Annotated in this window: 108 protein-coding genes, 21 tRNA genes, 3 rRNA genes, 1 pseudogene and 2 riboswitches (1 of these 135 running past the window's edge); of the genes and pseudogenes, 32 read left to right on the top strand and 101 right to left on the bottom strand. The window is 52.4% G+C overall.

The features are described 5' to 3' along the window. The 7 genes from addA to aceA form a co-directional block, all read right to left on the bottom strand. Window positions 1-3,693, bottom strand: the 5' portion of a protein-coding gene (addA, locus tag GC56T3_RS14895) for a helicase-exonuclease AddAB subunit AddA (RefSeq protein ID WP_013146207.1). The gene continues 36 nt to the left of window position 1, outside the view; 3,693 of the gene's 3,729 nt are visible here — the first part of the coding sequence; its start codon is at window positions 3,691-3,693; the stop codon falls past the left edge of the window. Next, entirely contained in the window at window positions 3,694-7,197 is a 3,504-nt protein-coding gene (addB, locus tag GC56T3_RS14900) for a helicase-exonuclease AddAB subunit AddB (protein ID WP_304411968.1), read from the bottom strand. A gap of 256 nt (window positions 7,198-7,453) precedes the next feature. Beyond that, window positions 7,454-8,002, bottom strand: a complete 549-nt coding sequence (gene lepB / locus GC56T3_RS14905) for a signal peptidase I (protein WP_013146209.1) — start codon at window positions 8,000-8,002, stop codon at window positions 7,454-7,456. Then, window positions 7,999-8,622 carry a TVP38/TMEM64 family protein gene (locus tag GC56T3_RS14910; protein WP_013146210.1) on the bottom strand — a complete coding sequence of 208 codons (624 nt, stop codon included), beginning with the start codon at window positions 8,620-8,622 and terminating at the stop codon, window positions 7,999-8,001. The genes lepB and GC56T3_RS14910 overlap by 4 nt, the downstream gene beginning before the upstream one ends. A 102-nt stretch (window positions 8,623-8,724) precedes the next feature. Continuing rightward, on the bottom strand, window positions 8,725-9,258 hold the full coding sequence (locus tag GC56T3_RS14915) for a competence protein ComK (RefSeq protein ID WP_013146211.1): 534 nt from the start codon (window positions 9,256-9,258) through the stop codon (window positions 8,725-8,727). Window positions 9,259-9,378: 120 nt separating this feature from the next. After that, window positions 9,379-9,573 (bottom strand): hypothetical protein, encoded by a 195-nt coding sequence (locus GC56T3_RS14920; RefSeq protein ID WP_013146212.1) that lies wholly within the window; start codon window positions 9,571-9,573, stop codon window positions 9,379-9,381. A gap of 106 nt (window positions 9,574-9,679) precedes the next feature. After that, on the bottom strand, window positions 9,680-10,966 hold the full coding sequence (gene aceA, locus GC56T3_RS14925; protein WP_013146213.1) for an isocitrate lyase: 1,287 nt from the start codon (window positions 10,964-10,966) through the stop codon (window positions 9,680-9,682). A gap of 193 nt (window positions 10,967-11,159) precedes the next feature. Here aceA and GC56T3_RS14930 point away from each other — a divergent pair, with 193 nt between their 5' ends. Further along, on the top strand, window positions 11,160-11,750 hold the full coding sequence (locus tag GC56T3_RS14930) for an SCO family protein (protein ID WP_013146214.1): 591 nt from the start codon (window positions 11,160-11,162) through the stop codon (window positions 11,748-11,750). An 83-nt stretch (window positions 11,751-11,833) separates the two neighbouring features. Here the strand turns inward: GC56T3_RS14930 and GC56T3_RS14935 are convergent, their stop codons facing one another. Continuing rightward, complete coding sequence (locus GC56T3_RS14935; RefSeq protein WP_013146215.1) at window positions 11,834-12,139, bottom strand: AzlD domain-containing protein; 306 nt, start codon at window positions 12,137-12,139, stop codon at window positions 11,834-11,836. Further along, the gene (locus GC56T3_RS14940; protein ID WP_013146216.1) at window positions 12,132-12,848 is read right to left on the bottom strand and encodes an AzlC family ABC transporter permease; all 717 of its coding nucleotides are present in this window, start codon (window positions 12,846-12,848) and stop codon (window positions 12,132-12,134) included. The genes GC56T3_RS14935 and GC56T3_RS14940 overlap by 8 nt, the downstream gene beginning before the upstream one ends. A gap of 187 nt (window positions 12,849-13,035) precedes the next feature. Between GC56T3_RS14940 and dat the strand changes: the two genes are divergently transcribed. Continuing rightward, the gene (gene dat / locus GC56T3_RS14945) at window positions 13,036-13,899 is read left to right on the top strand and encodes a D-amino-acid transaminase (protein ID WP_013146217.1); all 864 of its coding nucleotides are present in this window, start codon (window positions 13,036-13,038) and stop codon (window positions 13,897-13,899) included. Window positions 13,900-13,955: 56 nt separating this feature from the next. Here the strand turns inward: dat and GC56T3_RS14950 are convergent, their stop codons facing one another. The 5 genes from GC56T3_RS14950 to GC56T3_RS14970 all read right to left on the bottom strand — a co-directional run bounded on the left by GC56T3_RS14950 (window position 13,956) and on the right by GC56T3_RS14970 (window position 19,387). Then, on the bottom strand, window positions 13,956-14,753 hold the full coding sequence (locus GC56T3_RS14950; protein ID WP_013146218.1) for an ABC transporter ATP-binding protein: 798 nt from the start codon (window positions 14,751-14,753) through the stop codon (window positions 13,956-13,958). Next, window positions 14,719-15,711 carry an ABC transporter permease gene (locus GC56T3_RS14955; protein WP_013146219.1) on the bottom strand — a complete coding sequence of 331 codons (993 nt, stop codon included), beginning with the start codon at window positions 15,709-15,711 and terminating at the stop codon, window positions 14,719-14,721. Before GC56T3_RS14955 ends, GC56T3_RS14950 begins: the two co-directional genes overlap by 35 nt. Before the next feature lie 125 nt (window positions 15,712-15,836). Further along, the gene (locus tag GC56T3_RS14960) at window positions 15,837-16,844 is read right to left on the bottom strand and encodes an ABC transporter substrate-binding protein (protein ID WP_013146220.1); all 1,008 of its coding nucleotides are present in this window, start codon (window positions 16,842-16,844) and stop codon (window positions 15,837-15,839) included. A 128-nt stretch (window positions 16,845-16,972) separates the two neighbouring features. After that, entirely contained in the window at window positions 16,973-18,517 is a 1,545-nt protein-coding gene (locus tag GC56T3_RS14965) for a fatty acid--CoA ligase family protein (RefSeq protein WP_013146221.1), read from the bottom strand. A 135-nt stretch (window positions 18,518-18,652) separates the two neighbouring features. Beyond that, entirely contained in the window at window positions 18,653-19,387 is a 735-nt protein-coding gene (locus GC56T3_RS14970; protein ID WP_013146222.1) for an MBL fold metallo-hydrolase, read from the bottom strand. Between the two features lie 151 nt (window positions 19,388-19,538). Here GC56T3_RS14970 and yhfH point away from each other — a divergent pair, with 151 nt between their 5' ends. After that, entirely contained in the window at window positions 19,539-19,676 is a 138-nt protein-coding gene (gene yhfH, locus GC56T3_RS18920) for a protein YhfH (protein ID WP_013146223.1), read from the top strand. A 303-nt stretch (window positions 19,677-19,979) separates the two neighbouring features. On the opposite strand, the gene GC56T3_RS20035 is transcribed toward yhfH, so the two are convergent. From GC56T3_RS20035 to GC56T3_RS15015, 9 genes are all read right to left on the bottom strand, one after another. Further along, window positions 19,980-20,255 (bottom strand): hypothetical protein, encoded by a 276-nt coding sequence (locus GC56T3_RS20035; protein WP_227456664.1) that lies wholly within the window; start codon window positions 20,253-20,255, stop codon window positions 19,980-19,982. A 92-nt stretch (window positions 20,256-20,347) separates the two neighbouring features. Beyond that, window positions 20,348-20,596: a YhgE/Pip family protein gene (locus GC56T3_RS20040; protein ID WP_041468543.1), complete on the bottom strand. Its 249-nt coding sequence runs from the start codon at window positions 20,594-20,596 to the stop codon at window positions 20,348-20,350. A gap of 72 nt (window positions 20,597-20,668) precedes the next feature. After that, window positions 20,669-21,241, bottom strand: a complete 573-nt coding sequence (locus GC56T3_RS14985; protein ID WP_011230167.1) for a TetR/AcrR family transcriptional regulator — start codon at window positions 21,239-21,241, stop codon at window positions 20,669-20,671. 318 nt (window positions 21,242-21,559) lie between these two features. Further along, window positions 21,560-22,999: a protoporphyrinogen oxidase gene (gene hemY, locus GC56T3_RS14990; protein WP_013146224.1), complete on the bottom strand. Its 1,440-nt coding sequence runs from the start codon at window positions 22,997-22,999 to the stop codon at window positions 21,560-21,562. Continuing rightward, window positions 22,992-23,942, bottom strand: coding sequence for a ferrochelatase (gene hemH / locus GC56T3_RS14995; protein WP_013146225.1), 951 nt, complete (start codon window positions 23,940-23,942; stop codon window positions 22,992-22,994). Before hemH ends, hemY begins: the two co-directional genes overlap by 8 nt. Window positions 23,943-23,958: 16 nt before the next feature. Beyond that, window positions 23,959-24,996, bottom strand: a complete 1,038-nt coding sequence (gene hemE, locus GC56T3_RS15000; RefSeq protein WP_013146226.1) for a uroporphyrinogen decarboxylase — start codon at window positions 24,994-24,996, stop codon at window positions 23,959-23,961. 205 nt (window positions 24,997-25,201) lie between these two features. Continuing rightward, window positions 25,202-26,602, bottom strand: a complete 1,401-nt coding sequence (locus tag GC56T3_RS15005; RefSeq protein ID WP_013146227.1) for a hypothetical protein — start codon at window positions 26,600-26,602, stop codon at window positions 25,202-25,204. 148 nt (window positions 26,603-26,750) lie between these two features. Continuing rightward, the gene (locus tag GC56T3_RS15010) at window positions 26,751-27,965 is read right to left on the bottom strand and encodes an ABC transporter permease (protein WP_013146228.1); all 1,215 of its coding nucleotides are present in this window, start codon (window positions 27,963-27,965) and stop codon (window positions 26,751-26,753) included. Next, window positions 27,962-28,699, bottom strand: coding sequence for an ABC transporter ATP-binding protein (locus GC56T3_RS15015; RefSeq protein WP_013146229.1), 738 nt, complete (start codon window positions 28,697-28,699; stop codon window positions 27,962-27,964). The genes GC56T3_RS15010 and GC56T3_RS15015 overlap by 4 nt, the downstream gene beginning before the upstream one ends. Window positions 28,700-29,165: 466 nt before the next feature. Here GC56T3_RS15015 and GC56T3_RS15020 point away from each other — a divergent pair, with 466 nt between their 5' ends. Continuing rightward, window positions 29,166-29,588 (top strand): HIT family protein, encoded by a 423-nt coding sequence (locus tag GC56T3_RS15020; RefSeq protein WP_014194996.1) that lies wholly within the window; start codon window positions 29,166-29,168, stop codon window positions 29,586-29,588. A gap of 77 nt (window positions 29,589-29,665) precedes the next feature. On the opposite strand, the gene GC56T3_RS15025 is transcribed toward GC56T3_RS15020, so the two are convergent. Next, on the bottom strand, window positions 29,666-30,511 hold the full coding sequence (locus GC56T3_RS15025; protein WP_013146230.1) for a peptidylprolyl isomerase: 846 nt from the start codon (window positions 30,509-30,511) through the stop codon (window positions 29,666-29,668). Between the two features lie 255 nt (window positions 30,512-30,766). On the opposite strand from GC56T3_RS15025, the gene GC56T3_RS18925 reads away from it, so the two are divergent. Further along, window positions 30,767-30,856, top strand: a complete 90-nt coding sequence (locus GC56T3_RS18925; RefSeq protein ID WP_021322511.1) for a YjcZ family sporulation protein — start codon at window positions 30,767-30,769, stop codon at window positions 30,854-30,856. A 141-nt stretch (window positions 30,857-30,997) separates the two neighbouring features. On the opposite strand, the gene GC56T3_RS15030 is transcribed toward GC56T3_RS18925, so the two are convergent. Beyond that, complete coding sequence (locus GC56T3_RS15030) at window positions 30,998-31,177, bottom strand: hypothetical protein (protein ID WP_014194994.1); 180 nt, start codon at window positions 31,175-31,177, stop codon at window positions 30,998-31,000. 191 nt (window positions 31,178-31,368) lie between these two features. Between GC56T3_RS15030 and GC56T3_RS15035 the strand changes: the two genes are divergently transcribed. Next, window positions 31,369-31,710: a YhaI family protein gene (locus GC56T3_RS15035; RefSeq protein ID WP_013146232.1), complete on the top strand. Its 342-nt coding sequence runs from the start codon at window positions 31,369-31,371 to the stop codon at window positions 31,708-31,710. Here GC56T3_RS15035 and GC56T3_RS15040 read toward each other — a convergent pair. After that, window positions 31,703-32,308, bottom strand: a complete 606-nt coding sequence (locus GC56T3_RS15040; RefSeq protein ID WP_193568245.1) for an HTH-type transcriptional regulator Hpr — start codon at window positions 32,306-32,308, stop codon at window positions 31,703-31,705. The two genes, GC56T3_RS15035 and GC56T3_RS15040, sit on opposite strands and share 8 nt — an antisense overlap. A gap of 153 nt (window positions 32,309-32,461) precedes the next feature. On the opposite strand from GC56T3_RS15040, the gene GC56T3_RS15045 reads away from it, so the two are divergent. Then, a complete protein-coding gene (locus GC56T3_RS15045) occupies window positions 32,462-32,650 on the top strand; it encodes a hypothetical protein (RefSeq protein WP_013146234.1) in 189 nt (62 codons plus the stop codon). A gap of 94 nt (window positions 32,651-32,744) precedes the next feature. On the opposite strand, the gene GC56T3_RS15050 is transcribed toward GC56T3_RS15045, so the two are convergent. The 7 genes from GC56T3_RS15050 to GC56T3_RS15080 all read right to left on the bottom strand — a co-directional run bounded on the left by GC56T3_RS15050 (window position 32,745) and on the right by GC56T3_RS15080 (window position 38,237). Continuing rightward, window positions 32,745-33,269: a tryptophan transporter gene (locus GC56T3_RS15050; protein WP_013146235.1), complete on the bottom strand. Its 525-nt coding sequence runs from the start codon at window positions 33,267-33,269 to the stop codon at window positions 32,745-32,747. A 95-nt stretch (window positions 33,270-33,364) separates the two neighbouring features. Continuing rightward, complete coding sequence (gene serC, locus GC56T3_RS15055) at window positions 33,365-34,447, bottom strand: 3-phosphoserine/phosphohydroxythreonine transaminase (protein ID WP_041468856.1); 1,083 nt, start codon at window positions 34,445-34,447, stop codon at window positions 33,365-33,367. A 129-nt stretch (window positions 34,448-34,576) separates the two neighbouring features. Next, entirely contained in the window at window positions 34,577-34,765 is a 189-nt protein-coding gene (locus GC56T3_RS15060) for a sporulation YhaL family protein (RefSeq protein WP_011230152.1), read from the bottom strand. A 111-nt stretch (window positions 34,766-34,876) separates the two neighbouring features. Beyond that, entirely contained in the window at window positions 34,877-34,993 is a 117-nt protein-coding gene (locus GC56T3_RS15065; RefSeq protein ID WP_013146237.1) for a hypothetical protein, read from the bottom strand. 26 nt (window positions 34,994-35,019) lie between these two features. Then, complete coding sequence (gene yhaM, locus GC56T3_RS15070; protein WP_013146238.1) at window positions 35,020-35,997, bottom strand: 3'-5' exoribonuclease YhaM; 978 nt, start codon at window positions 35,995-35,997, stop codon at window positions 35,020-35,022. A gap of 118 nt (window positions 35,998-36,115) precedes the next feature. Continuing rightward, on the bottom strand, window positions 36,116-37,345 hold the full coding sequence (locus GC56T3_RS15075) for an ABC transporter permease (RefSeq protein ID WP_013146239.1): 1,230 nt from the start codon (window positions 37,343-37,345) through the stop codon (window positions 36,116-36,118). Continuing rightward, on the bottom strand, window positions 37,338-38,237 hold the full coding sequence (locus tag GC56T3_RS15080; protein ID WP_013146240.1) for an ABC transporter ATP-binding protein: 900 nt from the start codon (window positions 38,235-38,237) through the stop codon (window positions 37,338-37,340). Before GC56T3_RS15080 ends, GC56T3_RS15075 begins: the two co-directional genes overlap by 8 nt. 149 nt (window positions 38,238-38,386) lie before the next feature. Between GC56T3_RS15080 and GC56T3_RS15085 the strand changes: the two genes are divergently transcribed. Beyond that, window positions 38,387-38,572 (top strand): YhzD family protein, encoded by a 186-nt coding sequence (locus GC56T3_RS15085; RefSeq protein ID WP_013146241.1) that lies wholly within the window; start codon window positions 38,387-38,389, stop codon window positions 38,570-38,572. A 209-nt stretch (window positions 38,573-38,781) separates the two neighbouring features. Then, the gene (locus GC56T3_RS15090; RefSeq protein ID WP_015731654.1) at window positions 38,782-39,144 is read left to right on the top strand and encodes a hypothetical protein; all 363 of its coding nucleotides are present in this window, start codon (window positions 38,782-38,784) and stop codon (window positions 39,142-39,144) included. A gap of 217 nt (window positions 39,145-39,361) precedes the next feature. Here the strand turns inward: GC56T3_RS15090 and GC56T3_RS15095 are convergent, their stop codons facing one another. The 4 genes from GC56T3_RS15095 to GC56T3_RS15110 form a co-directional block, all read right to left on the bottom strand. Continuing rightward, the gene (locus tag GC56T3_RS15095) at window positions 39,362-40,867 is read right to left on the bottom strand and encodes a coproporphyrinogen III oxidase (protein WP_041468858.1); all 1,506 of its coding nucleotides are present in this window, start codon (window positions 40,865-40,867) and stop codon (window positions 39,362-39,364) included. Between the two features lie 214 nt (window positions 40,868-41,081). Continuing rightward, window positions 41,082-41,945 (bottom strand): Cof-type HAD-IIB family hydrolase, encoded by an 864-nt coding sequence (locus GC56T3_RS15100; protein WP_013146244.1) that lies wholly within the window; start codon window positions 41,943-41,945, stop codon window positions 41,082-41,084. A 133-nt stretch (window positions 41,946-42,078) separates the two neighbouring features. Next, entirely contained in the window at window positions 42,079-42,438 is a 360-nt protein-coding gene (locus GC56T3_RS15105) for a YlbF family regulator (RefSeq protein ID WP_013146245.1), read from the bottom strand. 71 nt (window positions 42,439-42,509) lie between these two features. Then, window positions 42,510-43,643 (bottom strand): DUF445 domain-containing protein, encoded by a 1,134-nt coding sequence (locus GC56T3_RS15110; protein ID WP_013146246.1) that lies wholly within the window; start codon window positions 43,641-43,643, stop codon window positions 42,510-42,512. Window positions 43,644-43,769: 126 nt separating this feature from the next. Between GC56T3_RS15110 and GC56T3_RS15115 the strand changes: the two genes are divergently transcribed. Genes GC56T3_RS15115 through GC56T3_RS15130 form a run of 4 tightly spaced genes read left to right on the top strand, consistent with a single transcriptional unit; the run spans window position 43,770 to window position 48,426 of the window. Continuing rightward, on the top strand, window positions 43,770-44,846 hold the full coding sequence (locus tag GC56T3_RS15115) for a YheC/YheD family protein (protein WP_013146247.1): 1,077 nt from the start codon (window positions 43,770-43,772) through the stop codon (window positions 44,844-44,846). A gap of 6 nt (window positions 44,847-44,852) precedes the next feature. After that, a complete protein-coding gene (locus GC56T3_RS15120; RefSeq protein WP_013146248.1) occupies window positions 44,853-45,920 on the top strand; it encodes a YheC/YheD family protein in 1,068 nt (355 codons plus the stop codon). Beyond that, window positions 45,917-47,266 (top strand): YheC/YheD family protein, encoded by a 1,350-nt coding sequence (locus GC56T3_RS15125; protein ID WP_013146249.1) that lies wholly within the window; start codon window positions 45,917-45,919, stop codon window positions 47,264-47,266. Before GC56T3_RS15120 ends, GC56T3_RS15125 begins: the two co-directional genes overlap by 4 nt. After that, on the top strand, window positions 47,260-48,426 hold the full coding sequence (locus tag GC56T3_RS15130) for a YheC/YheD family protein (protein WP_013146250.1): 1,167 nt from the start codon (window positions 47,260-47,262) through the stop codon (window positions 48,424-48,426). The genes GC56T3_RS15125 and GC56T3_RS15130 overlap by 7 nt, the downstream gene beginning before the upstream one ends. Here GC56T3_RS15130 and GC56T3_RS15135 read toward each other — a convergent pair. Then, on the bottom strand, window positions 48,386-48,787 hold the full coding sequence (locus tag GC56T3_RS15135) for a hypothetical protein (RefSeq protein WP_011230138.1): 402 nt from the start codon (window positions 48,785-48,787) through the stop codon (window positions 48,386-48,388). The two genes, GC56T3_RS15130 and GC56T3_RS15135, sit on opposite strands and share 41 nt — an antisense overlap. A gap of 115 nt (window positions 48,788-48,902) precedes the next feature. On the opposite strand from GC56T3_RS15135, the gene GC56T3_RS15140 reads away from it, so the two are divergent. From GC56T3_RS15140 to GC56T3_RS15150, 3 genes are all read left to right on the top strand, one after another. Beyond that, window positions 48,903-49,091 carry a hypothetical protein gene (locus GC56T3_RS15140; protein WP_013146251.1) on the top strand — a complete coding sequence of 63 codons (189 nt, stop codon included), beginning with the start codon at window positions 48,903-48,905 and terminating at the stop codon, window positions 49,089-49,091. A 239-nt stretch (window positions 49,092-49,330) separates the two neighbouring features. Next, window positions 49,331-50,221, top strand: coding sequence for a CdaR family transcriptional regulator (locus GC56T3_RS15145; RefSeq protein ID WP_013146252.1), 891 nt, complete (start codon window positions 49,331-49,333; stop codon window positions 50,219-50,221). Window positions 50,222-50,349: 128 nt separating this feature from the next. Further along, window positions 50,350-51,462 (top strand): ABC transporter ATP-binding protein, encoded by a 1,113-nt coding sequence (locus GC56T3_RS15150; protein WP_013146253.1) that lies wholly within the window; start codon window positions 50,350-50,352, stop codon window positions 51,460-51,462. A gap of 84 nt (window positions 51,463-51,546) precedes the next feature. On the opposite strand, the gene GC56T3_RS15155 is transcribed toward GC56T3_RS15150, so the two are convergent. Next, window positions 51,547-51,789 carry a hypothetical protein gene (locus tag GC56T3_RS15155; protein ID WP_011230134.1) on the bottom strand — a complete coding sequence of 81 codons (243 nt, stop codon included), beginning with the start codon at window positions 51,787-51,789 and terminating at the stop codon, window positions 51,547-51,549. Between the two features lie 289 nt (window positions 51,790-52,078). Between GC56T3_RS15155 and GC56T3_RS15160 the strand changes: the two genes are divergently transcribed. Continuing rightward, window positions 52,079-52,291 (top strand): alpha/beta-type small acid-soluble spore protein, encoded by a 213-nt coding sequence (locus GC56T3_RS15160; protein WP_011230133.1) that lies wholly within the window; start codon window positions 52,079-52,081, stop codon window positions 52,289-52,291. 84 nt (window positions 52,292-52,375) lie between these two features. On the opposite strand, the gene GC56T3_RS15165 is transcribed toward GC56T3_RS15160, so the two are convergent. The 10 genes from GC56T3_RS15165 to tenA form a co-directional block, all read right to left on the bottom strand. After that, window positions 52,376-53,647, bottom strand: coding sequence for a hemolysin family protein (locus GC56T3_RS15165; RefSeq protein ID WP_013146254.1), 1,272 nt, complete (start codon window positions 53,645-53,647; stop codon window positions 52,376-52,378). Between the two features lie 482 nt (window positions 53,648-54,129). After that, on the bottom strand, window positions 54,130-55,155 hold the full coding sequence (locus tag GC56T3_RS15170; protein ID WP_013146256.1) for a thiazole biosynthesis adenylyltransferase ThiF: 1,026 nt from the start codon (window positions 55,153-55,155) through the stop codon (window positions 54,130-54,132). Continuing rightward, complete coding sequence (locus GC56T3_RS15175; RefSeq protein ID WP_013146257.1) at window positions 55,152-55,919, bottom strand: thiazole synthase; 768 nt, start codon at window positions 55,917-55,919, stop codon at window positions 55,152-55,154. Before GC56T3_RS15175 ends, GC56T3_RS15170 begins: the two co-directional genes overlap by 4 nt. A gap of 1 nt (window position 55,920) precedes the next feature. Beyond that, window positions 55,921-56,124, bottom strand: coding sequence for a sulfur carrier protein ThiS (thiS, locus tag GC56T3_RS15180; RefSeq protein ID WP_013146258.1), 204 nt, complete (start codon window positions 56,122-56,124; stop codon window positions 55,921-55,923). Further along, on the bottom strand, window positions 56,121-57,254 hold the full coding sequence (thiO, locus tag GC56T3_RS15185) for a glycine oxidase ThiO (protein ID WP_013146259.1): 1,134 nt from the start codon (window positions 57,252-57,254) through the stop codon (window positions 56,121-56,123). Before thiO ends, thiS begins: the two co-directional genes overlap by 4 nt. A gap of 3 nt (window positions 57,255-57,257) precedes the next feature. Further along, window positions 57,258-57,863: a thiazole tautomerase TenI gene (gene tenI, locus GC56T3_RS15190; protein WP_013146260.1), complete on the bottom strand. Its 606-nt coding sequence runs from the start codon at window positions 57,861-57,863 to the stop codon at window positions 57,258-57,260. A 16-nt stretch (window positions 57,864-57,879) separates the two neighbouring features. Next, a complete protein-coding gene (locus tag GC56T3_RS15195) occupies window positions 57,880-58,662 on the bottom strand; it encodes an energy-coupling factor transporter transmembrane protein EcfT (RefSeq protein ID WP_013146261.1) in 783 nt (260 codons plus the stop codon). Further along, the gene (locus tag GC56T3_RS15200; protein WP_013146262.1) at window positions 58,659-60,113 is read right to left on the bottom strand and encodes an ABC transporter ATP-binding protein; all 1,455 of its coding nucleotides are present in this window, start codon (window positions 60,111-60,113) and stop codon (window positions 58,659-58,661) included. Before GC56T3_RS15200 ends, GC56T3_RS15195 begins: the two co-directional genes overlap by 4 nt. A gap of 14 nt (window positions 60,114-60,127) precedes the next feature. After that, window positions 60,128-60,718: an ECF transporter S component gene (locus GC56T3_RS15205; RefSeq protein WP_013146263.1), complete on the bottom strand. Its 591-nt coding sequence runs from the start codon at window positions 60,716-60,718 to the stop codon at window positions 60,128-60,130. A 23-nt stretch (window positions 60,719-60,741) separates the two neighbouring features. Beyond that, window positions 60,742-61,425 (bottom strand): thiaminase II, encoded by a 684-nt coding sequence (gene tenA / locus GC56T3_RS15210; RefSeq protein WP_011230122.1) that lies wholly within the window; start codon window positions 61,423-61,425, stop codon window positions 60,742-60,744. 106 nt (window positions 61,426-61,531) lie between these two features. Continuing rightward, window positions 61,532-61,639, bottom strand: a riboswitch (TPP riboswitch). Window positions 61,640-61,781: 142 nt separating this feature from the next. On the opposite strand from tenA, the gene GC56T3_RS15215 reads away from it, so the two are divergent. Then, window positions 61,782-62,966 carry a class I SAM-dependent rRNA methyltransferase gene (locus GC56T3_RS15215; protein WP_013146264.1) on the top strand — a complete coding sequence of 395 codons (1,185 nt, stop codon included), beginning with the start codon at window positions 61,782-61,784 and terminating at the stop codon, window positions 62,964-62,966. A gap of 63 nt (window positions 62,967-63,029) precedes the next feature. On the opposite strand, the gene GC56T3_RS15220 is transcribed toward GC56T3_RS15215, so the two are convergent. From GC56T3_RS15220 to GC56T3_RS15245, 6 genes are all read right to left on the bottom strand, one after another. Then, entirely contained in the window at window positions 63,030-64,235 is a 1,206-nt protein-coding gene (locus tag GC56T3_RS15220) for an MFS transporter (protein ID WP_013146265.1), read from the bottom strand. Window positions 64,236-64,855: 620 nt separating this feature from the next. Next, window positions 64,856-65,392 (bottom strand): YfiT family bacillithiol transferase, encoded by a 537-nt coding sequence (locus GC56T3_RS15225; RefSeq protein WP_013146266.1) that lies wholly within the window; start codon window positions 65,390-65,392, stop codon window positions 64,856-64,858. A gap of 55 nt (window positions 65,393-65,447) precedes the next feature. Then, window positions 65,448-67,115: an alpha-glucosidase gene (locus tag GC56T3_RS15230; protein ID WP_013146267.1), complete on the bottom strand. Its 1,668-nt coding sequence runs from the start codon at window positions 67,113-67,115 to the stop codon at window positions 65,448-65,450. A 133-nt stretch (window positions 67,116-67,248) separates the two neighbouring features. Beyond that, the gene (locus GC56T3_RS15235; RefSeq protein ID WP_013146268.1) at window positions 67,249-68,172 is read right to left on the bottom strand and encodes a ketopantoate reductase family protein; all 924 of its coding nucleotides are present in this window, start codon (window positions 68,170-68,172) and stop codon (window positions 67,249-67,251) included. A gap of 153 nt (window positions 68,173-68,325) precedes the next feature. Beyond that, window positions 68,326-68,529, bottom strand: coding sequence for a YbdD/YjiX family protein (locus tag GC56T3_RS15240; protein ID WP_011230117.1), 204 nt, complete (start codon window positions 68,527-68,529; stop codon window positions 68,326-68,328). Continuing rightward, a complete protein-coding gene (locus GC56T3_RS15245; protein WP_013146269.1) occupies window positions 68,522-70,597 on the bottom strand; it encodes a carbon starvation CstA family protein in 2,076 nt (691 codons plus the stop codon). Before GC56T3_RS15245 ends, GC56T3_RS15240 begins: the two co-directional genes overlap by 8 nt. Before the next feature lie 305 nt (window positions 70,598-70,902). On the opposite strand from GC56T3_RS15245, the gene GC56T3_RS15250 reads away from it, so the two are divergent. Further along, window positions 70,903-71,352, top strand: coding sequence for a hypothetical protein (locus GC56T3_RS15250; protein ID WP_013146270.1), 450 nt, complete (start codon window positions 70,903-70,905; stop codon window positions 71,350-71,352). Between the two features lie 39 nt (window positions 71,353-71,391). Here GC56T3_RS15250 and GC56T3_RS15255 read toward each other — a convergent pair whose 3' ends face one another. From GC56T3_RS15255 to GC56T3_RS15285, 7 genes and pseudogenes are all read right to left on the bottom strand, one after another. Further along, window positions 71,392-72,084: a TerC family protein gene (locus tag GC56T3_RS15255; RefSeq protein ID WP_013146271.1), complete on the bottom strand. Its 693-nt coding sequence runs from the start codon at window positions 72,082-72,084 to the stop codon at window positions 71,392-71,394. 14 nt (window positions 72,085-72,098) lie between these two features. Continuing rightward, a complete protein-coding gene (locus GC56T3_RS15260; RefSeq protein WP_013146272.1) occupies window positions 72,099-72,371 on the bottom strand; it encodes a YkvA family protein in 273 nt (90 codons plus the stop codon). 334 nt (window positions 72,372-72,705) lie between these two features. Next, the gene (sugE, locus tag GC56T3_RS15265; protein WP_013146273.1) at window positions 72,706-73,026 is read right to left on the bottom strand and encodes a quaternary ammonium compound efflux SMR transporter SugE; all 321 of its coding nucleotides are present in this window, start codon (window positions 73,024-73,026) and stop codon (window positions 72,706-72,708) included. Window positions 73,027-73,084: 58 nt separating this feature from the next. Next, window positions 73,085-73,188: riboswitch (guanidine-I (ykkC/yxkD leader) on the bottom strand. Between the two features lie 108 nt (window positions 73,189-73,296). Continuing rightward, window positions 73,297-73,587, bottom strand: a complete 291-nt coding sequence (locus GC56T3_RS15270; protein WP_013146274.1) for a hypothetical protein — start codon at window positions 73,585-73,587, stop codon at window positions 73,297-73,299. Window positions 73,588-73,653: 66 nt separating this feature from the next. Then, a pseudogene (locus GC56T3_RS15275) lies at window positions 73,654-73,812 on the bottom strand (cytochrome ubiquinol oxidase subunit I); the annotation flags it as partial. Between the two features lie 282 nt (window positions 73,813-74,094). Continuing rightward, on the bottom strand, window positions 74,095-75,516 hold the full coding sequence (locus GC56T3_RS15280) for a SpoVR family protein (protein ID WP_013146276.1): 1,422 nt from the start codon (window positions 75,514-75,516) through the stop codon (window positions 74,095-74,097). Between the two features lie 94 nt (window positions 75,517-75,610). Next, window positions 75,611-76,228 (bottom strand): undecaprenyl-diphosphatase, encoded by a 618-nt coding sequence (locus GC56T3_RS15285; RefSeq protein ID WP_013146277.1) that lies wholly within the window; start codon window positions 76,226-76,228, stop codon window positions 75,611-75,613. Between the two features lie 410 nt (window positions 76,229-76,638). Between GC56T3_RS15285 and GC56T3_RS15290 the strand changes: the two genes are divergently transcribed. The 5 genes from GC56T3_RS15290 (at window position 76,639) to GC56T3_RS15310 (ending at window position 81,308) form a co-directional block, all read left to right on the top strand. Next, window positions 76,639-77,271 carry a response regulator transcription factor gene (locus GC56T3_RS15290; RefSeq protein WP_083778793.1) on the top strand — a complete coding sequence of 211 codons (633 nt, stop codon included), beginning with the start codon at window positions 76,639-76,641 and terminating at the stop codon, window positions 77,269-77,271. Continuing rightward, on the top strand, window positions 77,268-78,926 hold the full coding sequence (locus tag GC56T3_RS15295; RefSeq protein WP_041468546.1) for an IS1634 family transposase: 1,659 nt from the start codon (window positions 77,268-77,270) through the stop codon (window positions 78,924-78,926). Before GC56T3_RS15290 ends, GC56T3_RS15295 begins: the two co-directional genes overlap by 4 nt. 130 nt (window positions 78,927-79,056) lie before the next feature. Further along, a complete protein-coding gene (locus GC56T3_RS20240) occupies window positions 79,057-79,224 on the top strand; it encodes a winged helix-turn-helix domain-containing protein (RefSeq protein WP_152333148.1) in 168 nt (55 codons plus the stop codon). 3 nt (window positions 79,225-79,227) lie between these two features. Then, window positions 79,228-80,601, top strand: coding sequence for a cell wall metabolism sensor histidine kinase WalK (locus GC56T3_RS15305; protein ID WP_013146278.1), 1,374 nt, complete (start codon window positions 79,228-79,230; stop codon window positions 80,599-80,601). Between the two features lie 101 nt (window positions 80,602-80,702). Continuing rightward, window positions 80,703-81,308, top strand: a complete 606-nt coding sequence (locus tag GC56T3_RS15310; protein WP_011230077.1) for a DedA family protein — start codon at window positions 80,703-80,705, stop codon at window positions 81,306-81,308. 30 nt (window positions 81,309-81,338) lie between these two features. Here the strand turns inward: GC56T3_RS15310 and GC56T3_RS15315 are convergent, their stop codons facing one another. Beyond that, on the bottom strand, window positions 81,339-81,587 hold the full coding sequence (locus tag GC56T3_RS15315; RefSeq protein WP_013146279.1) for a hypothetical protein: 249 nt from the start codon (window positions 81,585-81,587) through the stop codon (window positions 81,339-81,341). A gap of 180 nt (window positions 81,588-81,767) precedes the next feature. On the opposite strand from GC56T3_RS15315, the gene GC56T3_RS15320 reads away from it, so the two are divergent. Further along, window positions 81,768-82,025, top strand: coding sequence for a YhdB family protein (locus GC56T3_RS15320; protein WP_013146280.1), 258 nt, complete (start codon window positions 81,768-81,770; stop codon window positions 82,023-82,025). Window positions 82,026-82,072: 47 nt separating this feature from the next. Here GC56T3_RS15320 and GC56T3_RS15325 read toward each other — a convergent pair whose 3' ends face one another. Both GC56T3_RS15325 and GC56T3_RS15330 read right to left on the bottom strand, forming a co-directional pair. After that, window positions 82,073-83,830, bottom strand: a complete 1,758-nt coding sequence (locus GC56T3_RS15325) for a phospho-sugar mutase (RefSeq protein WP_013146281.1) — start codon at window positions 83,828-83,830, stop codon at window positions 82,073-82,075. A gap of 115 nt (window positions 83,831-83,945) precedes the next feature. Then, window positions 83,946-84,392: a CBS domain-containing protein gene (locus GC56T3_RS15330; RefSeq protein ID WP_013146282.1), complete on the bottom strand. Its 447-nt coding sequence runs from the start codon at window positions 84,390-84,392 to the stop codon at window positions 83,946-83,948. A 182-nt stretch (window positions 84,393-84,574) separates the two neighbouring features. On the opposite strand from GC56T3_RS15330, the gene GC56T3_RS15335 reads away from it, so the two are divergent. Both GC56T3_RS15335 and GC56T3_RS15340 read left to right on the top strand, forming a co-directional pair. Next, window positions 84,575-85,012, top strand: coding sequence for a disulfide oxidoreductase (locus tag GC56T3_RS15335; RefSeq protein ID WP_013146283.1), 438 nt, complete (start codon window positions 84,575-84,577; stop codon window positions 85,010-85,012). Further along, on the top strand, window positions 85,009-85,485 hold the full coding sequence (locus GC56T3_RS15340; RefSeq protein ID WP_013146284.1) for a thioredoxin family protein: 477 nt from the start codon (window positions 85,009-85,011) through the stop codon (window positions 85,483-85,485). Before GC56T3_RS15335 ends, GC56T3_RS15340 begins: the two co-directional genes overlap by 4 nt. A gap of 35 nt (window positions 85,486-85,520) precedes the next feature. Here the strand turns inward: GC56T3_RS15340 and GC56T3_RS15345 are convergent, their stop codons facing one another. Then, entirely contained in the window at window positions 85,521-85,919 is a 399-nt protein-coding gene (locus GC56T3_RS15345) for a YhcU family protein (protein WP_013146285.1), read from the bottom strand. A gap of 137 nt (window positions 85,920-86,056) precedes the next feature. Between GC56T3_RS15345 and GC56T3_RS15350 the strand changes: the two genes are divergently transcribed. After that, a complete protein-coding gene (locus GC56T3_RS15350; protein ID WP_013146286.1) occupies window positions 86,057-86,956 on the top strand; it encodes an RluA family pseudouridine synthase in 900 nt (299 codons plus the stop codon). A 74-nt stretch (window positions 86,957-87,030) separates the two neighbouring features. Here GC56T3_RS15350 and GC56T3_RS15355 read toward each other — a convergent pair whose 3' ends face one another. The 5 genes from GC56T3_RS15355 to GC56T3_RS15375 form a co-directional block, all read right to left on the bottom strand. Continuing rightward, on the bottom strand, window positions 87,031-88,371 hold the full coding sequence (locus GC56T3_RS15355; protein ID WP_013146287.1) for a hemolysin family protein: 1,341 nt from the start codon (window positions 88,369-88,371) through the stop codon (window positions 87,031-87,033). A 111-nt stretch (window positions 88,372-88,482) separates the two neighbouring features. Beyond that, window positions 88,483-89,175, bottom strand: coding sequence for a zinc metallopeptidase (locus GC56T3_RS15360; RefSeq protein WP_011230067.1), 693 nt, complete (start codon window positions 89,173-89,175; stop codon window positions 88,483-88,485). A gap of 146 nt (window positions 89,176-89,321) precedes the next feature. Continuing rightward, a complete protein-coding gene (locus GC56T3_RS15365; RefSeq protein WP_013146288.1) occupies window positions 89,322-90,149 on the bottom strand; it encodes an aldo/keto reductase in 828 nt (275 codons plus the stop codon). Between the two features lie 281 nt (window positions 90,150-90,430). Next, on the bottom strand, window positions 90,431-91,693 hold the full coding sequence (locus tag GC56T3_RS15370) for a dicarboxylate/amino acid:cation symporter (RefSeq protein WP_013146289.1): 1,263 nt from the start codon (window positions 91,691-91,693) through the stop codon (window positions 90,431-90,433). Window positions 91,694-91,850: 157 nt separating this feature from the next. Further along, on the bottom strand, window positions 91,851-92,894 hold the full coding sequence (locus tag GC56T3_RS15375; RefSeq protein WP_013146290.1) for a TRAP transporter substrate-binding protein: 1,044 nt from the start codon (window positions 92,892-92,894) through the stop codon (window positions 91,851-91,853). 312 nt (window positions 92,895-93,206) lie between these two features. Here GC56T3_RS15375 and GC56T3_RS15380 point away from each other — a divergent pair, with 312 nt between their 5' ends. Further along, entirely contained in the window at window positions 93,207-94,784 is a 1,578-nt protein-coding gene (locus GC56T3_RS15380; protein WP_013146291.1) for a sensor histidine kinase, read from the top strand. A gap of 62 nt (window positions 94,785-94,846) precedes the next feature. Continuing rightward, window positions 94,847-95,527, top strand: a complete 681-nt coding sequence (locus GC56T3_RS15385; protein WP_013146292.1) for a response regulator — start codon at window positions 94,847-94,849, stop codon at window positions 95,525-95,527. Window positions 95,528-95,586: 59 nt separating this feature from the next. Here GC56T3_RS15385 and GC56T3_RS15390 read toward each other — a convergent pair whose 3' ends face one another. Beyond that, window positions 95,587-95,769: a hypothetical protein gene (locus GC56T3_RS15390; protein WP_227456665.1), complete on the bottom strand. Its 183-nt coding sequence runs from the start codon at window positions 95,767-95,769 to the stop codon at window positions 95,587-95,589. 241 nt (window positions 95,770-96,010) lie between these two features. Between GC56T3_RS15390 and GC56T3_RS15395 the strand changes: the two genes are divergently transcribed. After that, entirely contained in the window at window positions 96,011-96,703 is a 693-nt protein-coding gene (locus GC56T3_RS15395; RefSeq protein ID WP_013146293.1) for a hypothetical protein, read from the top strand. A 72-nt stretch (window positions 96,704-96,775) separates the two neighbouring features. On the opposite strand, the gene yhbH is transcribed toward GC56T3_RS15395, so the two are convergent. From yhbH to queG, 5 genes are all read right to left on the bottom strand, one after another. Beyond that, entirely contained in the window at window positions 96,776-97,933 is a 1,158-nt protein-coding gene (gene yhbH, locus GC56T3_RS15400; protein WP_013146294.1) for a sporulation protein YhbH, read from the bottom strand. Between the two features lie 308 nt (window positions 97,934-98,241). Then, window positions 98,242-100,137, bottom strand: coding sequence for a PrkA family serine protein kinase (locus GC56T3_RS15405; RefSeq protein WP_011229990.1), 1,896 nt, complete (start codon window positions 100,135-100,137; stop codon window positions 98,242-98,244). A 324-nt stretch (window positions 100,138-100,461) separates the two neighbouring features. Beyond that, entirely contained in the window at window positions 100,462-100,935 is a 474-nt protein-coding gene (gene trmL, locus GC56T3_RS15410) for a tRNA (uridine(34)/cytosine(34)/5-carboxymethylaminomethyluridine(34)-2'-O)-methyltransferase TrmL (protein WP_011229988.1), read from the bottom strand. A 20-nt stretch (window positions 100,936-100,955) separates the two neighbouring features. Further along, window positions 100,956-101,819 carry an amidase domain-containing protein gene (locus GC56T3_RS15415; RefSeq protein ID WP_013146295.1) on the bottom strand — a complete coding sequence of 288 codons (864 nt, stop codon included), beginning with the start codon at window positions 101,817-101,819 and terminating at the stop codon, window positions 100,956-100,958. 61 nt (window positions 101,820-101,880) lie between these two features. Beyond that, entirely contained in the window at window positions 101,881-103,023 is a 1,143-nt protein-coding gene (queG, locus tag GC56T3_RS15420; RefSeq protein ID WP_013146296.1) for a tRNA epoxyqueuosine(34) reductase QueG, read from the bottom strand. Window positions 103,024-103,075: 52 nt separating this feature from the next. Here queG and GC56T3_RS15425 point away from each other — a divergent pair, with 52 nt between their 5' ends. Beyond that, window positions 103,076-103,741: a B3/4 domain-containing protein gene (locus GC56T3_RS15425; RefSeq protein ID WP_013146297.1), complete on the top strand. Its 666-nt coding sequence runs from the start codon at window positions 103,076-103,078 to the stop codon at window positions 103,739-103,741. A 302-nt stretch (window positions 103,742-104,043) separates the two neighbouring features. Here GC56T3_RS15425 and GC56T3_RS15430 read toward each other — a convergent pair. From GC56T3_RS15430 to GC56T3_RS15550, 24 genes are all read right to left on the bottom strand, one after another. Further along, window positions 104,044-104,115 (bottom strand) — tRNA-Glu (locus GC56T3_RS15430). Between the two features lie 4 nt (window positions 104,116-104,119). After that, window positions 104,120-104,212: transfer RNA gene (locus GC56T3_RS15435), tRNA-Ser, on the bottom strand. 6 nt (window positions 104,213-104,218) lie between these two features. Next, window positions 104,219-104,293, bottom strand: a tRNA-Asn gene (locus tag GC56T3_RS15440). Between the two features lie 209 nt (window positions 104,294-104,502). Next, window positions 104,503-104,576: transfer RNA gene (locus GC56T3_RS15445), tRNA-Ile, on the bottom strand. Window positions 104,577-104,582: 6 nt separating this feature from the next. After that, window positions 104,583-104,653 (bottom strand) — tRNA-Gly (locus GC56T3_RS15450). Window positions 104,654-104,972: 319 nt separating this feature from the next. Beyond that, window positions 104,973-105,045, bottom strand: a tRNA-His gene (locus tag GC56T3_RS15455). A 7-nt stretch (window positions 105,046-105,052) separates the two neighbouring features. Then, window positions 105,053-105,128 (bottom strand) — tRNA-Thr (locus tag GC56T3_RS15460). Between the two features lie 355 nt (window positions 105,129-105,483). Continuing rightward, window positions 105,484-105,574 (bottom strand) — tRNA-Ser (locus GC56T3_RS15465). 19 nt (window positions 105,575-105,593) lie between these two features. Next, window positions 105,594-105,670: transfer RNA gene (locus GC56T3_RS15470), tRNA-Ile, on the bottom strand. A gap of 5 nt (window positions 105,671-105,675) precedes the next feature. Then, window positions 105,676-105,752 (bottom strand) — tRNA-Met (locus GC56T3_RS15475). A 17-nt stretch (window positions 105,753-105,769) separates the two neighbouring features. Continuing rightward, a tRNA-Ala gene (locus GC56T3_RS15480) sits at window positions 105,770-105,842 on the bottom strand. Between the two features lie 8 nt (window positions 105,843-105,850). Continuing rightward, window positions 105,851-105,924, bottom strand: a tRNA-Pro gene (locus GC56T3_RS15485). Between the two features lie 6 nt (window positions 105,925-105,930). Further along, a tRNA-Arg gene (locus tag GC56T3_RS15490) sits at window positions 105,931-106,004 on the bottom strand. A gap of 5 nt (window positions 106,005-106,009) precedes the next feature. Then, window positions 106,010-106,095: transfer RNA gene (locus GC56T3_RS15495), tRNA-Leu, on the bottom strand. 5 nt (window positions 106,096-106,100) lie between these two features. Continuing rightward, a tRNA-Gly gene (locus GC56T3_RS15500) sits at window positions 106,101-106,175 on the bottom strand. Window positions 106,176-106,182: 7 nt separating this feature from the next. Then, window positions 106,183-106,255 (bottom strand) — tRNA-Lys (locus tag GC56T3_RS15505). Between the two features lie 172 nt (window positions 106,256-106,427). Next, window positions 106,428-106,500, bottom strand: a tRNA-Thr gene (locus tag GC56T3_RS15510). 278 nt (window positions 106,501-106,778) lie between these two features. Further along, a tRNA-Phe gene (locus GC56T3_RS15515) sits at window positions 106,779-106,854 on the bottom strand. 317 nt (window positions 106,855-107,171) lie between these two features. Continuing rightward, a tRNA-Asp gene (locus GC56T3_RS15520) sits at window positions 107,172-107,247 on the bottom strand. A 5-nt stretch (window positions 107,248-107,252) separates the two neighbouring features. After that, window positions 107,253-107,329, bottom strand: a tRNA-Met gene (locus GC56T3_RS15525). A 180-nt stretch (window positions 107,330-107,509) separates the two neighbouring features. Next, window positions 107,510-107,585: transfer RNA gene (locus GC56T3_RS15530), tRNA-Val, on the bottom strand. A gap of 8 nt (window positions 107,586-107,593) precedes the next feature. Then, window positions 107,594-107,710, bottom strand: a 5S ribosomal RNA gene (gene rrf, locus GC56T3_RS15535). 353 nt (window positions 107,711-108,063) lie between these two features. After that, window positions 108,064-110,992 (bottom strand): 23S ribosomal RNA (locus tag GC56T3_RS15540). A gap of 293 nt (window positions 110,993-111,285) precedes the next feature. Beyond that, window positions 111,286-112,843, bottom strand: a 16S ribosomal RNA gene (locus GC56T3_RS15550). Together the 16S, 23S and 5S rRNA genes with 21 tRNA genes alongside form the textbook arrangement of a ribosomal RNA operon. Between the last annotated feature and the right edge of the window lie 347 nt (window positions 112,844-113,190).

Consider the following 113,190-nt stretch of genomic DNA (forward strand, 5'->3'; position numbering starts at 1 on the left):
ATACAAATAGCATTCCGCCACCGGCGCACGCCAAATTTGCTCGATGGCCCGCCGGTACAAGCGCATTTGCGTCCCATAGCGGCCGAGCAGAAAACGAGCCGCTTCTTCCTTTTGCCCAGCAAAACGGTGGACGACTTCATCCGTTTTATAGTCAATCATCACATAGCCGCATTCGTCGGCAAACACGCAGTCGATCACCCCTTGCACGAGGACGCGCCGGCCGCTTTCCGTCCCTTCGCCGCCGTACAGTTCAGCCGCTTTAAGCCCCAAGCTGAACGGCACTTCACGGTGCACTTCGCGGGCGGCGCAAAGGCGGCGGCCAAGATCTGCAGTGAAAAAGGCAGCGATGGCCGCTGGATCGACCGCCTCGGCTTGTTCTGCCGACAGCAGCTCTTTTTCGACAAGGCGGACGATCTGACTGCGGATCGACGATTCATCAAGCGGCGCTTGCAAATCGAGATGGCGCATAACGACATGGAGCGCCGTCCCTTTTTCGGCCGGCGTCAACGTTTTCTCCTGCATGAAACGCGGCCGAGAAAACACCGGAGCCGTCCCTTGTCGCGGCCGCCATTCGTCCGCTTGCTCGCCAAAGAGCGCGCGCTGTTCTTTAAGTTCTGACACCGATTGCTTGGCGCGCACGGCCGTTTCTTTCTCATACGAATACCGCCACAACAAGCGGCGTTTGACCTCCTTCTGCCACCCTCCTCCCACGGGAACGGGTCGTCCTTGTTCGAGGGCAAGAAGCACGCCGTCATCCATCTCCTCCCTCGCAGCCTCTTCGCCGCGCAAATCGGCGGCCGGCACGATGGCGACACGCCATACAGACGGGTGAGAGGCGACCTCTTCAGGCGCCTTCGTTCCCGCAAGCGCCCCCCCATCCCGATGACGGATGAGCGCCCGGCCGATCCAATCCAAGTAGGAGCGGGCCGAAGCCCGCACATCGTCGGGGAGAAGCCAGCCGCGTTCCGAAGCAGCGCTTTTCCATTTTTCAATCTCCTTGGCCGCATCGTTGACCGACGCCAACAAATACAGCTTCTCTTTTGCCCTTGTGAGCGCGACATACAAAATGCGCATCTCCTCCGCAAGCAGTTCAAGCCGCTTTTTCGTTTGGATGGCCAACAGCGGCAGCGTCGGATAACTGATGCGCAGCCGCGGGTGGACAAAGCGGGTGGCAAAGCCCAGCTCTTTATCGAGCAAATATGGGTGGTGCAAATCACGTGTATGAAACGGACGCGCAAGCCCAGCGAGAAACACGATCGGAAATTCCAATCCTTTGCTGCTGTGAATCGTCATGATGCGCACGACGTCTTCCTGCTCGCCGAGCGGCCGGGCCGCCCCTAAATCGTCGCCGCGCTCTTGCAGCCGCTCGATGAAGCGAAGAAAGCGAAACAAGCCGCGAAACGACGTCGACTCGTACTGCCGCGCGCGGTCGTACAAAGCGCGCAAGTTCGCCTGCCGTTGCCTGCCGCCCGGCAGTGCGCCGACAAAATCGTAAAATTGCGTATCGCGGTACAGCTGCCAAATGAGATCAGCTAATGAGCGGCGGCGCGCCATCGTACGCCAGCCCTCGAGCCGCTCTAAGAAAGCCGCCGCTTTCCTTTGGGCGTTGGCCTCCTCTTTTGTTTCCGCCGGCTTTTGCCGAAACGAACAGAGCGCTTCATAAAACGTGCCTTTTGGATCGGCGAGGCGAATCATGGCGAGCTCATTCTCGTCAAAACGAAAGAGCGGCGACCGGAGCACCGCGGCGAGCGGAATGTCTTGGTGCGGGTTGTCAATCACTTTTAACAGTGAGAGCATGATCGAAATTTCCGTCGCCTGAAAATAGCCGGATGACAAATCCGCGGCCGCCGGGATGCCTTGCGCCTGCAACTGCTCGATCATCTGCGGCGCATTCGTCATCGAGCGGACAAGGATGACGATGTCACGGTACATGGCGCGCCGCGGCTGCCCGCTCGAACGATCGTATACATAAAACGGAGCGGAAACGATCTCTTTGATTTTTTTCGCCATCAGCCGCGCCTCGAGCTCCGCCGCTTCCCATTCAGCCGCTTCCTCTTCGTCCTCTTCCGCCGCACGCTGCCGGTTGATGATCATGACTTCCGGCGCCGCATCCTCCCCTTCCGGGTAATCGGCGCCGTATTTTAGCTGCGCCGCTTCGTCGTAAACCATTTCGCCGACGGTTTCCCCCATGAGTTGCGCAAACAGAAAATTCGTCCCGTCAAGCACTTCGCGGCGGCTGCGGAAGTTGCTCGCGAGGTCGATTTTCATCCCCCCTTCTTCCCCGTCGGCGGTGAATCGTTTGTATTTGTCCAAAAACAGCATCGGCTCGGCAAGGCGGAATCGGTAAATCGACTGTTTCACGTCGCCGACCATAAACAAATTGCCTGTTCGTTCGCTCCCTTTTTTCACCAGCTGCAAAATCGCTTCTTGAACGAGGTTCGTATCTTGATACTCGTCAACAAGCACTTCATCAAACTGCGCCTGGTATTCCAAGGCGGCGGGGGAAGGCTGCCATTCGCTCGTTTCCGGATCGCGCCGCCGCAAAATATGCAAACAATAATGTTCCAAGTCAGAAAAATCAACGATTCCTTTTTCCCGTTTCGCCGCTTGGAACATGACGGCAAAACGGCGGACAAGGTTAGCGATCGTTTCAACGATCGGCTTCATTTCCCGCATATGGCGGAGCCAAACGGATGGATCGAGCGAAAACACATTGTCGCGCAGCGCCTCCACTTTCTTTTTCGCCTGATCGCGCAGCGATTTGGCTTCGTCGATCAGCCGCTCGTCATAGTCCTTGCCGCGGCAGGCCGGCAGCCGCCCAAACGACAGCGCCTTTAGCGCGCGATGCAGCTCGGCCCACGGTCCAGAAAGACGCGTTTCCAAATCAGCGATCATATCTCGATCTTCGCGTAGCCGCTCCGCGTACGGACGCGGTCCGCCCGGCTCTTCAGCAAGCTCAAGCGCCCTTCGGATCAGCCGTTTGGCCGCCGTCAGCTCCATCACGGCATGTTGCGCGATATAGCGGGCTGCTGGCAGCGTCTTTATATCTGTTCGTTCATCGACATCATACATCGAGGTCAAACCGGCCAACCATTCATCTGGTTCCGGATGGGAGCGGGAAAATTCATAAAGGGCGACAATCATCTCCTGCAGCTCCGCATCGCTCCGGTCGCCCGTATAGGCATCCACGACAGCGAAAAACCGCTCGTTGTCCGGCTTTCCGTATTCCTCCTCAAGCAGCTCTTCAAGGACATCCTCTTTCAACAGCTCGATTTCCGTTTCATCGGCGATGCGAAACGACGGATCCAAATCAAGCAAATAGTAATATTTGCGAATGACATCCAAGCAAAAGGAATGGAGCGTCGAGATCGCGGCGCGGGGAAGCAGGCTGAGTTGACGTCGCAAATGGAGCGAATGCGGACGCTTGGCCAATTCCCGCTCGAGCGCCTCGCCGATTCTTGCTTTCATCTCCGCGGCTGCCGCATTGGTAAAGGTAACGACAAGCAGCCGGTCGATATCGACCGCTCCTTCTTCCGCCGTCACTTTTTGAATGATCCGCTCGACAAGAACGGCCGTTTTCCCGGATCCGGCCGCCGCGGCGACAAGAATGTCTCGGCCGCCCGCGGCGATCGCCTTCCATTGTTCATCCGTCCATCGGCTCCCAGCCGGCTTCGGGCGAATCGTGGCGTTCATTTATCCTTCCTTCCCTTCCGCTAGTTTTTCGATGACCGCTTCCTTCGTTTGCGGGGCAAGCTTCCGGTATTCGTTGCCGGAGAGTGCCTCATCAAATTGGCAGACCGGTTTGAAGACGCAAAACTCGCACGCTGTTTTATCTTTCAACTTGTACGGGGCGATCGACACGACGCCGTCGGCGATTTGCCCGCCGATGTCGATGAACAAACGGCGGACATGCTGGCGGAGCGCGGCAAAGTCGGATGGACTCGCCACCGACGAACGCGAATGGATCGACCCGCTTTTCGTAAGCTGAGCGGGCACAATCAGCGACCATTGTCCGTCTTCCGTTCGGCTGTCCATCAACCGGATCGCCTCGACGTCAGCGAGCAACAGCCCGCGCATCCGAAACGGTTCCAGCAGCTTTTTCGCCATTTCCACCTCATCATCCACCCATTGCTTCGCTTGAACGATCGGATTGTGGATGTGAAAATAAAGCACCCCGGCTGGCAAGGCCGGCTGTCCGACAAGCTGTTCGGCATACGTCAGCACGATGTCCAGGTAGGTGAGCATTTGCAGCGCCAGACCGTAATATACTTCCGTCAAATCGAGCGTTTTCGCGCTCGATTTGTAATCGATAATGCGCAGAAGCACTCCTTGGCTGCTTTCCGCCTTATCGACGCGGTCGATCCTCCCAACAAGCTCCATCACTGTTCCGTCGGGCAGCCGAAACCGAAGCGGCGGCAGGTCGCCATTGGGGCCGAATGACAGCTCAAGTCCGATCGGAACGAAACCGCTCGCCCGCGCATGCTCACTTAACACATGGGTTGTACGGGCAACGACGTGTTTCAATTTTCGTTTCATATATTCATAGCGATGAGAGCTTGAGAGCACTTGCTGCTGGATGAGCGGAGCGATTCGCTCGATCGCTTCGGCCGACAGCCGTTCACAGTCTGGTCTTGACAGTTCGCGCCAATCAAGATGCTGTTCGCGCAGCCGGTCGGCGATTTGCTTGATGGCGGCATGGAACAATTGCCCAACATCCGGCGCCTCAAGTCGGAAAACGTTGCGCTCTTTCAACCGCAGCCCATGCGATGCGAAATGGGCGTACGGGCATTTTTGAAACTGCTCCATGCGCGAGACGCTCGCCTGAATTTTTTTGCCGTACAGCCGCTGGCTCCACTGTTTTTTGAGCGGCGTCGCTCCGTTTGTATAAAAGAGCGCGGAGACGGCATGCCGCACCTGCTCCTTCCAGTCCTGATGGCCGATGAACGTGTTATACACATCCCACCAAAGCGGATCGATGCCGTAGTTGCGCTTCCATGCTCGGAGCTGGCTGATCAAATACGTTTGCGTCGCCCGCGGCGCGGTCACGAACGCCTCTGCTTTTTCTGCCGGGGCGTCGAACGGGTCGTTGCCGCACAGATGCACCGGCGCATGCGGAAACAGTTCCGTAAGCTGCTTGATGAGCGGCGACGGCATCAACGCTTTCCCTTCTCCATCAGCAAGCGGATATGTAACATACAGCCGCCGGCTCGGACAAACAAGTGCCAAGTAGACAAAAAACGGGTCATAAAACAGCTGCTCCCGTCCCCCTGGGGCGAGCGCCACCCCCAACTCACGCAGCTGCTCGCGCTCCACTTCCGCCATCAGCCCGTCTTCCTTCACTTTCGCTGGAATCACGCCATCGTTGGCGCCGATGACGAACGCATACTTGATGTCAATTAAACGAGAGCGATCAAGCTGAGCCACGATCACCTGGTCCATCGCCGGCGGCACAAGGGAGAACTCCAACCGATCGAGCCCAGCCTCGATAATCTTGACAAACTCAGCGAGCGGCAGTGATTCTGTCCCGAGCATTTCTACATATTGGTCAAGCAAATCGACGACGGCGTTCCACGCCTGTTCATGCTGGCGCGCTTCAACGAGGCGGCCGTCCGCTTCCGCTTGTGCGCTCATTTTCTCTAGTTTTTTTGGAATCTGCAATTCTTCCAAAAACAGATATAATGCCATACAAAACCCGCGTCCGTCCTCCGCCCGGCGCAGACGGCGCTCCAACCGGCGAAGCGGAGGGGCCAACGCCTCGCGCCATTCATTGAGCATGTCCTCAAACTGCCGCTCTTCGTTCGTTTGTGGTACGTTCAAACCGTCAAGCGCCTGATAGCGCAGATACGCCCAGCGCTCATTGTTTGTCCACTTATCCCCTTTGATTCCGTAAGCAAGCACATAGTTTTCGAGCTTGTCGGCCGCCTCGCGCCACATGTGCAGATCGCCGTCCGTTGGAAAAAGCAAATCCGTTTTCACCGCCCGAAACACCGCTTCATATCGCCAACGCGTCACGACCGTCTCTAAGGCAGCGCGCACGAGTTCAATGAGCGGGTGGTGGTGCATCGGTTCTTTTTCATCCATAAAATACGGGATCCCAAAATCAAAAAACACCGTTTTCACCAGATCGCGGTACGCCTCCGTCTGGCGGATGATCAGCGCAATGTCGCGATAGCGCGCCCCTTCATCGCGGACAAGGCGGATGATTTCGCGTGCGACCGCTTCGATTTCCGCTCGGCGATTGGACGCCTCATAAAGATGGACGGCATCGGTCTTTGCACCATATGGAAGCAACGGGCGTCGGTGAAATTGCGCCTCAAGATGAACGAGCGCCCTGTCTTCATGGCGTCGGTTGGCCGAAAGCACGATCGGCTCTTCGATCGCAATGTCATTGCTTAGCGCCAACTCCCTCAGCTGGCGGTACGTTTGCGCCGGCAAATAAAAGAGATGAAGTTCGTCCGGCATTCCGTCGTCATACGGGCGGTCGATCGTCAAACAAACGGTGACGCGCCGGCAATGGCGAAGAAGCTGTTCGATGATCATATATTCTTGCGGCGCAAAATGATGAAAGCCGTCGATGTAAATATCGGCATCCCGCAAATAACTTGAGCGCGGAATATGCTCAGCGAGCAAGCGCAAATAATCTTCCGAATCAAGATAGTGGCCGATAAGACTTTTCTCAAGTTCCTCATACACAAGCGCGACATCGCTCAACTTGTCAGCGAGCAAGCGGCGGCCCGGTTGATCAGGCCCATCCTCGAACGCCTCAGCATGTCGGCGGAGTTCGCCCGGCGTCAGGCAATACCGTTTGCATTCGGTGATCATTTCGTTCAGCTGCTCGATAAACCCATGTTTGTCCGCCGCGCGGCCAAACAGTTTCAGCTCTTGTTTGCGTTGCTCAATAATTTTGCGGATCATCATCTGCACGCCAACATCATGAATGTGGTACCGGGTCATGCCGCCTGTTTCCTGCAGCACGCGCCAAGCGAGACGGGTGAAGCTGAACACTTGGGCGCGAATCATCCCGTCCACTCCCTCGGTATGTATCAACGCGTATTCGCATTGAAATGTCATTTGCTCCGGAACGAGATAGACGATCGCCCTTCCTTTTGGATCCTCTTGCAACTGGCGGCGAATTTCTTCGAGGCAGACAGCCGTTTTCCCACTTCCTGACCGTCCGAGCAAAAACCGCAGCGACATTGTATCCACCACCATTCGTTTCCTTTATTTGTTTTATTTTAGCACGTATGTTCGCTTTTGGGAAGAAAAAAACGCCCTTCCGGCTGCGGGTTATATAGAGGCAATCTGAAACGTTAACGTTTGTTTCTTTTTGTGGATCCAGCCGACATGTCAGCGACTGTCGGACGACTGAACAACCTCGCTTCGAAGGATCCATTTATTGGTCTCTGAAGCTTCACTTCGTTATAGAAGCGGAAGACTTCTTTCGAGATTAAGGTTAAAACTGAAAGGCGAACTGTTTAAACGGCCAGTAGCGAAAGTCCACCTTGCCGACAATTTGGTTGATTTTGACAAACCCAAAATGGCGGCTGTCCCAGCTGCTAAGCCGGTTGTCGCCAAGAACGAAAATGCAGCCGGGAGGCACCCGTGTTTTCCCGGTCACCTCCTCAAGCGTAAAATCCCCGGTCAGCCTGCCGTCAAGCAACTTTTGCTTATACGGGCGCAAATACGGTTCGTCAACTTTTTTTCCGTTGACATACAAGATGTCATTTTTGTACGCGATCCGATCGCCAGGCAGGCCGATAACCCGCTTGACGTAATCTTCCTTTTTGTTGGCGTGAAAAACGATAATGTCGAACCGGCGAATAGGCCCGATGTCGTAGGAAAGCTTATTGACGATCAGCAAATTGCCGCTCTCTAGCGTCGGCATCATCGATTTTCCTTCCACCACGTAATTGCTGAACACGAACAACCGAAGCATGGCGACAACACAAACGGCAACAAACCATGGCCATCGGCGGCCTCGTTTTTCTTTTTGCTTGGTCACTCCCCGCCCTCCTCGCCGCCTTGTTCTTCCGTCAACGAAAATCGCGCTTCCACCCGTTTTCCGGCGTACCAAAGCAACAGAACGACTGCGGCGATCATCGCCGTGCGCAGCGGCTGACGGATGAGCGCCTTCAAGTCATAGCCGATAAAACTGATGGTAAACACCATGATCATCTTTCCTAGCAGCACCGCCAATACAAACTGCTGGCGGCTGATGCGCGACAGTCCGGCAACAATATTGACAAGCGCCGATGGGGTGAACGGAAAGCAATACAACAAAAACAGCGGACCAAATCCGTGTCGCTCAATCCAATGCATAAACTGCCGCACTTTCGGGTGGCGGCGGACAAAGTGAAAAAAACGCTTCTGCCCCACTTTCCGCGTCAGCCAAAACACGATGAGCGAGCCAAGTGAAGCGCCTAGCCAAGAGATCAGAAACCCTTTCCATAGTCCAAACGCCGCTGCGTTCGCCATCACGAAGACGAACATGGGCAAAATGGGAAAAAACGACTCAAGCAACGTCGCTGCGATGCCGGGAAGCACGCCGAAAGAGCGGTATTGTTCGAGCAGGGAAAGGATGCTGTCGAGCGTGAACCATTGTTTGATTGTTTCCATATCCATGTCTATTCCCCATTCAAATGCCGTTTATATCTTTATTTTACACGTCCAGGCGCCTAATTTGAACTCATCTTTAGGAAAAACCATTTTTATCAATTTGTTCAGCTAACTCTGTTTTTCTTGCTGCATGCGAAATATGTATTGGAGTTTGCGCTCCCTCGCTTCCATCCGCTCGGATAATTTTGTCCGCAGTTGAGCCGTTCGGTATAACTGGTTGATGAACGATTTGCAGGAAACATCGAGGGATATGCTTTTTCCGTTGCGGAAATAAACGATGGTCCGCTCATATTTGGCAGGCTCATACCGATAAACGTGCATGTGCGAGAGCCAAACGCAGCGGGAGTCACGCGGAGAGGCGGTTGGAAATACGTAAATTTCATTGGCTGGTTCAATGGCGATCGGCGCTTTATGGGTGATGCCAATGACGGCTTTTGTTCCTTCTTTTCTCCCTTGAAAGCTGCTTCCATAGTAATCGCAACTATGTTTAATAATGTCCATCGGCGTTTGTTTGATGATATATTCACCGTCCTCCTCAATGACTTTCGCATACACATCGCTGTTTAAAAAGTATGGGAGAATTGCCATCGTATAACGGCTTACGATGAATTGCTCCAAGACAATGAATTCATTGACTTTCATCCGTTCGTCTCCTCTCTTAATCAACTCACCCTCTACTCCTATCATACCATCAGAAGTTATATTTTTCTATATTTTGCAAAAAATCTATTAAAAAAACCCATGACAATCGTCATGGGTGTTCTAAGAGTTTTCAAACGTTTGACCGATTTCTTTGGACGCTAAATATTCATTCGCCTGTTCCAACGCGGTATGCTCGCCGACCGAGTCGCCAGCATACGTCTCTTCATCCATCAACCATTGCTCAACATGAAGATCCGTGCTGACGCGAAACTCAGCGGGCATCAGCTCCGGCAGGTCGCCTTGATTCTTTTCCATCACATCGCCTCCCTATGTCTTATAGGATGCTCCATCTTTTTCCTTTTTATACACGAAAAAAGCCCGGCCACGCCGGGCTTTCGTCTTCGTTTGTGATCGGTTTGCATTAAGCTGTCGTAAACTGTTCTTCTTCGGTCGATCCTTTCAAAGCGACTGTTGATGATTGGCCGCCAGAGATCACTTGGGCGACTTCGTCGAAATAGCCTGTGCCGACTTCGCGCTGATGGCGCGTCGCCGTGTAGCCGTACTTCTCGGCGGCAAATTCGGCTTGCTGCAGCTCGGCATACGCCGCCATGCCTCGCTCTTTGTAGCCGCGCGCCAGTTCGAACATGCTGTAGTTGAGCGCATGGAAGCCAGCCAAAGTGACAAATTGGAACTTGTATCCCATTTTGCCGAGCTCTTGCTGGAATTTGGCGATCGTTTCGTCGTCCAATTTTTTCTTCCAGTTGAACGACGGCGAGCAGTTGTACGCCAGCAGCTTGCCTGGGAATTTTTCATGAATCGCTTCGGCAAACCGGCGCGCCTCATCCAAATTCGGCTCGCTCGTCTCACACCAAATGAGGTCGGCATACGGCGCATAGGCAAGCCCGCGGGCGATCGCTTGATCCAAACCGGCTCTTGTGCGATAGAATCCTTCCGGTGTCCGTTCTCCAGTGATAAACGCTTGATCGCGCGGGTCGATGTCGCTTGTGATCAAGTCAGCAGCGTTCGCGTCGGTGCGTGCGATGAGCACCGTCGGAACCCCCATGACATCGGCGGCCAACCGCGCCGCAATCAAGTTGCGAATCGCCGTTTGCGTCGGCAAAAGCACTTTGCCGCCTAAATGGCCGCATTTTTTCTCCGATGACAGCTGGTCTTCAAAATGGACGCCAGCCGCTCCGGCTTCAATCATTGCCTTCATGAGCTCAAAGACGTTCAGTTGGCCGCCGAATCCCGCCTCAGCGTCAGCGACGATCGGCACAAAGTAGTCCACGTCCCCGCTGCCTTCTAAGTATTGAATTTGATCCGCGCGCTGCAACGCTTGATTGATTCGCTTGACGACATGCGGAACGCTGTTGGACGGATACAGGCTTTGGTCCGGATACATCTGTCCAGCGAGGTTGGCGTCGGCCGCCACTTGCCAGCCGCTTAAATAAATCGCCTTCAAGCCTGCTTTCACTTGCTGCACCGCCTGATTTCCGGTCAGCGCGCCAAGGGCCACGACGTAATTCTCTGTATGAAGCAGCTTCCATAATTTTTCCGCCCCGCGTCGAGCGAGCGTATACTCGATGTCAAGCGAGCCGCGCAGTTTAATGACATCCTCCGCGCTGTACGGACGGACGATCCCTTTCCAGCGCTCCTCATTTTTCCAACTTTCTTCTAATTGCCGGACACGTTCAGCAAATGACGCCATTTTTCCTTCCCCCATCTCTCTATTGTTATATTACATTATTTATATTTACGATTTTATTATATAACAGAAAAACAAAAGTGCAAGCCTTTTTTTGAAACTTTTTTTAATTAGGAAAATAGTCGCATATTGTTCATAAACATCGCGATTTTTTCGCTAATCTTTTTGATATGATCATATTGAGGAGTGATGAATAGTGAAAAAATGGTATACGTTAGCTGCCTCTCTTGTCATCATCGGCATCAGCGTCGGCATCCTGTACTTTGCTGTCTACCAGCCATCGACGATGCGGCTTCCAAATGACGTGACGATGGAAACAGCATGGGGAAAATCATACGAGTTTGGCGGCCTTCCACCGAAAGTACGGCTCGTTGAATTTATGTATACAAGTTGCCCGGATATTTGTCCGAATACAACGATGCAAATGGCGAAGCTACGGGATCGTCTGAAAAAAGCCGGTGTGTTCGGAAGCAAAGTCGAATTCATCACGATCACGATCGACCCAGCGCGCGATACGAATGAAAAGCTGCAGACATATGCCAATGCGTTTGGAGTCACGAGCGACGGACAAGGTTGGATGTTTTTGCGCGGCAGTGAAGCGGACACGAAAAAAGTAGCGAACGCCTTCCACTTTCAATACCGCGACCCGGGCAACGGCATGATCGTACACACGACGTTCGCCTACTTGCTTGGCCGCAACGGGAGCGTCGTCAAACAAATCGGCATGGGGACATCTCGATTTCATGTCGATGAAGTATATGAAGCGATTATGGAGGAATTGTCATAACCAAACAGCGGATTTGCGTACCTGTCGCAAAAGGAAAAGGGGGCCGATCCAAAACGCACTTGCGTTTTGGGTCAGCCCCATGTTCATACAAAGAAAGAATACAGGCTGAGCGCCGCAACCGCCGCAAGCACGACGATCATGACGTTAGCCCCAAGCCAAGCTGTAATGATGGCCGCCGCAAAACCGATGACACCGAACGAAAGATCATCCTGGATGAAAAAAACGTCCGGAATAATGAGCGCTCCAAGCACCGCATACGGCACATTTTTCAGCACTCCTTGCCAAAACGACGGCAGCTCGACGCCGCCGAGCAACAAAAACGGCAACAAGCGCGGCAAATACGTCACGATTCCCATGCCGATGATCATCCATACGATCGCGCTATTCATCGCCGTTTCCTCCTTCCTTCGTCAGCCATTGGACGATGATAGCCGACAACAATGTAGCCAACACGATCGACCAGCCTTTCGACAAGTGAAAGGCAAACGTGCCGATCGAGTTGAATAAAGCCGACAGCCCCGCTAGCCAGACGATTTTCCGCTGTTTTTTCAACGCTGGAATGAGCAAGCCGATAAACATGGCATACAAGGCAATGGACATACTTTCTTGCAAACTTTCCGGCAAACCGGATCCAGCGGCATAACCAATGCCCGAGTTGACGACCCAGCTGCCATACGCCATGGCAATGAGCCCAAACATATATGAGGCGTTGATCGTTCCTTCTTTCATCGCCGCCACCGAAAACGTCTCATCGGTAATGCCAAAGGCGTACAGCGCTTTTTTCCAAAGTGCGTCCGGCCCAGCCTTTTCATTAAGGGACGCCGACATTAAAAAATGGCGAATGTTCAATACGAATGTCGTCAACACAATTTCAAACACTCCGGTGCCCGCCGAAAGCAAACTTAACGCGATATATTGCGAGGCGCCGGCGAAGACGATGATGCTCATGAGCACGGTCTCAGCGAATGTCAGTCCGGTTGTCTTGGCGAACAGCCCAAACGCCAGCGCGATCGGCATGTAGCCGATGGCAATCGTTGTTCCTGCTTGCACCCCTTGGCGAAACGGCGCCATCTTGCCGTCTGTCCATGTCGTTTCCATTCACTCATCCCCCCCATTTGACTAGATTGATAACTTTATTGTCTAAAAATTCGTCTCATTTCGCAACCCGAACGTCCATCCATTGTTTCCTCTCACGTCAAACACGAGACAAACACAGAGAGAGACTAATCTATGATATAATCAAACTGATTCATGATTGACGGCAACAGAAAAGGAGTGCACGTCCATGTCAGTGAAACCGTATGTATTAACCGACCGCGGCATTTTCCGTTATGAACAAGTCACGTACCCGATGGAAGAGCGCGGTTTGCAATTCGGCGATGGCGTCTACGAAGTCGTCCGTTTATATAGCGGAACATACGTTTGGATTCGCGAGCATCTTGACCGGCTGTACCGTTCAGCGGCCGCCATTCGCCTATCCGTTCCGTTCGGCTGCGAAGAGCTCATCGAACAGCTTGAGGAGCTTCGCCGCCTCAACGATGTGCAGGAAGATGCGATTTTGTATTTGCAAATAACGCGCGGCAGCTTCCCGCGCAACCATGCGTTTCCGGCGGAAAACCGGCCGAACTTATACGCCTACATCCAGCCGATGGCGCGAAAAACCGAGGAAATGACACATGGGGTGCGCACGATTTTGACGAAAGATGTCCGCTGGGAATACTGTTACATTAAAAGCTTGAACTTATTGCCCAACGTATTGGCGAAACAAGAAGCGGTTGAGCGCGGAGCGTTTGAAGCGATTTTGCATCGCGACGGCGTCGTAACCGAAGGCAGCTCGTCAAACATTTTCCTTGTCAAAAATGAAACGGTGTACACCCATCCGGCCACCGCACGGATTTTAAACGGCATCGTCCGCACGAAAGTGAAGGAATTTTGCGCTGAGCTTGGCATTCCATTTGTCGAAGAAGCGTTTTCCACCAACGACCTTAGGGAGGCGGACGAACTGTTTTTAACAAGCACGACGTCAGCGATTATCCCGATTATTCAAGTCGACGAAACGGTGATCCGAAGCGGCGCGCCAGGGGCGGTGACGAAGGCGCTGCAAGTTGCCTACCGACAGGCGACGCAGCGAGAAACCCAAAATATCTGATCGGCCGGCCGAACAGAAGAGGTGTCCCCCAGCCAAAGAAGGACACCTCATTTCGTTTATGAGCTGAGCACGGCGCGGTCGCTCGCAAATTGGCTGCCGCGGATGCGTTGGAATGCCTCAAGCAGCCGCTCGACCGTCAGCTCTTCTTTCTCCTTTCCTTCTGCGGCAAAAATGATTTGTCCGCCATCCATCATGATCAACCGGTTGCCAAGGCGAATCGCCTGCTCCATGTTGTGCGTCACCATGAGCGTCGTCAGGCGGTGCTGCTCAACAATTTGCTTCGTCAACTCCGTGACCAACTCCGCCCGCGCCGGATCAAGGGCGGCGGTATGTTCATCGAGCAACAGCACATCCGGTTTTGTAAACGTCGCCATCAACAAGGAAAGCGCCTGCCGCTCCCCGCCGGAAAGAAGTCCGACTTTGGCGGCGAGCCGGTCTTCAAGCCCTAAATGAAGCGTTCGCAGCGTCTCCCGAAACCATTCGCGCTTTTGCTTCGTGACGCCAAGGCTTAACGTGCGCCTCTTTGTCCGGTTGTAGGCGAGCGCCAAATTTTCCTCAATCGTCATATGCGGGGCGGTGCCGGCCATCGGGTCTTGAAAGACGCGGCCGATGTAGCGGGCGCGCGCATGCTCCTTGAGCGCGGTTACATCGCGGCCGTTGATCCACACTTCGCCGGTATCAGGAGACAGCCGTCCGGAAATGATGTTCATGAGCGTGGACTTGCCGGCGCCGTTGCTGCCGATGACGGTGACGAAATCGCCGGGGGCAAGCGTCAGATCAATGCCGCGCAAAGCGATTTTCTCGTCAGCCGTTCCTTCGTTAAACACTTTTGTAATTCGTTTCAGCTCCAGCAACGGTTTCCCCCCTCTCCAACTGCCGCACCCTCCGCTTTTTCCGCTGCCGTTCTTTTTGCGCCGCCAACGTGTTGGGCACGACGAGCGCCATCATCACAATGAGCGCAGTAATCAATTTCACATCGCCCGTCTCCAAAAACTCGACGCGCAACGCAAGCGCCAAAATGAGGCGATAGACGATGGCGCCGCCGATGACCGCCCACGTCGCGCGTGCGACCGAACGGGCGCCAAACAAAGCCTCCCCGATGATGACGGAAGCGAGCCCAATAACGATCATCCCGATTCCCATCCCGACGTCGCTGAATCCGCCGTACTGGGCGACGAGCGCTCCGGAAAGCGCCACAAGTGCGTTCGACAGCCCAAGGCCAAACACGATCAACCAATCGGTGTTGGCGGAAAAGCTCGCCACCATCGGTTTGTTGTCTCCAGTTGCCCGCAAGGCGATCCCCACTTCTGTTTTCAGCAGCCAATCCAACAGCCCTTTGACCATTAGCGCGACAACCGCCATTGACATAAGCACCGCCCATGTCCGCGGCGCAAAGCCGGTGAAGGAAACGAGTCGGTTGAGCGCCGCATCCAATCCGGCTTGCCGCCAGGCGGCGGTGATGTTGGTGATGACCGTTTCCTGCTGCAAGAGCGGCACGTTCGATTTGCCCATAATGCGCAAATTGATCGAATACAAAGCGATCATCATTAAAATGCCGGATAACAGTGGATTGATTTTCCCTTTCGTATGCAAAAGCCCGGTCAACACCCCGGCGGCAAAGCCGGCCAAAAGCGCCGCGGCTGAGGCGGCAAACGGATTGGTTCCATTGACAATGAGCACGGCGGCGACGGACGCGCCGGTGACGAAGCTGCCGTCAACCGTCAGATCGGGAAAATCCAAAATGCGAAACGATAAATAGACGCCGAGCGCCATCACGGCGTAAATCAAGCCGGCTTCGACGGAACTGAACATCGCTGTCCACACAGCTTTTCACCTACCTTTTCGGAAACAGACCGAAGGCGCATGTGACACGTTGAGTGTCAAAACGCACTTTTACCTACTTTGGCCCCCTCCTTCATCGAAGGAGGGACGGCCGCTTATTCAATATATTCCGCAATGGAATCCCATTCTGGATTGAGCTTGATGCCCATTTCTTGCGCTGCTTTTTTGTTGATGACAAGCTTCAATTTTTGTGGATATTGCACTGGCAAATCAGCTGGCTTTTTGCCGTCTTGCAAAATTTGCGCCGCCATTTCCCCCGCTTCGTAGCCGATGTCATAATAGTCAAACCCGTACGCCGCAAAACCGCCGCGCTTGACGGAATCGAGTTCACCGACAAAAAGCGGAATGTCGTGCTCATTCGCCACTTGAATGACGGATTCAAGCGCCGAGACGACCGTATTGTCGGTGATGATGTACAGACAATCAACTTTGCCGACGAGCGACTCGGTCGCCTGCTTCACCTCTGCTGATGTCGATACTGACGCCGGAACAATTTTCAAGTCCGTTCCTTGCATCGCCTTTTTCACCTGCTCGATTTGAGCGACGGAGTTTTGTTCGCCGGCGTTATATACCATGCCGACACGGTTGCCTTTGATATATTTGTCAATAAACTGCACCGTTTTCGGAATGGCCTCCGGGTGCGTATCGGTCGTTCCCGTCACATTGCCGCCCGGTTTTTCCATCGATTGGACAAGCTGCGCGCCGACTGGGTCAGTCACCGAAGTGAACACGATCGGAATGTCTTTTGTCGCATTGAGCGCCGCCTGCGCACTTGGCGTTGAGTTGGCAAAAATCAAGTCGACGCCGTCCGAAACAAAATTATTGGCGATCGTTTGGTTGTTGCTTTGGTCGCCTTGGGCGATTTGCACGTCATACTCAACGGACAGCCCTTTGTCTTTTAACGCCTGCTGGAATCCCTTGCGCGCCGCATCGAGCGATGGATGCTCGACAATTTGCGTCACGCCGATTTTGTACGTCTTTTCTTTCTCGCTCTTTCCGCCGCTTCCCTGGCTGCTTCCCGTCTCTTTCGCGCCGCCGCAGCCTCCAAGCAACAAAAAGCCGGCCGCGCACACCGCGGCGAGCCGCCGAATCGATTGGCCCATGATCCCATCCCCCTATGTAGAAAAGTTTAGCCCTTTTAAACTTTTATGTGTTAAATTATATAAATTTCTCTACTTGTTTTCAATATACTATTCAAAAAAAAAGAAAAGGTGCTGAAAATTCAGCACCATCAAGCGTGGGAAGACGCGAGCCGCTCTTTTAACGCTCTTCGCAAAATTTTTCCTGTCGCATTTTTCGGCAGCTCGTCCAAAAAGTCAATCGCGCTCGGCACTTTATATTTTGCCAACCGCTCACGGCAGTAAGCGATGAGCTCTGCTTCCGTCAGCTCCTGATTTTTCGCGACAACATACGCCCGCACGGCCTCTCCGTAGTCTGGATCCGGCACGCCGATCACCGCAGCTTCCACAACATCCGGATGGCTGTACAGCACTTCTTCGACTTCGCGCGGATACACGTTGTAGCCGCCGACGATAATCATCTCTTTCTTTCGGTCGACGATATAGAAATAGCCGTCCTCGTCCATGCGCGCCAAATCGCCGGTGTGCAGCCAGCCGTCGCGCAAGGCGGCCGAGGTCTCTTCAGGCATTTTGTAGTACCCTTTCATGACGTTCGGCCCCCGGACGACAAGCTCGCCAACCTCACCGATGGGCACTTCTTCTCCATATTCGTTGACGACTTTATTTTCAACATTCTTAATGCTTGTTCCAATCGAGCCGGGTTTGCGCGGCCGGTCGAGCGGATTGAAGCAGGTGACAGGGGACGCCTCCGAAAGCCCGTACCCTTCCGAAATAATGACGTTGAACTTTTTCTCAAAGTTTTCAAGCAAGGCGACCGGCATCGAAGCGCCGCCTGAGATGCAGAGGCGGAGCGTCCGCAAATCGTCCGCACTTCCACCTTCATATTGATAAAGGAAATTGTACATCGTCGGCACGCCGGCAAAAATCGTCGCCTTTTCCTCGCGAGCTAGCTGAAACAACTTCGCCGGGCTGAACTTTGGCATAATGAGCACCGTTCCGCCGTTCATTAATGGGGCGTTGAGCGCCACGGTCAAGCAAAACACATGAAACATCGGCAACGCGGCAATGACGCGGTCATTTTCATTGATGCCTAAATAATCGGCCGTATCTTGCGCATTGCTGTATATGTTTTGATGAGTGAGCATCGCCCCTTTCGGCTTGCCCGTCGTCCCCGATGTGTACAAAATGACGGCGACATCGTCATCACCCAGTTCAGGTCCGGTAAAGTCTGGGCTGCCGTCCGCCAACACTTCTGCAAACGATTTCATTCCTTCCGACAGGGAAATGCCTTTTTCCTTCCCTTCCGGCGTTTCACAAACGATCGCATGCTCGAGCAGCGGAAGCCGCTTCTTCGCCTCCACAAACAACGGAGCAAGCAAGTCGAGACTGATCACCGCTTTGACATCGCCGTTGTGCAAAATATAAGAAATTTCCTCGGGCGTGTAAATGGGATTGATCGGAATGACGGTCGCCCCAAGCCGCAGCGCCCCGTACAAGCCGATGACGAACTGCGGCGAGTTGCCAAGCAACAAAGCGATATGGTCGCCTCGGCGAACGCCAAGCCGCGCCAATCCGTCGGCAAATCGGGAAATGGCTTCGTCCAATTGTTGATACGTGCACCGCTCTTTCATGAACACATACGCTTCCTTGTCCGGCAACTGCTTCGCAATTTGCGCCAACCGCGTCGTTACGTTCATATACGCTCCTCCCCCAAAATGAATGAATGACCATTCATTTTATAAGTAAAAAAATTCGAACTATATCCATTATAAAAAAAGAACAGCAAAGGGCAAGGGAAAGCGTTTCCTTTGCTGTTCTCCCCTGTTTTTGGCCTATTGCCCCCATGTGAGGCCAGTGCGGGCGAGGCGGATGACACCGCGGAACGTCCGGCCAGCCTCCTCAACCAGCTGCTCGTGCCGGCCAACGTGCGGCAAATGCGTCAACCATAATTCTCCGACACGTGCTCCCTCCGCGATGGCCGCCGCCTCCTCACTCGTCATATGCCCAGCCGGCGCCGCGTTTTGCCCAGCGTAAAAGTTGCACTCGCAAATGAGCAAGTCGGCTCCTTTGGCAAACGGAAGAAACTCCGGTATATAGCTTGAATCGGCTGTATAAACAACTGTCTTGCCGCCGGCCGTAATGCGCATCGCGTAGCATGGCGCCGGATGGACTGTTTTCATAAATGTGATCGAAAACGGTCCAACAGCCAGCGTCCCATTCGGGTCATAGGCCATTCCTTCCGTAATGCCGCTGTGCGTCAAGCGGGAAAACGCCGCCTCGTCTTCCATATGGCCGTAAATCGGCAAGACAGGAAGGTCAGCTCCCAAATTTTTATGAATGAGACGCGCGTATTGGAGCGGGCCGATGTCGGCGATATGGTCGTAATGGTAATGGGAGATGATGACCGCATCTAAGTTTTCCACAGCCGTATAGTTTTGCAGCTTGGCAAGCGCCCCGCTGCCGCAATCAACGAGCAGGAAAAATCCGTCATGCTCGAACAAATACGCCGATGTCGCTTCATTGGCGGCCGGGAACCCTCCCCAATAGCCGATGACCGTCACTTTCATTTTCGGTTCTCTCCTTCCATTCGTTTTGTCTTCATCATACACAACCGCGCCTATTTTTTCATCTTTGTTGATTTTTGTTTTAAAACACATATTGACATTTTGTTATGTGTTATAATACAATAAAATTACCAAGACAACGGAGGGGATCGGAATGTTGATGAAAGTGTTGGAATTTTTCAGAAACTTGCCACCTAAAAAATGTACGCACTGCGGCAAAGAGATTGACGAGCAGCATGAATGCTACGGCAACACATGTTCTGATTGCCTTGGCGCCGCTTACCGCCACTAGGTAAGCGGAATACCTTCTTGCGTCACGACGTCGGCTGCCCCGCCGGCGTTTGGCTGTTCCCCAATGCAGCCTGCCTTTTCTCTTGACTGCCTCCAGCTAAGAGGCATTTTTTTTTTGCCAATCTCAGGGGCGCCATCACACACAACGTTCTAATGGCGGCCCATCCGCAAAAAGCAATCCCCCGTCCCAGCAAATGGTTTTCCTTTCATTTACTTTCCATCTGTTGTTTGATTCCGATATTGGCCAATGCAAAAAGGCGTCCCAATCTTTTTAGGACGCCTTCGAGACGGCATGGTTCAATCATCACGTTTGAGCCGCTGTTTCCGTCCATACCGCATAACGGCGGCGATACCGAAGGAGAAAATACACGAGCGTCGCCAAGGCAAAGACCGCGGCTGTCGCAAGCAATATCGCAGCTTCCTTCCACATGACCAAAAAATCGCCGCTTGAAATGACTGCTCGCAACCCACGGATCGCATGGGGCATCAGCAGCCACGGATGAAGCGACTGCAACGCATCCGGAACGAGCTCAATCGGATACGTACCGGCGCTTCCAACTAGCTGGGCAATCAATAGCAAAATGCAAGAAACCGGCCCGGGTTGTCAAACACGGTGACAAGGAATTGAACAATCATCATAAACGTTATGCTGATGATCCAAGTGAACAAATGCTAAGCAAATGAATGTTTTTCCTTCAGCCGCTTGACAACATCGTCGCCAAGATGCATCGGTTCGCCGTCAAGTTTAGCTCCTTGGTCTTCATTGACGACAGCGACCGGCAGGCGGTCCAAATGCCCATACGGGTCCCAAAACGCCCATAAAAACGACCCGCTGTACAGAAGAGGAATGAACAGAACAGCAAGGATCGGGACAAACACTTTCGGGCGGAGCACGATGGCCCGCAGCTCTTTTCGCAGCATATGGCGCTCCCTCCTTTGTACAGATGACCAAATTGTCCGCATGGTCAATTTCCAACAAAAAAAGAGGATCATCTATCTCGACAATCCTTGCAAAAAATAGAGCGTAAACAATTCAGCAATTTGTTCTTTTGTCAACGGTTCATGATCTTTTTCCCAATCGACGATCAAGGCGATGTACGTCTTGAGCATCAAAAATGCCGTAATTTCCGAATTGCACGGACGAATCTCCCCTTTTTCCACCGCCGCATCAATTTTTTGCCGAATGAACTCGACCATTGCCCGATCCAGTTTGGCAAGCACTTCTTGCACCGCCGCCGTACCGATATTGCGCACTTCTTGAAGCAGCTTCGCCGTCAGCTGATGGCGCTGGCGAAATTCCAAAATGCGGTACAAGGCGCGGTGGACGTTTTCGGAAAACGGCAGCGACGAGTCCATCGCCAGCTCCGCTTCCGCCTTGATTTCCATAATCAATCCGGAGACGATTTCATCAAGCAGTTCCTCTTTGCTTTTAAAAAACGTATAGATCGTCCCCTTGCCGACGTTGGCGAGCTTGGCGATCTGCTCCATCGTCGTCGCCTTGTAGCCAAAGGCAGCAAACGATTGGGCCGCCGCTTCGATGATTTGCCGTTTGCGGTCGCTTGCCATACTCCTCATCCTTCAAACTGACTAAATGAACAATTTGGTCAATCCGTATCCATTATACTATCAAACAACATGGATGTAAAGGGCCGTCGCATTGGGGACGGAATTTCTTCCTGCTCCCTCATCCTTTCCAAGCAAATGGGTAGAAGCGCCGTTGAAGCTTCTCCCACGTTCTTTTCACATCCCTTTTGCAGCGGAAACCACTTCCACGAACCAAAAGAGACAAACAGCCATCCGCTGCTTTTCGCTTCAAACGGCGGGCGGCCGCACCGACGTCCAAATGTGAGCGGCGAACGGACCAGGGCGTTGGAAAACCGTTGGTTAACGGACGCTGCTGTATAGATCGGACGTCTGTTGAACTGGCGCTTGCTGCAAATACAGAAGCACGTCACGCACCGCTTTTTCGCCTTGGTCAATGCAATCCGGCAATCCGAGCCCTTCGTATGAGCTGCCGGCCAAAAACACCCCCGGCAACTCGGACGCCATCTGCTGCTTAATCTTCGCCAGCCGCTCGCGGTGCCCGACCGTGTATTGCGGCATGGCCCGCTTCCAGCGCGAGATGACGGCGAACTCCGGTTGGCCGGCGATGTTCATCACTTTATTTAAATCATCCAATACAACACGGACGATCTCATCATCAGGTTGGTCGACGATCTCCTCATCGCCCGGGCGCCCGACGTAGCAGCGCAAGAGCGCCTTGCCAGGCGGCGCGGTGTGCGGCCATTTTTTATGCGTCCATGTGCACGCTGTCATCGTGTAATCACTGCGGCGCGAAACGACAAACCCGGTGCCGTCAATGTCTTGGCGGATCGCCTCCTCCGGAAATGCGAGCGCCACCGTCGCCACCGACGTCAGCGGCACTGAACGGAACGGGGCGAAAAACGGATAGTCAGCAAACATGTCGGGCACAACATGATGCGGCGTTGTCACGATGATGCCGTCTGCCCCCCACACCTCTCCTGTGCTCAGTTGCAGCCGATACGCCGAATCGGTGCGAACGATCCGCTCGACACGCATCCCTTTGATGACGCTGCCCGGCTCAAGCCGTTTTTCCACTTCATCAACGAGCGACTGCAAGCCCGTTTTTAACGTCTGGAACGCCCCTTTCCGCTCTTTTTGCTCTTTCGGCGTCGTTCGTCTCGCTCCACGGACAAGGCTTCCGTATTTTTGCTCAAGCTGAAAAAACTGTGGAAACGTCGCCATTAGGCTCATCTCATCAATGTCGCCGGCGTAAATGCCGGAAAGCAGCGGTTCGATGAGATTGTCCACCACCTCATCGCCGAGGCGGCGGCGGAAGAAGCGGCCAAGCGGCATATCACCATCGACTTTCACCGGCGGCAGCACAAAGTCAAGCGCCGCCCGCAGCTTGCCGGCCGGGGAAAACAGTCCGGTCGTTAAAAACGGGGCGATGCGCGTCGGAATGCCCATCACCGCTCCGCCCGGAATGGGATAGAGTTTGCCGTTGACCAAAATGTACGATGTTCCGGTCGCGTTATGAACGATCTCATGTTCAAGGCCGACTTCCTTCACAAGGCGAAACGCGCTCGTTTTCCGCGCCAAAAACGAGTCTGGACCGCGTTCAATGACAAAACCGTCGCGGACGACCGTCTGCACTTTTCCGCCGAGCCGGTGCGTCGCCTCGACAAGTTTGCATGCAAGTGGGAGGCGTTGCTCTCGAATCGCTTTTTGCAAGTAGTAAGCAGCCGTCAAGCCGGTAATGCCGCCGCCGATGATGACGACCGTCCGTTGCCCTTCATTCATGTCGATCGCCTTCTTCCGCCCACCGCTTTAACACAACCGACGCCAATGCATCAATAAACAATGGATTCGTGTTGGGCATCTCCGGTCGGTAATAGCGGGCGCCGATCTCTTCCGTCACCTGTTTGCACTCAATGTCGTTGTCATACAACACTTCCAAATGGTCGGCGACAAAACCGACCGGCGCGTAAACGAACGACGTATAGCCGCGCTCTTCGTAAAGCTGGCGCGTCAAGTCTTGCACGTCCGGCCCAAGCCATGGTTCCGGCGTCTGACCGGCGCTTTGCCAGCCGACGGCATAGTGGGCGACGCCGGCTTGATCAGCAATTCGTTTCGCTGTATCTTCGAGCTGCGTTGGATACGGGTCACCGCCTTGAATAATTTTTTCCGGCAAACTATGTGCGGATACGATCAGCACAGCTCGCTCCCGCTCACGTTCCGGCATGGCGGCAAAAATCGCCCGCACTTGTTCTGCCCAATATTGCAAAAACTTCGGCTCGTCATACCATTGATCAATCGTGTAAATGGTCGGTCCGCCGAGCTTTTTTGCTGCCGCTTTCGCCCGCTCATTGTACGAGCGAATGCTGAATGTGGAATAATGAGGGGCTAGGACGATCCCAACCGCTTCTTTGATGCCGTCATCATGCATGCGCTCGACGGCATCCTCAATGAACGGCTCAATATGTTTGAGCCCTAAATACATGCGAAACTCGACTTCATCTTGCACTTCGTTCAGCCGCTCCTCGAGCCGTTTCGCCTGCTCTTCCGTAATTTTCGCAAGCGGCGACAACCCGCCGATCGCCCGGTAGCGCGCTTTTAAATCCTCGATTTGTTCCTGCGGCGGCTTGCGCCCATGGCGAATGTGCGTATAATAACGTTCAATATCATCTTCCCGGTACGGCGTTCCGTACGCCATCACGAGCAGCCCCACTGTTTTTTTCACCATTGTGCCACCCCCTCGTTTAGTTCGTTGACGTATATTCGTGGATAAAAGCGGTCAGACGCTTCAGTGTCGCCGGCTGAACATCCGGAAAAATGCCGTGGCCTAAGTTGAAGATGTAGCCCGGCCGTTCCATTCCTTCGTCCAAAATGCGCTTCACCCGTTCTTCGATCACGTCCCACGGCGCAAGAAGCACCGCCGGATCCAAGTTGCCTTGAATCGCTTTCGCAATGCCTTGGCGGCGCGCTTCGCGAATCGACAGCCGCCAGTCAAGGCCGATGACATCAAGCGGCAAGTCGTTCCACTCATGCACTAAGTGACTGGCGCCGACGCCAAACATAATGAGCGGAGCCCCTTCTTCCCGCAAAGCGGCAAAAATGCGCGCCATCGCCGGCTTGATAAACGTCCGGTAATCGTCAGCATTAACGGCGCCAACCCAAGAATCAAAAATTTGCACAGCGCTTGCCCCTGCCCGAATTTGCGCCCGCACATAACGGATCGTCATCTCAGCGAGCTTGTCCATTAAGGCGAACCACGCTTTCGGTTCAGCATACATGAACGCTTTCGTCTTATGATAATTTTTTGACGGACCGCCTTCAATCATGTAGCTCGCCAACGTAAACGGCGCCCCGGCAAACCCGATGAGCGGCACATCCAACTGTTCGTTGACAAGGAGCCGGATCGTTTCAAACACATACGGCACATCATGTTCTGGATCAATCTCCCCAAGCCGCTCGACGTCTTGAAGCGAGCGAATCGGATTCGCGATCACCGGCCCGACGCCGCCCTGAATCTCGACGTCCACGCCAATGGCCGGCAGCGGTGTCATAATGTCTTTATATAAAATGGCGGCATCGACGCCATATTGCTCAACTGGAAGTCTCGTGACGTACGCGCAAAGCTCCGGTTGATGCGTAATTTCAAACAGCGAATATTTTTCTTTCAGCGCCCGATACTCCGGCTGCGACCGTCCGGCTTGCCGCATATACCAAACCGGCACGTACGATGTTTGTTCGCCGCGGCAGGCGCGCAAAAATGTATCGTTGATCTGTCTAGCCATCTCCATCCGCCTTTCTTTCCTCACAATCCCGTCAATGGTTTCGCGTTTTCTTCATCTTTAAACGTTGCCTATCTCCTTTTCACTATACAGCTTTCCGTACCCAATGTATAGAGAAGAAGGCGAACTGTCAAAAAATCGACCGATTTTTAAGTCCATGCCCATTATAGCAAAAAAGCTGCCCCGGCCGCACGGGACAGCTTTCTGTTCAGATGAGAAACATGGCGACAACGGTCGTAACCACCAAGCCGACAGCAACAGGAATGAGGTTGCGGCGCGCCAGCTCAAACGGGTCAACCCCGCAGATCGCTGCCGCTGGAATGAGCGCCCACGGAACGAGCGTGCCGCCGCCGACCCAAATGGCGGCGATTTGGCCGAGCGCCGTCAACGTTGCCGCTCCGCCGCCGATCGCTACAGAAAACAAATGGGCGATCGAACCGGCGAGCGAGATGCCGGAAAACCCGGAGCCGTCAAGACCAGTAATCGCCCCGACGATCGTGAGCGTAACCGCCCCCACCTCATTGTTCAGCGGCACCGCATGAGCCAAGGCAACCCCTAAATCGTTGACGATGCCTTGCGATGCCTGCGGCAAATAGTCGCCGATGATTTTCACAAACCCCGCATCGCCAAGATAGAAAAACGCGGCGATCGGAATAACAGGGCCGAACACTTTAAACCCGAACTGAAACCCTTCAATAAAGTAATTGGTCACTTCCGCAAAACTTTCTTGCCGATGGGCGAGAACGGAGATGAGAATCAAAATGAAAATCGCCGTCCCACCGACCAAGGCGGTCGCTTCCCCGCCTTGCAACCGCAAATAAAACATCGCGATGACATCAAGGGCGAACAAAATCGGAATCAACAGCGCAAGCCATTTTTTCGTTTGTCCCGTCAGTAAATGGCTTGTTTTTTCCAGCGTCGAATCGACCGTTGCAGCCATTTCCGCCTCCCCGCTTGCCAGGCGCCCTCGCTTCATGTCACGGCGCAGCAAGTAAAACGCGGTGACCGTTGTGACGGCCCCCATGACAAAAACAAGCGGCACACTGGCAGCGATGACATCGCCGACCGGCAGCCCGGCGGCATCGGCCGTTAATTTCGGCGCCCCTTGGATGATAAAATCGCCGGAAAGCGCGATGCCATGCCCGAACAAGTTCATCGCCATCGCCACTCCCAACGCCGGCAAGCCCACCCGGACCGCTGCCGGCAACAGAACTGCCCCCATGAGAGCAACAGCCGGAGACGGCCAGAAAAACCAAGAAATGATCATCATCAAAATTCCGATCGTCCAATACGCCCAAGCCGGCGTACGGATGAAACGGACAAACGGCGAAACCATGACATCATTGATGCCGGTGGCCGACAACACTTTGCTCATCGCCACAATAATAGAGATGACTAAAATCGTCGGCAATAGCTCCGCAATGGCGTAAATAAAGCTGTTAAACACTCCGCTGACCGCCGCGCTCAACGAATGGGTAGCGACCGCCGCCAATAAAAAGATGCCGGCAATGCAAATGAGCGATGTATCTTTGCGGGCGACCATAAACCCAATAATGAGCACGATGAACAGCAAGTAAATCCAGTGCAACGCTACAAGCTCTACACCCATGAATCATTCCCCTTTCTTCCCGACTTCCAGCCTGACCGCTGGACATGCGCCCAGGCCGGTGTACTACAGCATATGAAGCGGGAAAAAAGGTGTGAAAGCTTCAGCCATCCATTGAAAATGAAAAACGCCGGCGCCAGCGCAAACAGCGCTAGCGTCCGGCTTTCTGCCCACGCTGCAGGCGCACGTACCGCCCTGCCGTCCAAAGCCCCCATATGTTTCCGCCAAGCCAAGTGGCGAGCCAAAGAAGGCGCGGGGAAACAGCCAACAGTACGAGATGGAATACCGTATTTTGCCCAATCAGCAGAATGGAAAGCAACCGAACCGCCGCAGCATCCGGTTGCGCCTGCGGCAACGGGTACAGCCGCGGCCATAGCGAATAGCGATGATGGGAAGGCAGCGCGGCCAATTGAACAGCGGTCGCGTAAAGAAACAAAAATGCGATGGCCGCCCGCCCGTATTGGTGATCGATCACAGCCAGCATGACGCTTCCAATGGCGGTGAGGCGGACATACAGACCAGCATACCCGCCGGTGCGCAAAAACGTGCGGGCATACAAATGAAAAAACACATGCCGCTCGTCGTACGGTATCAAAGCGAGCAGCGGATCAAGCCAGCGCCGCCGCTTCGCCGCCTCCCGCCATTCCGGAACGTCGGTAAACAAGTTGGCCAGCCGGTAAAACGCCGTGGCCGCTCGCCGTTCTTCCGCGATGATCCGTTCCCATTTCCATGTTTTCCCTATCGTCAAACGTGACAAATAGATGGACAGAACGGCCATCAAACCAACCAAAACGACAAAAAATGGCCATGGGGCCGCAACCAGCACCAAATAAACGAACACCGCCGCTAGGCTGAAACGGGTAAATGCGCCAAAGCGATGAAAAGACGGATCGGCGATGTAGCTTCCTTGCCAACTGGCCCATAAGCTCCATCCTTTGAAGCAGAAAAGACCGAACAAAAAAAGCGGCCATGACACCGGGGAAAAGCGAGCATGCAGTGGACCCGCCAACAGCAAAAGCAAAGAAAGGCCGTACGACTGCCATAACCATGAGACGAAAAACGCCCGCTGAATATACAGACCCAGCCGTTCTTCCGCCGGCAACAAAAACACCGTATCCGCCTCGCGGAACAAGGTGCGCACCGATCCAGCGGCCGCCGCCCAGCCGAACACGACCGCCGCAATAGCCGGATACGGAAACGAGTCAGGAAGCGCCGCCGCAAAGCGCTCGTACATCACCGCTATGCCGCCAAGCACAATGATCAAACCGACGAGCAAATGGTCGTTGAACATATAGCGCAAGTAGCGGATCCGTTTTCGCCATTCCGCTTGGAAACGCTGCTTCCAAAGACGGCGGGCGTCAATCATGGCGCATCGTCCTTTGTCAATTCGACGTACAGTTCATCAAGCGACGCCCCCCGCAGCCCGAACTGGCGGCGAATGTCATCGAGCGTCCCTTTGGCTTTGACGCGGCCGTTGTGCAAAATAACGAATGAGTCGCAATACCGCTCTGCCGTCGCCAAAATGTGCGTCGACAGCAAAATGCCCGCCCCCTTCTCTTTCTGTTCATTCATTCGCTCAAGCAGGGCGTGAATGGCAAGCGGATCGAGGCCGAGAAACGGCTCATCGATGATATAAAGCGGCGGTTCAAGCAAAAAGGCGCATACAATCATGACTTTTTGCTTCATTCCTTTCGAAAAATGAGCCGGAAACGAGGAAAGCCGCCGCTCCAATCGAAACTCGCGAAGCAGCGGCGGAAGGCGGCGTTCATACTCTGCTTCGCTCAACCCGTACGCCATCGCCGCTAGACGCAAATGTTCCTCAAGCGTCAATTCTTCATACAACACCGGCGTTTCCGGGATATAAGCAAACTGCCTTCGATACGTTTCCGGCCCGTCCGCAAGCCGATAGCCGTTAATGGAAATCGCGCCGCGGCGCGGTTCCATCAAGCCGATAATATGTTTGATCGTCGTGCTTTTGCCGGCTCCATTTAGGCCGATCAAGGCGACCATTTCGCCGCGGTCGACCGCAAACGTCACGTCTTCAAGCACGTTTTGCGCCGTGTAGCCTCCGGATAGATCCTTCACTTCTAAAAGCGTCATCGTCCGCTCCCTTTCCGTTCTGGCCTTTGTCCCCATTGTACCAAACGATAGCCTCGCTTACCAAAAAAAGATCACACCGTTCTTTTGCATAAACTCACTCAAGCCGGGCATGATAAATAGCGAAGAGGGGATGAGGAATCAAAAAGTTGATGAACGATCCATCCGAAATGGGGTGTTCGTCAAAGACACCGTTGTGAGCCGCAAAACGTTGTAAACGTTCCTAGGAAGCGACCATCGCATTCGTTGCTGGGAAGCAACGAGCCTGTCCAAAGGGGATGGTCACGTTGAACAAAGGAAGCGCTCACGCCGAACCAACTTTTGTTGCAAATGGGGTGTTCATCAAACGCACATTTGCTTGAATCATCCTCTCCCCTTTTCACCAACCGGGATGTAACCTGCGTTGCGGGATTACATCCCGGTTTTTTTATGGTAAAATGAAGAAAATAGGAAGGAAAGGGTGACCACAGTGAGCGATTGCATTTTTTGCAAAATCATTAACGGCGAATTGCCCGCGGCGAAAGTGTACGAAGACGACCATGTGCTCGCGTTTTTGGACATCAGCCAAGTGACAAAAGGGCATACGCTTGTCATCCCGAAAGTACATACGGAAAACATTTTCACCCTCACGTCGGAGGCGGCCGGCCAACTGTTTCGCGCAGTGCCGACGATTGCCAATGCACTCAGGCGAGCATTTTCCCCGGTCGGGCTCAACTTATTGAACAACAATGGCGAGCAAGCGGGGCAGACAGTGTTCCATTACCATCTTCACCTCATTCCACGCTACGGCAAAGGGGATGGGTTTGGCGCGGTCTGGAAGTCGCATGCAAGCGACTATACGCCCGCTGACCTGCAGGCGATCGCGGCCGCCATTCGCGAACAGCTCGGCTGATCTCCCGTTGTTGAACAGCAGAAAGGTCAAGCCCACAAATAAAAAAACGGAAGCAGGGATGTTCCGCTTCCGTTTTTTTACTGTTTTCCTTGCTGCCCGATCACATCTTGCAAATCTTTGTCTTTGATCTCAACACCGGCATCTTTCACCAGTTTGTCCACTTTTGACTGCATCGTCGCAGGATCAAGCTTGTTCCGTTTGACTTCAAACGCAATTTCGTCTTTCATTTCGTTGAACGACTTTTTCTTTTCTTTGTCCGTCACTTTAATGATATGGTAGCCGTAATCCGTTTTCACCGGATCGCTCACTTCGCCGACTTTCAGCTTATAGGCGGCTTCTTCAAACTCCTTGACCATTTTCCCTGGGCCAAACCAGCCTAAATCGCCGCCGTTGGACGCCGAGCCTGGATCTTGGGAGTATTCTTTGGCCAACTTGGCGAAATCCTCGCCTTTATCAAGCTTCGCCTTTACTTCTTTTGCTGTTTTTTCATCTTTGACCAAAATATGGCTGGCGCGAATTTTCGGCTTGTAGTTGTCATAATACTCCTTCAGCTCTTTCTCCGTCACTTTTATGTCTTCAACGGCCGCTTTCGTCCGCAGCAAATCGAGCTTGACCATTTCGCGGATCACTTTTTCTCCGTTCTGCTGCACGGCCAAATCATATTGCGTTCCATACGCTTCCTTGATTCGTTCGATTTCGCGGTCGATCTCTTCATCGGTTACCTTGTATTTTTTGCTCAACACTTTTTCGTCAATCAAATCACGAAGGACGGATTTGCCGACGCGCTCTTTCATCTCATTATAAAATTCGTCTTTCGTAATATTGCCGTTTTTCGTTTCCACAATCGCTTCCGAACCGTCGTTGCTGCAGGCCGACAAAGCCATGAGCGAAACGACGGCAGCGGCCATCATCCATTTTTTCATTCGCTTCACAACTCCTACATCTTTTTTCGATTGAATGTTCCCACGCTTTCAAGCGGCGCAGATCGAATGGCGCCCAAGCGCGCCCAAGAAACAACATGCTCGCCTCTTCAGCCACGACAATAACTATACCATATTTCCAACGAAAAAAAAACCTCTTTCCGCTTTAGTCATCCGCCCATAACATGCACGCTTGCCATACATATGATGAGGATGAAGCGCTCGACAGGCTTCTTCTTGCCGAAAGGGGGTGTTACGATGAGCGCACCTTATTCTGGAGGCTTTGCGTTGATTGTTGTGCTGTTTATTTTGCTAATCATTGTCGGCTGCGCCTGCGTCATCTACTAAACGAAAGAGGGTGCTCCCGCAAAAGGAGCACCCTTTTTTGCCGCCTTCCTTGAAACGAAGGGAGAGGCAACGACAATGGAACTCGCTCCATCAAAAGGAAAACATAACAATCCCCGCATCAACCGTTAGAAGAGAGAAAAGTTATGTAAACAACACTTCAAAGTAAGAAGAGATTAATAAAATCGTAATAAGGACATTGATCGTGCGAAAAACCGCCGGCTGCTGCTCCTCCGGGATGTCACGCTGCGCGCAAAGCGAGTGTGTGAGCTGGTTGATAAAAAATAAGACCGTAACCGCCAGGAGGATGAAAGAAAGCACCAAAACTGTTCCCCTCCTCTTTGATTCTTCGCCAAACGCCGCCCATGGCTTTAACTTTACATCGTTCATGGCGGGAAATCAATCATTTTTCTTTTTCCGGACACAAACCGATTTTTCTATTGGTGAATGCGCACAAATTCGGTAAAATATACGTAAAAACGGTCACATTTTCGTCACCAAAAGGAGCACGATATATGGAATCGTTGGAAAAGCGAGTGGCCAAGCTGGAATTTCACCAGTCTCTGCTGATGGAAATGATCGACGAAACGAAAAAACCATTTTATTCCCTCATCATCCGCGCGGATTTGACCAAAGAAGAAGTCGACGCCTTCTTGGCGTTTTGCCAAGAGCTTGCCGACCAATACGAACAGCAAAAAGCGGAAGGGTTGACGATGTTCACTCCCCTGCTCGTGCAGTTTGCTGGGATGCTTCATCCGAACCTTCCGCTGGAACAGACAGTTGACGCTCTTTTGGCCCAACAAATGTTTGTCCCGCTGATGACCGAGCTGAAAACGCTCATTCGCACCATCAGTTAGCCTGGCTGGCCAATTCTTTCTCGTGCTCTTCCGTTTTCGGCTTTCGCTTGACAAGTTTGCCGTCCTGCTCGACAAAATCTTCTTTAATGTTTTCAAACGCCCGCTCAAAAATTTCCATGAAATCATCGCCATAAATGTTGCGGACGATGCACATCATTTCTAAAATTTCTGGAAACTTTCCGTACAACTCGCGCAACGGCAACGCCCCATTGAAAACGGCATTTTTCGTCGGGTCATACGCCTCCATCAGCTTCATCAACACTTCTTCGCCTTTTTCCGTCAACTCAATGTACGTATTGCGCTTGTCATCCTGTTTTTTGGAAAACGAAAGCAATCCTTTTTCTTCTAATTTCTTTGAGAAGTTGAACGCCGTCGACACATGCATCACACCGAACTTGGCGATTTCCGAAATCGAGGCTCCTTTGAAGTGGTAGGCGATCCATAAAATGTGATGTTCGTTAATGTTCAAGTCAAACGGCTTGATCCACCGCTGCCAATCTTTTTCAATCGATTTCCATAGCGCTTTGCTCAGCTGGGCAATTCGTTGGCTGAATAACATCGCCTCTTTGATGGAATAATGCTGTTCTGTCGCTTTCATCGTTCCACCCACTCTTCCCTCACCGTATTTTTTACTCTCCATTATATCAATAAAACAAAAAGGAATAAAGACAAAAGTATTTATTTTTATGATTTTTTTGCATATTCATAGTAGTAAGCATAAGGCGCTTGGCGCATACAGGAGGAGAATGCCATGGTGTATATACAATGGCTGCTTATCGCTGTCGGATTCTTATTTTTCTGTCTTTTTATAAACGCATTTTTCGCCTTATGGAAAGCGCGGGCGTACCCGCCGAAAGCATTGCTGAAAGAACGGACTTTGCGCTATATTGGAATAGCGTTCATTTGCTTGCTCACCGCTTGGCTTCTCAGCTATGTCTAATACGCGTTAAAAACAAATGGAGCATAAGTATTTTTTTCCTACTCTCTCTTTGATAGCAAAAAACCCGACCAGCAATGATCGGGTTTTTCGCCGTCTACACGTGCGCTGTAACGTTCATCCGTCGGAAAATCGACGATGCGATCGGATAGATGATGGCCATCGCCACTGCGTTCAACGCCGCTGTCGGCAGCACGATGGTGACAAACAGCGCCGAAAACGTCGCTCCGCCCGGCAACCCGACAAGCAAGAGCGCCACAGCCAAAAACACCCCGCCGGAAATGACCGTGCCGACTGCCGCCAGCACTGAAGCCCCAATGACCGTTTGGCTGTATGCTTTCATCAAAGTCGCTAGGGCAAACACGACAAAGGCGGTGATGATCTTATCGATCATATTCGGCAGCTGTCCGCCCGGGAACGTCGTCGTCATGGCTGAGATCAAGCCAGTGACGACGCCGACAAGGCCGACCGCTTTGACGTTCGGAAAAAGCAAAATCGCCAAAAACATCATCGCCAGCATCATATCCGGCTTCATTCCGAAAAACAACCCCGGAATGACCGCGTGCAACACGGCTCCGATTCCGACTAACAGCGCCATCGATACTAATGCTCTCACATTCATGCTCATCTCTCCTCATCTCTCCTCGTCTATATCTTTTGCTCGAGAATTTTTCTATCATTATATCACTTTGCAGTGTAAAAGTGAAGAAGAAATTTTCAGGCAAAACGGCGGCGGAACTCGTTCATGAACGACGCGAGCGCTTCGCACGCCTCAAGCGGCACCGCGTTGTAAATCGACGCCCTGCAGCCGCCGACCGATCGGTGCCCGCCGAGCCCGACAAACCCGCGTTCTTTCGCCTCGGCGAGGAACGTTTTCGTCAGCTCCTCATTTGGAAGCGTAAAGGTGACGTTCATGAGCGAACGGCTCCCCTTTTCGGCGTGCGGTTTGTAAAAGCCGCCGCTTTCATCAATCGCCTCATACAGCACGGCCGCCTTTTGCTGGTTGCGCTCTTCCATCGCCGCCACACCGCCTTGCTCTTCGACCCATTCGAGCACGAGCGACAGCATGTAAATTGCAAACGTCGGCGGCGTGTTGTACAGCGAATTGCTCTTCTGGTGCGTCCGGTAATCAAGCATCGTCGGCAGCCCGTCCGGAATGCGCTCAAGCAAATCGTTGCGGAGAATGACAACCGTGACTCCTGACGGGCCGAGATTTTTCTGCGCCCCGGCGTAAATGAGGGCAAATTGACTGACATCGAACGGACGGCTTAAAATATCGCTCGACATATCCGCGACCAAGTCAACCGGCGTGTTAGGAAATTCCTTCCATTGAGTGCCAAAGATCGTGTTGTTTGACGTAATATGGACATAGGCGGCGTTTTTCGGCCATTGGACGTCATCAAGCGGCGGAATGTATGTGTAGTTCGCTTCTTTGCTCGAAGCGACGACCGTTGTCAAACCGATTTTTTGCGCTTCTTTCAGCGCTTTCTCCGACCACGCCCCGGTCAGCACATAACAGCCGATTTTCCCTTCCGTGAGGAGGTTCATCGGCACCATTGAAAACTGCAGGCTCGCCCCGCCTTGCAAAAATAAAATGTCATATCCGTCCGGCACGCCAAGAAGTCGCTTGAGCCGCTCTTTCGCCGCATTATGGACAGCCTCGTATTCCTTGCTTCGGTGGCTTAATTCCATAACCGACATGCCGGTGTTTTGAAAATTAAGCAGCTCTTTTTGCGCCCGCTCAAGCACCGGAAGCGGCAGCGCTGACGGGCCGGCGTTGAAGTTGTACGCGCGTTTCATTGTCATCCCTCACTTTGCCTCCTGGTAGTCCATTGATATTATTATCCTAACACGATTCGCAAAAAAAGAAAGAGAATTTTTCGAAAAAAACGCTTTCAAATGAAATCTTCCAAAAAAAGAAAGCCCCTGCTATTGCAAGGACTTCGCTTGTTTCCGCCGCTCGCGCTCCTTTCGGATGCGCTCCATGTAAATCTCCCCTTCTTTTTCAATGAATGCTTCGTCGATTTCCCGCTCACGCGCCGCCGTTTTTACGGTCATATAGCCGCTGAAAATAATGCCGGCAACAACCAAATACACCCACCAAGGCAAACTGAGCATCGCCATTCCCCCTTGTATGCTTGTCTTGTCTTAGTACACTATACGCGCAACAAGGGGGCAGTATGCATGGAGAAAGAGGCGGGAAAGCCGCCTCTTTCTTAGGGACAACGCTTATGCTTCGTTTCGCTTCTTCTTCGTTTTCTTCCACTGTCGGCGCAGCTCGTTCAACTCTTCTTTCGCCTGTTCATACTGAGCCGTCGGGACGATTTCAATGATCGGTTCGATCATGATCCATCCCTCCCTTGATCCGCCCCCTACTCTTTACTACCCGCGTTTTTTGGCTTTGAAACAGACAAAAACGCCGGTTTGTAAAACGAGCGGTTGTCAAGGGCAAAGACGCGTTCGGTGAATTCACCTGGTTTCACTTTCTCAAGCGCGCGGTCGATCATCGTAATTTTCGCATCCAAATTGTCAATGTAATGAAGCACCTCGGCTTCTTTGACAAGCGGCGGCTTCGGGCTGCCCCATTCCGCCTTGCCATGATGCGCGAGCACAAGATGCTGCAAAATGACAACTTCTTCACCTTGAATGCCGAGCTGTTCCGCCGCCTTGCTGATCTCGCTCACCATGATCGAAATGTGTCCGAGCAAATTTCCTTCAAGCGTATACGCCGCCGATACCGGACCGGATAATTCAATCACTTTGCCAAGGTCATGCAAAATGACGCCGGCATAAAGCAAATCTTTATTGAGCGACGGATAGAGATGGATGAGCGCCTTGGCGAGCTCGAGCATCGACACGACGTGGTACGCCAGTCCGGAGATGAATTCATGATGGTTTTTCGTCGCCGCTGGGTACTCAAAAAACGCCTTTTCGTATTTTTTCAACAAATAGCGGGTAATGCGCTGGATGTTTGGATTTTCCATAGCAAATATGTATTCCATGACTTTCGCCTTCATTTCCTCGCGGCCGAGCGGAGCCTTCTCCAAAAAGTCATCGATGCGCACGGCATCGCCCGGATGAGCAGGACGGATCGAACGGATGCGCAGCTGCAATTTGCCGCGGTAGTTATGGATGTCTCCCGCCACTTTGACGATGCACTCCGGCACATACCGCTCTTCGTCATCCGGCGAGACATCCCACAGTTTGGCTTCAATGTCGCCGCTTTTATCTTGCAAAATCAAAGTTAAGAACGGCTTGCCGTTGCTGGCGATGCCTTTCGTTGCTGATTTGATGAGCAAAAAGAGATCAACTTGTTCCCCAACCTCATAATGGATGATGCCTTTCGCCACTTCGTTCTCCTCCGTTTCTCTGTACGTACTTTCTAGTATATCATAACGGTTAGAGGGCAAAAAGAAAGCCTTGCCGAAACGGCAAGGAAACATTGGCCCAAACGTCCCGTCACGCTGTTTATTTTTTTGTTAGCTGAATGGCCCGTTTTATATCCTTGAAAATGTTCATTCGCCCATACATCAGCACACCGCCTCGATACACTTTGGCGCCAAAATAGATCAGCAAGGCAGTCGTCGCCGCTAAAAGCACAAGGCAAAGCGCCACTTCCCACCCCGGCACGGAAACGAGGCCGATGCGCAAAAACATGAGCATCGGAGCGAAAAAGGGAACAAACGAGGCGCCGGTCACGAACGCCGACTCTGGCGCATTCAAGCCAAACATCGCGATCATAAATGCAGCGACAACCAACATCATGACCGGCGTAATCGCCGGCTGCACATCTTCGACCCGGCTGACGAGCGAACCGAGCACGGCAAACAGCACCGCATACAAGAGGTAACCGAGCAAGAAAAAAACGAGTGCATACACAAATATCGATGCCGGCAGGTGGTCAAATCCGAGGAAACGCCACACTTCCTGCCCGCTCGTTTTTAACGCGGCGAAAGCGACGGCGAAAAAAACGAAAAATTGCGTCAAGCTGACAAGAGCAACGCCGATGATTTTGCCAAACAGCTGTTGGACCGGCGGGACGCTTGACACTAAAATTTCCATCACGCGCGACGATTTTTCCGTCGCCACCTCCGTCGCGATCATTCCTCCATACATCAAAACAAACATATACATCGCGAAAAGAAGGACATAAACAAGAGCGCGCGCTTGGTTCAACTCCTCTTCCGTCTTCGCGTTTTTTTCCAATGCCACCTTTTGGAACGAAACAGGTTTGTAAAGCTCAGCCATTTGTTCATCCGTCAGGCCGAGCTTAGCGGCTGAAAGCGCTGTTTTCAGCTGGCTTAGCGCTCGTTTGAGTTCCTCAGGCGTCTGATTGTCCACAATCGTATTGGCATAATACACCGCTTCCGGCAATCCTTCCGCATCCATGGACAATACGAGCAATCCGTCCCATTTGCCTTCTTTGACTGCTTCTTTCGCTTCGTTTTCCATATCAGTAATTCTCGTCAACGCGATTTGGTCATGGCTTACCTGCTTCTCAAGCGGACCGTACAAAGATCCCGTGCGGTCAATGACCGCGACATGAGTCTTTTCATCACCGGTGAAAAACTCGATGATCGGCTGAATGTTGGCCACCCCGATGATCAACAGGCAAGTGATGGCGGTTGTCACAAGAAATGCTTTCGCCCTCAGCTTCGTTCCATACGTATGCCCCGCCACAAGGAAAAACTTATTCATACGCCGCACCTACTTTTTCAATAAAGATATCATTCAGAGACGGTTCTTCCAAGGCAAACAGACGAACCGCGACTTTTCCTGCTATATGGCCGAGTATCGCTTGTGCCGTCTCCTCATTGGCGATTTGCAGCCGCACCCCTTCCGCCGTCCTCTTCCACTGCAAAACGCCAGGAAACCGCGCCAATTCTTCAAACGGCCCGTCCCCTTGAATAACAAGTATTTGTTTGCCAAACGAACGTTTCAGTTCACGCAGCGCTCCAGCCACCACCGCGCGGCCGCGGCGCAAAATGCAGACATGTTCGCACAGCTCTTCCACATGTTCCATCCGATGACTCGAGAAGACAATGGTCGTGCCGTTCCGTTTTAAATCAAGCACCGCTTCTTTCAACAGTTCAACGTTCACCGGATCAAGACCGCTGAATGGCTCATCCAAGATTAATAGCTTCGGTCGATGAAGCACAGCAGCGATAAACTGGATTTTTTGCTGGTTGCCTTTCGACAGCTCCTCCACCCGCTTGTTGGCGTAATCGCGGATATGGAAGCGCTCGAGCCAGCGGTCGATTTCCCGAAGAATATCCGTCTTTTTCATTCCGCGCAACCGCCCTAAATACAGAAGCTGCTCTTGCACTTTCAGCTTCGGGTACAACCCGCGCTCTTCCGGCAAATAGCCGATCAGATGGCTTTTCGAGTAATCAATCGGTTCGCCTTGCCAACGGATCACCCCTTCCGTCGGGAGCAGAAGGCCTAAAATCATGCGAAAGGTCGTCGTTTTTCCCGCTCCGTTCGCCCCAAGCAATCCGAACATCTTCCCTTCTGGAACCGTCAACGTCAAATGGTCGACGGCCGTCGCCTGACCAAACCGTTTCGTCACCTCAATGATCTCTAAACTCATCCACATTCCCCCAACGTAAAACAAATTTTCCACCCACATTATTAAAACGTGCAGTCTCAAAAAAAGTTTCAGACAGAAGCAGGAATTTGCCTATCAAACCTCTAAATGAAAGAGAAATGAATGATGGTTCAGAGAAAGGAGATGGTGACATGCCGATGTATACGTTGACCGCTTTTGAGCGCGATGGAGAAAAATTGCTCGATGAAACGTTTGAAGCAGCCAATGATGAAGAAGCGAAAAAAATCGGTGAACAAAAGCTGCGCGAGCGCGGCTGTTGGGAGAAAACACACCGTTGCGTCAATGCCAGCGGCAAGCTCATTTTATTTCACCGTTAATCCAAAGGGGCTGACCCCAAAGAAGGTGTCCCAAAAGGATCGGGACACCCTTTCTTATTACCGTATATAGGTATAAAACATCATTAAGGAACAATATGCTGTGTTTTGTTAAGGGAAATTACCCTTTTGGGTCAGCCCCTTTGGGTCAGTTCTTCTTTCTGAATATATTGATTATTATTATTATTGATAACTTGTTTGGAGGAAAAAATATGAAGAAAAAAAGGGGTTTATTTACGATCTTTATTATTTCTCTAATGATTATATTTGGAGTGGTTTTTATGTTTTTTTCAAAAGCATTAAGTCCAAATAGTATTGCGATCAGCGAAGCGAATGTGGGTGACAAAATGATTTCCATTAAGGGGAGTATCGCTGAAAGCGGAACGAAATATAAAGGGTATTCTATAAGCGAGAAAAATGGAACCCTTCTTATTACTATTAAGGGTAGCTTATTTTCCTTTGGAAGCAAAGGTAGTTCCTTTCATATCCAAATTGATAAAAATAAGTATGCCCATATCAATCAAATATTGTTGGATGATGGGTCTCATCATCGTCAAATCTGGCCCGAAAAGTAGTGTATCACTGATGATATTAGGGAATTAGATGATCGAAAATCGAAATCAATTAGGTTCATCATCGAATTTTCCGATTATTTTCTCATTAAAATCTAATTATAACTGAAACAGCGCAAGCGAAGAGATGAGCATCTTTCCATTGCATTGATCTCTGTGCCCCAGAATGAAAAAAGGGGCTGACCCAAAAAGTGAACTTTTTGGGTCAGCCCTTTGTCATTCATCCAAATATCCCCTTTAATATATGGATTTTTTCTTCCGTATATTCGGCGAAATGCTCGTTGTACACTTTCGGCTCTTTTGGGTTCGCCTGGCGGGTGATTTTCCGCGTTTTCGGATCGACGAATTTGCTTGATGCCCCGCAGCCAAGGCCGATGATCGACTGCTGCTCTTCCATGATCATAATGTTGTATATGCTCTCTTGACCTGGCAGCGCGTAGCCGACGTTTTCAAGGTTGCCGAGAATGTTTTTTTGTCGATACAAATAGTAAGGGACATAACCGTGTTCCTTTGTCCATTCTTGGGCCGCCTTCATCATCGCCTGCACTTCCTCGCGGCTGGCGACTTTGTACTTTTGTTTGTTCTTTGTCATTTCCGACGCCCGTTTAAATGACAGCGTGTGGATGGTGAGCGATTCCGGCATGAGCCGCTCCGTCTCGGCGAGCGTATGCGTAAATTCCGCCAGACCCTCGCCGGGCAGTCCGATGATTAAATCCATATTAATGTTGTTCATACCCATTTGCCTTGCTAAATGAAACTTGTGGATCGTCTCTTCGACCGTATGATGGCGCCCGATCGCTTTTAACGTCTCCTGAATGTAGGATTGCGGGTTAATGCTGATGCGGTCGATCCGCCACTTTTTCAACACTTCGAGCTTCTCCGGCGTAATCGTATCCGGACGCCCGGCTTCGACCGTGATTTCGCGGACGCGGTCGACGTCTGGAAATACGTCATACATATGAGCGTACAGCCGGTCCATCTCGTCGGCCGTAATGCTCGTCGGCGTCCCGCCGCCGTAGTAAATCGTCGTAATGCGGATGCCGCGCTCGCGCAAAAAGCGGCCGACCGCCTCCATTTCGTAATGAAGGCCGGCCAAAAAGGCGTCGACCGACCCTTGGCGGCCGTTGATGGCGTACGCTGGAAATGTGCAATAGGCGCATTTCGTTGGGCAAAATGGAATGCCGATATAGATGCTCACTTCGTGGGCCAAATCGTATAAATCCGGAACGACCGTGAGCTGACGATCCACGATCGCTTGCATTAATTCGATTTTTTCGTTTGTCACTAAATACTCTTCAGCCAGCTTCCGGTGCGCCTCTTCTTTCGAAAGGCCTGAGCGCAAAAGCTGATGAAGCAGCTTGACCGGACGCACGCCGGTCAGCACGCCCCACGGCTGAATGAGGCCGGTAGAACGCTCAAGCAACGTCAAATAGACATGCAAAACGGCGTTTTTCAGCTGTTTTTCGTACGTTTTCCCGTCAGCATCCGCCGGCGTGCTGCATTCATGACTCGCTTCCTCAACGCGCCCGGACGTCTTGTCGAGAAGCGTCCCAGAAACAGCGATGCACCCGTCTTCCTTGACGGAAAACATAGCGGCCATATCGGCCTCGGGAAGCGGCGCGAACGACAGCTCCGGCGCTTCGAAGAACAGCTCGGTCATCACTTCGAGCGGGCGCTGAAACCGTTCCGGATGCGGCAGTCCTTGAATTTCGATCCGCACGTTCATCACCTTTTCTTTCAAACTTCTTTCAGTGTACTGAACGGCTGTTTCCTTCGTCAAGCGGAAGAATGCACCTTTGCCGCCGACTTTATGGAAATGACTCCCGCCCGGCCAACTAGATTAAAAAAGCCGGGCATTCGCTCCGGCCTCATTTTTATGATTTTCGTGAAAACGGCAAGCGCCAGTTGTCCGCTCACGGTTCGCTCCCCGCTCAAGCTTCTTACTGTTTCGTTTTGAGTTTTTGCAAAAACTCGATCCGTTGCTGTTTGCGGAAATGTTCTTTCACCATGTAGGCGACGCCGAGCTGTTCGTTCGAACGCGTCACCCAGTCGGCCGCCCGCTTCACCTCAAGCGGCGCGTTCCCCATGGCGACGCCGAGCCCAGCCGCTTCAATCGCCGGCAAATCGTCAAGGCCGTCACCGATCATCACCGTTTCTTTCAACGATACGCCGATATGTTGAGCCAGCCGGCGCAACCCCGCTAGTTTAGACACTCCTTGCGGGACAATTTCCATTTTTCCGTTTGGCTGCATAATCATATCAATGGACGGAATCGATTTCGTCAATAAAGCGGCCGTTGCATCCCTCTCTTCGTCTGTAGCAAAATATACATCAATTTTCGGCACAGCGATCGGTTCGTCCATCAACACGTCGCCAAGCGAGTCGACAAATTGGGTCGGATAGAAAAACGGGTCGCTTGAGGAGAGAACCGTTTGCACGACAAGGTTTTTCTTCACTTTCTTCCGATTGCCGAGCGAATACCGCTCATGCATGAGGCGGATGTTGCAGTTGAAGTTTTCCAAAATTTGCACGATATTAAACGTCCGCTCCTCAGGGATCACGGCGTCAAACAGCCTATCATCAAGCGTTCTGGCAATCATCGCTCCTTGGAATGCAATGAGCATCCCATCAAGCCGCAGCGCTTTCGCCACTTTGCGGGCGGAAAGCAAATTGCGGCTCGTGATTAACGTAACATAAACTCCTTTTTTCTTCACATAGTCGACCGCCTCTTTCGTTTCGCGCGGCAGGCGGCCGTTGTTTTTTAAAATCGTTCCGTCAATGTTGAGCGCCAACAGCTTATACACGGCTGTCTCCCCCTTTTGTCCGTCTCAACCTCTCTTGCCGCCGCCAGCAAGCTGGCGGCGGCTTTGCATTCCTTATCATTTTCATGACTATGACGAAACGGACAAAAAAAGAACACCCGACCGGGTGTTTTTCCTATCTTCCTTCCATGAATGAACGGTGCAACTCCTCAAGCGGCTTCATGGCGATTTGCTGAACCTCGGCAATGGTTATGCTCATTTGCTGCTCGAGCGCCATCAGGCGGGCGAGTTTCTCGTTTTGCTGGGCGAGCGCCATCGCCTTTTGCGCCTGTTCGATTTCATCAGGCAAAATGGCCGCCCCGCGCATCTGTTTTTCATGGAGCCGAAGCTGGATGTCGCGGACATTCGCGAACATTCGATAGGCGATTTCATCTCGGCGGACATCTTCGTATGCCCGTTTCAGCTGCTGAAACGGCTCGCTCGCCCGAATCGCCTGCTCAAGCTGTCTAGCGAGCGCATGAAGGGGTTCAGACATAAAAAGAGCCTCCTATACGAATATCGTTCACGTTCTAACGTATGCGCCATCTGGCGGCGATATGCCACAGCCTACAGCCATAAGCCAATGACGCCTTGAACGGCGCCGATCAGCCCGCCAAGCAAGGCGCCCAAATACGTAATCATCTTTAGTTCACGGCGGGCGATCGATAAAATGATCGCTTCCAACCGTTGCAACGAAAATGACTCTACTTGTTCACGGACGATATCTTCAAGCCCAAGCTGCGCCACGATTGCCTCAATCTTGCCGCTAAGCAGGCGGCTGGCTGCTTCCGCCGCCTGCGGGATGAGACGACCAAACAAGGGCTGTTCGTATGGGGCGAGCAGTTCGACAAGCGGACGGTTCAGCCATCCGCCGCTTTGCACCAAGCGGCGGACAGCCGACCGCACCGCTTCATCGATGCGCCGGCGGCCGATCATCTCTTCCACGGTTGCGAGCGGATAGTCCAACCATTTGTTCCACTCCGTCCAAAGAAGGCGGGAGAGCACCTCTCTTGTGCCAGCATGGCGCAAAAATTTACCGAGCTCCGCCTGCACCTTATCGACGAAATGGACATTGCCAAGCAGCATCTGCAGCATATTTCCAACCATCCCGCGCTCTTGGAAAAAACGCTCGATCATGCTGGAAATCTGCTGCTTTCCCTCCTCGCTGCGAAAGTAGTCAAGCGTCCTGTCGGCCAAATAACCCGCTAGACTTTCGACGCCCGCTTCCATTGTCTGCTTCAACTCCGCTGGCAATACATCGCGTATCGGCCGCAGACGCCACGTTTCGCTCCACCGTTCGTACGCTCGCTCAGCTTGCTCGGCCGCCATCGCCTCGAGCCGCTCGGCGGGAGAGCGAATACCGAGGCGTTCAAGCAACTCAGCCGGCGTTTCTTTGCGCGCAAGCCACTTTCGAAGCCATTCCCGCCCCCACTCGGCCATCTCGGCCGTAAAGGATGGATCCATGAGTTTGCGCCGCAATCCTTCCGGCGTCACCAAATGCTCCACGACCGTTTTCCCGAGCTGTTCGGCCAGCTCCCGCCGCCGCTTTGGAATCAATCCCGGCGTAAACGGCAGCCGTTTTCCAAACACGTACATCGGCTCATATGGGCGAAACAGCATCACGATGGCGATAAAATTCGTCACCCCGCCAATGAGCGCCCCGACCGCCACCATAAACAGCAAATAAACGAACGTTTCCATCCTCTTCTCCTTCCGTCCCCGCCGCTGTCACCAAACGGCGTCCGTCATCATACGATGGCGATATAAACGTTTGCCTAATTGTTCATTATAGAGCTTGCCTGACGAATGCGCAAATGAGGGACTGCGATGAGCAAACAACGAACGATGGCTGTGCTGACGGAAATCAATGAAACAAGTGAACGGGCTGCCTTTGGATCCATCCATCATTTTTGCGAGGAATTGGCGGCATATGCTAGAAAGCGTGGTCTCTTTTTTTACGTGTCCTCGCCGGCGCTTTACTTAGAGGGAGTCGGCTATCAGTGGACCGAAAGCGGATGGGGCAAGCGGGACGTGCCTCCAGCCGATGTCGTTTACAATCGCCTTCACTCACGCCAGCTCGAACGCTCCCCTTTGTTTGCCGAGCTGCTCGCCCGGCTTGCCGAAGAAAACGGGATGATGTTCAACCATCGCTTTTTGCATAAATGGGAAGTGCACTGCCATTTTGAGCGGCACGAGTACTTGCACCCGCACTTGCCGAAAACGGCGCTCTGGAGCGGTCAACATACGCTTGAGGCGTTCCTTGACGCTTTCCCATCCGTCTTTCTCAAGCCGATCTATGGCAGCCAAGGGCGAGGGATTTTCTGCCTCCAACATTCGGACGACGGAATTTGTCTTCGCCATTCCACTTCCGCTTCAACGTCCGTATATCGTTCGATGGACGCTTTAGCTTCCGCTTTGCGGCAACAAATCCGAACGCCGATGATCATCCAACAAGGGCTTGAGCTTCGCACCCTCGACGGCCGCCCGGTCGATTTTCGCCTGCTTTGTCATCGCGTCCGCCACAATGATTGGCGCGTCACTTCCGCCGTCGCCCGCGTAGCGCCGCCCGATCAGTTTGTCGCTAACCTTGCCCGCGGCGGAGAACTGATGGCGGTCAATGATGTCTTGCGGAAGTGGTATACGAGAGCTGACGCGTTCCAGCAAAAACAGCTTCTGAAAGAAATCGCACTGGAATCCGCCGCCGTTCTCGCCTCGGAAGCGGAGGGACTGTATGGAGAGTTTGGCGTTGATCTTGCCATTGACATCCATGGCCAGCCGTGGATCATCGAGGTGAATACGAAGCCGTCGAAACAGACGGATATGGCCGCTTCCTACCAATCGGTTCGCCCTTCGGCGAAGGCGATCATCGACTATAGTTTGACATTGATGGAGGAAAAGGAGTGAACCGTTTTGCTTTCACTTGGTTTTGTCACCCTTGACGAACAGCAAGACCACACGTATTGCACTGAGGTGGCGAAATGCGCCAGACGCTACGGCATTTCCGTCTGCCGCTTTTCGCCGCTTGGCATCGATCCGCAGACGGAAAACGTCCGCGGCTTTCTCTTTCAAGAGGAAACGAACGAATGGACAAACGCCGTCTTTGCCATTCCGCCATTTTTATATGACCGCTGCTTTTACGGCAATGATGAGCGGTCCAAAAAAGCAAAACCGATTATGAACTGGTTGAAGCAGCGACCTGACCTCACGTTTTTAGGCTATGGCCTGCCGGGCAAATGGGACGTATATGAAGCGCTCTCCTCTCACCCGCTCTTGTCCGCATACGTGCCTCCGACTGTCCGTCTTGAGCGCGCCGATGATGTGCTTGCGCTTCTCCGCCGCGAACAAGCCGCCATCGCCAAGCCGGTGCACGGCTCCGGGGGACGCGGTATTTGCATCTTTCAAAAGAAAGGGAAGGCGCTGTCCGTCCAAGACAGTCACGGTCAAGAACAGGCCGTCATTGCCCGCCGAAGCGAGCTGGAACAGCTCCTCGCTTCTTGGAGCCGCCGCGGCGAGTATGTCCTGCAGCCATTGCTTCAGCTATCGACCCCGGAGGGTGAACCGTTTGACCTCCGCATTCTTTTGCAAAAGGATGAAAACGGACGCTGGGTGGAGCGGGTGCGGGCCGTGCGAGTCGGCCGACCGGGGGCATGGGTGGCCAACGTCCGCGCCGGCGCGGACATTCGTCCGTTTTCCGAGTGGCTCGACCGCCTTTCCTCTTCAAAACGTCTCTTCGTGCTCGATGGCGTTGAGACGATCATCCGCACGCTGCCAGTTTATATAGATCACATGTTCGGACCTTTGTTTGAAATCGGCTTGGATCTTGGTGCGACCGACAACGGGGCGGTGTGGATTTTGGATGTCAATTCCAAGCCGGGGAGAAAAGTGGCGCATCTTCTGCCCCCGGAGCAACAAAACGAACTGTACGAAGCGCCGCTTCGGTATTGCTTGTTTTTGGCCAGAGGGGGGAAAAGCCAATGACCTACACGTTGATCATTGACGAAAAACAAACAAATACGGTGATTCTTCCCGCCACGCTCCAAGCATCTAGGCAAACATCAGCCGCGTTCGGCAGCCTTGTCACCCCATGCCGGGTCATTTCTTCCCCCCGTCTTGTCGACCGTGTGATTGTGGCGCATGACGTTGCCCGATGCTTGTCGATCCCATTTGCCGCTGACGTTCATGTCTTTTTGACCGATGAAGCTGTTCACTTCGGGCCGCTTGTCGGCATTTTGACCGCCGGATTCACAAAGTCGCTCCACCGCCCGGTCGGCAGCCGGAGCTTCTTTTTTGCCAAGTTGCTGGCGCAAGAAAAGCAAGTCGGCGGATTTGCCTTTTTGTTTGGCGCGCCCCATATTGACTGGGAAAACGGCATGACGAACGGCTATTTTTACACAGAGCGCGGCTGGGAACGCCATACGGTGCCGTTGCCGAATGTCGTTTACAACCGGCTGCCAAACCGGCGCGTCGAAAAGGAGGAAACGTTTCAAACGATGACGAAGACGCTGCAAACCACCTACGGCATCCCGATCTTTAACGGGTGTTTTTTCAACAAATGGGACATTTACCGCCGGCTCGCTCTTCATCCGAAGGCGCAGCCGTATTTGCCGGCGACGTCCGCCCACGTGACGCAGCACACCATTGAGCAGTTTCTTGCCCGCTACCGTGAAGCGTACATCAAGCCGGCCGACGGCAGCCTCGGCCGCGGCATTTATCATGTAGCGAAAAAAAACGCCTATGAATGCCGGTTCCGCGATGAAAGCGGAGAAATACAAACAGTGCTGTTTCCGACCGCCATGGCGGTGTGGCATCATTTGCTCGCCCATGCGCCGCTTCACCGCTATGTCATCCAACAAGCGGTTCCGCTTCTTGCCGTCAACGGCCGACCGGCTGATTTCCGCGTTCACGTTAACAAAAACGAACACGGCATATGGCAAGTGAGCGCCATCGCCGCCAAAATTGCTGGAAAACAAAGCATCACGACCCATATGAACAGCGGAGGCATCGTCAAAACGCTGGAAGAAATTTTCCCGGATGCCGTCGAGCGCGAAATCATGCTCGCCCGTCTTTCTGACGCCGCCCTTACGCTCAGCCGTTGCCTTGATGAAGCATCAGAAACGTTGATCGGCGAAATCGGTTTTGACCTTGGTGTTGACCAACAAGGAAGGATTTGGATGTTTGAAGCCAATTCCAAACCCGGACGGTCGATTTTTAAGCATCCAAAATTAAAGGACGCAGACGAACGAACAGCGCGGTTGCCGCTCGCTTACGCCGTCCACCTCAGCAAAACAGCCATCACCGAACCCGAGGCGCTTTGGTCATGCTGACGATCGGCTACCGTCCTGACATCGGGGAGTGGGTGTGCAACAGTCCGGGCGGCCCTTATCGATTCGGCAGCGGCTGGGTTGCTCCCGCCGCTGTCCTTCCCGATCTCGTCTTTCCCGTCCGCGAGCAAGATGGACGGGTGGGACCGCTCGTCGGCGTGCTGGTCAGCGCCTCGTCCCTTTCCGCTTTGCTGGCTGGGAAAAAGCCGTGGCTTGAAACCGTCATCCGCTCCATCCACAAAGCCGGCGGCATCTCCGTCGTCAGTGCGGCCGCCGGCATCGGAAAGAAAACGGTCTCCGGATATCTATTCGTTCCGACGATTCATCGTTTCATCGAAGCGGCCGCTCCACTGCCCGATGTCGTCTACAATCGAGTAAAAAGCCGCGAAGAAGAAGAAAGCGAGCCGTTTCAAACGGCGGCTGCCCAGTTGAACGCCCATGGCGTTCCACTTGTCAACCGCTCTTTTTTCCGCAAATCGGACGTTTATGACGCGCTGCGGTCCGACCGCCGGCTCTGGCCGCATCTATTGCCGACGGCGCCTGTCCAAACAGCGGCCGATCTTCGCGCTTGGCTCCTCCAATACAGCTGCATTTACTTGAAGCGGGATGACGGCGCCAGAGGAATGGGGCTGTTTCGTCTCACCGCCTTGTCGGAGACGGAAGCCATTTGCGAATATCCGGGCGGCCAAAAACGGTTCTGCTCGCTCGATGCGCTCGCATCACTCATTCAGTCCGGCCGCTACATCGCCCAAGCATTGGCTGAAACGGACGAGTGGAATGGACGCCGCTACGATTTGCGCGTGCTCGCCCATTGGCACAACGGCCGCCATACGATCACCGGCATCGGTGTTCGTTCGGCCGACGTCGAGTCGGTGACGACCCATGTGTTTCATGGCGGAACCATCCTCCCGTACAAAGAAGTCAAGGAACGCATCGATGAAGCGGCGCTCGAGCGGCTTATTGCCTTGAGCGGCGCACGCCTTGGCGAACGGTTTGGCTTTGTCGGCGAGTTTTCCGCCGACATCGGCGTCGGAAGCGAACGGCAGCTTTACATTTATGAAATCAACGCCAAGCCGATGGTGTTTGATGAGCCGGAGATTGAGGCACGGCGGCTCGAGAGGCTCAATCAGCTGTTTGCCGAGCTCGCTCATCGTACGCCATAGCTAGAAACTGGCCGCTGTAGCGAAGCGCCTGGCGGAACACAGCATCAACCGCTTGTTTGGCGGCTCCATTTAAGCTTTGGCAGACGTTCTGGCATAACATCGCTTTTTCCCACTCAGCCGCCGCCATGGCTTGCAAGAGATCACAACGAGGTGCGCCTGCTTTGCTTTGCTCTCTTTCCGCTCGACCGTCGGCGTTAGCCCCAGCAACTAAATAATGCACGTATTGCCAAAGTTTACGCTGCCGCTCGGCTTCAGCCAAATAGACCGCCCATGCCTCATCCGTTTCCATCTCAGCGAGCTGCCGGGCTTTTTCTTCCGCCGCGGCGGTTGTTTCGAGCAATTTTTTGATCAGCATGATCATCGCGTGCCGCCCCTTTCTTGCCGCTTGTCCTCTTTCATCCATATGAATGGCATGGATAGCGTATGCCTCTTTTGGACAAACTTTAGGAAAAACGATGAGAGGAAGGAGCGAGATGATGGAACGAAATGAAGCCAAGCGCCGGGATTCATTGTACGAAGGGCGCGATGAATACTATATGGACATCGACCGCATGATCAACGAAGGGATGGCCGGAGGTGCTGTGTACGGCCACGGCGATGACGTCAACATTGAGGAAGCGCGCGATCTTGTCAAAGAAGAGCCGCCGTACGAAGCCGGCCAGTAAACGGAGCCGATTTTCCCGCCTCGGGAAAGTCGGCCTTTTGTTTTATGAAGCCTCTCCGCCAATGCGTTAGGCAGGGATCGTTCGAAACGACCGCTGTTGGCCAAGCCGCCCGTTCATCCTGCGGCTTTCCCGCTTTCATCCATTGTCTTTCTTTCCATTCGCGGGGATTTGGTATAATGAAAACAACGCCGATTCCTCTTCGGCGTGACATCATCCTTGACGGAAAGTGGTGCGCCGCGATGCTAAAAGAGCTCGAATCGCTTTATGAAGGGGACATCGTCATCAACGGTCAGCCGGAACACCCCGAAGATTACGAATGGTTTTATACCGCCGATGGTGATGAGATCGGCATCGCCAAGCATCGATTGACAGAGCAGGAGCGGCGATTGCTGGCGCTTTTTTTCACCCCCGCCGAGCGCCGACGCGAACCGGAAAGCGAAGAGGAGCGGGCATGGAAACGATGGATGGCAACCGGCGACCCAGCCGCGCTCGCTCGGCTCGCTGCTCCGTATTGCCGGTTCATTCATTTTACAGCCAGCCGGCCGATCGCCAACAAAGAGGAGTTTGCTGACGCCGTTCGCGGCTTATTTTCCTCCCCGGTTGCCATCGTCTGGGAACAAGATCGGCGCGGGCTGATCGTCGAAGCGAAACAAAAGCGGACGACGGAGCCGCCTTCGTTAGCGGACATGGCTGAGGCGCTCGCCGCTGATTTTTATACTGCCCTTCATTTATTGATCGGCCCAATCCGCTCCGTCGATGAACGGCTATATGAATCGTTTCTCCTTGAAAAAGAGTGTTTTTCCGCCGCTCGGCGCTTTTGGCCGAAACGAACGGTGTACGAATGGGAAGACGTCATTCCGCTTCCGCTCTTTGAAGAAGGAGCAGTCAGTGAGAAAGCCCGCCGGACCCTCTCGTTTCTTGACGGATTCGACGAGGAGGAAGTGCGGGCGATGGAGACGTTTTTGCAATGCAACTTAAACGTCTCGATGGCAGCGAAAAAGCTGTATATGCACCGCAATAGTTTGCAATATCGAATCGATAAATGGGCGGAGCAAACTGGTGTTGACATCAAACGGTTCAAAGGGGCGGCAGCCGTCTATTTGGCTATCTTGCACCGGCGCCGTTCGTAATCCCCCGCTTTTTTGTCATGTCGCCGAAAATCGGCGGCATTTTTTGTGCACCTCGTCCATTTACGAATGTTCCTATTTTTCTATACACTAATGGCAAGAAAACGATTTCGGCGATGAGGAGGATGGTTATGGCAGAACTCATTCTTGATCATATTTACAAAATTTACGACAACAATGTGGTCGCCGTCAAAGACTTCAATTTACATATTCAAGACAAAGAGTTTATCGTATTTGTCGGCCCGTCCGGCTGCGGCAAATCCACCACGTTGCGGATGATCGCCGGCCTTGAGGAAATTTCCAAAGGCGATCTTTACATCGACGGCAAACGAATGAACGATGTGCCGCCGAAAGACCGCGACATCGCCATGGTGTTCCAAAACTACGCCCTGTATCCACATATGAGCGTCTATGACAACATGGCGTTCGGTTTAAAACTGCGCAAATTCCCGAAAGCGGAAATTGAAAAACGCGTCCGCGAAGCGGCGCGCATTCTTGGGCTCGAGCAATATTTGGACCGCAAACCGAAAGCGCTCTCCGGCGGGCAGCGGCAGCGCGTGGCATTGGGACGGGCCATCGTCCGCGATGCAAAAGTGTTTTTAATGGACGAGCCGCTCTCGAACTTGGATGCGAAACTGCGGGTGCAAATGCGCTCGGAGATCGCGAAGCTCCATCAGCGCTTGGAAACGACGACCATTTACGTCACCCACGACCAAACGGAAGCGATGACGATGGCCACCCGTCTTGTCGTCATGAAAGACGGCGTCATCCAGCAAGTCGGAACGCCGCGCGAAGTATACGAAAAACCGGAAAACATTTTTGTCGGCGGCTTTATCGGTTCACCGGCCATGAACTTCCTTCGTGGAACGCTCCAAGACGGCAAGTTTGTCGTCGGCCAAACATCGTTTGGCATTCCGGAAGGAAAAATGAAAGTGCTGCGTGAGCAAGGGTATGTCGGCAAGGAAGTGATTTTAGGCATTCGTCCGGAAGACATTCACGACGAACCGCTCTTCCTTGAAGCATCTCCGGCGACGAAAGTTACCGCTCTCGTCGAAGTCGCCGAGCTGCTTGGCGCTGAATCGATGATCTATTTTAGCATCGACAACCAAGAATTGGTCGCTCGCATCGACGCCCGCACGGAAATCAAGCCGGGCCACCGGATTGACCTGGCGCTTGATATGAACAAAGCGCATTTCTTTGACGTTGAAACGGAACGGCGCATCCGGGCGGCGGATGAAAAGTAACCCCCCCATTGTTGTTCATATAGATTCATTCGAAGGCGTTCCGAAAAAAACGGAACGCCTTTCCTTTCCACTCCATCAACAGCCTTATTCCTTGATAAAACGCACTTCCTCCTCATGGCAAGTCGGACAGTAAAACAAATGAACACATTCATGATTCGTATACGTGCGCAAATAGCCGTCGACAAGCTTCATGACGTCCGCATCCATGTACGGGCTGTAGTCATCGAAATAATCTGTAACTTTCCCATGATCTTCCATTGGTTGCCGGCAGTAGCTGCAATACACCGTCACCCGGCGCAACCCGTTGCACAGCGGGCATACATTCATGCTGCTTCCTCCTCTAAGATGTTCCTTATCTTTACATATTCCCTAATGGTGACGGCGGTAAAACGTTAAAAATTCCCATATTCTCACCATGCATAACAGGCAAAAAACGTCCCAAACTATGAGTACCGCCAGCGAAATCACCCATCCGTTGCAACAGGGACGCTGGCGAAGCCAAAAGCGGGTGGGCCGGTGGGTTCAGCCAAGCTTGGCACATGCCTTGCAGCGTGAAGTGTTGGTGCAAATCCAACCACCCCAACCATCAAAAATTTTTAAGAGGAGATGATCAACGATGGCACGCAACAATAACAACAACCAACTGTTAGTCGCTGGTGCTCAACAAGCCATTGATCAAATGAAGTACGAAATCGCCCAAGAATTTGGTGTGAACCTCGGCGCTGACACGACTTCTCGCGCGAACGGTTCGGTCGGCGGCGAAATTACGAAACGTCTTGTCGCCATGGCTCAGCAACAACTTGGCGGCCAATTCGGCAACATTCAATAACCGCCTTAACGAACAACTTCATATAGATGGCAAACGCCCCGGGCCGTCAGCCCGGGGCGCTTTCATATGGGAACGGGGAGCGAATCAGGCGCCTCCCGCCTGCTCGGCAAGCGGTTGGCTCAATGAGACAAGCACTTTGCGAATGCGCCGATTGTCGACTTGGCGGACGGTGAACGTCAGCGGTCCATATTGCAACGTTTCGCCGACGGCTGGAATACGCTCAAACATCTCAAAAATCCAACCACCCAACGTATGCGATTCACTCTTTGGCACGTCGATGTTCATCACTTCGCAAAATTCATCCAGCGGCAGTTCGGCGCTGAACTCGAAGCTGTGCTCGTCGATTTGGCGCACCGTTTTCACCGCCTCATCATGCTCATCCCATATTTCGCCGACAATTTGCTCGAGAATATCTTCGAGCGTAATCAAGCCGGCGGTGCCGCCAAACTCGTCGACGACGATCGCCATATGCACTTTGCTTTTTTGCAGCTCCGGCAGGAGATCGGACACTTTCATTGACTCGACGACGAACAACGGCTGGCGCAACAAATCGCGGATGCGCACCTCCCGCTTTTGCACAAGCTCGCTGAAAAAGTCGCTTTCCGACAAAATGCCGATCACGTTGTCAATATCCCCTTCATAGACCGGGATGCGGGAATATTTCTCTTCCAAAAACACGTCGCGGATCTCTTCAATCGGCTGGTTCACTTCCACCGCCACCATATCAGCGCGCGGCGTGAAAATTTCTCCGACCAAAATTTCATCAAAATCGAGCGAACGTTGGATCAATTCTTTTTCTTTGTTGTCGATGACCCCTTCTTCTTCACTCAGCTCAACCATCACTTTAATATCTTCCTCCGTAACAGCCGGCACAGCCACCCCATTGGCGAACCTCTTGGCGATTCGATCTTTTAAGGCTTGGAGCGACGCCGTAACCGGCGTCATCAACTTCATCAGCCCATAGGCAAGGCCGGCGTATCGGATGGCGAGCTGCTCCGCATGCTCTTTCGCCATCGATTTTGGCAAAATTTCACCGAAGACGACAAATAATACGGTCATCACCGCCAGCGTGGCAAACAAGCCCATCTGTTCCCCAAGCAACGAAACGGCGATGTCCGTAAAGAGCACGACCGTCACGACGCTGGTGAGGCGATTGGCCACAGCAAGCGCCAACAACACGCGGTCAAGCTGACCGATCACCGCTTGGAGGCGCTTATTGTGCAGATGCTCTTCCGCATAATGCCGCAACCGTGCCTTGCTTGCCGAAGAAAACGCAGCTTCTGCTGAAGCGAACAGTGCATTCGCGAGCAGGGAGAGGAAAAACCACCCGAACAACCTTAGCGGCCACTCTTCCAACGAATCTTCACACTCCTATGGATGGTGACGATGTTATTCATATCCATTTTTCCGCCGAATCATGCTTGTAAAAGCCACACTTTCCGCGCTAAGCGGAAACAGAGCGATGCAACCGGCAGCAGCCGTTTTCTCTCTTCCTATTCTTAAATATAACAAATTTTTCGCCAACTGACTATAGCTGGCGAGTTTTCCTTCCATATAAATCCAGACAACTAAAAAGAAAAATGCGCCGGATGAACCGAGGCGCATCATGATTCAAGCCAACAGGAACCAATCAAATACACAAGAACAAGCAATGAGGCAATGTTGAATGTCACCGACCACTCGGCCATTTGTCTTCCCCTCCCTTTTCTTCCCCTCTTTCATCGTACCATATTGACGGCGGGAAAAGCAGGAGGAGAAGGACGTCTTTTTGACAGTTTGATGAACAAAACAAGAGCGTCCTCCCATCAATGGACGCCCTCATTTCATTTTCTCTCGTTTCAACCTAAATAGCGGTAATAGATCGCCTTTGCCTCCTGCACGTCTTTCGTGCCGTGCACAAGCGCACGGCCGTCGCGAAAGACAACCAATCGCTTGTCGCCGAGCGAAACGGAGACAAGATACGGGTTCGCTTCCGCTTGAAGCCCTTGGCGGCGAAACAGCTCCGCCAATTCATTCAAGTCGTACTGGCGCAAAGCAGGCGGACGGATTTGCACGGAATCGCGCCCACACAAGACGGCCGTCTTCGTCCGTTGTTCATAGGAAAGAAACGGATAAGATGGATGACGTCCGCACGTCGGGCAACCGTCCTTTTTCACCCCGTCAATGCGAATCGAGGCGTATTCGTTCGTCCAAAGGTCAAACGAAACGAGCTTGCCGCGGAGCGCCGACCAGTCCTCCACTAAAATTTTTAACGCCTCAGCCATCTGATAGCTGATAACCATTTGCACCGCTGGGCTGATAATGCCGGCCGTATCGCACGTCAATCCCCCTTGCGGCACTGTTTCAAGCAAGCAATACAAACAAGGCGTGCGGTTCGGAATGAAGGCGCAGCTTAAACCGTAACTGCCGACACAAGCGCCATAAATCCACGGAATGTTGTACTTGTAGGCAACGTCATTGATGACAAGGCGCGTATCAAAATTGTCTGTCGCATCGATCCATAAGTCAGGGCGTTGCTTGAGGGCGATCGTTTCCAATTCTTCCGGGCCGGCGTCGCCGACAATGGCCTCGATCTCAACCTCGCTGTTAATTTGTTCAAGGCGCCGTTTGGCGGCGATCGCCTTTGGCAGCCGCTCCTTCGCATCCGCTTCGCTGTACAGTTGCTGGCGCTGCAAGTTGCTCCATTCGACGTAATCGCGGTCAATGATCGTCAATTTGCCGATGCCGGCGCGAACGAGCGCTTCGGCGTTGCCTGTGCCGAGCGCTCCGGCGCCGACTAACACGACACGCTTTCCCCGTATTTTCTTTTGCCCTTCCTCGCCAATCGGTGCAAACAATTGCTGCCGGGAATACCGTTCGTTCAAACAACACTCATTCCTTCCGTTGGGCTGCTCGCTGACGCGTACCGTTTTTTCGGGATGCGTCCGGCTTCATAGCCGAGCCGGCCCGCTTCCACCGCCAGCTTCATCGCTTTCGCCATTTTCACTGGATCGGCCGCGCCGGAAACAGCGGTGTTCAAGAGCACCCCATCCGCGCCAAGCTCCATCGCCAACGCCGCGTCCGCCGGTCCACCGATGCCGGCGTCGACAATGACCGGCACGTTCGCCTGCTCAATGATAAAGCTCAAATTGAGCGGATTGATGATGCCTTGCCCGGACCCGATCGGCGAGGCGCCCGGCATGATCGCATGGCAGCCAAGCTCCTCTAGCCGCTTCGCCAGCACGACATCATCGGATGTGTACGGCAACACAATAAACCCTTCCTCAAGCAGCATTTCCGCCGCTTTCAACGTCTCGATCGGGTCTGGGAGGAGCGTTTTGTCGCAGCCGATCACTTCTACTTTTATCATATCACACAATCCGGATGCCTTGGCGAGCCGGGCGATGCGCACCGCTTCTTCGGCCGTTTTCGCCCCAGCGGTGTTCGGCAAAAGCTTATATTTGCTTAAATCGAGCTGCTCTAAAAAGTTCGGCTGCTCCGGAGAAAAGATGTTCATCCGCCGGACGGCGAACGTTAAAATTTCCGCCCCTGATGCTTCCACCGCTTCTTTTTGCACGTCCAAGCTCGGATATTTGCCCGTGCCGAGCAACAGCCGCGAAGAGAATTCATATGGGCCAATTTTCAACATCTCAACCGCCTCCTACAAAATGAACGATTTCCACGCGATCGCCATCACATAGCGCCGTCGTCTCATACTCATGTTTTTGGATGATGCGGACATTGACTTCGACGATGCAAAGCTTGTTCTCAAGCCGGAAATAGGCAAGCAAATCGCCCACCGTTTTCACCTCGTCGGGCACTGCGACCGCCTCCCCGTTAATCACTAACGTCATTCCACCCCCACCTTTCCGATATGGCGTGTCAACGAAAATGGCGCAAGGTCAAACGCCGTCTCTTTCCGCTCCACTAAGTCGGCGACAAGCAGACCGGTCAACGGGCTGAGCAAAATGCCGTTCCGGTAATGGCCGGCAGCGACGAATAAGCCGCGCCGCTCCGGATGCTCGCCTAGATAAGGCAAGCCGTCTTCGGTCTGCGGCCGAATGCCGCTCCATGATGCCACCCATTCCGCCTGTTCGATGTCCGGAACAAGGTGGGCGGCGCGGTGAAGCAAGTTCATCACCCCACCGGCCGATACGCGCCGATCGAACGTGCCGGGCGTGGACGTCGCTCCGATGAGCAGCCGGTTTCCTGATTTCGGAACGATGTAGCAGCCGTTTTTCGCAAATACAGTCGTTTGCAACAACGGAACCGGAGTGCGCACCATGACGCATTCCCCTTTGACCGGATAAACGGAAAGCGAAAGCCCGACCCGCGCGCCGAGCCGCGCCGCCCAAGCTCCGGAAGCGATGACGACCGCCTCGGCGGCAAACGTCCCGCCTGTTGTGTCTACCACATGCCCACTGCTGTCGGAACGGATGTCGAACACTTCCGTATACTCGTACAGACAAGCGCCGGCGGAGGCGGCGGCATAGGCGAGAGCGGCGGCCAAATCCGGAGCGCTCACTTGCCCATCGCCAGGGATGTACATCGCGCCGGCAAGCGCTTCCGCCGCAAGACGCGGTTCCATTTCAAGCGCCTCCCCTTTCGTGAGCCACTGCACCGGTTCGCCTATGCCCCGCCAAAATGTATAATGGCGATAGAGATCGTCTGCTTCCTCTTCCGTTGTCGCTAGTTTGATCAATCCTTTTTCGACAAGGCCGATATCGATGCCGGTCCTCTCCCTCAGCTCTTCAGCCAAGGCCGGCATGAGAGCTCGGCTTTGCAAGGCAAGCGGCACAAGCGGGCTTGACGTCGAAAACTCGGATTGCGCCCCAAGCATGCCGGCTGCCGCGCTTGACGCCCCGCTTCCCATCGTTCCTTTTTCAAAAATGGCGACGCGATGCCGCCGCTTGGCGAGCTCAAAACCGATGGCCGCCCCAATCACCCCGCCGCCGACGATGGCGACGTCATACCGATGCGTCATCCCCTATCCCCTCCCTTTCACGATGTCTGCCAGCCGTTTGGCCTCAGCAACGGGGTCAGCAGCGAAAAAAACAGCCGACAATACTGCCACCCCGGCTGCGCCCGCTTCCAGCACCCGACGGGCGTTGCCGGCGTGAATGCCGCCGATGGCGATGACTGGAATGGACACGGCGGCCACGATTTCCGCAAGCGAGTCCAGACCGCGCGGCGGCAAACCGGGCTTGCTGTCCGTCGGAAAAATATGGCCATACAAACAAAAGTGAGCGCCATCCTGTTCGGCTTGTTTCGCCTCCTCCGACCCGTGCACCGAGCAACCAACCGTCAAGTCCGGAAACGAGCGGCGGACGGCGCGCACCGGCAGGCTGTGATAAGCAAGCTGCACACCTTTGACACCGTAGACAGCGGCGACATCAACCCGGTCATTGACGATGATTTTTTGCAGCGGCACCCCGACGCGAAGCAGTGCCGCGACAAACGCCGCCACTTCACGCGCCGTCTTCCCTTTTTCGCGAATATGAATCAGGTCGGCATACGGATGGGTGTGCGCACAAATCGCGGCGAATTCGTCAACCGTCTGACGCCCGGTGGAAACGAAATGGAGAACCCCCATCGCCATCCCTTTCTTTCTACCGTACATCGCTTATAGAAATATACGGATAATGAACACCGACATAGTAGGCGGCGAACATCAAAGCGGCAAACAAGGCGACAAGCCAAATATCATATTTGCCGAACCCGATTTCATAATAAAACGTGCGCCGCCCGCTGCCGGAAAATTGTTTCGCTTCCATCGCCACGGCGATGCGCTGGGCGCGGCGGATGCTTTGCGACAACAGCGGAATGGCGTAGCGCTTCATTTTGCTGAGGACGCCCTTATTCGGCACGCCGCGCACTGTTAACGCATAGCGGATCGCCTGAAACTCTTCAAGCATAATCGGCAATAGGCGAACGGCCGCCAAAAAACTGTACGCATACTTTGGCTTCAGTCTCAACTGCTGCATGAGCGAATAAAACAACGGAACCGGCCGGGTCGTCAGCGAAAAAATCAATCCGAGAAGCCCAAGCGCCAAAGCGCGAAACCCGATGTGCACCCCGCGCCAAAAACTTTCCGCTGTAACATGGATGAGCCCCCAGCGAACCCATGTCGTCGTTCCCTCGCCAAACATCATCATCGATGAAGCCGTCGAAACAAACACGAGGAAAAACGGCAAAAACAGCCAAAACAACACATTCGCCGGATAGCCGGTGCCAAAGCAAAACAAAACGAAGAGAGCGAGCGAAACGTTAATCAGCACGTTCGGGTTATGAATGAACAACACAGCGAAAAAGAGCACGACAAGCACAATGAGCTTCAAGCTCGGGTTCGTCTCATGAAGCCATGTCTCGCGGCAGCGAACCTCCCATTTCATCGCCCTGCCCCACCTTCCGCCAACACCGGCTCTCGAATTTCAAGCTGTTCGTCCCGAACGAGCGCCCCATCTTCAATCACCCACTGTCTCGTCGCAAAGCGGCGGACGATTTGTTCGTCATGTGTAACCATCATGATCACCGCTCCTTGTTCGCGGTGCGCTTCAAGCATTTCAAGCAAAGCAAACGTGTTTTTCGCGTCCTGACCAAACGTCGGCTCATCAAGCAAAAAGAGGCGTTGGCCGGCGACGATCGAAGCGGCGACGCTCAACCGCCGCTTTTGTCCGACCGACAGTTGGTACGGGTGCTGGTCTTGCTGCTCAACAAGGTCAAATTCACGCAACAGGCGGGTGATGGTTTCCTCGATTTCCGCTTCCGGCCGCCCTTCAAGCCGAAGCGAGTAGGCGAGCTCTTCGCGAACGGAATGGGCGACAAATTGCCACTCCGGATTTTGGAAAACAAACGCAATATGGCGGTAGAGCGGGTGTTGCCGCTTGATGTCGGCGCCTAGCAGCATATACTCTCCGTCCGTGCGGATGAGTTGCATAAGCGCGTGCAGCAACGTGCTTTTGCCAGCGCCGTTTTTTCCGGTGACGGCAATCCATTCGCCGGCGTGCACCGCTGCTTCAGGAACATAGATTTTCGCCTCCCGGCCGCGGAACCCGCGAAAACGGGCGAGGCGAAGAAGCTCCTCGCCTTGATGGCGATTTCGCCGCCTTGCCGTCCGGTCATAGTCGTCCCAGACGCCTGGATACCAAATCCCTTCAGCGGCAATGACGTCTTTATAGTCGGAAAACACCGCCTTCGCCTCGCCGTCGGCGATGATGCGCCCATCGCGGCCGAACAAGACAATGCGATCCACAAAGTCGAGCACATGGTCAATTTTATGCTCGACGATGACGACCGTTTTGCCGCGGCCCACCTGCTTCACCGTTTGCCATACCGCCTTCGTCCCTTCTTCATCAAGCAGCGCCGTCGGCTCATCCAAAAACAAGACATCCGGCTCAAGCGCCAGCACCGAAGCGAGCGCCAACCGCTGCTTCATCCCGCCGGAAAGCGTATGAATATCAGTATGCGGGGCGATCTCCAAACCGACTTGGTTCAGCAGCGCACGGATGCGGACGGGCATCTCGTGGCGCGGCACGCTTCGATTTTCGAGGGCAAAAGCGATTTCCTCGTCCGCATACGGCATGCAAAATTGCGCATCAGGATCTTGGAAAACATAGCCCCACCGTTCCGGCCGCTTAAGGCGCTCCGCTTTCATCGGCACATCGATCGAGTGGGGAATGATGCCAGCCATCACTTGCAATAATGTCGACTTGCCGCATCCCGACGGACCAAGGAGGAGCACTTTCTCCCCCTCGGCAATCGAAAGCGACAAGTCGCGAAACAGCAGCCCGTCGCTCCCGGGAAATTTCAGGCGCAGCCGGTCAATCGCAATTGCTTGTTTCATCGCCATTCGCCGCCTTACCGGTTCAACGCATCGTAATCGTCTTTTGAAGCCGGCCGCCACATTTGCGTCACTCCGGTTTTTTCGAGCGCTTTCGCCAATGAAACAGCAAGCACGCCGGAGATGAGGATGGCGCCGATAAAACGCGCCAGCAAAAAGAGCGCCATATTCCATGGGGCGAGCGCCTCAATATAGCCTTTGTAAAAGTCCATGATGAGCGAGCCAATCGTCGCCCCGACCGCGCCGAGCGATACAACGAACGTATCAAAGCGCCGATAGCGGAAGGCGGCAAAGACGAGCTCGGCAAACAGCCCTTGAACGACCCCGTAAATGAGCACTTCAAGCCCCCATTGCGATCCCATGATCAGCTCGCCGGACGAAGCCGCAATCTCCGCGAGCAACGCCACCCCTGGCTTGCGAATGAGCAAATAAGCGAGCGAGGAGGCGATAAACCACATGCCGTAAATGAGTTGATCGAGATGAAACCCTACTGCTCCCACCGCGCTATATAGTGGGCCCCATAATTTGTAAATAATGCCAAACACAATCGCAATGACGATCGTCGTTAAAATATCCGCCAATTTTAACCCTTTTGTCTTCACTTCCATCCTGTTCTCCTCCTTGTCTTGCGTCAACGGCTCGCCGCCAATTCAGCCGACGGCCACTGCTCAAGCCGATACGCCATCTCCCAAAACTCGTACTCATATTCGCTGCTGATGAGGAAATGCCGCTTCATCCGATGGCGATCCTCTTCGGTGACCTCGTCAGCGATGTCGTCAAGCCGCGCGATTTGCTCTTCCACAAGCGAGCGGAACCAGTCCGAACTGTAGGTGCCGATCCATTTTTCATAAATCGGATCGTTCGGGCGGCACGTTTTCAAGCGCTCGCCAATTTCGTAATACAGCCAGTAGCACGGCAAAATGGCGGCGATAACATCACCGAGATGCCCTTCGTACGCCGCGCGGTACATGTGCGACGTATAGGCGTACGCCGTCGGCGCCGGAATGAACGCCGCCCTTTCCTCTTCCGTAATGCCCAAGAGCTCGGCGAACGTTTCATGCAGCGACAGCTCGGCTTCGCACGTGCTTTGTGCATGGTGCGCCAACCGGGCTGTCGTCGCCAAATCCGGCGATTTCGCCGCCCCGATCGCCTGCACGCGGGCAAAATGGCGCAAATAATAGGCATCTTGCATCACGTAATAGCGAAACTTCTCGCGCGCAAGCGTCCCTTGGCCAAGCTCCTGAACAAACGGATGGCGGAAACTCGCCTGCCAGATCGGATCGGCCGCTTGGCGCAATTGTTTGGCAAATGACATTCGTTTTCCCCCTTTTTGGCAAAATAAAAACGCCGCTTCCTTTGCCGATTGGCGTAAAGAAAGCGGCGTGGGCATGCGACGTTGGCAAGGCAAAGCCTAGCCTTGCTGTGCTGCTCCTCCACTTCCCTACGCTGGCATTACCCAGATCAGGTGCTAAGGGTCTCAAAGGCACACTTTGATCTCAGCCTTTCTAAAGGCCCCCCTAGTGGATGATGGTGCAATTTTCAGTTTTCTTTACACTTAATCATACCATGGCACGAACGATTGTCAATCTTTTTTTCTCCGACGTTGCGCTATGCGTTGCAATCCGCTATGATGGAAACGCAGCAATTGACGACGGAATGGGAGTGGAAACGATGGCGAAGGTCATCCTGAAAAGAGAACGGAAAAAACGGCTTGAGCAAGGGCATCCATGGATTTTTCAAAGTGAAGTCGACCGCATCGAAGGCGATGCGACGCCGGGCGACTTCGTTGACGTTTACAATCATCAAGGTTATTGGCTGGCGAAAGGATATATCAACCCCGCTTCGCAAATCATCGTCCGCGTCTTGACGCAAAACCGAAACGATGAACTCGATGAGCGCTTTTTCATCGACCGCATCCGTCAGGCGTGGGCGTACCGTGAACGGATGATTCCCGGCGTTCGCTCCTGCCGCGCCGTCTATGGCGAAGCCGACTTTTTGCCCGGATTGATCGTCGACAAATATGAAGATGTGCTTGTTGTGCAAATTTTGGCGCTCGGCATGGAAAGGCGGAAAGACTGGATTTTGCGCGGCTTGCTTGACGTGTTTGCCCCAAGGGCCATTTATTTGCGCAACGATGTGTCCGTCCGCGAGCTTGAAGGCCTCAAACAAGAAAAAGGCTTTTGGTACGGAGAAGCGGAAACGGAAATCGAAATCGAGGAAAACGGCGTGAAATACATCGTCGATATTGAAAACGGACAAAAAACCGGCTTTTTCTTCGACCAACGGCAAAACCGCGCCGCTCTTCGTCCGCTCATCGGCCCGGAGACGACCGTGCTCGACTGCTTCACCCATACCGGCTCGTTTATGCTAAACGCTTGTCTGTATGGGGCAAAACATGCTACTGCCGTCGATATTTCTGAACATGCCATCGAAACGGCGAAACGGAACGCCGCGTTAAACGGATTCACGAACGTTGAATTTGTCGTCGCCAACGCCTTCGACTATTTGCGCGAGTCGGTGCGCGCCGGCAAACAGTGGGATGTCGTCATCATCGACCCGCCGGCGTTCGCGAAATCGGCCCATGCCGTCCCGAAGGCGCTGCGCGGCTATAAAGACATTAACTTAAACGGATTGAAGCTTGTCAAAGACGGCGGCTTTTTCGTCACATCAAGCTGCTCGTACCACGTCCGCCCGCACCTATTTCAAGAGATGATCGCTGATGCGGCATTTGACGCGAAAAAAGTGCTGCGCCAAGTATATTGGAACGGCGCCGGCTACGACCACCCGAAACTCCTTGCCGCGGAAGAAGGCGACTACTTAAAATTCGCCATTTACGAAGTGCATTCTCGGCGGTGACGAGCCGCCCTCAAAGGCCGTTTCGATGCGCTGCTGGGCAGAAAAAACGCCTAGGGGTTATCCCTAAGCGTTTTTTCGTTCCCTGGAGCGAAGCGATTGTTCTTTATGCAAGACCGACAGATAGACAAGCATCGAAAGGAGCACCGAACCGCTAGCAGCTAAATAAATGCTCGGATAGCCGAACCAATGGCTGATTTGGCCAAACACCATCGCCCCGACGCCGACCCCTAAATCAAAAAACGAGAAAAATGTCGCGTTCGCCATTCCCTTGCGGTGGGCAGGCGCCCGCTCGACGGACCACGCCTGCAGCCCCGGTTGCACCATGCCAAAGCCGAAACCGTACAGCACCGCCGCCAAAAGCAACGCCCATTCTCCCGGCAGCCAAGCGAGAAGAAGCATCGCCAGCAAAATAAGCCCCGCACCAGGGAGAAAGACGGCTCGATGCCCTTTTCGGTCATACAACTGGCCAGCGAACGTTCGCGTCACCATCAAGGCCAGCGCGTAAAGCAAAAAGTACAGCTGCAGGCCGCCGATCTGTTTTTGCGCCGTATATAGAGGCAAGAATGAGGCGATGCCGCCGAACGTCACCGTCAAGAAAAACAACAGCAACGACGGGGTCAAAGCGCTTTTTTCATACAAATCCCATCTGTTCGCCCCTTTGCCATGCACGGCTTCCGCTTTTTTATACGTGATCGCGGCGGCAAACAGCACCGAAGCGACTCCAAGCGCCGCACAAATGGCAAACAGATGGCTAAACGGAATCATAGCGGCAAGCACAAGTCCAAGCGACGGACCAAACGCCAAGGCGATATTCCCGGACAGCCCGTAATAGCCCATTCCTTCCCCGCGGCGGCTCGCTGGAATGATGTCCGTCGCCACCGTTCCGGAAGCGGTTGTCGAAAACCCCCAGCCGATTCCTTGGACGACCCGCATCAAAAAGAGAAGGAAAATGCTTGAGATCAAGCTGTAGGAACCGACAGAAATGACAAAAATGAGAAGCCCCAATAAAAACACAAACCGGCGCCCTTTCGTCTCAAGCGCATGGCCGGCGAACGGACGGACGATGAGCGCCGAAAACGTAAACACACCGACGACAACGCCAATCAGCTGATCGTTGCCGCCCAAATGCTCGACAAACAGCGGAAGGGTCGGCAGCGTCATTTGAAACCCAAGAAACACAAAAAAATTGGCCAAACAAATCAAAACAAAATCTTTCGTCCATATTTTTTCTTTTTGTTCTGCCATAAGCGGCTGCTGCTCCGCTCCCATACCGATCCCCCTTGCGAACTATGTATTTCGTGTCCCTTAATATTTGTTAGTATAACATAATCCTATGCCGCCGTTTAAGCAAAATGCGATTTCACCGTTCTCCCGGCAAGATGACGACAAAAAAGCCCCGCCCAGCCGGCGGTTCCCGGGTGTTGTTTGCGCAGCACCATCCTTCTATGATGCGTCAACTACCCCCACTTAGCTAACGCTTGAAGTGGGGGCTTGCAACTCCCCAGAAGTGCAAACGGACTTCGTCCTCCTTCCTTGACTTGGGGTTGCATCAGGGGGCAGGTTGACGACTGCCCAACGACGCAGGTCATGCCTGCATCGTTACCGATTCTCTCGGTGTGTCTGTTGGCAGTACTTGGCTTCCACACACAACAGACGGACCTACGCTCGATGTTTTGCGGTTGCAACGTTTCCTGCAACCAACTCCATACATCGAGCAGCCGTTATTGGAGTGCCTTTATTTAACGGTTTTCTCCACGCCTTTATTCTATCATACACAAAAGAAAGGGGGAACGCGCATTCCTCTCCCACTTACTCCCTTTGGTCGTTGAAGTGGGAGTCTCCTGCGCGAAATAGGATGAAGAAAAAAGCCGCCGAACAATCGGCAGCCTTTACCATCCTTTTCGTTTGCGCAACGACACAATTTGTGCGGTATGATGTTTCCCATGCCATGCATACAACGCGGTCAATACATACAGCGGCATCTCCCCCGCTGCCCCTTCCGGCCGAATGGTTCGGTGAAAATCCACCTCCGTCATCGATTCAAGCAACACCGTCCAGCGCGCATGCAGCCCGTCAAGCAGCAAAAGCGACGATTCAATCGACAATGTACGGGCATCAGCTGTTTTCGCCCATTCGCTTTCCGCAAACGGCTTCACCGTTGGGCCGTCTTCCGTCACTCCCCATTTCGTGCGCAAAAACGCATTCATGCTTGCATCAGCCAAATGATGGACGACTTGGGCCACCGTCCAGCCGCCGTCGCGATACGGCGTGTTCAGCTGCTCATCGTTCAAGCCGGAAACAGCGGTTCTTAAGTCGTTCGGCAGTCCGCGGATGGCAGCTATCCACTTTCGCACCTCCTCAGCCTCAAAACGCTCCGGCTCTTGAAACGTTCCGATCGGGTAGCGAATCGGATCGACCGTCGCCATGTTGATCATCTCCCTTCCGTATTCATTCATTCCACACAGAAAGGCAAATTCCTTCTTATTCTTTCCAGATGTATACGCGCGCCTCGTACGGCTTCAGCTTAAAACGCGTCGCATTTTTATGCGGACGGACCGGGTAGTTCGAGAGCGCCAAATCGCTTGACTGAAGGCGGAAGCCGTCATAGCGGTAAAGTGAAGGACGATCAGATACGTTGACCATGATAAGCGCCCGATCGCGGCCAAGCGTTCTTGTGTACGCGTAAATGGATGGGTGGTTTTCCAAAAGCAGATCGTACGTTCCGTAAACAAACAGCTCGTTCGCTTTCCGAAGCTGAATCATTTGTCGATAAAACGACCATACCGAGTTCGGGTCGCGCCGCTCGGCCTCGACATTGATCGTACGATAGTTTTCGTTCACCTTGATCCATGGCGTACCTGTCGTGAATCCAGCGTTTGGGGCACCAGACCATTGCATCGGGGTGCGCGAGTTGTCGCGCCCGGTTTGCCAAATGATCTTCATCACTTCCTCATGCGTCCGGCCGTTCGCCCGTTCGAGTTCATACAGACGCAAGGCAGCGACATCGCGGTAGTCGCGAATGTCGGAAAATTGCACGTTCGTCATCCCGATCTCTTGCCCTTGGTAAATGAACGGCGTCCCTTGCATGAAAAAGTAGAGCGCGCCAAGCGCCTTCGCGCTCTCCGCCCAATACTCGCCGTCATTTCCCCATGTCGACACTGATCGAGGCAAGTCGTGGTTTTCCAAAAAGAGCGCGTTCCACCCACGGTTTTCCAATCCTTTTTGCCATTTCGTCAACGTCCGCTTCAGCCGGCGGACATCGATCGAACCATCGGCTTTCCTTTTCCAAAGCCCTAAATGCTCAAACTGAAAAATCATATGAAACACGCCGTTTTCTTCCCCGACCCATTGTTCGGCCTCATCAACCGTTACTCCGTTCGCCTCGCCGACCGTCATAATGTCATATCGTGCAAACGTTTGCTCCTTCAACTCTCGCAAATACTCCATAATCCCTGGCTGGTTCATGTGCGCAGCAAATGACGGCACGTACTTCAGCCCCTTCGGATTTGGCAAATCGGGAAGACCCGGCTTTTTCTTAATGTGGGAAATCGCGTCGATGCGAAAGCCGTCGATGCCTTTATCCAGCCACCAGTTGATCATCGCATAAAGCGCCCGCCGCACTTCGTCGTTTTCCCAATTCAAGTCGGGCTGTTTGACGTCAAAAATATGCAAGTAATACTGACCCGTCCGCTCGTCATACTGCCATGCCGAGCCGCCGAAAATGCTTTCCCAGTTGTTCGGTTCGCGCCCGTCTTTGCCGTCGCGCCAAATGTACCAGTCGCGCTTCGGATTGTCTCGCGATGACCGCGATTCGATAAACCACGGATGCTCATCACTCGTATGATTGATGACCAAATCCAAAATGATTTTCAACCCGCGCCGATGGGCTTGGGCAAGCAATTCATCGAAGTCATCCATCGTTCCAAACTCATCCATAATGGCATAATAATCGCTGATGTCATATCCGTTATCGGCGTTCGGCGACCGGTAAATCGGACAAATCCAAACGATGTCGACTCCAAGCTCCACCAAATAATCCAGCTTTTCGATGATGCCGCGAAGATCACCGATGCCGTCGCCGTTGGCATCCATAAAGCTGCGAGGATAAATTTGATACGCAACGCCTTCTTTCCACCATGTTTTTTTCAAGGCTGCCTCCTCCTTGCGCACACGTTTTCACTATTAACTGTACACTATATTGGTGCGGTAAACAACTTCTCTTTTTCTCAAAAAAACAGCCGGTTGGCGGGGCTGCACGCTCCTGCCAACCGGCTGGGGTTGATCAACTCGTTGCGCGGCTCGCTTCGTAAATTTTTAAATTGTGATATACTGCCTCAAGCATCGGGGCATGGATGCCATGCCGTTTCGCCAATGCCAGCAAATACCCTTGCAAATGGTCGGCTTCGATGAGCTGTCCTTTTTCCATATCGCGCTGCATGGACGACTTCATCGTTGGGGCGATCTGTTCGAGCTGGGTGCGTTGCCGCTCGGCCATTTCATCGGTCAACGGCGCCCCATGCGCCTGGATGATCGTTTTGATTTCGCGAAACAGCCGGTCGATGATGACGCTCCCGTACTCGCCGGAGCGAATCGGCCCGATCGGGGCGCGGAACAGCGTCGTCACGCCCGACATCGTCGCAATGAACAAATATTTATTCCACATATCAGCCGCAATTTGTTCGCTTAGGCGAAAGCAGGCGTTGGCGCCGGCAAACAACGATGCAAGCACCTCCGTTCGCTCGCTCCGCCCGTTTGGCCATTCACCGAAACGCATCTCATGCGCCGGGCTCGTTTGGATGATCTCCCCTCTCTCGTTTAACGTCGTTTCGATAAAGCAAAGCCCGCCTAAGACATTCTCGCGGCCGAACGCCTTCCATAACGCCTCCATATGGGCCATGCCGTTTAACAACGGCAAAATCATCGTCGCCTCTCCAACATACGGTTTCGCGTCGGCGATGGCGCCGTCTAAATGGTACGCTTTGTTTGAGAACACGACAAGATCAAATGGCTCGGCCGATTCGCCGGCAACAAGCAATTTCGGCGCCAATACCGCATCGCCATGGATGCTGTGGATGACAAGCCCGTATTTCTCCAGTTCCTGTTTTCTGCGCTCGCGGACAAGAAACGTTACGTCCACCCCTTTTTCAAGAAGACGGCCGCCGAAATACCCGCCGACCGCTCCCGCTCCGACAAACAGAATGCGCATCGTATGTACAGCTCCTTTCTCTACTTGAGGGTTGATCCTACGCTTCCAACGTCTTTCACAAAAGCCATGCCGCCAATCGAACATGTTTCTCCACGATGATAAACAAGAAGAAAAAAGGAAGAAGGGAACGCGCCCCTCCTTCCTTCTCGTCCGCTAGCAGCAACGCGACACTTTGCCGCCTTTGGCATTGTAGCGCGCCTCTTGCGCCTCGCAGAAAAACTCTTTCCGCGACTTGATCGGCTCGCCAGGGTGATGGGTTTTCATATGCTCAACATATTTTTCATAACTCGGCACGCCGACAAGCAAGTCAAGAAACTGCCGGCGATAAGCCAAAACGTTTTGCAGCCATTTAGGCATAGTGCTTCGCTCCTTCTCCATCGCGCGGCACGTACGGCGCTTCTTTGAGCGGCACATGTTTGTTTTGAAGCACTTTGATCCAGATGTTCAATGCGGAAATGAGCATGGCGATCACCACGAGCATGAAAATCGCGCACAATGTCGCATCAATGTAGTCATTCATAATAATTTGCCGCATTTGCGCCTCATTCGTTGCCGGCGCCAAAATTTTGCCTTGGCTCAAGCTGTCTTGGAACATTTTTGCATGCGACAAGAAACCAATTTTGACGTTTTCATGGAACAGCTTTTGATACCCGGCCGTCAGCGTGACGACCAAAAGCCATGTTGTCGGCACGAGCGTGACCCAAACATATGCCTTTTTGCCCATTTTAAATAGAACCGTCGTCGCAAACAACAAGGCGATGCCCGCCAACATTTGGTTGGCGATGCCAAACAGCGGCCATAGCGTGTTGATGCCGCCCAGTGGATCGACGACGCCTTGGTATAGGAAGTAACCCCATGCCAATACGCAAAGGGTCGTGGCGATCAAGTTCGATGCAAGCGAATCCGTTTTGCCGAGCGGTTTGTAAAACGTGCCCATAATGTCTTGGATCATGAAACGGCCGACGCGCGTGCCGGCGTCAATCGTCGTCAAGATGAACAGCGCTTCAAACAGGATGGCAAAGTGATACCAGAACGCCATAAGCGCCTTGCCGCCGATGACGCTCGATAAAATGTGCGCCATCCCGATCGCCAACGTCGGCGCCCCGCCCGTGCGCGACAACACCGTTTGCTCGCCGACGTCCTTCGCCAGCTGCGCAAGCATATCCGGCGTTACGGTGAAGCCCCATGACGATACCACTTTTGCCGCCTGCGCCACGTCTTGGCCAATCACCGCCGCCGGGCTGTTGATGGCAAAATACGCCCCTGGCGTCAAGACACAAGCCGCCACCATCGCCATAACAGCGACGAACGACTCCATCAGCATCGCACCGTAGCCGATCGGCCGCGCATGGCTTTCAAGCTCAATCATCTTCGGCGTTGTGCCGGATGAAACGAGCGCGTGGAATCCAGACACCGCGCCGCAAGCGATCGTAATGAACAAGAACGGGAACAAGTTGCCTGCAAACACCGGCCCGGTGCCGTCGATAAATTTCGTCACCGCCGGCATTTGCAAGTCCGGCATGACGACGAAAATGCCAAGCGCCAGTCCAACGATCGTACCGATTTTCAAGAACGTGCTCAAATAGTCGCGCGGCGCAAGCAACAGCCATACCGGCAGCGCCGAGGCAACGAAGCCATAAATGATCATTAAGATGGCGATCGTTTCCCCTTTTAGCGTAAACATCGCCGAGAGCGTCGGGTGCTCTGCGACGTACTGTCCGGCCACGATCGACAAAATCAACAGCACAAATCCTCCAAGCGACGCCTCCGCAACGCGCCCCGGGCGAATGAAGCGCATGTAAATGCCCATCAAAATCGCAATCGGGATCGTTGCGGCGATCGTAAACATCCCCCACGGGCTTCCGACAAGCGCTTTCACAACAACGAGCGCCAATACGGCCAATAAAATAATCATAATGCCCAAAATGCCAAGCGCTGCGATCAAGCCCGTCACCGGGCCCATTTCTTCCTTAATCATTTCGCCAAGCGACTTCCCGTTGCGGCGCATCGAAGCGAACAAAATGACAAAGTCTTGCACCGCTCCGCCGAGCACAACGCCGATCACAATCCAAAGCGTCCCCGGCAAATACCCCATCTGCGCGGCCAGAATCGGTCCGACAAGCGGTCCAGCGCCGGCAATGGCGGCGAAGTGATGCCCGAACAACACCCATTTGTTTGTCGGAACATAGTCTTTTCCGTCATTGAACACCTCAGCCGGCGTTTTCCGGTTATCATCAAGACCGAACACTTTGCGGGCGATAAACCGGCTGTAAAATCGATAGGCGACCGCATACGTGCAGACGGCGGCGACGATCAGCCACATGGCGTTGACCGATTCGCCGCGGCTTAAAGCCAAAATGGCAAACGCTGCGGCCCCAAGGACGGAAATCAGGCCCCATAACAAAATCGATTTTAGCCCCTTCACACGGCTTCCTCCTTTTTTATTTGTCAAAATCCTTTACGCTACTATTATATTCATTATTCTGAAAAATTTAAAGACATTTTTTCATCTTCAACTAATGTATAAGTTTGGTTCTATAGGAGGGTTTTCCCGCATTCCTATTGCACAAAAGTATAAAACAAGTCTTTGGCGCAAAAAATGTAATTGCACCCATCGGCTTAACCAGCAACTGACCATGAAGCACCCATCGATTGTCCCCAGCTCCATCTGACGGTGCAACGGACGAAGCAACGATCAACTAATATTATCTCAGTAAAGGGTTCGAGAAGGTGAAGGCGATCGAAGCATTGTTATGGAGCATTGCTTTGCCTGGATTCGGGCAACTGTTGAACAAAAAGTATATCAAAGGAATTTTGTTTATTGCGTTGGAATTTGTGATTAACACCCAATCTCATTTCAATGAAGCTATCCGCCTCAGCTTTTTGGGACGTACGGATGAGGCCGCCCGCATTGTCGATATCGGATGGCTGATGTTTTATCCATGTCTATACTTTTTTGCCATGTGGGATGCGTTTAAAGACGCTGGCGGCGGGCGGACACCGTACTCGTTTTTGCCGTTTGTCGTCTCCGCCTACTTTGTGACGATCGGCTTGATGTACTCAACGCACGTAACGGTTGGCGGCGTGTTTTTCGGGCCGATTTGGCTGCCGATCTTAGCTGTCATCCCCGGGCTTTCCATTGGATGGCTGCTGCAATTTCTGCTGCTGAAATGGAAATAGCCATCCGCTTGGCGATTGCCCTACCACAAAAGCCGCCAATTATTCATTGGCGGCTTTCGGTTGCGGCTCTTTGGCGCTTTTTCGTTTTTTCATCGCTCCCGCCACAATGACAGCGGCAACAACGAGCAGCTCAAATCCATACTTCACGGCGGGATTGGCAAAATACGCCTTTAAAAACGGCTCATCGACGATCATTTTCGCCGCCGTCCAGGCGAGGACACCGGCGCCGATCGTAATAATGATTGGGAAGCGCTCGATCCATTTTAAAATGAGCGTGCTGCCCCACACCATGATCGGCACAGAAATGAGCAGCCCAAGGAGCACGAGGAGAAAACTTCCGTGCGCGGCTCCGGCAACCGCCAATACGTTGTCAAGCCCCATCAACGCATCGGCAATGATGATCGTGCGAATCGCTTCCCATAAATTTCCCCCGGCTTCAACATCGTCGTGTCCCTTCCCCTCAACAAGCAACTTATAGGCGATCCAGACAAGCAACACGCCGCCGACAAGCAAAAGCCCTGGGATTTTCAGCAGCCAGACGACAAAAATCGTCGCCAGCGCCCGGATGACGACAGCGCCTACCGTCCCCCAGACAACGGCCTTTTTTTGCTGGTGCTTCGGCAAGTTGCGCGCCGCCAACCCGATCACAATGGCGTTATCCCCTGCCAGCAAAAGATCGATAATAATGATTGACAGCAACGCCGTCCAAAACTCCGCTGACAACAGATCCATGGAAGAATCCTCCTTTATAAGTTATATTTTTCTTTTAATGAAACTGGAGCCATCTTAATGACTTGTTGCAAAATAAATAGGAAGACGGTCAAATCATCGATCAAACCAAACAACGCAAGCCAATCTGGAATGAGGTCAAGCGGCAACGCTATATACAAAAGCAGCAAACCGACGGAAAACAATTTTTTTCGCATTGGCACTTCATGAGAAACGAAAAATTCGAACAAAAACGGTAGAAAACGCCGGACATGGACGATGAAGCGAAGCCGTTTCCACCATTTGCGCATGTCATCCCCTCCGCTTTTTGTTCTTTTTGAAGCCGAACCTATCTTCTTTTACGATTATCTTCCCCCCTTTTGTTTCATGACATGAAAGAAGGCCTTTACCATCCTTGGTAAAGGCCTTCATAAGTAAAAGAGACCTTTACCCACATCGGTAAAGGTCTCGCTAACAACGTCGCCGTTGCCAACAAAGCCGAGGGCGTGCACCCTGAACTGACGACTTTGCTGTTAAAGCTACTCCCCTTTAACAAAAGAAACTATAATTCGTTTTTATATTTCCATGATATTCAATATTTATACCTGTTGTCAACTCTTTTTCTTGACAAGAAATGAATCCAATTTATTGCCCCGCCGTAAACTTCAAACCAATGACTCCGACAAGAATGCAAAGCAAAAACGCCACCCGCAGCGCGTTGACCGGCTCGTTTAAAAACAACATGCCGACCAAGGCCGCCCCGAGCGCTCCGATTCCCGTCCACACCGCATAGGCGGTGCCGATCGGCAACGTTTTTATCGCCAGTGATAAAAAGTAAAAGCTCGCCGCCATCCCCGCAATCGTCACAACAGAAGGCCAAAAGCGGGCAAACCCGTTCGTATATTTCAGCGCGATCGCCCATACAACTTCGAACAAACCAGCAACTATTAAACAAACCCACGCCATGCCCCGTCCTCCTTTTTTAGCGAAAATAAAAAAGCCGCGAGAACGATCGAAACGATGCTCCTCCCGGGCTTTTGTCCCTCCGTGTACGCGAGCCGCGCCGCGCGTTTTCTCTCGGTCACAGGCCAGCCGTCTGGCAGCTGCGGAACCCTAGAAAACATTCCCTGTATTTACTTGGCTGCCAATCAGTATAACACGTCAGCCAAACGCTTGCAATCCATCCGCCTTCCGCGTATTTCCGACAGATGAAGGCCGAGGGGGCCCCCATCCGTCTTACACCGGGTCGTTATCGACGCCACTGTACGATTCAATCGCTTGATCCAGCGCCCGATACGCCTCAGCGAAGGCGTTCGTCGCCGATTCATCTCCAGCCTCGGCCAGCTCCATTCGTGCATTGCGCGCATGGGTGACGGCGCGAATGACGTCTTCAATCATTTGTTTCTTCTCCCCAGCGCTCGCCTTCAATTGTTCAAGCTCATGGAGCGCCCCGTCAAGGCTCGTCGAACGTGGTTCGTCAAATGCTTGTTCCAACCGTTCTTTCACACGCTGCAACACTTCTTTCATGATCGCCCACCCTTCCTTGATTCGTTGTCATCCGCTAGTGTGAGCGATTGGCGGCAAACTATGCATTACCAAGACGCTGAAATTGTGTTTACTCCTTATCCCGACCCACTGGGCAATGGCGATCATAAGCGGAATCCCAACGCCGATCGTGGCGTAAATGATGTGAAACGTCAGCGTCAACTCTGTCAGCACGCGGCTGAGCCACACTGGATCATACTCGCGCATGTTTCATCCCCACTGTGAAAACAGCCGTCCCATCAACGAAACGAACACGGCCGCTGCCGCCAAAAAACTAATCCATATGAGCCACGTTTCTTGCCGTTTCCACACGTTCATTCCCCCCGTAAAGTCCTACATGACATAATTGTGATAAACATCACAAACCAGTTGTGTTTATTATCCCATAAACTTCCCGCTCTTATCCATCGCAAATTCGAATAATTTGCGACGTTTTTCACATATTCGTCGTGACAAACAAAAAAAAGCAGGATGCCCTGCCGTTCGTGATCACAAATACTTCCGATGCACCGTCTTCCCGTCATACGTAAACAACATCGGCTTCTCTTCAACAACCGTCTCCATATGAACCGGCCGTCCCCACAGTTGATAAATGTACGGCAATACTTTTTCCAAATATTTTAAGTCAAGCTCAATCCCCTCATACCAATGCTTCAAATACAGCTCCCCATTACGCATATAATCGCCGTCATTGACCGTGATATACGGGAATCCGCCGTTTACCCGCATGCTGACGAGTTGGTCGCGGATATGCTCCCAGTTTTTGTCGACGATTTTATATTCTTTTCCCTGTTTTTGGAACAAATACATGTCTTCGCGCATGACGAGCTCTTTCGTCAAATAGTTGCGCAAAAACGAAATGTCGGATTCCAGTTCGCGCACTTCAAAAATTTTCGCCCTCCCCGACCCCGGCTTGACGCCGTATTTTTTCATCTCCTCAGTCGGGTTGTTCCACCGCTCTTCAATGTCTTCAAAAATTTTCAGTCCTAAATAATACGGATTGATGCCGGTGCGCGACGGTTGCACGACGTTGGCGTTCAGTTTCGCAAATTCAATCGCCTCATCGCTCGTCAAATCCATCTCGCGCAAAATGCGCTGATGCCAATACGTCGCCCATCCTTCGTTCATGATTTTCGTCTCCAGCTGCGGCCAAAAATAAAGCATTTCCTCGCGCATCATCGTTAAAATGTCGCGTTGCCAATCCTCCAGTTCGCGGCTGTATTCTTCAATGAACAATAGCACATCTTTTTCCGGTTGCGGCGGAAACTTGCGCCGTTTTTTTCGCGGCGGCGTTTTCAGTTTGTTCCGCTCGTCAAGCGACCATAAATCGTCGTACGGCGTCGATGTTTTCGGAGGCTCCTCCTCTTCGTACACTTCCGTATCTTCCCACGTCCATGACAGCTTCGGCCGCAGGAGCGAGGGATCGATATGCTCCTGAATGGCCAAGACAGCATCCAAAAATTTTTCCACTTCCAATTTTCCGTATTGATGTTCATAATGCTTGATCCGCTCCGCTGTCGCCGCCATGCTTTCCACCATATCGCGCTTCGTGTTGCTGAAGCGGACGTTGTTTTTGAAAAAGTCGCTGTGAGCCAACACATGGGCGACGATCAGCTTATTTTGGATGAGCGTATTCGTATCGAGCAAAAACGCGTAGCAAGGGTCCGAATTGATGACGAGCTCGTAAATTTTGCTTAACCCTAAATCATAATGAAGCTTCATTTTGTAAAACTGTTTCCCAAAGCTCCAATGGGAAAATCGCGTCGGCATTCCGTAGGCGCCAAACGTATAAAGAATGTCCGCCGGACAAATTTCATAACGCATCGGATAAAAATCAAGGCCAAATCCTTCCGCAATTTCGGTAATTTCGGCAATGGCCCGTTCCAGCTCTTTCAGCTCGCCCTTCCGCATCCATCTCCCCCCTTTTTCCTCTTATCACAATGTATGAGGAAAAAGGGATTTTGATACGTTCGCAATCGTCAAGATGTCAACGAACCCCTTTCTATCACCCTTTTTTATCTAACTCTTTATGGCAATATGCCTGCAAGAAAGGGACATACTTTATGACAGTGTGATCTAAGCGGAACAGAAACTGAGCAAAAAGTTCAAATCTTTTCGATTTGGATAACAGGATTACAAATATTCCCATCACACCAGAAAGAACCATACTTCCTGCCACATCAGCCGGATAATGAACACCGACAAAAACTCTAGAAATCCCCACCACTATAGCCCAAACGAATGCCGGATACCCCCACCGATCCCTTCTAAACAACAACATCCATGCGATGGAAAATGCTAAAACGGCATGATCACTAACGAAAGAAGAATCAGAAGAATGAGGTAGTAACTGATGAACGTGATGAACAACAAACGGGCGTGGATGATAATACACAAGGTGAATGACGACATTCACAGACAATGCAAGCAAAGCTGTCAGAGCAGTATATAAAGCCGTATATGGTCTTTCCACCCCTTTCTCCCCTTTTCGGTAGAACCAAAGGAACAGGACGACGGCAACAGAAATATATGGCACACTGTTACTAGCAACTACCATGATAGTATCAAGGAAAGAAAAATGTCCTGCCCATCTGTTGATCAATTGAAATATTTCATCATTCATTTTGTTTTCCTCCCTTTACAGTTGTCGACTTGTAGTTAGCCTCTTGGGCCAAAACAACATTTTCAGCATACCAACTAACACTAAAAAAACTTTAAACAAGATATTAAGAATTGATGAAGAAAGAGCAATGGCACGGTATTAATGGTAATATGGCTTTGCGAGGTACACAGTACTTCTAAAAACGACCAGTTTTCCAAATTCGGGAAATAGGCATGACTAACGTCGGGAGGGAGTTAGATGGCCTACTGGATTTCACTATTTGAACAGCATAGTTACCTTATTTTGTTTCTCGTCAGGTGATATAATTGATCTGTCGAGATCTGTCTTGACAGACCATTTTGCATGACAGGAATATCGCCGCCATGCAATGCAATACTAGGAATTCTCTAAAATAGAGGCAGGGAGTAGGAATGCAAAAACATATTTTAATTATTGAAGATGAAGCACAAATAGCCAAAGTATTAAAAATTGAACTTGAATACGAAGGATATACAGTAACGATTAGGCATGATGGGAAATCAGGTTTGAAAACAGCTTTAACAGAAAAATTCCATTTAATCCTACTGGATATCATGTTGCCCGAACTAAGTGGTATAGAAGTATTGAGAAGATTGCGCAAAGCAGGAAATTATACTCCCGTCATCCTTTTAACCGCCCGGAATACCACATTGGATAAAGTAATGGGATTAGACCAGGGGGCCAATGATTATGTGACGAAGCCTTTTGAAATGGAAGAATTATTAGCGCGAGTTCGGTCTTGTATACGTTATAAATCCTTAATCGAAGAATCAAACGAAGAAAAATCGCTCTTAATCGTGAAAGATTTGGTTGTTAATACTGATACAAGGGAAGTTACAAGGAATGGAAAATCTATATCCTTAACCCCAAAAGAGTATGATTTGTTGCTGTATTTACTGATCAATAAAAATAAAGTGATGACTCACATTTCGCACCCTCCCGACGAAAATCGGGAGGATTTTTTCATTCCGATGTCGAATGAATCCTTGACACACAAGGAACGTAAAGGAGTTTTTCTCTCATGAATGTGAAAGTCAAAGGGGTCTATCGTAATGGTTATTTGAATATAATAAGTGTTCTAGTCAAAAAACTCGACATCCCCCACTTGATTGACCATCTTGTGCCCGTCGATCCACAATGCCAAACGCGAGTCAGCGATGCCGTTCAAGCCATCCTTTACAATCTATTTGACGGCCGGCAAGCCCTGGTTCACTTAGAACGATGGGCTCAGGAGATCGATCTAGAGAAACTCATCCGTCCCGGTCTCCAGCCTTCCTGGTTGAACGACGATGCCTTGGCCCGTCATCTCGACCGCTTGTATGAGGCCGATATTCACAAGGTCATCAGCACTTGCTTGATTCACATTTATCGCAAAGAAGGCCTTTCCCTCCGAGCCTTTCACGCTGATACGACGGACAAGACGGTTTACGGAGCGTATGAATCGGCCTCATTAGAGGCTTTGCAGATCACACATGGCTACAACCGCCATCACCGTTGGCAAAAACAGATCGGCTTCGGGCTGGTCGGCAACGAGGATGGCATCCCGTTTTACGGCGATGTGCATGACGGCAATCTATCGGATAAGGCGTGGAATCCTGAGGTGCTGTCGCGGATCCACGAACAGTTCAAACAAGCCAAGATCGACGACGAATGGATTTACGTGGCTGATTCCGCTGCCATGACGAAAGACACCTTGGCGCAGACGAAAGCCGCCCGTGCCTTTTTGATCACCAGAGGCCCTTCGTCGCTTCGGATCGTGAAACGGGCGCTCGCGGAGGCCGATTCGCCTCACATCCCGTGGAGCGAACCCTTTACCCTGGCGGAGAGAAACGGCGCCACGTACCGGGTATGGGAAACGGCCGCGACCTATGAAGGCCACCCGGTTCGGCTGATCGTCGTTGAATCGAGCGCGCTCGACCAGCGCAAAGGAAAGACGCTCGAAAAAGAGCGGGTCAAAGAAGCGGAGCTTCTTCGTGAGGAACAAGTCCGTTGGGAGCGCCACCCCTTCTCCTGCCGCGAAGACGCCGAACAAGCCTTGACGTCCCTCAAGGCGTCCCTTCGCCCTCGGTTTCATCGAGTGGAGGCCGCGGTCGAAGAGATCGTGCGTCCGAAAAAACGGCGAGGACGGCCGAAAAAAGGGGCGGAACCCGAGACGGAGACGCTGTACACCCTTCGCCTAAACGTCGAATTCGACCAACCGGCATGGGAACAGGCAAGACGGAAAGCGTCCCGGTTTGTCCTCGTCACGACCGTTCCGAAGGAATGGAAGGGCCAACAAATGGATGCCCAAGAGATCTTGAAGCTGTATAAAGGGCAAATCTCGGTGGAAATGAACTTCGCGTTTTTGAAAGATCCGTTTTTCACGGATGAGATTTATGTCAAAAAGCCAGAACGAGTTGCCGTATTGGGCTATCTATTTCTCTTGGCCTTGGCGATTTACCGCGTTTTTCAGCGCCGGGTGCGTCAGTTCATCACACCGGAACACCCGTTAAAAGGGGCTGGAGGCCGCAAGCTGACCCGGCCAACCGGGCAGGCGATTTTTCAGCTGTTTCAATATGTGAACGTCGTCCTGTTCCAGCTGCCGGATGGACGCATCCAACGCGCACTGGATCGCTCCCTCAACCCGGATCAGCGAAGGATTCTGCAGGGATTGGGCATGGATGAGAGCATCTACGTCTAACATGATACAGAACGACTAGCGATGGTAAAAAAAGGATTGCCATCGCTCGTTGTGTTGGTCAAAAAGTTATTCTGAAAAACTAAATAAAAAATCCTTTGTTTTGACCTTGTTAGGGTGCGAAATGTGAGTGATGACACGCGAAAATATTCTGACCAATGTATGGGGCTACGAATATGAAGGAGAAACAAACATGATTGATGTGCACATTGCCCACCTTAGAAAAAAGCTTGACGAAGGTTTTGGCTCTCCCCTAATCCATACGGTTTGGGGGGTCGGATACGTTATAAGGGAGAAATAGTAAATGAAGACTACCACGAAAATCAATTTATTGACGACCGCTTGGCTGATTTGTATTTTGTTCGTTACCAACGTGTTCGTCTTTTTTTCTTTTATGAAAATAACCGTTGATATGGAAAAGGAGGCAGCCTTTCGAAAAGCACACGAGATCATCGAGGCAAACCGAGCCCCTAATTCTATATCGTTGCCTCGTGATCTTTTAGAGTCTTACCTAACGGACCATTCTTTTATCAGGGTTGTCAACCCTCACGCTAAGGTTATCATAGAGGTAACAAATGACCGTTATTTATCCAAGATAAAAGCAAAATTTGTAACAAAGAACGAGTCGCAACTCCGTAAAATGAGGGAGGAGCAAGTTCTGCTTGTCCGTATCCCCATTTCGTCGCCTCGCCATGTCATAGGCACCCTTGAAATTGGAGAGCGACTCATGGGACTTGAAATGCGAAAAGATATTCTACTGTCCATTTTAACGGTTTGTTCGGTGATCGCTGTCTTCTTATCGTTGCTCGGGGGAAAATGGTTATCAAACGTAATTATGCACCCCATTTCCAGCATGATCACCTCAATGAAAGAAATCGAACAGAGTGGTGTTCTCAAACCTATACTCATTCAAAACAACATGCCTGATGAACTCCAAAAAATGGCCATGACATTTAACCGTATGATCGAACGGCTGCAAGAAAATCTTGAAAAGCAAAAACGGTTCGTTTCGGATGCCTCACATGAATTAAAAACGCCTCTTACGGTCATCAAAAGTTACGCTGATTTATTAAAGCGGCGAGGGGTCCAAAATGAAGCAATGGTCCAAGAAGCTATTGAAACCATTTATTTGGAGGCAACAAGGATGCAAAAGATGGCCGAAGCTTTGCTTGACCTAGCGGCGTCGGAAAAGGAATCTATACTGGAAGTGGAACCGGTCAATCTTATTTCGGCTCTCAGCCATATTTTGCGCCAACTCCAAACTGTATATGCCAGACCTATACGACTTCATTACTCCCAAAATCCGATCATGGCTGAAGTGGATGAATTAAAAATGAAGCAGGTAATGATTATACTGCTTGATAACGCGATCAAGTACAGCCAAGATCCGATCGATGTATTTCTAGAACAGAGGGAAAAATACGTTATAATACGAATAAAAGATTACGGCATCGGGATCCCAAAGGAAGACATCAAACATGTTTTTGAGCGTTTTTATCGGGTAGACAAGTCGAGAAGCAGGGAAACAGGCGGAACAGGGCTTGGGTTATCCATCGCTCAAAATATCGTCCGGCAACACCGGGGGGAAATTCACATCGACAGCGAGTTAGGAAAAGGGACGGAGGTAAAACTTCTCATCCCTATTTCTCCTCGCTGCAACGAAAACAACCGAGGGTAAATATAGGCGGATGTTTTTCTGTTGGGGGACGGCCGTTTACCTTTTTTGTCCTATGATTTATAATGATGGTACAAAACATCACGGCAAAGCGTGGTGGTCATTTGCAACACTATTTGCATTATCTTATCGAACACTTCGGCTACATCGGCATTATGGTGGCGCTGATGCTCGGCATCGTCGGGCTGCCGATCCCTGACGAGCTGCTGTTGACATATGCCGGTTACCGCGTTTCAACGGGGGCGTTTTCGTATCCGCTCGCTTTTCTTTCCTGCTGGCTTGGAGCCATCATTGGCATCTCGCTCAGCTATATGCTCGGGATTACGCTCGGGCTGCCGTTTTTGCATAAATTCGGTCCCAAGCTCCATCTTACAGAAAAACGGCTCGAGCAAACGAAAGCGCTTTTTTCGAAGCTCGGCCCAGCGGTATTGTTCATTTGCTATTTCATCCCCGGCGTTCGGCATCTCGCCGCCTTTTGGGCCGGCATGAACGCCTACCGTTGGAGAAAGTTTGCTTTGTTCGCCTACAGCGGGGCGATGGTGTGGGTCGCTGTCTTTTTGACGATCGGCGCCTATTTTGAAAGCCGCTGGATGGCCGTCAAGCAGTACATCCATGCCTACCGTCCATTCTTATTTCCCGTCTTTTTGGTCGCTCTTGGTTTTGCCATCTTCTATTGGTACATCCAGCAAAAGCGAAAAACACCGGGCTAATCTCCGGTGTTTTTCGTTTCTCTATGCGCGCTATACGTTCTCGCGCGGGCCGCGATGGTACGTTTCCGTCAGCAGACCCATAAACAGGCCGAATCCGAACATAAACATCGAGGCCCCGATAATGCCGAGACTGATGATCGTCAAGAAATAGTCTTTGTTGTAAGCGCTTGCGATAAAACTAAGCAAAAACAGTACAACTCCGACAATCAATCCCACTGACGCCATCCATTTGCACATGTTGATGATTTCTTGCCCTTCGTGCCGTTTGTTCATTCTCATCATCCCCTTATTTTGAGGATACTATCCTTGTCACAAAATTGCAACATTTATTTTTCCTTTTTCGTTTTCATTTCGGTTATAATTTATATTTTGCCTTCTGTCGCAACATTTACAGGGCAACAAAACGCCCCGCCGTCATACACTAACAATGACTCCTTCTTGATAAAGGAGGCATGCCGCTTGAACACCGTCGACTATGATAAGGCGCTCTATTACACGCATCGCTCCGAATGGGACAATTTGCTCATTTTAATGGTGCGTACGCCTGATGATATTCTGTCGAAAAAAATTGAAAAGTTTCTCCACGCTTATAATTTTGAACATGACTACTCCGTCATCCAGGAGCGGTTGCACGCCTTGCTTCGCTATATTGACCATGCGCTTGAAGTGAGCGAACAAAAAATGGGAGTCGAGCAGTACGCGCAGTTTTACTCATAAAACGAACGGGGAATTGGCCGATGCCAATTCCCCGCAGATTGTGCTGATCATTGCGCATAAGAAGGCGAAACGGTGCTGAGCACATCCTTTACGCGTTGCATGACGGCTTCTGTTAAGCGCGCTAGTCTTTCTTCGCTGTCCTCTAGCGACGTCCCTTTGACGCCGAAGTACGCCTTCATTTTCGGCTCCGTCCCTGATGGACGCAGACAAAACCACGAGCCATCCTCCAAGATATACTTGAGCACATTGGATGTCGGCAAATCAATGGCCGTTTTTTCGCCGGTCAACGTGTTCGTCCGCTCTTTCGTTTTGTAATCCTCAATCACCGTCACCTTTTTCCCCGCGGCCTCCACCGGCGGCTGTTGGCGGAACGACGCTAAAATCGCGGCAATCGCCTCTGCTCCTTCTTTGCCTTTCAGCGTGAGCGATCGTTGTCCCTCGCGGTAATAGCCGTACTGGTCAAACAATTGCAAGAGCGCCTCATACAACGATAGCCCTTGCTTTTTATAAAACGCGCACACTTCCGCCGCGAGGACAGCCGCCTGCACGGCATCTTTGTCGCGGACAAAATCGCCGATCAGATACCCATAGCTTTCCTCATATCCGAACTGGAACGCATATTGCCCTGTTTGTTCGTATTCCTTCATTTTTTCGCCGATGAATTTGAAACCGGTCAACGTATCGACCGTCTCAAGATCAAACGATTGGGCGATCGCCCGACCAAATTCAGACGTCACGATCGTTTTTAAGACAACACCATTTTCTGGCAGAGTGCCTTGAGCTTTTCGTTGCGACAGCAAATAGTGGAGCAACAAGCCGCCGGTTTGATTGCCGGTCAGCACGACATAGTTTCCCTTGTCATTTTTAACCGCCACGCCCAGCCGGTCGGCATCCGGGTCGGTGGCGATCAACAGATCGGCGTTCACTTGCTTGCCCAACTCCATCGCCATGGCGAAGGCCGCGTGTTCTTCCGGATTGGGCGAGGCGACCGTCGAGAAATTCGGATCCGGCAGCTCCTGCTCTTTGACGACAAAGACGTTTTGGTAGCCGAGCTCAGCGAGCGCGCGGCGCACCGGTTTGTTTGACGTGCCGTGAAGCGGCGTAAACACGATATTGATCGCCGTTTCCCGAGCGAGCTCCGGATGGATGGAAATCGTTTTGACCGCATGGATATAAGCATCATCGACTTCGCTTCCGATGATGCGAATAAGGCCTTTTTCTCTTAACGTTTCCTCATCTTCCACATGAATGGCGAGCTCATTTTCGACTTCATTGACATAGCGGATCACTTGGTCGGCGACAGCAGGCGGCAGCTGTCCCCCGTCCTCTCCATACACTTTATAGCCGTTATATTCGGGCGGATTATGGCTAGCGGTGATGACAATGCCGGCAAACGCCCGCAAACAGCGAACAGCAAACGACAGTTCCGGCGTTGGACGCAATTCATCAAACACGTATGTTTGAATGCCGTTCGTAGCCAACGTTTTCGCCGCCTCCATCGCAAATTCCGGCGACTTATGCCGGGAGTCATAGGCAATGACGACCCCGCGTTGCTTCGCCTCATCGCCAAACGATTGTATGTATCGCGCCAATCCTTCTGACGCTTTTCGCACCGTATACATGTTCATTCGGTTCGTCCCCGGGCCAATCTCGCCGCGCATGCCGCCGGTGCCGAATTCGAGATTTTTGTAAAAGCAATCCTCCAGCCATCGTTCATCATTGCGGCGTTGTTCCAACAACCGCTTCAATTCCGGATCGAGCTGCGGCTCACGCAGCCATTGTTCGTATTTTTGTCTCCACTCCATCGCTGTTCCCCCTTGATTTTCATTTTCCCTGTTTATGTATTCGCTCCCATCATACAATATACCTGCCAAAAGAAAAAGGATGCCCTGGAAAAAATGTGGGCATCCTTTTCCCCCATTACCCTTGCGGCTGCGACGGTTCCGAAATGCTCGTCAACGCCTGTTCAGCCGCTTCGTTTGATGCGCTGTTCGTCGCAATATCGCCTAACGCAACAATGCCTTGAAGCTGGTTGTTTTCCACGATCGGCAAACGGCGAACTTGATGTTGGGCCATGACATTCGCGGCTTCCTGTACGCTCATATTCGGCGTACCGGTGACGACTTGGTTCGTCATGACCTCCGCTACTTTGACGGTCGACGGGTCTTTTCCTTGGGACGAAACACGCAACGTAATATCGCGGTCCGTAATCATCCCTTTGACTTGCCCGTTTTCCACAACCGGAAGCGCCCCAATATTTTTTTGGCTCATGATTTGCGCTGCTTCTTGCACCGTTTGGTTCGGCGAAATCGTTGCGACGTTTTTCGTCATAATGTCCTGCACTTTGTTTCCGCTGTTGTTCGTCAATGTGATCCTCCCCTTTCACCGATTAGTATGGCTCGTTTGTCGAGCGATATAGATAGAAAATGTTGTTTTCTTTCCTGCCCTTTGCCGGTTATGAATGGACGTGCCGTTTTCTTTTCCCTTATAATGGAGCTGAACAGTGTAAGATCGGGCAACGGTGTCTGCAACGGAAGAAGGGGAGAAGGATGGAACAAGAAAAACGCGCGGAACACTTGCTTTTGGCCGCATGGGCGACTGCGCTCATCGCCACCCTCGGAAGCCTTTATTTTTCGGAGGTGCTTGGGTACATTCCGTGCGACCTGTGCTGGTTTCAACGCATTTTTATGTATCCGCAAGTCATCATTTTAGGAATCGCCATCGTGCGCAAAGACGCTGCGGCAGCTCGCTATAGCTTCACACTGTCATTGATTGGCGGGGGTATTTCTCTGTATCATTATGGATTGCAAAAAATTCCGCTGCTTCAAGAATACGCCCTCAGTTGCGGCCGCATTCCGTGCACAGGGCAATATATAAACTGGCTTGGATTTATCACCATTCCATTTTTGGCGTTCACTGCCTTTATGATCATTATTTTGTTAAGTTGGACCGTCATGCGCCAGCAAAGAAAGGAGAGCGAACGTTGAAAAAACTGCTCGCATTTGGCGGCATCATTGTCGTCCTGTTCGCTGCGATCGCGTTTATTACGATGTACGAACAAAAAGAAGCCGCAAGTAACAATCCTTACCATAAAAGTGAGCTCAACCCAGCCACCATCGCCCAACTTGACGACCCGAACTACCGCAACATTATTTTGCCCGCGGAGCTGAAACAGCAGCTGGCTGACGGCAAGACGCTCACCGTTTACTTTTACAGCCCGACATGCCCTCATTGCCAACGGACAACCCCGATCGTCGTTCCTTTGGCGAAACAGCTGGGCATCGACTTAAAATTGTTCAACTTGCTCGAATTTGAAGACGGTTGGGACATATACCATATTGAAGCAACCCCGACCATTGTCCATTATGAAAACGGCAAAGAGGCAAAACGCATCGAAGGATACCATGATGAAAAAACGTTTCGCCGATGGTTTGCCTCACTGCCAATGCCAAAAAAATAAGGAGCTGCGCCTTTTACAAGACGCAGCCCCTTGCCCTACATCACCCACTGGTTCACAGCGGGAACATACATGCTACACGGCATCGCCCGCTTATGGATAAACTGCTTGGCCCGAAATGGAAAGGTGATGCCATGACGAGCCAAAATTTTTTGGTTGCGGGCAAACAGCCATTCATATTGGTCGCACTCTCCATGTTCCCCCATATATTCGATGACGGTAATGAGCGACTGCAGCGCCGAAATGATTTGGAAAGCCTCCTTCATTGTTCCATTATATGCCACATGTTCGTGATCTAACGAAAGAATGCCCCACTCCTCAAATTGACGGATTTGTTCATCATCGAAGTAATACGGGAACACATCGGTATAAAAGTAGTTGAGCAAATACTGCATGTAATGCTCTTGTTCCGGAGTCGCTGCATACATCATTTTCAACGTCCATACCACCTTTTCTCGCCGCAATGCTTGCGTTCTCCATCATGAAGACGATACTATGAGTGTACCATATCTCGCGCAAGGATAGGGGTAGAAAGTGTTTCCACAGCTAACAAACAATTGGGAGTGTGACAACTTTGTGGACAAGAAAAGGCGATTGGCTGGAATGCATCATCCCTAGCTGGTGGAGCGGTTTGACGATTGAACAGCTCCTGAAAGACGTATGGGCCGCCTCGAAAAAGCTCGCCCACCGTTGGCGGATGGAACACGGCGTCAAACTGAACGGCCAGGCTGTTCCCTGGAAGACGGTGCTCAACGAACGCGACCGGCTTCAGCTTTACGCATATGAGCCGGAGCCGTCGTTCATCGTTCCAGAATATCGGGAGCTTTCGATTTTATGGGAGGACGACCATCTGCTCGTCTTGAACAAAGAAGCCGGCATCGACATTCATCCGTCCGAACCGGGGCAAACCGGGACGCTCGCCAATGCGGTCGCGTTTTATTTGCAGTCGCAGGCAATTTTAACAAAAGTGCGCCACATTCACCGACTTGACCGCGACACGTCGGGAGCGATTTTATTTGCCAAACACCCTCTTGCCGGTGCGACGCTCGATCGGATGCTCGCCCACCGTGCCATCAAGCGGACGTACGTCGCCCTTGTTCACGGTCGTTTGTCCCCGAAATCAGGAACCATTTCCGCGCCAATCGGCCGCGACCGCCACCATCCAACGCGCCGGCGCGTCTCGAAGACGGGGGCAAAAGCGGTGACACACTATCGCGTCATCAAAACATTCCCGTCAACATCGCTTGTCGAGCTTTCTCTCGAGACTGGACGGACGCACCAAATCCGCGTCCATTTGGCCCATCTCGGCCATCCGCTCGTCGGCGATGTGCTTTATGGCGGCAAACCAGTGTTTCATCGCCATGCGCTTCATGCCGCTAAGCTAACGTTCCGCCATCCGTTTACAAACGAAGAGGTCATTTGTCTCGCGCCAACAAGCGATTTTCCCACCGACCTTTCGCGCATTTACAATTGATCTACTCCGCCGTCCTTCAATGGAGGAGGGGATTTCTCGGCCGAAACGAGAAAAGGCAGACGCCCCCGTCTGCCTTACAAACGCAACTCCTCCTCTTCGGCGCCTGCCGCCTCCTCCTCTTTGCTCGGCTCTTTTTTTGCCACTTCCAGCGATTTCACATGATGGCCATCCATTTCCTTCACCGTAAACAAGTAGCCATCGATTTCTACACTCTCGCCTGGTTTGATATCATAATGCTTCGTTAAAATCCAGCCGCCGATCGTATCGACGTCATCATCGTCAATGTCCAGCCCAAGCAAATCATTCACTTCGCTGATCAACACTTTGCCATCCAAGATCAATCGATCGTCCATTTTTTGAATCAGCGGCGTTTCATCAATATCAAACTCATCTTGGATTTCGCCAACGATTTCTTCCAAAATGTCCTCGACTGTAACCAGTCCAGACGTGCCGCCGTATTCATCGACCAAAATCGCCATATGGATGCGTTCTTTTTGCATTTTGACCAACAAATCGTGAATGGCGATCGATTCAATCACTTGAATGATCGGGCGGATATAGTCTTTCATCTGCTTTTCGTTGGACGGATTGGCAATAAAGTCCGTAAACACCTCTTTAACGTTGATGAGTCCAAGCACATGGTCTTTATCGCCGTCAATGACCGGATAGCGCGTATACTTTTCTTCGCGAATGATGTCCAAGTTTTCCTTGACGCTTTTGTTAATATCGAGCGCCACAATTTCTTTGCGCGGCACCATAATTTCTTTCGCTATGCGGTCGTCAAAACGAAAAATGTTATTGACATAGCGGTACTCTGACTGATTGATCTCCCCGCTTTTGTAGCTTTCTGATAAAATGAGGCGCAACTCCTCCTCAGAGTGCGCGATTTCATGCTCCGCCACCGGCCTGAGGCCAAACAGGCGCGTCACGAGCCGCGCAGAGTTGTTGAGCGTCCAAATGAACGGATACATGATTTTGTAAAACCAGATGAGCGGCTGAGCCGTAAACAGCGTAATCGCTTCCGCCTTATGAATGGCAAACGTCTTCGGCGCTAATTCACCGACGACGACATGCAAAAAGGTGATGAGCGAAAACGAAATGATAAACGCTAAAAAGTGGGAGACGGATTCCGATAAATGGAGGCGTTCAAACAGCGGCAGCAACATCCGCGCCACCGTCGGCTCCCCGAGCCAGCCAAGGCCAAGCGAGGTGAGCGTAATGCCGAGCTGGTTCGCCGATAAATAGCCGTCCAAATTCGAAATCACTTTTTTCGCCGCGACCGCCCGTCGATTCCCTTCATTGACAAGCTGATCGATGCGCGAGCTGCGCACCTTGACGATCGCAAATTCAGAAGCGACAAAAAAGGCGGTGCAAGCGATGAGAAACGCCACCAACAGCAAACTGGCTATATCCAATTCGTCTCCGAGCGCGGATGAAGCGCCCAGGTTACACCTCCTGCACACAAAAGTTTCCATTGCAGCTGATAGACGATGATGCCGCTGGGCCGCCTCAGGCGGCCCAATATGTTACGATTCCTCATTATTGTTCCCTTGGGTGAAAATGAGGACATATTTCAGCAATTCAAACACGGCGATCAACGTTGCCGCGACGTATGTCAGCGCCGCCGCGCCAAGCACTTTGTTTACGCCTCGCGCTTCATTTGGGGCGATCAACCCTTCAGCCAGCATAAACCGCTTCGCCCGTGCGCTCGCGTTAAACTCCACCGGCAAGGTAATGATTTGGAAGGCCACCGCCAGCGAGAAAAACAAAATGCCGAGTCCAATCAGCGAAAATTGATGGAGCACAAATCCAACGAGCAACAACAACGGCGCAACGCCCGAAGCGAAGTTCACAATCGGAAACATCCGGTGGCGAAGGACGAGCGCAGCGTAGCCTTGCTGGTGTTGAACGGCATGGCCAACCTCGTGGGCGGCAACGGAAATGGAAGCGATTGAACGCCCATAAAAGACCGGCTCCGACAAACGGACCGTGCGGGAAATCGGATCATAATGGTCGGACAATCTCCCTGGCACGACCTCCACCGGCACATGGTGCAGCCCGTGGCGGTCTAAAATCATGCGCGCCACTTCCGCCCCCGTCAACCCCGATGAGGCTGGAACTTCAGACCAGGCATTGAAATTGCTTGATACCTTCCATTGCGCCCAAAGCGATATCAGGAAGGCGATAAAAATGAAAATATCCATCGGATGGAATAGCATCACAGCACCCTCCGTTTTTTCAATGTTCATCAAATGTGTATACTATTATTTATTGTACTTGCTCACCTTTTCATACGTCAAACGGCCCGCTCCGGTTTCAAAAAAAACAGCGCCTGCATCGAGGCGCTATTTGGCTGATGGGGACATCAAAAATTGAAATTGTCTGGGTCAGGACCGACCCGTTTGTTCAAGTTCAACGCGTCGATCTGTTTCATTTCTTCGTCGGTCAGCGAGAAATCAAAAATATCAGCGTTTTCCTTGATCCGCGCCGGCGTCACCGACTTCGGGATCGTCACAACGCCGTGTTGCAAATCCCAGCGCAACACCACCTGCGCCGGCGTTTTCCCGTACTTGCGCCCAATGTCAACGATCGTCGGTTCGCTTAAAATTTCCCCGCGCATGAGCGGCGACCATGCTTCAAGCTGGATGCCGTTTTCCCGGCAAAACGCAAGCAGCTCTTTTTGCGTCAGGCGCGGGTGATACTCGACTTGGTTGACCATCGGCTTAATTTCGCAGTCAGCCATCACATCTTGCAAATGGTGAATTTGGAAGTTGCTCACTCCAATCGCGCGCACATAACCGTCTTTATACAACTTTTCCAGCGCCTTGTACGTCTCTTTATACTTCCCTTTCACCGGCCAGTGGACCAAATACAAGTCGACATAATCGAACCCGAGTTTCTTCAAACTTTTGTCAAACGCCTTCAGCGTTGTCTCATACCCTTGGTCGGTGTTCCACACTTTCGTCGTCACAAACACTTGTTCGCGAGGAATGCCGGATTCGCGGATCGCTTGACCGACACCTTCTTCGTTTTCATAAAAAGCGGCTGTATCGACATGGCGGTAGCCGATCTCGAGCGCGGTGCGCACCGCGCTTCTTACTTCCTCCCCTTCTTTGACTTTATAAACGCCAAGGCCGACCCAAGGCATTTTCACCCCGTTATGCAAAGTGGCGCAATCTTGCAGGCCGTTCATATCCTCTCCTCCTCGAGCGTCATTATAGTTTCATTATGGGAAAAGAGGGAAAGAAAATCAAAATATATGCTTGCTCTCCTTTCTCGCTTCCCCGCGTCCCTCTTGTTCTTTCTTTAGGGGAAAATCAACGCAAAAACGAGGGGAAACATTCCCCTCGCGCTGTCATTGCATTCCTTTTTTCATCCATTCGGCGATTTGCAGCGTGCGGCGCCTTTCCCGACGCAGTCAGAAACATGCGAACGGAAAAGCTGTCAATGGGACTTGCAGAGCGCTCCTGACTCTTATTTGGCCACGCTCATCGAGGCGCGCTCCACTTCAGCTTCGTTCGGATGAAACTCGTTTTCCATTTTCGAAACGACAACAGTCGCCACAGCATTGCCGATAATATTCGTAATCGCCCGCGCTTCCGACATAAAGCGGTCAACCCCAAGCAACAAGGCGATGCCTTCGACCGGAATCATCGGAAATGCTGCCAACGTTGCAGCCAGCGTAATAAAGCCGGAACCGGTAACCCCTGCTGCCCCTTTCGAGGTGAGCATTAAGACGCCAAGCAACGTCAGCTCTTGCCAAATGGTTAAATCAATGCCGTACGCTTGGGCGATGAAAATGGCTGCCATCGACAAGTAAATCGATGTGCCGTCTAGGTTAAACGAATACCCTGTCGGAACGACAAGACCGACAACCGATTTTGAGCACCCGTATTTTTCGAGTCGCTCCATCAGCCGCGGCAGCGCTGATTCAGACGAAGACGTGCCCAAAACAAGCAACAGTTCCTCTTTGATATAAGCGAGAAACTGAAAGATGTTAAACCCATAAAACTTGGCAATCCCGCCAAGCACGACGAAAATGAAGAGCGCCATCGTAATGTAAACAGAACCCATCAATTTGCCGAGCGACACAAGTGAACCAAGGCCAAACGTGCCGATCGTGTACGCCATCGCGCCGAACGCGGCAATCGGCGACACCTTCATAACCATGTTGACGACGCCGAAGAAAATTTCCGCCAGCCGTTCAAACAAGGAAATCACTGGTTTTGCTTTTTCCCCAAGCGCGGCAGCCGCTAAACCGAACAACACGGCGAAGAAGAGCACCGGAAGCAGTTGGCCGCTCGCCATCGCGGCAACGACGTTGTCGGGAATGATGCTTAAAATGAAATCAACAAAACCGTGGCTTGTTTCTTCCGCTTGTTTCGTGTATTGTGAAATGTCGCCGCCTTTTACTGCATCGGTATGAAACCCAACCCCTGGTTTGACAAGGTTGACGACGACAATCCCGATCGCCAACGCAAACGTCGTGACAATTTCAAAATAAATGAGCGCCTTGCCGCCGATGCGGCCGACCTTTTTCAAGTCGCCCATATTGCCGATTCCGATGACGACGGTGAAGAAAATGATCGGGGCGATCACCATTTTAATCAGCTTAATAAATCCGTCTGCCAATACTTTCAACTTCGCGCCAAATTCCGGAAATACAAATCCGACAATGATCCCTAAAATAATGCCGATGATGACTTGCACCGTCAAGTTTTTCAGTTTTCTCCGCATTTCTCCCACTCCTTTCGATATCTTGGTAACGCTTTCAACATTATCATAAAGAAAAATCGTTGAAATCAAAATATTATGGTGATAATGGTCGTTTTGGTCTTTTTGGTCTTGACCTTTTTTGCTGTTCAAAAACAAAAAAGCTTCCGCCCGCGGAAGCCTATTGCGATCCTCTCATTTCATCCAAAAGCCTGGAACCAAACTGCCTCGTAAACTCGTCGTACAGCGGGGCAAACTTCTGCTCCCATTTCCGTTTCTCCTCTTCCGACAGCCGGTAAAGGAAGACATCTTCACGCCGCTCGAGCTGCTTAAGCTCCCGTTCGTTTTGCTCTTTCGACTGCTCTAAATTCCAACGCGTCGCTTCAGCCATCGCTTCAGTCATTTTTTGCTGGATGTCTTTCGGCAAACTGTCCCAAAATGACTGATTCATCATGACGGCGTACCCGAGATACCCGTGATTGCTGATCGTAATATACGGTTGAAATTTGTAAAACCCTTTCGAATAAATATTGGAAATCGTATTTTCCTGCCCATCAAACTTATGCTGTTCAAGCTCCTGATAAACGCGGTCAAATGAAACAGCAACCGGTTCACCGCCAAGCAAGCGAAACTGCTTTTCAATCACTTCGCTCGGCATAATGCGAAAACGCAAGCCGCGAAAATCGTCAGGGGCGATGAGCGGACGGGTTGTGCTCATCATTTGCTTAAATCCATTGCTCCAAAACGCCAGTCCTTTCATTCCTTTTGCCTCCAGCATCCGAAGCAGCTCGGCGCCCACTTTTCCAGTAAACACGCGGCGCACGTCGTCCTCATCGCGGAACAAAAACGGCAAATCGAGCACTTGCCATTCGGGGACAAGCTCTGTCACCTTTGAAAATGATGGCGCGATCATTTGCACGTCGCCGCGCAACAGCGCATCAAGCTCTTCCCCATCCGAATAAAGCGAGCCGTTCGGGAACACTTCGACTTTGACGCGGCCGTTTGTTTTTTGCTCGACGAGCTCGGCAAACTTTTGCGCCGCCAACCCTTTTGGCGTATTCTCTGCTACGACATGGCTGAAATAAATAATGATTTGCTTTTTCAACCCCTTTTGCTCGTCGTCATAAACAAGTGGTTCACGTCCCAGTTGACGGCTAGCTGCCCAGCCGACCAGACCGAGGCCAACAAACAAAAGGATTGTCCATGCTCTCCACTTTTTCCCCATTGTTCACACCATTCTTCCATCCTATTGCTAAAATGGCACTCCAACGGAATGCTCCCCGCCGACTCGAATCATTGAAGCAAAAAAGCGGCTGGAGCCCACCGATTCGGTTTGAAAGCAGCAATCGCCACGCCTTACGCATGCCCCATCTTCTATGCTGGCGGGCAGAATATTTGTTCCCCACCGCCATTTTACACCTTTCGTTTCTTTCCATTCAAGAAGATTTGGTATAATGAAAAAAACGTTGATTTATTCCTTTCCCGATTCATATGGCATGTCCAACAGCCATCACGACTGCCAAAAAGGAGTTCCGCCATGAACCGGCTGCCGATTCGCTGGAAAATTACGATTTTGATTTTCGCCATCGTCAGCTTTTCCATGTTGCTGAGCGGTGCATTCATCATCAGCGACTTTTTCCATACAAAGGAGGAGGAACTCAGCCAGCGTGCCTTATTGACCGCGCGCACCGTCTCCGAGCTGCCCGAAGTCAGGCGCCATATTGTCGGAAACAAACAAAGCCGGGCGCTGATCAATCCGGTCGTCGAGCGGGTGCGCGTCATTCACAGCGCCGACTATATCATCGTTCTCGATATGAACAAAGTGCGCCTCTCCCATCCGCTTCCGGCAATGATCGGCACGATCTCCCGCGGTGCTGATGAGGGGCCGGCATTTGCCGAACATACGTACACTTCCAAAGCCCGCGGGGAAATCGGGACAGTGGTTCGCGCCTTCGTTCCCATTATGAACAGCGATCACGAACAAATCGGCGTCGTCATCGCCGCCTACCGGTTGCCGACGTTTTTCGAAGCCATTGATTCTTTGAAAGAAGAAGCTGCCGTAGCGGTCGTTTTGTCGCTCGTTGTCGGTGGAATTGGTGCATGGCTGCTCGCCTCCCATATCAAGCGGCAAATGTTTGAGCTGGAACCGCATGAGATCGCCAAGCTGCTGATCGAACGGACGGAAGCGTTTAACGCCATGCACGAAGGCGTCATCGCCATTGACAGTGATGAAAACATTACCATCTTCAACGACCGGGCAAAACAAATGCTCGGCGTCAAAGGGGATGTCATCGGCCGGTCGATCCGTTCCGTCATTCCGGACACACACCTTCCGGAAATCTTGGAAGTAAACAAGCCGATTTACAATAAGGAGTTGCAGATCGGCAATTTAACGATTTGGAGCAACCGCATCCCGATCAAAGTCAACGGGAAAACGGTCGGCGCCATCGCCATTTTCCAAGACCGGACGGAAGTGAAGCGGCTGGCTGAAGAACTGACGGGCGTAAAGGCGTTTGTCCACGCCTTGCGCGTGCAAAATCATGAATACATGAATAAGCTTCATACGATCGCCGGCCTCATCCAGCTCGGCCATATCGAAAAGGCGCTTGAGTACGTGTTCCAAGCCACGGAAGAGCAGGCGGAGCTCACGCAGTTTTTAAGCCGCAACATTAAGGACGAAAGCATTTCTGGACTGCTCCTAAGCAAAATCCGCCGCGGCAAGGAGCTCGGCATCCGCGTGACAATCGACCGGCACAGCCGGCTGCACCGCTTTCCGCCGCATCTCGATCACCATGATTTTGTTGTTCTCCTTGGCAATTTAATTGAAAACGCCTTCGACGCGTTCCGTGATGTAACCGACCGGGAAAAAGAAATTTACATCAGCATCGAACAAAATGAAGACATTTGTTCCCTCTCGGTCGAAGACAACGGCCAAGGCATTGCTCGCGAGCATATTGACCGCATTTTTGATGAAGGCTTTTCAACCAAAGGGGAGAACGGTCGAGGCATCGGCTTGTATTTGGTGAAGCAAATTGTGGAAAAGGGAAACGGGCGCATCGATGTGCAGTCGGAAGAAGGAAATGGAACGGTGTTTACGGTGACCTTTGACATGTGAGGTCCATTTAGGCAACGGCGGCCGCGAAAGACACCCCCGTCGAGACGAAGGAGGAAAAGGCTATGTATCGCGTGTTGTTGATCGAGGATGACCCGATGGTGCAAGAAGTGAATCGGCAAATGATTGAACAAGTCGACGGCTTCACCGTCATCGGCCTCGCTGGAAACGGTGAAGAAGGGCTCCGCCTCGTTCACGAGCTCCGTCCCGATTTAGCGATGATTGATATTTACATGCCGCAGCTGGACGGCCTTGAAACATTAAAACAAATCCGCGCCCGCGGCCATGAAGTCGATATCATCGCCATTACCGCGGCGAGCGACATTGAAACGGTGCGCCGCGTCCTGCAAAACGGCACCTTCGATTACATTGTGAAACCGTTCAAATTTGAACGGCTCAAACAGGCGTTGGAAAACTACCGGACATTCCGCCGTTCGCTTGCGGAAAAGGAATCGCTCACCCAGGTGGAACTCGATGCCCTAAGGCGGGCGACTGAACAATCGGCCGGACCGTCCTCTGAGCTTCCGAAAGGACTGAATGAGGTCACATTGGAAAAAGTGATCGCCTATTTGCACCAACACCGCTTCCCTGTTTCCGCCGAGGAAGTGGCCGAAGGAGTCGGCATCGCCCGCGTCACCGCCCGCCGCTATTTGGAGTACCTTGAGAAAACAGGAAAAGTCGTGCTCGATGTGCAATACGGCGGCGTCGGACGACCAGTGAATCGGTACCATCTGAAAGCAACATAACACGACGCCGTTTCACTTGGCTTTAAGCTGGTTGTCAGAGACGGAAAAGCCAGTCCCTATTATGCCGTATCCCGCACCAGCAACCGGGCAGGCAGCTCTTCCTGTTTTCGCGCCACACGGCCTGTCTCCAGCCAATGGTGAAGAAGGCGGAACGCTCTTTCCCCGAGCGTAAAATGGGGGAGTGCCACGGTTGTAATGCCCAGCATTTCGGCCAGCGGATCATTTCCACTTCGTGGGAGCACACGATCAGCCCATCCATTTGCCTCATCCGCAGCCGCTCCAACGCCTCGAGCTCCCCTTCTACATCATAATTCGTCTGAAACAAAAGCAACTGGTAGCCATAACGGAGTGCTTCCTTTCGCCTTGCACGTCAAACAACGTGCAAAAACAAACAAGCAGAAAAAATAGGGAAACGAGTCTGTTTGTTTCCACCGTTTCAATTGGTATAATGGGGGGGTATATGGAACGTAGGGAGGAATGAACATGATTCGATACTGGAAACTGTTGTTCTCTCTCGCTGTCGCCTCCGTCTTGCTGGTTGGCTGTGGAACGAAAGAGCACGAGACGACACAGGCGGCAAAGGAAGAGCAGACAGCCGACGATCAAAAACCATCGTCTGATGCGCCGTCATCCAAGAACCCTTCTCCTTCGAAGGAAGCAAAAGAGCAAACATCAACGAAAAAGAACGAAGAAGAGCAACGAGCGGCAGGAGGAGGACAACCCGCTGCTTCACAACCGACCATTTCATTGTCCTACCAAGATGGAAACCAAACCGTCACGAAAACCGCAACGCTGCAAACAAGCAACAATCAGCATTTTTCCCTCTATGTTTTGGAAGGATGGACCCTTGACGCCGAAGAACCGGGCGCCGATGTCTTGCTTCATGGCGAAGCCTTTGCCCGCATCCGCTTGCTTTCGGAGGGGGAAACAAACTACGAGCAGCTGGCGAAAGAACATGCCCAAGCGGTTGACGCCAACGCCGCCCGCCAACAAACGAACGGATTGCCTAAGCCGTTCGCTGATGCCGTTTGGTACACTGCCCAAGCGGACGGTGTCACCGTTCATGTCATCGCCAGCGCCCAACCAACGCCGATGCTATTGACCGTGCACGCTCCAAGCAACGAAGACGTGCTTGGCGCCGTACTCGCCATGGCGGCGACGCTGCAAAAGCAATAACTTATTTTAGGGAGGGCCTCGCCCTCCCGCCTTTCCAAAAAGAAAAACCCTCTTTTCGCCATATGAAGAGGGTCAAACGAGCTGCTTGCTTTCTTCTTTGCGGAAAAATGTTCTCATCGCATGGAACACATCCGATTTTTGCTTCAAAATATAATAGCGGAATTTTTCGTCTTTAATATTGCGATACGCCGACATGAGCGTGGAATGGCGGTTGTACTGGTTGACTTCCCCGTACCCAAACATGTTCGACACTTTCATCAGCTCTTGAACAAGCTTCACGCAACGGGCATTGTCCGATGTCAAGTTGTCGCCGTCGGAGAAGTGGAACGGATAAATGTTGTAGCGCGACGGAGAATACTTCGTTTCGATCAGTTCAAGCGCCTTGCGGTAGGCTGATGAACAAATCGTCCCCCCACTTTCCCCTTTCGTGAAAAACTCCTCCTCACTGACGACTTTCGCTTCCGTATGATGGGCGATAAAGGCGATCTCAACGGTTTCATATTTCGTGCGCAAAAAGCGCGTCATCCAGAAGAAGAAGCTGCGTGCCATATATTTTTCCCACATGCCCATCGATCCGCTTGTGTCCATCATCGCCAAGACGACCGCCTTCGATTCTGGCTTGACGACTTCGTTCCACGTTTTAAACTTCAAATCTTCGCGGTAAATCGGATAAAAGCCTGGTTTGCCGTTCATGGCATTGCGCTTGAAGGCAGCGAGCATCGTCCGCTTCTTATCGATGTTCCCCATCAGTCCGGTGCGGCGGATGTCATTAAATTCGATATGTTGGGTTACATTTTGATCCAGCTCTTTTCGTTGCAAGTTGGGCAGCTCCAATTGGCTAAAGAACGCTTCCTCAATCTCCATCAGCGACACTTCAGCTTCGTAATAATCTTGGCCCGGCAAATCGCCAGCACCTTGGCCTTTTCCTGGCCCCTGCCCCTCCCCGCTTCCGTCTCGGGCCACCACATCACCGACTTGGCTGTCTCCATTTCCTTGGCCGACGTGTTTGTTTTTCTCATAATTGTAGCGGATTTTGTATTCATCGAGCGAGCGGATCGGAATTTTAATCACATCGCGCCCGTTGGACATGATAATGCTTTCTTCCGTAATTAAGTCGGGCAAATTGTTTTTGATCGCTTCCTTCACTTTTTCTTGATGGCGCTTTTGATCATCATATCCTTTGCGGTGGAGGGACCAGTCTTCTTTCGATACAACAAAATTCCCCTTCATGTTTTCCCCTCCTTTGAAAAAATCATTTTCACACTTTTCGCTTTCCCGCATATACTTATGTTGGCGTCATCAAAACGGGCCATCACTATGCCAAGTTGGTTTATTTTATCGTATGCAAAAATTCAAAATAATTGACCAATGAATGAGGAAAATAGAAAAGTAGACAAGCCCGATTATCAGCTTCGCGCCCTCTTGTTCGCTTCCTTTTAGCGAAGCTCGCTGCGTCGTCTTCGCTCGACCCTCCCTGTGCAACTCGGTCAGACAGGGGAGGAGGATAAAAAAAGCATGCCTCAGCGCTTGAGGCATGCCTAGCGGTTCAACAAGCTGCCGACATAACGGAGCAATTCATTGGCTGACGTGGAGTTGTACCCGTATTCATCAATGAGGCGGGCGACGACTTCGTTAATTTTTTTCAACTGCTGCTCATCCGGTGTTTTCGTCGACGTTGTAATTTTGACAATGTCCTTTAAATCCGCAAACAATTTCTTCTGGATCGCTTCCCGCAACCGTTCATGTGAATTATAATCAAACCGCTGTCCTTTTCGTGCATATGCCGAAATGCGAATTAAAATTTCTTCGCGAAACGCTTTTTTCGCATTTTCGGAAATGCCGATTTGTTCCTCGATCGAGCGCATCAGCTTTTCATCCGGATTCATTTCCTCACCCGTAAGCGGATCGCGCAGTTTCGTCTTGTTGCAGTACGCCTCGACGTTGTCCAAATAGTTATCCATCAACGTTTTCGCTGACTCTTCATACGAATAGACGAACGCCTTTTGCACTTCTTGTTTTGCGATTTCATCATACTCTTTGCGCACGAGCGAAATGAAATTCAAATACCGCTCGCGGTCTTCCTTCGTGATCGACGGATGCTGATCCAATCCTTCTTTCAACGAACGAAGCACGTCAAGCGCATTGATCGACGGCACTCCTTTGCGGATGATGCAGGCAGAAATGCGGTTGATGACATAGCGTGGGTCGATGCCGCTCATCCCCTCATCCGGATGCTCCTTTTTCAGCTCCTCCACATCGACCTCGCTGAATCCTTCAATCATTTCGCCATCATACAAGCGCATTTTCTTCAATAAATCCACATCCGGCCGCTTCGATTCTTTCAGCCGCGTCAAAATCGTAAACATAGCCGCAATCCGCAGCGTGTGCGGGGCGATATGCACGTCGGCGACGTCGCTTTCGCGGATCATTTTTTCATAAATGCGCTCTTCTTCCGAGACGCGCAAGTTGTACGGAATCGGCATGACGATGATGCGCGAATGGAGCGCCTCGTTCTTTTTGTTGGCAATGAACGACCGATATTCCGTTTCGTTCGTATGCGCGATGATCAATTCATCGGCGCTGATTAAAGCAAACCGCCCAGCCTTGAAATTGCCTTCTTGCGTCAGCGACAGCAAATGCCAAAGAAATTTTTCATCGCACTTTAACATCTCTTGAAATTCCATAATCCCGCGGTTGGCTTTGTTCAGCTCGCCGTCAAACCGGTACGCGCGCGGGTCGGACTCGGAGCCGTATTCCGCGATCGTTGAAAAATCGATGCTTCCCGTTAAATCGGCGATGTCTTGCGATTTTGGGTCAGACGGACTGAACGTCCCGATGCCGACGCGGCGGTTTTCCGAGAAGAAAATACGCTCCACCAGCACGTCTTCAATGCGTCCGCCGTACTCTTTCTCAAGCCGCATCATATTGAGCGGCGACAGCTCACCTTCAATGCGAATGCCGTACTCACGGTAAAAATCGTCGCGCAAATGGTGAGGAATGAGGTGAAGCGGGTCTTCATGCATCGGGCACCCTTTAATCGCATAAACGGCTCCGCGCTCCGTTTTGGAGTACTCCTCAAGCCCGCGCTTCAGGAGCGTTACCAACGTCGACTTCCCGCCGCCGACCGGCCCCATCAGCAGCAAAATCCGTTTCCGCACATCAAGCCGCTTCGCCGCCGGGTGGAAATATTCCTCAACGAGCCGCTCAAGCGCCTCCTCAAGCCCGAACAGGTGCTGGCTGAAAAACTTATATCGTTTCCGCCCATTCACCTCTTCGACCCCAGCATCTTTGATCATATTATAAACACGCGAATGAGCCGACTGGGCCACCCACGGCTTTTCTTTTAAAATCTTTAAATACTCGGCAAACGTTCCTTCCCATTTCAGCTTTTCTTCTTCTTCCCGATACCGGGCGATTTTTTGCAAAATATCCATAAAGGACCTCCTCACCCTTGGATGTCTAACAGCAAGATTATTACAATTTATGCGAGGATGTCCCGTATCATTCGCCGCAAAAAAAATTTTGTCTCCTAACAACCAGCTGCGGTCATTCACATGCTTGGCCATATTCGCTATAATAAAGGGGGAAACGCCTGCCACTTTCATTATGAAGGAGGAACAAACGATGCGCACTTTGCTTGTGCTAGGGGTTATCATTGCGTTTTTGACGGCCATTTTCACCGCTGGCTATGAAGACAAACCAGGCGTCAGACAATAAGACCAAAAAAACGACCTCCAGAGCGAAGGTCGTTTTTTTGTTTATGACAACCCATAAAACCGTTGTTGGCGCAACGCTTCGTACACTAAAATGGCCGCCGTGTTCGACAAGTTTAACGAGCGCACTTTGTCATTCATCGGGATGCGAAGGCAACGATCCATATTGGCCTCAAGCAGCTCCTTCGGCAATCCGGTCGTTTCACGGCCGAACACAAAGAAAATATGTTTTTCTGTATCGCTGAAATCAAACGAATCATAATACCGGCGCCCGAATTTCGTAATGAAATAAAACTCCCCTTCCGGAAAGCGGGCGAATAGTTCGTCAAGCGAGTCATAATACGAAATATTGACATACGGCCAATAATCAAGCCCGGCGCGCTTTAACATTTTATCATCCGTAGAAAAACCGAGCGGGCGGATCAAATGGAGCGACGTATCGGTTGCTGCGCACGTACGAGCGATGTTTCCAGTATTGGCTGGAATTTCTGGCTGGTATAGCACTACATGAAGCGGCATTTCCTTCACCTCAACAACGTTTATTTGCGATCGATGATGTGAAAAAACTTATAGCGAATGTTCGGCGTATAGGCGCTTGAATCTTCATACGACCAATAGCGCATTCGGCTGTTTGTCGTATGGGCGTTCACAAGCGGCATCCCGTTCTGATCTTTCGCCACCACAATCGTTGAGTGGTCGAAGCGTCCGTCCCCTTGAAAATCATAACAGATGACATCGCCTGCCATCAATTGCTCCGGCTCCGCCACTTCCACCGCCTGCAAGCCGATGCGCGACCCGCTCAAATACCAACGAAAAGCATGGGCCACAGCCCAGCTGTAACTCCAACTTCCGTTTTGACACCACCATCCCCTCGCCCGGTTCGGATAGCCCGTCATCGGCGCCCCGCCTGCATACAAGCATTGAGAGACAAAATTCGTGCAATCCACCGGAAACGACGGAAACACCGGGTTATGCCGATTCCACCACGTTTCCGCATACCGCACCGCCCGGGCGCGGTCATACTGGTAAGAAAGACGCTCCCCCGTCCATTGCTCTCGTTCGACGCGCGGCGCCTCCATATACCCCCCCAACCGGTTGATCGGTTCATCAGCTACAAGCTCACCGCGAACAAAACAGGCGCATCGCTCCTCAACCTGTTCTTCTATATATAGTGAACCCCTTTGCTTAATTAAAAATTGATGGTGGGCAATATACATCACTTTCGCTTCCCGCTCGATGGTCTGCCTGCCGACAATTTGTCCCCGGATCGTGCAACGGACGATCTCCGCACCGCGCTTTTGGCAAAGCCGTTGCTTTCTTGCCGCCTCTTCGCTTCGGATATTGCTTTCCGACACAAACGAGCGGGCTCGCTCATCCAACCACGCGCGCAACTGTTTTTTCATGCTGCTTTCCACCACTTTCGTTTTTGTTACTACCTTATGTGGGGAAGCTGCGTTTTTTTCCCTATTCCTTTGCCTCAGCCAACAGTTTCAGTCCTTTTTCAATCTCAGCGATCACATCGGCATCCGCCTCCGTTTGCCGCGCGGCCTCCAAATAAGGCTTAGCGCTTGGATCCCCGATTTTCCCGAGCGCCCACGCCGCCGTCCCGCGGATGACTGGACGGCTATCCTCTTTCAACAAACGCAGTAAGTGCGGCACCGCGGTTTGGTCTTTGTAATGAGCGAGCGCCAGAATGGCATTGCGCTGAATCGGCTTTTTCCCACGCCATGAACCCGCCATGGCCCCAAATGTTTCTTTAAATTCACGGTTGCTCATCTGAAGCAGCGGGATGAGTTTCGGCTTTACCGCTTCCGGATCCGGCTCGAATTCTGGATGCAAATGAAAGTCTTTCCCCTTATTTTCCGGGCAGACTTGCTGGCATGTATCACAGCCGTACAGCCGGTTCCCGATTTTCTCCCGAAACTCGTCGGCCAAAAAGCCTTTCGTTTGCGTTAAAAAGGAAAGGCACCGCTGTGCGTTCAGTTGTCCCCCTTGTACAAGCGCCCCGGTCGGGCAGGCATCAATGCATTTCGTGCACGTGCCGCATCGGTTTTCAACCGGTTCATCAGGGGGAAATGGAATATTCGTAATCATTTCTCCCAAATACACATACGATCCAAACTCTGGTGTAATAATAGAGCAGTTCTTGCCGCTCCAACCGATCCCTGCCCGTTCCGCCACCGCCCGATCGGCGAGCTCTCCGGTATCCACCATCGAGCGAACGCGGGCATGGGGCACTTTGGCCAGCAAAAACTCCTCGAGCTGCTGCAAACGTTCCCGCAACACATCGTGGTAGTCCTTTCCCCATGAAGCGCGGCAAAAAACGCCGCGCCGTTCCGTCTTTGTCCCCCGCGGCGCATTTTTCATTTTGGACGGATAGGCAAGAGCAATGGCAATGATCGATTTTGCTTCCGGAAGAAGCAATGAAGGATTCGTCCGTTTCTCAATATCTGGTTCCTCAAAACCGGACTGATAGCCGAGCTCCTGCTGGCGGCGCAGCCGTTCCTTTAATTCAACAAACGGATCAGCGCTCGCAAATCCGATTTTATCAATGCCGATTGACCGACTATACTCAATGACTTCCCGCTTTAATGCCATAACATCCATCGTTTTCCCTCCTTTCGTCATATATGGTAAAATGAAATCCGAGGTGATCAAGATGAAATTCGTGATATCAGAACAACTAAAGCAACGCCTTCCTTCTGGTAAATTCGGCGTCATCCGCTATCATCATATCGAGGTCAGCGATTCACCGCAAATGTTAAGGGGGCGGCTTGAGCTGTTTCAAGAATCTCTTTACATCGAGCTGCAGGAAAAGTCGATTGCCGACATTCCTGAGATGGTCGAATGGCGCCGTACTTTCAAACAAATCGGAACGGACCCAAGCCGCTATCGACCGTCAAGTGAAAGCCTGTACCGACGCATCCAGAAAAAAAGCTTCATTCCGCCTATCCATTCAGCGGCAGACATAAACAACTTTTTTTCACTCTATTATAAAATTCCACTCGGCATCTATGATCTAGACCGCATCAACGGGACAGTGACGCTCACGATCGGCACGGAACAAGATGAATACATCGCGTTAAACGGCCGCACAGTCAACTTTGCCAACAAACTCGTCAGCAAAGATGAACGAGGGCCGTTTGGCAGTCCGATCGTCGATTCGGAGCGGACCGCCGTGACGAGAGAAACGAAAAACGCTTTGCAAATCGTTTACTTTCTCCCATCAACGCCAGAAGAAACCGCCAAGCGCCAGCTTCAAGCCATCCAAACGATGTTTGTGCAAATTCATGGCGGCGAAGCCGACGCCCAATTGTTCGTTTGATCTTCTCCCCCCACTTTCCTGCCGTTGGAAACGGGGGACTCCCTCCCTACTTGAACGCTCTCCCACCTACGCTCACGCGTGGAAGTGGGGGTCTTCTCGGTTTAGGGTGATAAATAAAAAAACGCAATGCCTCGTTCTTTAACGAAACGAAACACTGCGTTGTCCCCAACCATCATAACATAATTTTAAAGCTAACGAGAGACATTATAACAGACTTCCACACGCATCGCAAGAAAAAAACGCAAAAATCGACAAAAGAAATTGTACAAAAGGGCACCAGAATCTCTGGTGCCAGCAACCAGTGACCCGTACGGGATTCGAACCCGTGTTACCGCCGTGAAAGGGCGGTGTCTTAACCACTTGACCAACGGGCCATTATGGCGGAGAAGGCGGGATTTGAACCCGCGCGCCGCAAAACTGCGACCTAACGGTTTAGCAAACCGTCCCCTTCAGCCACTTGGGTACTTCTCCGTAACATGGCTCCGCAAGTAGGATTCGAACCTACGACCTACCGGTTAACAGCCGGTTGCTCTACCGCTGAGCTATTGCGGAATGATGAATAACTATATGTTATGCACATCTTCCAAATGTGCTCGTTGCCTCTTCCTCTGCCAGCTAATTCAAGGAAGCGAGATGCGTCGAGGCAACTCGCAGCGAATTCGAAGATGTGAAGCTCGTCGCTCCGCTTTTGCTGTGGAACGATGGGGCATTGTTCGCCCATTATTATAGCGAATAGCCAAAAAACATTCAATGGAAAATAATGGGCCTAAGTGGACTTGAACCACCGACCTCACGCTTATCAGGCGTGCGCTCTGACCAGCTGAGCTATAGGCCCGTCAAAAGCGGGTGATGGGAATCGAACCCACGACATCAGCTTGGAAGGCTGAGGTTTTACCACTAAACTACACCCGCATAATTTTTGATGAAACACCCATCACAATCTTTCATGCCCCTTCCTCTGCCAGCCGATTCAAAGAAGCTGGATGCGTCGGGGCAACTCGAAGCGGATTCGATGATGCAGATGCTCGTGGCTGAGGTTTTACCACTAAACTACACACGCATATCATTTGGAATCAACATCTGCCACGCTCTTCCATGCCCCTTCCTCTACCAGCTGGTTCACAGAAGCCGGATGCGTCGGGGCAACTCGAAGCGGATTCGATGATGCAGATGCTCGTGGCTGAGGTTTTACCACTAAACTACACACGCAAATATAGAATATAATGAAAAGGGCGACTAGTGGGAATCGAACCCACGCATGCCAGAGCCACAATCTGGTGCGTTAACCACTTCGCCATAGTCGCCTCGATCTGGTGCCGGCTGCAGGACTTGAACCCGCAACCTACTGATTACAAGTCAGTTGCTCTACCAATTGAGCTAAGCCGGCACATTTAAAATTAGCTAGTGACTCATGTTGTCTGCCTGGTTGTGCCTCTTCCTCTGCAAGCTGATTCGAGGAAGCTGAGTGCGTCGAGGCAACTCGCAACCAATTCGATGATGCCGATGCTCGTCTCTACCAATTGAGCTAAGCCGGCATATTTAGTAATGAAACAGTGACTCCTATTATGCTGAACTGTGCCTCTTCCTCTTCCAGCTAATTCGAGGAAGTCAAATGCTCGGTGTCCCTTCCTCTGCAAGCTTATTCAAAGAAGCGGGATGCGTCGGGACAACTCGCAACAGATTCGACGATGCGAATGCTCGTCTCTACCAATTGAGCTAAGCCGGCATGATTTTAAAGTGCATGGCGGAGGAGGAGGGATTCGAACCCCCGCGCGCCTTGCGGCGCCTCTCGGTTTTCAAGACCGACCCCTTCAACCACTTGGGTACTCCTCCAAAAAAGCAACAATAATAATGGTGGACCTTGTAGGACTCGAACCTACGACCGGACGGTTATGAGCCGTCTGCTCTAACCAGCTGAGCTAAAGGTCCGATAATGGTGGCGGTGGAGGGGATCGAACCCCCGACCTCACGGGTATGAACCGTACGCTCTAGCCAGCTGAGCTACACCGCCAAATTTAAGTCAAAAGGTGGAGCCTATCGGGATCGAACCGATGACCTCCTGCTTGCAAAGCAGGCGCTCTCCCAGCTGAGCTAAGGCCCCATGATAAATCGGGAAGACAGGATTTGAACCTGCGACCTCACGGACCCGAACCGTGTGCTCTACCAAGCTGAGCTACTTCCCGACAAAACGCGCTCGAGAGGATTCGAACCCCTAACCTTCTGATCCGTAGTCAGATGCTCTATCCAATTGAGCTACGAGCGCACAAGTGCCGAGGGCCGGACTCGAACCGGCACGGTAGTTACCTACCCCAGGATTTTAAGTCCTGTGCGTCTGCCAATTCCGCCACCCCGGCGGAAGTGGAGCGGAAGACGGGGCTCGAACCCGCGACCCCCACCTTGGCAAGGTGGTGTTCTACCGCTGAACTACTTCCGCAAGACGATGAGCCATGGAGGACTCGAACCTCCGACCCTCTGATTAAAAGTCAGATGCTCTACCTACTGAGCTAATGGCTCATGGGTTCAATAACACTCCGAGACAACAATGTCCCTTCCACTGCCAGCTGATTCGAAGATGCAGGATGCGTCGGGACAACTCGAAGCGAACTCGAAGATGTAACGCTCGTTACTGAGCTAATGGCTCGCGGTTGCCGCCTTAATGGCTTAAGGGGTTATTAAGGAATAAGAATGCCGGCTGCAGGACTTGAACCCGCAACCTACTGATTACAAGTCAGTTGCTCTACCAATTGAGCTAAGCCGGCACATTTAAAATTAGCTAGTGACTCATGTTGTCTGCCTGGTTGTGCCTCTTCCTCTACAAGTTGATTCGAGGAAGTCAAATGCTCGGTGTCCCTTCCTCTGCAAGCTTATTCAAAGAAGTGGGATGCGTCGGGACAACTCGCAACAGATTCGACGATGCGAGTGCTCGTGGCTACCCATTGAACTAAGCCGGGGTGGTTTGAACATCTGACATGTCTGTGAACTACTCCCACTTAGCTTTGCATGAAGCGGGAACCTTCTTTCGGAACTATGATAAAAATGGTGGCTCGGGACGGAATCGAACCGCCGACACAAGGATTTTCAGTCCTTTGCTCTACCGACTGAGCTACCGAGCCGTATCTTATTTTTCCCTTGTTCGTTGATGACTTTTGTGTCCCTTCCTCTACCAGCCAATTCGAAGAAGCTGGGTGCGTCGGGACAACTCGCAGCAGATTCGAAGATGCGGATGCTCGTCTCTACCGACTGAGCTACCGAGCCATATTAAGTTTTACGCTGCTTTACTTGTGCTACATTGTGCCTCTTCCTCTGCCAGCGGATTCGAAGATGCTGGATGCGTCGAGGCAACTCGAAGCGAATTCGATGAAGCGGATGCTCATCTCTACCGACTGAGCTACCGAGCCATATTTTTTCATCTTTCACAATTTTGAAAGAATGGCGGTCCCGACGGGACTCGAACCCGCGATCTCCTGCGTGACAGGCAGGCATGTTAACCACTACACTACGGGACCAATTTTGGTTGCGGGGGCAGGATTTGAACCTGCGACCTTCGGGTTATGAGCCCGACGAGCTACCGGACTGCTCCACCCCGCGACGATAGGAAATTCAACTGGTTTTCATAATGATCCGGGCGTGCTATTCATTGCCTCTTCCTCTACTAGCTGATTCGAGGGAGCTGGGTGCGTCGAGGCAACTCGATGCGGATTCGATGAAGCAAAGGCTCGTTGCTCCACCCCGCGATGATGAGAAAGCAAGTCAGCTTTTATATTAAGATGGTGGAGGATGACGGGATCGAACCGCCGACCCCTTGCTTGTAAGGCAAGTGCTCTCCCAGCTGAGCTAATCCTCCACGAAATTGCCTAGCAGCGACCTACTCTTGCAGGGGCGCTGGCCCCAACTACCATCGGCGCTGGAGGGCTTAACTTCCGTGTTCGGGATGGGAACGGGTGTTTCCCCTCCGCCATAGCCACTAGGCAACAATGGACAAGTCTTATTATAAGGAAAGTTGACCTGTTGTCAAGACTTTTTCATTCCCTCAAAACTAGATAACCGTGCTCAGGAAGAAGCCGCTCGCCTGCGCTTTTCGCTGTCTAGTTCCGGCCGCCATCGGCTCGCGACGCTTCGGTCCTGCTGCGGCGGGCTAAGCCCGCTCGCAGGCCCTCCAGCGCACCTCGCCGATAAGCGGGCGGCCTCCACTTTTCTTGCTGTCCAGTTCCAGCGCCTAGCTCTCTTCTGCCAAATAACCTTCCCCCTCGGGGTGCAAGCACCCCAGCGGGTGAAGAACATTTGGCTTCGAGAGCTAATCGCGGCGCTTTCACTTTTCTCACTAGGTTAAGCCCTCGATCGATTAGTATCCGTCAGCTCCACGTGTCGCCACGCTTCCACCTCGGACCTATCGACCTCGTCATCTTCGAGGGATCTTACCCGCCTAACGCGGTGGGAAATCTCATCTTGAGGGGGGCTTCACGCTTAGATGCTTTCAGCGCTTATCCCGTCCGCACATAGCTACCCAGCGGTGCCCCTGGCGGGACAACTGGTACACCAGCGGTGCGTCCATCCCGGTCCTCTCGTACTAAGGACAGCTCCTCTCAAATTTCCTCCGCCCGCGACGGATAGGGACCGAACTGTCTCACGACGTTCTGAACCCAGCTCGCGTACCGCTTTAATGGGCGAACAGCCCAACCCTTGGGACCGACTACAGCCCCAGGATGCGATGAGCCGACATCGAGGTGCCAAACCTCCCCGTCGATGTGGACTCTTGGGGGAGATCAGCCTGTTATCCCCGGGGTAGCTTTTATCCGTTGAGCGATGGCCCTTCCATGCGGAACCACCGGATCACTAAGCCCGACTTTCGTCCCTGCTCGACCTGTCCGTCTCGCAGTCAAGCTCCCTTGTGCCTTTGCACTCTCCGAATGATTTCCAACCATTCTGAGGGAACCTTTGGGCGCCTCCGTTACCTTTTGGGAGGCGACCGCCCCAGTCAAACTGCCCACCTGACACTGTCTCCCACCCCGCTAAGGGGTGCGGGTTAGAATTTCAATACCGCCAGGGTGGTATCCCACCGCCGCCTCCACCGAAGCTGGCGCTCCGGCTTCCCAGGCTCCCACCTATCCTGTACAAGCGATACCAAAATTCCATATCAGGCTGCAGTAAAGCTCCACGGGGTCTTTCCGTCCTGTCGCGGGTAACCTGCATCTTCACAGGTAGTATAATTTCACCGGGTCTCTCGTTGAGACAGCGCCCAAGTCGTTACACCTTTCGTGCGGGTCGGAACTTACCCGACAAGGAATTTCGCTACCTTAGGACCGTTATAGTTACGGCCGCCGTTTACTGGGGCTTCGGTTCGCACCTTCGCTTCCGCTAAGCGCTCCCCTTAACCTTCCAGCACCGGGCAGGTGTCAGCCCCTATACGTCGCCTTTCGGCTTCGCAGAGACCTGTGTTTTTGATAAACAGTCGCTTGGGCCTTTTCACTGCGGCTCTTCAGGGCTCTTCACCCCAAAGAGCACCCCTTCTCCCGAAGTTACGGGGTCATTTTGCCGAGTTCCTTAACGAGAGTTCTCCCGCGCGCCTTAGGATTCTCTCCTCGCCTACCTGTGTCGGTTTGCGGTACGGGCACCTCTTCCCTCGCTAGAGGCTTTTCTTGGCAGTGTGAAATCGGGGACTTCCGGATCCATCCGTCGCCGTCACCGCTTGGCCTTATGATCCGCGGATTTGCCTGCGGATCAGCCTTGCGGCTTGGACAGGCTCTTCCAGCCGCCTGCTCGCCCTATCCTCCTGCGTCCCCCCATCGCTCAAACGGGAAGAAGGTGGTACAGGAATCTCCACCTGTTGTCCATCACCTACGCCTTTCGGCCTCGGCTTAGGTCCCGACTAACCCTGAGCGGACGAACCTTCCTCAGGAACCCTTAGGCTTTCGGCGCAGAGGATTCTCACCTCTGTTTTCGCTACTCATACCGGCATTCTCACTTCTAAGCGCTCCACCAGTCCTTCCGGTCTGGCTTCTCTGCCCTTAGAACGCTCCCCTACCGATGACCAACGGTCATCCCGCAGCTTCGGCGGCACGTTTAGCCCCGGTACATTTTCGGCGCAGAGTCACTCGACCAGTGAGCTATTACGCACTCTTTAAATGGTGGCTGCTTCTAAGCCAACATCCTGGTTGTCTCGGCAACTCCACATCCTTTTCCACTGAACGTGCACTTCGGGGCCTTAGCTGGCGGTCTGGGCTGTTCCCCTCTCGACCACGGATCTTATCACTCGCGGTCTGACTCCCGGGCATAAGTCATTGGCATTCGGAGTTTGACTGGGTTCGGTAACCCGTTTTGGGCCCCTAGCCCAATCAGTGCTCTACCTCCAAGACTCCTAAACCCGAGGCTAGCCCTAAAGCTATTTCGGGGAGAACCAGCTATCTCCAAGTTCGATTGGCATTTCACCCCTACCCACACCTCATCCCCGCACTTTTCAACGTGCGTGGGTTCGGGCCTCCAGCCGGTGTTACCCGGCCTTCACCCTGGACATGGGTAGATCACCTGGTTTCGGGTCGACGACGACGTACTTGACGCCCTGTTCAGACTCGCTTTCGCTGCGGCTCCGCCTCTTCGGCTTAACCTCGCACGCCATCGTCACTCGCCGGTTCATTCTACAAAAGGCACGCCATCACCCATCAACGGGCTCTGACTACTTGTAGGCACACGGTTTCAGGTTCTCTTTCACTCCCCTCCCGGGGTGCTTTTCACCTTTCCCTCACGGTACTGGTGCACTATCGGTCACTAGGGAGTATTTAGCCTTGGGAGATGGTCCTCCCTGCTTCCGACGGGATTCCTCGTGTCCCGCCGTACTCAGGATCCGCTCGGGAGGGAACGAAGTTTCGACTACAGGGCTCTCACCTTCTCTGGCCGGCCGTTCCAGACCGGTTCGTCTACCCCGTCCCTTTCTCACTCCCATCGTGAGCGGTCCTACAACCCCAAGAGGACACGCCTCTTGGTTTGGGCTGTTCCCGTTTCGCTCGCCGCTACTCAGGGAATCGCGGTTGCTTTCTTCTCCTCCGGGTACTAAGATGTTTCAGTTCCCCGGGTGTGCCCTCCATGCCCTATGGATTCAGGCATGGATACTGCCCCATTACGGACAGTGGGTTCCCCCATTCGGACATCTCCGGATCAACGCTTGCTTACAGCTCCCCGAAGCGTTTCGGCGTTTGCCCCGTCCTTCATCGGCTCCTAGTGCCAAGGCATCCACCGTGCGCCCTTTCTAGCTTAACCTATTGCGCTCTCGGCTTCTTCCTTATGTTAATCGGTTATCTAGTTTTCAAGGAACGAAGTTGGTTCTTGAGAGAACATGACTCGTTCCCTCAAAACTGAACGAAACAGAAGCGCATTTAGGATGTCTAACGTTAGCTCACCGCCAATCGCGGCGCTTCCGCTTTTCTCCCTGTCTAGCTCCGGCTCGCCGCCGCTCGGGGTCAAATAACCTTCGCCTTCGGGATTGTAAATCCCTCCAGGCGAAGAACATTTGCCCATCGCGGCGAAACGCTCGCCTCCGCTTTTCTCCTTAGAAAGGAGGTGATCCAGCCGCACCTTCCGGTACGGCTACCTTGTTACGACTTCACCCCAATCACTTGCCCCACCTTCGGCGGCTGGCTCCCTTGCGGGTTGCCTCACCGACTTCGGGTGTTGCAAGCTCTCGTGGTGTGACGGGCGGTGTGTACAAGGCCCGGGAACGTATTCACCGCGGCATGCTGATCCGCGATTACTAGCGATTCCGGCTTCATGCAGGCGAGTTGCAGCCTGCAATCCGAACTGAGAGCGGCTTTTTGGGATTCGCTCCCCCTCGCGGGTTCGCAGCCCTTTGTACCGCCCATTGTAGCACGTGTGTAGCCCAGGTCATAAGGGGCATGATGATTTGACGTCATCCCCACCTTCCTCCGACTTGTCGCCGGCAGTCCCTCTAGAGTGCCCAACTGAATGCTGGCAACTAGAGGCGAGGGTTGCGCTCGTTGCGGGACTTAACCCAACATCTCACGACACGAGCTGACGACAACCATGCACCACCTGTCACCCTGTCCCCCCGAAGGGGGAACGCCCAATCTCTTGGGTTGTCAGGGGATGTCAAGACCTGGTAAGGTTCTTCGCGTTGCTTCGAATTAAACCACATGCTCCACCGCTTGTGCGGGCCCCCGTCAATTCCTTTGAGTTTCAGCCTTGCGGCCGTACTCCCCAGGCGGAGTGCTTATCGCGTTAGCTGCAGCACTAAAGGGTGTGACCCCTCTAACACTTAGCACTCATCGTTTACGGCGTGGACTACCAGGGTATCTAATCCTGTTTGCTCCCCACGCTTTCGCGCCTCAGCGTCAGTTGCAGGCCAGAGAGCCGCCTTCGCCACTGGTGTTCCTCCACATCTCTACGCATTTCACCGCTACACGTGGAATTCCGCTCTCCTCTCCTGCACTCAAGTCCCCCAGTTTCCAATGACCCTCCACGGTTGAGCCGTGGGCTTTCACATCAGACTTAAGGGACCGCCTGCGCGCGCTTTACGCCCAATAATTCCGGACAACGCTCGCCCCCTACGTATTACCGCGGCTGCTGGCACGTAGTTAGCCGGGGCTTCCTCGTGAGGTACCGTCACCGCGCCGCCCTCTTCGAACGGCGCTCCTTCGTCCCTCACAACAGAGCTTTACGACCCGAAGGCCTTCTTCGCTCACGCGGCGTCGCTCCGTCAGGCTTTCGCCCATTGCGGAAGATTCCCTACTGCTGCCTCCCGTAGGAGTCTGGGCCGTGTCTCAGTCCCAGTGTGGCCGGTCACCCTCTCAGGCCGGCTACGCATCGTCGCCTTGGTGAGCCGTTACCTCACCAACTAGCTAATGCGCCGCGGGCCCATCCGCAAGTGACAGCCAAAGGCCGCCTTTCAACCAAAGACCATGCGGTCTTCGGTGTTATCCGGTATTAGCTCCGGTTTCCCGGAGTTATCCCGGTCTTGCGGGCAGGTTGCCCACGTGTTACTCACCCGTCCGCCGCTGACCAAACCAGAGCAAGCTCCGATTTGGTCCGCTCGACTTGCATGTATTAGGCACGCCGCCAGCGTTCGTCCTGAGCCAGGATCAAACTCTCCAAAAGAAAGTTGATTGGCTTTTGCTTTGGCCAATGCGGCCTCAGCTTTTCGAATTGTCCAGCTTCGGTCCGCCGCCGCTCGGGATCAAATAACCTTCCCCCTCGGGGTGCAAGCACCCCTGCGGGTGAAGAACATTTGCCCGTCGCGGCGACCCGCGGACCTCCGCTTTTCGTCGCGCTTCGTTTCGTCCAGTTTTCAAGGAACGAGGTTGCTGCCTAGACTTACTCCTTTGCAACCTTGCACCGAGGAATCCAACTCCTCTGGACTCCCTCAAACGCAAATGTGTTTTCCGCTTCCTAAAGCGACCCTTACATCATAGCATTTTTATTGTTCGTTGTCAACAGCCTTTTAT

Origin of the sequence: Geobacillus sp. C56-T3 (genome assembly GCF_000092445.1) — a bacterium.
Classification (GTDB): domain Bacteria; phylum Bacillota; class Bacilli; order Bacillales; family Anoxybacillaceae; genus Geobacillus; species Geobacillus thermoleovorans.

Excerpts from the sequence above, each read along its gene's own strand:
- GC56T3_RS15235 (WP_013146268.1), bottom strand. The coding sequence starts at position 68,172 with ATGCGCATTCTGTTTGTCGGAGCGGGAGCGGTCGGCGGGTATTTCGGC.
- GC56T3_RS15045 (WP_013146234.1), top strand. The coding sequence starts at position 32,462 with ATGGTGTATATACAATGGCTGCTTATCGCTGTCGGATTCTTATTTTTC.
- GC56T3_RS15035 (WP_013146232.1), top strand. The coding sequence starts at position 31,369 with ATGGAATCGTTGGAAAAGCGAGTGGCCAAGCTGGAATTTCACCAGTCT.
- thiO (WP_013146259.1), bottom strand. The coding sequence starts at position 57,254 with ATGACGCATCGGTATGACGTCGCCATCGTCGGCGGCGGGGTGATTGGG.
- GC56T3_RS15255 (WP_013146271.1), bottom strand. The coding sequence starts at position 72,084 with ATGGATCTGTTGTCAGCGGAGTTTTGGACGGCGTTGCTGTCAATCATT.
- GC56T3_RS15305 (WP_013146278.1), top strand. The coding sequence starts at position 79,228 with ATGAAGACTACCACGAAAATCAATTTATTGACGACCGCTTGGCTGATT.
- GC56T3_RS15090 (WP_015731654.1), top strand. The coding sequence starts at position 38,782 with ATGAAGAAAAAAAGGGGTTTATTTACGATCTTTATTATTTCTCTAATG.
- GC56T3_RS15385 (WP_013146292.1), top strand. The coding sequence starts at position 94,847 with ATGTATCGCGTGTTGTTGATCGAGGATGACCCGATGGTGCAAGAAGTG.
- GC56T3_RS15105 (WP_013146245.1), bottom strand. The coding sequence starts at position 42,438 with ATGTCTGAACCCCTTCATGCGCTCGCTAGACAGCTTGAGCAGGCGATT.
- sugE (WP_013146273.1), bottom strand. The coding sequence starts at position 73,026 with ATGGCGTGGGTTTGTTTAATAGTTGCTGGTTTGTTCGAAGTTGTATGG.
- GC56T3_RS14985 (WP_011230167.1), bottom strand. The coding sequence starts at position 21,241 with ATGGCAAGCGACCGCAAACGGCAAATCATCGAAGCGGCGGCCCAATCG.
- GC56T3_RS15040 (WP_193568245.1), bottom strand. The coding sequence starts at position 32,308 with ATGAAAGCGACAGAACAGCATTATTCCATCAAAGAGGCGATGTTATTC.
- GC56T3_RS15360 (WP_011230067.1), bottom strand. The coding sequence starts at position 89,175 with ATGCTATTCCATCCGATGGATATTTTCATTTTTATCGCCTTCCTGATA.
- GC56T3_RS15295 (WP_041468546.1), top strand. The coding sequence starts at position 77,268 with ATGAATGTGAAAGTCAAAGGGGTCTATCGTAATGGTTATTTGAATATA.
- GC56T3_RS15270 (WP_013146274.1), bottom strand. The coding sequence starts at position 73,587 with ATGAAAGAAGTGTTGCAGCGTGTGAAAGAACGGTTGGAACAAGCATTT.
- GC56T3_RS15175 (WP_013146257.1), bottom strand. The coding sequence starts at position 55,919 with ATGTTGAAAATTGGCCCATATGAATTCTCTTCGCGGCTGTTGCTCGGC.
- GC56T3_RS15140 (WP_013146251.1), top strand. The coding sequence starts at position 48,903 with ATGGAACGAAATGAAGCCAAGCGCCGGGATTCATTGTACGAAGGGCGC.
- GC56T3_RS15115 (WP_013146247.1), top strand. The coding sequence starts at position 43,770 with ATGAGCAAACAACGAACGATGGCTGTGCTGACGGAAATCAATGAAACA.
- GC56T3_RS15015 (WP_013146229.1), bottom strand. The coding sequence starts at position 28,699 with ATGACGCTTTTAGAAGTGAAGGATCTATCCGGAGGCTACACGGCGCAA.
- GC56T3_RS15375 (WP_013146290.1), bottom strand. The coding sequence starts at position 92,894 with ATGGGGAAAAAGTGGAGAGCATGGACAATCCTTTTGTTTGTTGGCCTC.
- GC56T3_RS15415 (WP_013146295.1), bottom strand. The coding sequence starts at position 101,819 with ATGAAAAAACAGTTGCGCGCGTGGTTGGATGAGCGAGCCCGCTCGTTT.
- GC56T3_RS15145 (WP_013146252.1), top strand. The coding sequence starts at position 49,331 with ATGCTAAAAGAGCTCGAATCGCTTTATGAAGGGGACATCGTCATCAAC.
- GC56T3_RS20040 (WP_041468543.1), bottom strand. The coding sequence starts at position 20,596 with ATGCTGCGAAAAGAGCTGCGGGCCATCGTGCTCCGCCCGAAAGTGTTT.
- hemY (WP_013146224.1), bottom strand. The coding sequence starts at position 22,999 with ATGAATGAAGGGCAACGGACGGTCGTCATCATCGGCGGCGGCATTACC.
- GC56T3_RS15025 (WP_013146230.1), bottom strand. The coding sequence starts at position 30,511 with ATGAAAAAATGGATGATGGCCGCTGCCGTCGTTTCGCTCATGGCTTTG.
- GC56T3_RS15050 (WP_013146235.1), bottom strand. The coding sequence starts at position 33,269 with ATGAATGTGAGAGCATTAGTATCGATGGCGCTGTTAGTCGGAATCGGA.
- yhfH (WP_013146223.1), top strand. The coding sequence starts at position 19,539 with ATGTTGATGAAAGTGTTGGAATTTTTCAGAAACTTGCCACCTAAAAAA.
- GC56T3_RS15315 (WP_013146279.1), bottom strand. The coding sequence starts at position 81,587 with ATGAGAATGAACAAACGGCACGAAGGGCAAGAAATCATCAACATGTGC.
- GC56T3_RS15010 (WP_013146228.1), bottom strand. The coding sequence starts at position 27,965 with ATGATTGACGCCCGCCGTCTTTGGAAGCAGCGTTTCCAAGCGGAATGG.
- GC56T3_RS20240 (WP_152333148.1), top strand. The coding sequence starts at position 79,057 with ATGACACGCGAAAATATTCTGACCAATGTATGGGGCTACGAATATGAA.
- GC56T3_RS15005 (WP_013146227.1), bottom strand. The coding sequence starts at position 26,602 with ATGGGTGTAGAGCTTGTAGCGTTGCACTGGATTTACTTGCTGTTCATC.
- yhbH (WP_013146294.1), bottom strand. The coding sequence starts at position 97,933 with ATGAAGGGGAATTTTGTTGTATCGAAAGAAGACTGGTCCCTCCACCGC.
- GC56T3_RS15135 (WP_011230138.1), bottom strand. The coding sequence starts at position 48,787 with ATGATCATGCTGATCAAAAAATTGCTCGAAACAACCGCCGCGGCGGAA.
- GC56T3_RS14915 (WP_013146211.1), bottom strand. The coding sequence starts at position 9,258 with ATGAAAGTCAATGAATTCATTGTCTTGGAGCAATTCATCGTAAGCCGT.
- hemH (WP_013146225.1), bottom strand. The coding sequence starts at position 23,942 with ATGGTGAAAAAAACAGTGGGGCTGCTCGTGATGGCGTACGGAACGCCG.
- GC56T3_RS15370 (WP_013146289.1), bottom strand. The coding sequence starts at position 91,693 with ATGCGGAGAAAACTGAAAAACTTGACGGTGCAAGTCATCATCGGCATT.
- GC56T3_RS15150 (WP_013146253.1), top strand. The coding sequence starts at position 50,350 with ATGGCAGAACTCATTCTTGATCATATTTACAAAATTTACGACAACAAT.
- GC56T3_RS15290 (WP_083778793.1), top strand. The coding sequence starts at position 76,639 with ATGCAAAAACATATTTTAATTATTGAAGATGAAGCACAAATAGCCAAA.
- trmL (WP_011229988.1), bottom strand. The coding sequence starts at position 100,935 with ATGCCGCTTCATGTAGTGCTATACCAGCCAGAAATTCCAGCCAATACT.
- serC (WP_041468856.1), bottom strand. The coding sequence starts at position 34,447 with ATGAAACGCGCGTACAACTTCAACGCCGGCCCGTCAGCGCTGCCGCTT.
- thiS (WP_013146258.1), bottom strand. The coding sequence starts at position 56,124 with ATGACGTTAGTGATTAACGGGGAGGCGGTCGCAGTGCCCGACGAGGTG.
- tenA (WP_011230122.1), bottom strand. The coding sequence starts at position 61,425 with ATGTCATTTGCCAAACAATTGCGCCAAGCGGCCGATCCGATCTGGCAG.
- GC56T3_RS15425 (WP_013146297.1), top strand. The coding sequence starts at position 103,076 with ATGAAATTCGTGATATCAGAACAACTAAAGCAACGCCTTCCTTCTGGT.
- GC56T3_RS15365 (WP_013146288.1), bottom strand. The coding sequence starts at position 90,149 with ATGAACGGCCTGCAAGATTGCGCCACTTTGCATAACGGGGTGAAAATG.
- GC56T3_RS15080 (WP_013146240.1), bottom strand. The coding sequence starts at position 38,237 with ATGAGTTTAGAGATCATTGAGGTGACGAAACGGTTTGGTCAGGCGACG.
- GC56T3_RS15240 (WP_011230117.1), bottom strand. The coding sequence starts at position 68,529 with ATGCCTAAATGGCTGCAAAACGTTTTGGCTTATCGCCGGCAGTTTCTT.
- GC56T3_RS15260 (WP_013146272.1), bottom strand. The coding sequence starts at position 72,371 with ATGCGCAAATGGTGGAAACGGCTTCGCTTCATCGTCCATGTCCGGCGT.
- aceA (WP_013146213.1), bottom strand. The coding sequence starts at position 10,966 with ATGGCGTCATTTGCTGAACGTGTCCGGCAATTAGAAGAAAGTTGGAAA.
- GC56T3_RS14935 (WP_013146215.1), bottom strand. The coding sequence starts at position 12,139 with ATGAATAGCGCGATCGTATGGATGATCATCGGCATGGGAATCGTGACG.
- GC56T3_RS15335 (WP_013146283.1), top strand. The coding sequence starts at position 84,575 with ATGGAACAAGAAAAACGCGCGGAACACTTGCTTTTGGCCGCATGGGCG.
- GC56T3_RS15110 (WP_013146246.1), bottom strand. The coding sequence starts at position 43,643 with ATGGAAACGTTCGTTTATTTGCTGTTTATGGTGGCGGTCGGGGCGCTC.
- GC56T3_RS15205 (WP_013146263.1), bottom strand. The coding sequence starts at position 60,718 with ATGGAAGTGAAGACAAAAGGGTTAAAATTGGCGGATATTTTAACGACG.
- GC56T3_RS18925 (WP_021322511.1), top strand. The coding sequence starts at position 30,767 with ATGAGCGCACCTTATTCTGGAGGCTTTGCGTTGATTGTTGTGCTGTTT.
- GC56T3_RS15280 (WP_013146276.1), bottom strand. The coding sequence starts at position 75,516 with ATGCGGAAGGGCGAGCTGAAAGAGCTGGAACGGGCCATTGCCGAAATT.
- GC56T3_RS14965 (WP_013146221.1), bottom strand. The coding sequence starts at position 18,517 with ATGAACGTAACGACGCGGTTGGCGCAAATTGCGAAGCAGTTGCCGGAC.
- GC56T3_RS15285 (WP_013146277.1), bottom strand. The coding sequence starts at position 76,228 with ATGAATGATGAAATATTTCAATTGATCAACAGATGGGCAGGACATTTT.
- GC56T3_RS15200 (WP_013146262.1), bottom strand. The coding sequence starts at position 60,113 with ATGAAACAAGCAATTGCGATTGACCGGCTGCGCCTGAAATTTCCCGGG.
- queG (WP_013146296.1), bottom strand. The coding sequence starts at position 103,023 with ATGGATGTTATGGCATTAAAGCGGGAAGTCATTGAGTATAGTCGGTCA.
- addB (WP_304411968.1), bottom strand. The coding sequence starts at position 7,197 with ATGTCGCTGCGGTTTTTGCTCGGACGGTCAGGAAGTGGGAAAACGGCT.
- GC56T3_RS15065 (WP_013146237.1), bottom strand. The coding sequence starts at position 34,993 with ATGATCGAACCGATCATTGAAATCGTCCCGACGGCTCAGTATGAACAG.
- GC56T3_RS15215 (WP_013146264.1), top strand. The coding sequence starts at position 61,782 with ATGGCGAAGGTCATCCTGAAAAGAGAACGGAAAAAACGGCTTGAGCAA.
- GC56T3_RS15095 (WP_041468858.1), bottom strand. The coding sequence starts at position 40,867 with ATGAACGTGCGGATCGAAATTCAAGGACTGCCGCATCCGGAACGGTTT.
- GC56T3_RS15060 (WP_011230152.1), bottom strand. The coding sequence starts at position 34,765 with ATGCTCAGTTTGCCTTGGTGGGTGTATTTGGTTGTTGCCGGCATTATT.
- GC56T3_RS15160 (WP_011230133.1), top strand. The coding sequence starts at position 52,079 with ATGGCACGCAACAATAACAACAACCAACTGTTAGTCGCTGGTGCTCAA.
- GC56T3_RS15085 (WP_013146241.1), top strand. The coding sequence starts at position 38,387 with ATGCCGATGTATACGTTGACCGCTTTTGAGCGCGATGGAGAAAAATTG.
- GC56T3_RS15155 (WP_011230134.1), bottom strand. The coding sequence starts at position 51,789 with ATGAATGTATGCCCGCTGTGCAACGGGTTGCGCCGGGTGACGGTGTAT.
- hemE (WP_013146226.1), bottom strand. The coding sequence starts at position 24,996 with ATGGCTAGACAGATCAACGATACATTTTTGCGCGCCTGCCGCGGCGAA.
- GC56T3_RS15125 (WP_013146249.1), top strand. The coding sequence starts at position 45,917 with ATGACCTACACGTTGATCATTGACGAAAAACAAACAAATACGGTGATT.
- dat (WP_013146217.1), top strand. The coding sequence starts at position 13,036 with ATGTCAGTGAAACCGTATGTATTAACCGACCGCGGCATTTTCCGTTAT.
- GC56T3_RS15405 (WP_011229990.1), bottom strand. The coding sequence starts at position 100,137 with ATGGATATTTTGCAAAAAATCGCCCGGTATCGGGAAGAAGAAGAAAAG.
- GC56T3_RS15075 (WP_013146239.1), bottom strand. The coding sequence starts at position 37,345 with ATGAATAAGTTTTTCCTTGTGGCGGGGCATACGTATGGAACGAAGCTG.
- GC56T3_RS15225 (WP_013146266.1), bottom strand. The coding sequence starts at position 65,392 with ATGGCGACGGTCGATCCGATTCGCTACCCGATCGGAACGTTTCAAGAG.
- GC56T3_RS14920 (WP_013146212.1), bottom strand. The coding sequence starts at position 9,573 with ATGGAAAAGAATCAAGGCGACCTGCCGGAGCTGATGCCCGCTGAGTTT.
- GC56T3_RS14970 (WP_013146222.1), bottom strand. The coding sequence starts at position 19,387 with ATGAAAGTGACGGTCATCGGCTATTGGGGAGGGTTCCCGGCCGCCAAT.
- GC56T3_RS15220 (WP_013146265.1), bottom strand. The coding sequence starts at position 64,235 with ATGGGAGCGGAGCAGCAGCCGCTTATGGCAGAACAAAAAGAAAAAATA.
- GC56T3_RS15325 (WP_013146281.1), bottom strand. The coding sequence starts at position 83,830 with ATGGAGTGGAGACAAAAATACGAACAATGGCTGCGTGAGCCGCAGCTC.
- GC56T3_RS15130 (WP_013146250.1), top strand. The coding sequence starts at position 47,260 with ATGCTGACGATCGGCTACCGTCCTGACATCGGGGAGTGGGTGTGCAAC.
- GC56T3_RS14960 (WP_013146220.1), bottom strand. The coding sequence starts at position 16,844 with ATGGGCCAATCGATTCGGCGGCTCGCCGCGGTGTGCGCGGCCGGCTTT.
- GC56T3_RS15380 (WP_013146291.1), top strand. The coding sequence starts at position 93,207 with ATGAACCGGCTGCCGATTCGCTGGAAAATTACGATTTTGATTTTCGCC.
- GC56T3_RS14910 (WP_013146210.1), bottom strand. The coding sequence starts at position 8,622 with ATGGATATGGAAACAATCAAACAATGGTTCACGCTCGACAGCATCCTT.
- GC56T3_RS15395 (WP_013146293.1), top strand. The coding sequence starts at position 96,011 with ATGATTCGATACTGGAAACTGTTGTTCTCTCTCGCTGTCGCCTCCGTC.
- GC56T3_RS14940 (WP_013146216.1), bottom strand. The coding sequence starts at position 12,848 with ATGGAAACGACATGGACAGACGGCAAGATGGCGCCGTTTCGCCAAGGG.
- tenI (WP_013146260.1), bottom strand. The coding sequence starts at position 57,863 with ATGGGGGTTCTCCATTTCGTTTCCACCGGGCGTCAGACGGTTGACGAA.
- GC56T3_RS14955 (WP_013146219.1), bottom strand. The coding sequence starts at position 15,711 with ATGTTCAGTTCCGTCGAAGCCGGCTTGATTTACGCCGTGATGGCGCTC.
- GC56T3_RS15195 (WP_013146261.1), bottom strand. The coding sequence starts at position 58,662 with ATGAAATGGGAGGTTCGCTGCCGCGAGACATGGCTTCATGAGACGAAC.